Source organism: Tamlana flava (assembly GCF_041287255.1).
Classification (GTDB): Bacteria; Bacteroidota; Bacteroidia; order Flavobacteriales; family Flavobacteriaceae; genus Tamlana; species Tamlana flava.
This window is the reverse complement of record NZ_JBGGTX010000004.1, coordinates 57672-173014: the sequence shown is the minus strand read 5'-3', so window position 1 is coordinate 173014 and position 115343 is coordinate 57672. Positions and strand designations below refer to the sequence as shown.

General features: G+C 37.5%; 58 protein-coding genes and 2 pseudogenes (2 of these 60 cut by a window edge). 6 read left to right on the top strand and 54 right to left on the bottom strand.

Annotation, left to right across the window (positions count from 1 at the left end):
- The 23 genes and pseudogenes from ACB104_RS12675 to ACB104_RS12565 form a co-directional block, all read right to left on the bottom strand.
- Nucleotides 1-1856, bottom strand: partial view of an FG-GAP-like repeat-containing protein gene (locus tag ACB104_RS12675; protein ID WP_370479277.1) — the 5' portion only. The gene continues 2209 nt to the left of window position 1, outside the view; the window shows 1856 of its 4065 coding nt (coding positions 1-1856); it begins with the start codon at nucleotides 1854-1856; its stop codon lies off the left edge, out of view.
- Nucleotides 1857-1859: 3 nt separating this feature from the next.
- The gene (locus ACB104_RS12670; protein ID WP_370479275.1) at nucleotides 1860-4685 is read right to left on the bottom strand and encodes a LamG-like jellyroll fold domain-containing protein; all 2826 of its coding nucleotides are present in this window, start codon (nucleotides 4683-4685) and stop codon (nucleotides 1860-1862) included.
- Nucleotides 4686-5020: 335 nt separating this feature from the next.
- On the bottom strand, nucleotides 5021-8860 hold the full coding sequence (locus ACB104_RS12665) for a LamG-like jellyroll fold domain-containing protein (protein ID WP_370479273.1): 3840 nt from the start codon (nucleotides 8858-8860) through the stop codon (nucleotides 5021-5023).
- A 204-nt stretch (nucleotides 8861-9064) separates the two neighbouring features.
- A pseudogene (locus ACB104_RS12660) lies at nucleotides 9065-9226 on the bottom strand (hypothetical protein); the annotation flags it as partial.
- A gap of 187 nt (nucleotides 9227-9413) precedes the next feature.
- Entirely contained in the window at nucleotides 9414-10712 is a 1299-nt protein-coding gene (locus tag ACB104_RS12655; protein WP_370479271.1) for a vanadium-dependent haloperoxidase, read from the bottom strand.
- Nucleotides 10713-10920: 208 nt separating this feature from the next.
- Nucleotides 10921-11751, bottom strand: coding sequence for a PKD domain-containing protein (locus ACB104_RS12650; RefSeq protein WP_370479266.1), 831 nt, complete (start codon nucleotides 11749-11751; stop codon nucleotides 10921-10923).
- Between the two features lie 45 nt (nucleotides 11752-11796).
- Nucleotides 11797-15201 (bottom strand): VCBS repeat-containing protein, encoded by a 3405-nt coding sequence (locus ACB104_RS12645; protein ID WP_370479265.1) that lies wholly within the window; start codon nucleotides 15199-15201, stop codon nucleotides 11797-11799.
- Nucleotides 15202-15512: 311 nt separating this feature from the next.
- Entirely contained in the window at nucleotides 15513-17177 is a 1665-nt protein-coding gene (locus ACB104_RS12640; protein ID WP_370479263.1) for a RagB/SusD family nutrient uptake outer membrane protein, read from the bottom strand.
- A gap of 12 nt (nucleotides 17178-17189) precedes the next feature.
- A complete protein-coding gene (locus tag ACB104_RS12635) occupies nucleotides 17190-20219 on the bottom strand; it encodes a SusC/RagA family TonB-linked outer membrane protein (RefSeq protein ID WP_370479261.1) in 3030 nt (1009 codons plus the stop codon).
- Between the two features lie 401 nt (nucleotides 20220-20620).
- Complete coding sequence (locus ACB104_RS12630; RefSeq protein WP_370479259.1) at nucleotides 20621-24631, bottom strand: FG-GAP-like repeat-containing protein; 4011 nt, start codon at nucleotides 24629-24631, stop codon at nucleotides 20621-20623.
- Nucleotides 24632-24754: 123 nt separating this feature from the next.
- The gene (locus tag ACB104_RS12625) at nucleotides 24755-24964 is read right to left on the bottom strand and encodes a glycoside hydrolase family 30 beta sandwich domain-containing protein (protein WP_370479257.1); all 210 of its coding nucleotides are present in this window, start codon (nucleotides 24962-24964) and stop codon (nucleotides 24755-24757) included.
- Nucleotides 24964-25968: pseudogene (locus ACB104_RS12620) on the bottom strand (glycoside hydrolase family 30 protein). Before ACB104_RS12620 ends, ACB104_RS12625 begins: the two are co-directional and overlap by 1 nt.
- Before the next feature lie 221 nt (nucleotides 25969-26189).
- On the bottom strand, nucleotides 26190-28622 hold the full coding sequence (locus ACB104_RS12615) for a glycoside hydrolase family 2 TIM barrel-domain containing protein (protein ID WP_370479255.1): 2433 nt from the start codon (nucleotides 28620-28622) through the stop codon (nucleotides 26190-26192).
- 13 nt (nucleotides 28623-28635) lie between these two features.
- Complete coding sequence (locus ACB104_RS12610) at nucleotides 28636-30021, bottom strand: glycoside hydrolase family 27 protein (protein ID WP_370479253.1); 1386 nt, start codon at nucleotides 30019-30021, stop codon at nucleotides 28636-28638.
- Between the two features lie 12 nt (nucleotides 30022-30033).
- Entirely contained in the window at nucleotides 30034-31035 is a 1002-nt protein-coding gene (locus tag ACB104_RS12605) for a glycoside hydrolase family 43 protein (RefSeq protein WP_370479251.1), read from the bottom strand.
- 3 nt (nucleotides 31036-31038) lie between these two features.
- Complete coding sequence (locus ACB104_RS12600; RefSeq protein WP_370479249.1) at nucleotides 31039-32112, bottom strand: glycoside hydrolase family 43 protein; 1074 nt, start codon at nucleotides 32110-32112, stop codon at nucleotides 31039-31041.
- A gap of 5 nt (nucleotides 32113-32117) precedes the next feature.
- Nucleotides 32118-34271 (bottom strand): glycoside hydrolase family 43 protein, encoded by a 2154-nt coding sequence (locus tag ACB104_RS12595; RefSeq protein WP_370479247.1) that lies wholly within the window; start codon nucleotides 34269-34271, stop codon nucleotides 32118-32120.
- A 1-nt stretch (nucleotide 34272) separates the two neighbouring features.
- A complete protein-coding gene (locus ACB104_RS12590; protein ID WP_370479245.1) occupies nucleotides 34273-36717 on the bottom strand; it encodes a glycoside hydrolase family 2 TIM barrel-domain containing protein in 2445 nt (814 codons plus the stop codon).
- A 176-nt stretch (nucleotides 36718-36893) separates the two neighbouring features.
- The gene (locus ACB104_RS12585) at nucleotides 36894-37592 is read right to left on the bottom strand and encodes a DUF4998 domain-containing protein (RefSeq protein WP_370479243.1); all 699 of its coding nucleotides are present in this window, start codon (nucleotides 37590-37592) and stop codon (nucleotides 36894-36896) included.
- A gap of 14 nt (nucleotides 37593-37606) precedes the next feature.
- Complete coding sequence (locus ACB104_RS12580) at nucleotides 37607-38821, bottom strand: DUF5000 domain-containing lipoprotein (protein ID WP_370479241.1); 1215 nt, start codon at nucleotides 38819-38821, stop codon at nucleotides 37607-37609.
- Between the two features lie 12 nt (nucleotides 38822-38833).
- Nucleotides 38834-40840, bottom strand: a complete 2007-nt coding sequence (locus ACB104_RS12575; RefSeq protein WP_370479239.1) for a RagB/SusD family nutrient uptake outer membrane protein — start codon at nucleotides 40838-40840, stop codon at nucleotides 38834-38836.
- 11 nt (nucleotides 40841-40851) lie between these two features.
- Nucleotides 40852-44088: a SusC/RagA family TonB-linked outer membrane protein gene (locus ACB104_RS12570; protein WP_370479237.1), complete on the bottom strand. Its 3237-nt coding sequence runs from the start codon at nucleotides 44086-44088 to the stop codon at nucleotides 40852-40854.
- 430 nt (nucleotides 44089-44518) lie between these two features.
- Entirely contained in the window at nucleotides 44519-48616 is a 4098-nt protein-coding gene (locus tag ACB104_RS12565) for a two-component regulator propeller domain-containing protein (RefSeq protein ID WP_370479236.1), read from the bottom strand.
- A gap of 406 nt (nucleotides 48617-49022) precedes the next feature.
- Between ACB104_RS12565 and ACB104_RS12560 the strand changes: the two genes are divergently transcribed.
- The 3 genes from ACB104_RS12560 to ACB104_RS12550 all read left to right on the top strand — a co-directional run bounded on the left by ACB104_RS12560 (nucleotide 49023) and on the right by ACB104_RS12550 (nucleotide 58822).
- Complete coding sequence (locus ACB104_RS12560) at nucleotides 49023-50798, top strand: T9SS type A sorting domain-containing protein (RefSeq protein ID WP_370479234.1); 1776 nt, start codon at nucleotides 49023-49025, stop codon at nucleotides 50796-50798.
- Nucleotides 50799-51146: 348 nt separating this feature from the next.
- Nucleotides 51147-55634 (top strand): LamG-like jellyroll fold domain-containing protein, encoded by a 4488-nt coding sequence (locus ACB104_RS12555; RefSeq protein WP_370479232.1) that lies wholly within the window; start codon nucleotides 51147-51149, stop codon nucleotides 55632-55634.
- Between the two features lie 425 nt (nucleotides 55635-56059).
- Complete coding sequence (locus ACB104_RS12550) at nucleotides 56060-58822, top strand: cadherin-like beta sandwich domain-containing protein (RefSeq protein ID WP_370479231.1); 2763 nt, start codon at nucleotides 56060-56062, stop codon at nucleotides 58820-58822.
- Nucleotides 58823-59458: 636 nt separating this feature from the next.
- Here the strand turns inward: ACB104_RS12550 and ACB104_RS12545 are convergent.
- Nucleotides 59459-61558, bottom strand: a complete 2100-nt coding sequence (locus tag ACB104_RS12545) for a T9SS type B sorting domain-containing protein (protein ID WP_370479229.1) — start codon at nucleotides 61556-61558, stop codon at nucleotides 59459-59461.
- A gap of 559 nt (nucleotides 61559-62117) precedes the next feature.
- On the opposite strand from ACB104_RS12545, the gene ACB104_RS12540 reads away from it, so the two are divergent.
- Complete coding sequence (locus tag ACB104_RS12540) at nucleotides 62118-63536, top strand: DUF1593 domain-containing protein (protein ID WP_370479228.1); 1419 nt, start codon at nucleotides 62118-62120, stop codon at nucleotides 63534-63536.
- 291 nt (nucleotides 63537-63827) lie between these two features.
- On the opposite strand, the gene ACB104_RS12535 is transcribed toward ACB104_RS12540, so the two are convergent.
- Genes ACB104_RS12535 through ACB104_RS12525 form a run of 3 tightly spaced genes read right to left on the bottom strand, consistent with a single transcriptional unit; the run spans nucleotide 63828 to nucleotide 66659 of the window.
- Nucleotides 63828-65219, bottom strand: a complete 1392-nt coding sequence (locus ACB104_RS12535) for an NAD(P)(+) transhydrogenase (Re/Si-specific) subunit beta (protein WP_370479227.1) — start codon at nucleotides 65217-65219, stop codon at nucleotides 63828-63830.
- Nucleotides 65219-65533: an NAD(P) transhydrogenase subunit alpha part 2 gene (locus tag ACB104_RS12530; protein ID WP_370479225.1), complete on the bottom strand. Its 315-nt coding sequence runs from the start codon at nucleotides 65531-65533 to the stop codon at nucleotides 65219-65221. The genes ACB104_RS12535 and ACB104_RS12530 overlap by 1 nt, the downstream gene beginning before the upstream one ends.
- Before the next feature lie 43 nt (nucleotides 65534-65576).
- Complete coding sequence (locus tag ACB104_RS12525; RefSeq protein ID WP_370479224.1) at nucleotides 65577-66659, bottom strand: NAD(P) transhydrogenase subunit alpha; 1083 nt, start codon at nucleotides 66657-66659, stop codon at nucleotides 65577-65579.
- Between the two features lie 264 nt (nucleotides 66660-66923).
- Here ACB104_RS12525 and ACB104_RS12520 point away from each other — a divergent pair, with 264 nt between their 5' ends.
- Nucleotides 66924-67706, top strand: a complete 783-nt coding sequence (locus ACB104_RS12520) for a FecR family protein (RefSeq protein WP_370479223.1) — start codon at nucleotides 66924-66926, stop codon at nucleotides 67704-67706.
- Nucleotides 67707-67714: 8 nt separating this feature from the next.
- Here ACB104_RS12520 and xylE read toward each other — a convergent pair whose 3' ends face one another.
- The 21 genes from xylE to ACB104_RS12415 form a co-directional block, all read right to left on the bottom strand.
- Nucleotides 67715-69133 (bottom strand): D-xylose transporter XylE, encoded by a 1419-nt coding sequence (gene xylE / locus ACB104_RS12515; protein ID WP_370479222.1) that lies wholly within the window; start codon nucleotides 69131-69133, stop codon nucleotides 67715-67717.
- Nucleotides 69134-69158: 25 nt separating this feature from the next.
- Nucleotides 69159-70484: a xylose isomerase gene (gene xylA / locus ACB104_RS12510; RefSeq protein WP_370479221.1), complete on the bottom strand. Its 1326-nt coding sequence runs from the start codon at nucleotides 70482-70484 to the stop codon at nucleotides 69159-69161.
- A gap of 34 nt (nucleotides 70485-70518) precedes the next feature.
- The gene (locus tag ACB104_RS12505; RefSeq protein WP_370479219.1) at nucleotides 70519-72006 is read right to left on the bottom strand and encodes a xylulokinase; all 1488 of its coding nucleotides are present in this window, start codon (nucleotides 72004-72006) and stop codon (nucleotides 70519-70521) included.
- A 3-nt stretch (nucleotides 72007-72009) separates the two neighbouring features.
- Nucleotides 72010-72996 (bottom strand): GntR family transcriptional regulator, encoded by a 987-nt coding sequence (locus tag ACB104_RS12500; RefSeq protein WP_370479217.1) that lies wholly within the window; start codon nucleotides 72994-72996, stop codon nucleotides 72010-72012.
- A 126-nt stretch (nucleotides 72997-73122) separates the two neighbouring features.
- Complete coding sequence (locus ACB104_RS12495; RefSeq protein WP_370479215.1) at nucleotides 73123-74775, bottom strand: sodium/sugar symporter; 1653 nt, start codon at nucleotides 74773-74775, stop codon at nucleotides 73123-73125.
- Between the two features lie 355 nt (nucleotides 74776-75130).
- Nucleotides 75131-76837: a sodium:solute symporter gene (locus tag ACB104_RS12490; protein ID WP_370479213.1), complete on the bottom strand. Its 1707-nt coding sequence runs from the start codon at nucleotides 76835-76837 to the stop codon at nucleotides 75131-75133.
- A 7-nt stretch (nucleotides 76838-76844) separates the two neighbouring features.
- Entirely contained in the window at nucleotides 76845-78029 is a 1185-nt protein-coding gene (locus ACB104_RS12485; RefSeq protein WP_370479211.1) for an aldose epimerase family protein, read from the bottom strand.
- A gap of 28 nt (nucleotides 78030-78057) precedes the next feature.
- Nucleotides 78058-79554, bottom strand: coding sequence for an L-arabinose isomerase (araA, locus tag ACB104_RS12480; RefSeq protein ID WP_370479209.1), 1497 nt, complete (start codon nucleotides 79552-79554; stop codon nucleotides 78058-78060).
- Between the two features lie 20 nt (nucleotides 79555-79574).
- Nucleotides 79575-80273, bottom strand: a complete 699-nt coding sequence (locus tag ACB104_RS12475) for an L-ribulose-5-phosphate 4-epimerase (RefSeq protein ID WP_370479207.1) — start codon at nucleotides 80271-80273, stop codon at nucleotides 79575-79577.
- Nucleotide 80274: 1 nt separating this feature from the next.
- Nucleotides 80275-81948 (bottom strand): ribulokinase, encoded by a 1674-nt coding sequence (locus ACB104_RS12470; RefSeq protein WP_370479205.1) that lies wholly within the window; start codon nucleotides 81946-81948, stop codon nucleotides 80275-80277.
- Nucleotides 81949-82100: 152 nt separating this feature from the next.
- Nucleotides 82101-84131, bottom strand: coding sequence for an alpha-L-arabinofuranosidase family protein (locus tag ACB104_RS12465; protein ID WP_370479203.1), 2031 nt, complete (start codon nucleotides 84129-84131; stop codon nucleotides 82101-82103).
- 40 nt (nucleotides 84132-84171) lie between these two features.
- The gene (locus ACB104_RS12460; protein ID WP_370479201.1) at nucleotides 84172-85875 is read right to left on the bottom strand and encodes a GH39 family glycosyl hydrolase; all 1704 of its coding nucleotides are present in this window, start codon (nucleotides 85873-85875) and stop codon (nucleotides 84172-84174) included.
- Nucleotides 85862-87859, bottom strand: a complete 1998-nt coding sequence (locus tag ACB104_RS12455) for a glycoside hydrolase family 127 protein (protein WP_370479199.1) — start codon at nucleotides 87857-87859, stop codon at nucleotides 85862-85864. The genes ACB104_RS12460 and ACB104_RS12455 overlap by 14 nt, the downstream gene beginning before the upstream one ends.
- Before the next feature lie 13 nt (nucleotides 87860-87872).
- Nucleotides 87873-88856: an arabinan endo-1,5-alpha-L-arabinosidase gene (locus ACB104_RS12450; protein ID WP_370479197.1), complete on the bottom strand. Its 984-nt coding sequence runs from the start codon at nucleotides 88854-88856 to the stop codon at nucleotides 87873-87875.
- Between the two features lie 9 nt (nucleotides 88857-88865).
- On the bottom strand, nucleotides 88866-89843 hold the full coding sequence (locus tag ACB104_RS12445; protein WP_370479195.1) for a glycoside hydrolase family 43 protein: 978 nt from the start codon (nucleotides 89841-89843) through the stop codon (nucleotides 88866-88868).
- Nucleotides 89844-89854: 11 nt separating this feature from the next.
- Nucleotides 89855-91444 carry an arabinan endo-1,5-alpha-L-arabinosidase gene (locus ACB104_RS12440; protein ID WP_370479193.1) on the bottom strand — a complete coding sequence of 530 codons (1590 nt, stop codon included), beginning with the start codon at nucleotides 91442-91444 and terminating at the stop codon, nucleotides 89855-89857.
- 25 nt (nucleotides 91445-91469) lie between these two features.
- Complete coding sequence (locus tag ACB104_RS12435) at nucleotides 91470-93026, bottom strand: alpha-N-arabinofuranosidase (RefSeq protein ID WP_370479191.1); 1557 nt, start codon at nucleotides 93024-93026, stop codon at nucleotides 91470-91472.
- Nucleotides 93027-93239: 213 nt separating this feature from the next.
- Nucleotides 93240-96737 carry a VCBS repeat-containing protein gene (locus tag ACB104_RS12430; protein WP_370479189.1) on the bottom strand — a complete coding sequence of 1166 codons (3498 nt, stop codon included), beginning with the start codon at nucleotides 96735-96737 and terminating at the stop codon, nucleotides 93240-93242.
- A gap of 40 nt (nucleotides 96738-96777) precedes the next feature.
- Nucleotides 96778-98331: a RagB/SusD family nutrient uptake outer membrane protein gene (locus ACB104_RS12425; protein WP_370479187.1), complete on the bottom strand. Its 1554-nt coding sequence runs from the start codon at nucleotides 98329-98331 to the stop codon at nucleotides 96778-96780.
- Between the two features lie 13 nt (nucleotides 98332-98344).
- Nucleotides 98345-101422 carry a SusC/RagA family TonB-linked outer membrane protein gene (locus ACB104_RS12420; protein WP_370479185.1) on the bottom strand — a complete coding sequence of 1026 codons (3078 nt, stop codon included), beginning with the start codon at nucleotides 101420-101422 and terminating at the stop codon, nucleotides 98345-98347.
- A 448-nt stretch (nucleotides 101423-101870) separates the two neighbouring features.
- Complete coding sequence (locus ACB104_RS12415; RefSeq protein WP_370479183.1) at nucleotides 101871-105893, bottom strand: FG-GAP-like repeat-containing protein; 4023 nt, start codon at nucleotides 105891-105893, stop codon at nucleotides 101871-101873.
- A gap of 488 nt (nucleotides 105894-106381) precedes the next feature.
- Between ACB104_RS12415 and ACB104_RS12410 the strand changes: the two genes are divergently transcribed.
- On the top strand, nucleotides 106382-107071 hold the full coding sequence (locus tag ACB104_RS12410; protein WP_370479181.1) for an NUDIX hydrolase: 690 nt from the start codon (nucleotides 106382-106384) through the stop codon (nucleotides 107069-107071).
- A 17-nt stretch (nucleotides 107072-107088) separates the two neighbouring features.
- Here ACB104_RS12410 and ACB104_RS12405 read toward each other — a convergent pair whose 3' ends face one another.
- The 6 genes from ACB104_RS12405 to ACB104_RS12380 all read right to left on the bottom strand — a co-directional run.
- Entirely contained in the window at nucleotides 107089-108909 is a 1821-nt protein-coding gene (locus ACB104_RS12405; RefSeq protein WP_370479179.1) for a DUF8034 domain-containing protein, read from the bottom strand.
- 71 nt (nucleotides 108910-108980) lie between these two features.
- Nucleotides 108981-110336 carry a glycoside hydrolase family 28 protein gene (locus ACB104_RS12400; protein WP_370479177.1) on the bottom strand — a complete coding sequence of 452 codons (1356 nt, stop codon included), beginning with the start codon at nucleotides 110334-110336 and terminating at the stop codon, nucleotides 108981-108983.
- Between the two features lie 21 nt (nucleotides 110337-110357).
- The gene (locus tag ACB104_RS12395) at nucleotides 110358-111893 is read right to left on the bottom strand and encodes an aldehyde dehydrogenase (NADP(+)) (RefSeq protein ID WP_370479175.1); all 1536 of its coding nucleotides are present in this window, start codon (nucleotides 111891-111893) and stop codon (nucleotides 110358-110360) included.
- Nucleotides 111894-111900: 7 nt separating this feature from the next.
- Nucleotides 111901-112824 (bottom strand): 5-dehydro-4-deoxyglucarate dehydratase, encoded by a 924-nt coding sequence (locus ACB104_RS12390; protein ID WP_370479173.1) that lies wholly within the window; start codon nucleotides 112822-112824, stop codon nucleotides 111901-111903.
- Nucleotides 112825-112942: 118 nt separating this feature from the next.
- Nucleotides 112943-114469 (bottom strand): galactarate dehydratase, encoded by a 1527-nt coding sequence (gene garD / locus ACB104_RS12385; protein WP_370479171.1) that lies wholly within the window; start codon nucleotides 114467-114469, stop codon nucleotides 112943-112945.
- Nucleotides 114470-114482: 13 nt separating this feature from the next.
- Nucleotides 114483-115343, bottom strand: the 3' portion of a protein-coding gene (locus tag ACB104_RS12380; RefSeq protein WP_370479169.1) for a GntP family permease. 570 nt of this gene lie beyond the right edge of the window; only the last 861 of its 1431 coding nucleotides appear in the window; its start codon lies beyond the right edge, outside the window; it ends in the stop codon at nucleotides 114483-114485.

Here is a 115343-nt window from a genome sequence, read left to right as displayed (position 1 = left end):
CTACCCTGATTTTCAGTTCCCCACTTTACCGTAATACTATTTGGCCGCATTTCCAAAATCTCACCGCCCATAACCTGCCAATCTAAAACAGAATCGTCATCCAAAGAATAAGAATAGGTCTCAACACTATTCTTCTTTGTCTCTTTATTGCCTAAGATTTTACCCGTTTCTGGATATACACAAGCACCTGTACTTATTACAGCATTGGGATTGTATGTACAGGAGCTAGGGTCTGTACAGCCATAGAGTTTTATACTGGGCTGTATGTCCAAAATCTGATAGCCCTGGCCTTCCTTTGCTAAAATAGTCGTGTTGGTAGAAATGTTCGAGTAAGTTTCGATTAATCCTGAGGGCCAAATAATCTTAAGCTCCGAGACCGCATCATCTCTGCCAAGACCAAAATGTACTGGTCCCAGGTTTTGAGACAAAAAGCCTTTGCCAGAATAATACCTGTGTAATGACCCGCTTACCGTTTTCACTGAGAGTATTGAGCCAATCGCATCACGGTTAGAGACTGTTCCCTCCAATTTAACCTTGAACCAATTTATGTTCTCCGCTGCCCTAGATTGATCCAAAACGTCGTTTTCATAGAGGTAAGAAGGCCTATCATTGTTGGTTAAGTAGATGTCCAGGTCTCCGTCATTATCGAAGTCAAAGACTCCAGCTCCAACGCTTATTGTTTCCTCGCCCAACCCTATTGTACTTGAACGGTTAACAAAACTAACCTGGTTACTTGAAGCAAGGTTCTCAAAATATTCATTTTTCTCTACTCGTACTTTGAATCCATTAACCACAAACAAATCTTCATCCCGGTCAAGATCAAAATCTTGAAAAGCTACGTCCCAGGACCAACCCGTTCTTTGAACCTCAAGTGTTGGAGCCAAATCTTGAAATGTATAATTGCCATTATTGGTAAACAAAGCATTTCGTTCAATCGCAGTTATAAATAAATCAAAAAAACCATCATTATTGTAGTCCCCTATGGCCATTCCCATATCATCAGCAGAATGGAGCAGTCCAAAAGTATTGGCTCGTTCTACAAAACCGGCACCTTCTTGATTAATGAATAAATCACTAGTTTGGCCACTTCCATCGTTCGCCACATATAGATCTAACCAGCCATCACCGTTAAAATCAAAAGGAATGCTCTGATAAGAAAGCTTACTTAATGCACCATCAAAAATATTGCTAACATCCGAAAAAGTGCCATCTCCATTGTTCTTATAAAGTCGGTTACCTTCACAATCACTATCCCAATCAGAGATATAAATATCCAGAAATCCGTCTCTGTTATAATCAAACCAAGTTGCATCTGTGTTGATACAATCATTGTATTTTTTAAACCCAGCTTCAACGGTAACTTCCTTGAAACTTCCATCCATTTCATTATGAAACAGTTGCACTTTGTTGGTATGGGTCATGAACAAATCTGGGTAACCATCATTGTCAAAATCGCCCCAAAAAGCACCAAATTTAAAACCCGTTAAAGCCACAGATTCTTCTCCGGTCTCTCCAACAGGAAAAAGATTAACAAGACCAGAAGTTTCGGTCACGTCAGTAAAAGTTCCATCATTGTTATTGCTGAACAATTTGCTATGGCTATTGGCAATACCTTCCAGATCTTGGGCTTGAGCGACAACAAATATGTCCAAATCGCCATCCAAATCAAAATCTGCAATGGCAACACCATTATTTTCTTCTACTGAAGATAAGCCAGCATAAGCTTCAATGTGATGAAATGACTGTGCAAATAATCTATTATGGGAAAATAGAATAACTAGTAATGTAAAAAGGAAATAAATTAATTGCCCTTTTACAAAACCATCTATAAAATGATATTTAACCTTATTTTTCAAGTGCTAATTAACCACAAACCTTTTAACCGTAGAGTTTGTTCCGTTATCCAACTTAAGCAGATACATGCCGCGCGGCAGTTCAGAAATATCCAATATTGTTTTGCTTTCACTTATTTGATTTGTTGACAATGTTCGGCCGTGGAGGTCATAAATGCTCAAGCTCAATCGGCCGTTTACAACTGCAGAACTTAAATCCAAATGCAGTTCATCTTTGGCCGGTACTGGCCATAGAGTCAGGCTTTCCAACACACCAACATCTTCAACTGATAATGTTACACTGTGTAAATCTGAGATTTGCTCCGGAGACATTGCATAGTTGTACACCCTGAAATCATCAATCTTACCAGAGAAATATGCATGCTGGTTATATTGGCTTCGCCCAATATAGTTTTTAACGGCAACGATATCTTCTGGCCTTAAAGTAATTCCTGTGTTCTCCCCAACCAAGTCGCCATCAACATATATTTTTGCTCCCGAAGCACCAAGGGTCAGGGCCACATGTTTCCAGACTCCAGAAGTCAATTTTGGCACCGTTAGTGCCTGTTCGGTCGAGAATCCCCCTTTGGTGATAGCAAAGCGCATACCAAATCCCGCTCCATTTGGAGAAAGGGACATGTATTCTTCTTCCCCAATTCCGAAATCAAAGATGCGCTGTTGAAAGCCCCCTCCATTCCAATTTACCCATGCCGCCACGGTAATCTCTTGATGGTTGGCAATATCAGCCGGAAGTTGTACAAAATCATTCGAACCATCTAAATTAATTGCACCAGAACCAATATGACCTCCAGTAAAAGTTGCCCCACTTATTGCCCCATGGTTTAGGTTTATTGAACTGTCAAGAATATCCCCTTCAAAATCATATTGAGACACAAGGGCGTTATCCCCTGTTGCTGTTTCGGAATCCACATTAGAGTTTTCCGACCGGTTTAGTGAATTATCTTCTGCCCGGACCACATAGAAATACTCTACACCTGTTTTGGTCGTATTATCTATAAACGAAGTCAATGTTATGTTACGTGCAATGGTGTTATAGGGACCTGAAGCCGATTCTGATCTTAAAACGGTATAGCCTGAAACATCATTACTGGTGCTGGCCGTCCAATCCAACTTGATTGAAACATCTTGTCGGGTTGCAACTAAATTTGTTGGTGCAGTTGGTGCATCAAACTCTAATGGAACACCTACCGGTAATAGTCGCCATAAATATTCATCAGTATCTGGCGGTGACCATTGAATTACATTGGCACCCGGTGTCGAAACGCCGCCAGCAACTACAATAGCTTTGCTACTTTCCCCACTTCTTATTCGGAAATAACCATCTCCATCGTAGTCAAAGTACCATCTTTGGTTACTAGATCCACCGAATCCATAAATAAAAATGTTAGCTCCATTATTCAAATTAAATCCAGCTAAATCTAGTCTTTTTGTAGTGCTATTAGCCGGCTGAATGAAGTGATAGCTAAAATCCAGGCCTACACGTGAATCCACCGGTGTGATGTTCCAATGTTGGGTTGCAGCTCCAGAGTAAGTTCCTTGAAATACATTCGCTTCATTAGAATCACCTGCCACCGTCAATACCAAACCACTCTTTTTATTAATAACCACATACTGTCCATCAATAACAGGCTGTATATCATCACCCCAAGTAATATTGAAAACCTTTTCCCCATTAGTCTGACCATTTTGGTATATGGTTGGCCAATCCGCAGGATCGGCACCTGGTAATTCTAACACGAATTCGCGCTGTGGACCAACACCATCATAATAAACTGCTCGGTCTTTTGAAACATAGTTGTATGTTGTGTTGATGGCCTGACGCTCAGACCCTCCTATAAACCCTTGTACCTTACCTGAAGGAGTTCTATAAACCGCAGCTGCCGTCCAATTGAATCGATGCTCGGCATAGCCCAAACGCTCACCGTCGAAAGCCTTTACCATTTCACCACGGGCACGTTCAGCCGGCCCCCACCAAATACCTGTTTGCATGCCATATTCATAACCTACCAATGCTTCCGCAACATTATGCATCTCGTCCAATGTAGCATGGTGTCCATTGGCTCTTACGTTTGTTAAGAAACTAGCAAAGTTATCAAAATTACCCGCCAATTGGTGCGTATTCCCTTCATTTACTCCCGAGGGCCTTAAATAATCATACCAGTATTGCGCCTGGTCACAGTTTAATGTATTGCCTCCAGAAATCCTTATTCCGGTGAAAAAATCATCTTTGACCATTAATTGGTTAATCGCATACATATCATCAATAGAACCTTGTCCCCATCCAAAATCAGGTTCGTTGAACGCACCAATAGTAACAATATTATGCCCTGCGTTCTGATAGGCCTGTGCCGAAGCTTTTATAAGATTAAGCCATCTTTGAGGTTGACCCACATACCAAGGATCTACATATGGATCTGGCCCTTTTGAATGGTCGCAGTTCATAGCCAAAGTCATATTAGACCCTCCAAACGTATTTAAGATATAAAGTCTACCGTTTAGTTTATCTATTTGTTGTTGTGTGAGATCTGTTCCATTAACCAGTGGATAAGAAGGTTGGTGTGATACTCTTACAATATCCAATTGATCAAGGCCTCCAAAAAGTACGACACGGCGAAAGTTCTGCTCAGAATCCCAAGCTAAATCGGCTCCAAACTGAATAGTTTTAGATATTCCTTGATCGGTAATATCAAAAGGTACAACTCTATCTGCAACGGGTTGGGCTTTAAGATTATCGCTCGTACTAGCCTGCGCCTGAATTAAGTTGAGGTTAATGCCAAAAAATGACAAAAAGCTACATGAAACAATAATTTTAATTGTAATTTTTCTTAACATCTTTTTTAGTTTTAGTTGGTAAAACCTTCAAATTCTTCACTTAATCTTGAAAACGGTTTTACGAAAAGGAATCCGTGGTGTTCCTTATTGCAAAATTACCTAAAAGAATATATTTTATTAGGGGGCGAATTGTTAATAAATGGGACACATAATGTCCATTCTGTAAGATATCTTCATTTTTGGGCCTAAATAATTAATAACCCTATAATCAAATATACGGAATATTACCAAAATCTTCAAGTTGGCGGACTTGAATAAACACTAATAAAAAAGCCAACTTCATGATTGTTTTACGAAGTTGGCTGTATTATCTAAATTGATGTAAAACTTGAAAATTATCTTACCAATAATTTAGCAGCTTTTTGACCTTCATCAGTCTTAATCGTTGCAATCCATAAACCTGTTTTAAATTCAAAATCGGCATCGGTATTGGTTTTTAATGTTTTTACCAAAGCACCCGTAATGCTGTAAATATTAACTTCGGTTGTCGAGGTAACATTGGATACGTAAACACGGTTGCCAATGGCCCTAACATTTGCAAAAAATGGGGTAAAATTATCTTCAACGCCTAGAATGGTATCTGTCCTATATAATTCAAAGTCATCAATCCAAAATTCCGTTCCATTTGGAGAACCATCACATCCGTTAAATGACAACCAACTTGCCGATGGATTTGCACCCGTAGAAAATGAATAATCAATTAACTGCCACTCCCCTCCAGTATCAAAGGTTTCAACAACCGATGGGTCTGCATTATTTGCCGTAAAACCAACGCTTCCGCCAATGGTTTTTACATATACGTGCAAACGATAGGTGGCATTAGGCGCCCAAGCTACTGGATTAATATCTAATGCTGCATTACAGCCATTAAAAGTCACTTTTATATAGTCTCCACAATGTGCATCTACATTATCGGTCACCACTTGCCTTGTGCCACCATTAGCCCATCCTTGATAAGCAGCCAGATTATCGCATGATCTGTTTGGTGCTAAATTTTGTTCTCCCGCATAAAGAGGAACAAAACCGCAATCCTCATTATTTTCATTCACAACGACATCCGCTACTCTATACAATTCATAATTATCGATAAGAATTGCCGTGGCCGTTTCAGATTCACAACTATTAATGAAGATTAATCCAGTTCCGGCATTTGTGCCTGTGTTAAATTCGTAATCCACTATATCCCAAGATGAATTATTAAAAACAAAGGCAGCTGCACCATCAGTACCTGAAAACCCAACCTTGGCCGTGCCACCAACAGTTTTAGCTGCGAATCTTACACGATATGTACTATTGGGCTCCCAGTTAATAGGGAGGTCAAGTGAAGTACCACATCTACCATTTAATTTCATTGCATTTGGTCCACAATAGGTATCTGCTGTTTCTAAAACTTGGTTTGCAGCGCCCCAACCTTGATATGAATTAAAAGCATCCATTTCCGGGTCTGGAGTTAAATTTGTTTTATCGGTATACAAAGGCATAAAAGGACATTCCCCTGGAACGCTTATATCCTCACCAAACAAGGCTGTAATTTCCGATGCATTTAAAGCACGATTGTAAATTCTAAACTCATCAATAGCCCCATCTAAAAGAGGGTCTGGGTATTGCGATTTTCCAATATAATTTTGGGTGGTTGAACCCAAACTAGAAGGGTTAAGGGTGAAATTTTCCTTTCTACCAACCTCAACTCCATTTATATACATGATGCCCAAAGCACCATTCATAGTTATTGCAACATGAGTCCATGTATCTAAAACTGGAGTCGCAGAGGAATTAATTTGTTGTTCTGCACCATTGTTGAATTTTATAGCAAAACGGTAAGTGCCATTGTTACCATTTCGAGGGGTCAAAAACATATTAGTTGAAGTTCCTGTTCCAAAATCAAAAATACGTGCCCAATTATCAGTAGCATTTAATTTTACCCATGTGGTAATGGTAAAATCAGTTAAATCCTTCACAACACCATTTTCTATTTGCATATATGAATCGGCATCACCTGTTAAATTAATACCACCACCGCCTTTACCCGCAGCAGAGGCAACTGAAGGGAATAATGTTCCGTTGTAAACACCCCATTGGTCATACGGACTTGTCCCAAAAACTCCATTAAAATCGTAGTACAAATGCTGACCGGAATTAGGATCTGAGGCTACAATATCAGATTCGGGCGTTGTTCCCAAATCATTGAATGCCGAAATGGTATAATAATAAGTATTTCCGTTGACTGCGGTTAAGTCTGTATACTGAGTGGCCTCAAAACCTGTAGTGCCAATGGATGCGAAAGGTCCGGACTGTGACGCCGAACGCTTAATATCAAATTGAGAATCCACTTTAAAATCCCACTTTAATTTCGCTTGATTGTCGCCAGATCCTACCAATATGTTTTGAACAGTCCCACTTGGTTCTAACAACGTAAAGGTAGTTGCCATGGCCTCTGGTGAAGAAAATCCGCTTTCACCCCCAGCGTTTACGGGCCAAATTTTGTAATAATATGTCGTATCTGAATCTAGGTTAGTATCTTGAAAGCTGGTGCCAGTCACATTTGAGGCAACAAGCTCATACGCACCTCCAGAAGTGGTTGCTCTCCTTAAATTATAAGACACTGCGCTCTCCACAGTAGACCAACTTAAATCTATTTTTTTGGCTGAAACCGGAGCTGCATTTAACAATGATTGTACCGAAACAGCAATTTGCGCCGAAGTTGTTTCTGCATCATCCTTACCTAAAGTTTTTAAGTGATACAGGGCGTAACTAGGCAATGCATCAGTTGCAGTAAGCACCGTGTAATCAGGTGAATTATAGAATGAAGACCAACTAGTTTCTCCGCTTAACCTTCTTTCAACAATATAATTATTGACCAATTCACCATTTAAACCTCCCCAATGAAGGATGACGTTTTGAAAATCTTCTGAAATGGTGTAGGTTAATTTCTCTTGAAAAGGTTTCCAAGTGGGTACATATTCAGTAGCGGGGTTAAATGCTTTGGCCGACACTAAATCCCGAAGATACTGGCCCGTTGGTGTAAGGACCTTTATACGAGTGACATTTGGGCCATTATCATAACAAGGTGCTGACCAAGTTGATAGTACTTCGTTATCCAGATTTTGCAAGGCTGTTTGTAACCACTGATAACTTTGCCAATTAGGATTATTTGACTTCCAGCAATCATCAATTGTTAGTACTGCTGCTCTACAATCTTCAACCGCATTGTAAAAAGAATAGCGCTCTACATAGGGTTTACTTTCCAGAATATTTATAATGTTTGTAATATCCGCCAACTGTTTTGCAACATTGGCATCGGTTGCTAACCTGTTGCCACTTGGCCAGGCTTCATCCGTCCAATTAGCACCATTATTCCACTCGGTAATCCAAATAGGTCTTTTAAATGCATTCCATACATCATCTAATCGCCAAGACCAATTTTGCTGATTTATTGACCAGTAAGAATGTATCGCTATGAAATCTACACGAAAATTATTGGCTTCTGCTTCAGCCATAAACCCCCAAAGCCCATTGTAGGGGTCGGAATGTGCAGGTGAACCTACCCTCAATCCACTTTTCATGAAATATTTCCAGTTATCTATAACTACATCATTAGACAAGTTAGATTGGTCAGGTCTATCTGGTTCATTATAACCCAAAACATGCGTAATATTCGGCTTGGCTTCAATTTCGCCCCAACTTGGCCAATCTATCTTCTGTTTAATAGGCACATATTCCAATGTTCCACCAGAACTACCACTTGCAGACCAATCGTAGCGCCAACTAGCATTTACTCCAGTCCACTCATCCTGATACCAACCGGCCCATCCTTTTTTGGTTACATAATCATGCAGGGCCATCACTCTAATGAAGGATATGGTTCCATTAAGGTAAGGTGATTCTGCTGATAAATCAGGTATTTGCAATATGCCATCGTCAGCTCTAAAAACACGACTATAGCCTGTTCCATCAGAGCTTGTGGCAAATGTGGCCATATAGCCTTGTTGCAAGGTAAAAGACTTGATTGCGTTATCAAAAGCCCCTAAATTTGTGTAGGTATTGAAGATAGGATAGGTTTGAGAACTGCCAGTATAGTTCGTTTCATCATAAACCGTTAGTGGTGTTGTTTGGGCGCGTAGCTGAAAAGCAAAAAACACTACAGTAAGAAATAAATACTTAGTAAAATTTTTCATAGCAATAATTAGTTAATCTCGTTTCGTTTTGTGGTGTTTAGTTTTGGTTTAGTTCACTTTTACATATTTATTTTGGAAAAGTGATACAAAGTAATCATTGAATTTGTGCTTTACAAAGTTAATCGATTATCCACTTTTAAATGGGATAGATACCGGTAAAAGTAAGGGGGCAAAATGTCCAAACTTCTAAATTTGTACTGATAATCAATTTACCGTTTTTATAGCTGTAGTATTAGCTTCAAGTCCTTCGGAAGTGACCTTCAAACTTATGTCACCAGCTTCCTTAGTACTTTTAATAATCACCAAAGCACGTCCGTTCCAAGCTTTTCGGTTATTTGAAATATATAAATCAGTGTCTTTTAAATTGGCTTTGTCAACCCTAGCTCGGTAGTTTAAGAGCCATTTATATTATTGTGTATATGAAATACAACATTTTAATGCTCAAAAAACGAAATAATTCGTCATTAAATAATAGCTTGAAAGACCTTTTAAAGATGTTTTATAAAAATTTTCAGAAAAGCCACCTAGAAAAATATTTCTTTGGTGGTTTATTTTACTTCATTATGAGTTTTTTAGAAACATAACGACCTAAATCTCTACCTTGTTTGAGGCCCTTTTCTACAGCAGCTCTATAATGGATACCACCATATAATCTGCTTATGGCAGCTTCACTGGAAGCTTCATTAAAGGAATGGAATGTCCTAACCGGAAGACCATATCTGGTTTCGGTATCATCGGAAAATTCAAAATCATCACCAAAAATATCTGTCAATACAGTTGATGCGGCACCTGAAGCCACACTGTGACCACTTGAATATTCTGGAAACGGAGGAGTTTGTAAAACAGGTTTCCAATTATCATCTATACGCTTATTTATTAAAGTTTCTGGTCTTACTAAATTACTTCTGTATTTTTCATCCCAACAACTTATAAAGGCATCTGCAATCGCTAAAGACGTTTTGGTATAGGCATATACTGTTTCATCAAAATCACAATTCTTTTTTTTGCTTGCTATTTTCGTAATCCCTATCCAATGTGCCCCTGGGGTGATTTTTTTAACGGCAAACATTAAGTGCCCACGAGTTACAGAAGCATAAGGGTTGCAGTCCCAGAATTTAGCTATTGCCATTTCTTCAGAATCATCACCATTTTCTGAAATTTTTTTGCCGATATCATATACTTCCATTAACTCCTTATAAAAGGCACTTCCTTCTTCCATTGAGAATTTTGGTGGTGGAATTGGTGCGAACTGGCTTGCAGAATCTAGCACAAAAGGCCTTATTTTGTTCCAATGTGGTTCCAATCCATCCATATATGCAGGTGGTGTTGGCTGCCATTTTGATTCATCATCAGTTTGCAGGGTATATTTAGGCATGGTACGGGTTTGCTTATAATTGTCGCTACTTAACCACGACTTGATATGGTCGGCCACCTTTAATCCATAATTTTTGGCATTTTCAAACTCCGTTTTATTGGTCATTTCCCATTTAGTATATAAACTATCTCTAAATTGGGTCAATTTATCTTCAGAAAAAATAAGAGTTTTGCCGATTTCCATATAAGCTACCAAAGCTGCTAGCTGAGCATTTAATGGTAAGCTTTTTTGGTCATAAGCAGGTATTTCGATTAAATCTGGCAATTGCCCATTTAATGATTTGAGTGTGTCATTTTGGCTAGCAATAATTTCATAAGCAGCAACGTTTGTATAGGCAAATATCCTACTGGCAACTGGGGGTGAAAAAATATCATGCACCATGATTTCAATAACCTGATCTACAGCTGCATGATATTCGTTAGCTGTAACAACAATAGGTTCGCTTTGCTTCTTGCAACCAATAAATAAAATAAACATTAAGAGAACTGTTAATCTCAAAACATTTTTAATTTCTCTAATCATTTTTCTAGGTTTTTTTTTAGTCAATCTGAATTCAAGGACACAATTTTAGCAAAAAATCTCCAGGACTACATTTGTTCTGGAGATTTTTGTTTAATTCAATTGATTTTCTAAAATTTTCAATTTTATCTTAAAGGAATTGGTTCCCTAAAGTTTCCTAAGATATTTAGATACTATATTCCAATACAACATTATCTATGCCTAACCAGCTATCATGTGTGTCAGGATTATCGAATTCAATTCCAATAAATTTACCAACTGATGCAGCAGTAGCTTGCACCGTTAGCTGGCGAACAGTAATATAGCCGTCTTGTGGAAAAGTTGCAGAACCCAGTGGTGTTCTTGTTACACCATCATCCTCAAGAAAATACAAAATGACCGTTCCGTTTTCATTAGCCCATGCATCTCCAAAAACACAACTAACAGCATAAGTCTCACCTTCTACTCCAATGGCATGACTTGTTGTTTGGTAAGGATTATAGGGGCTCTTAGAGTAAAGATACCCTGTACGACCACCATTGCCATTCTGTACGCCAGAATCTTGATCATCGGTTCGGGGGTCATCTGACGTCCATCCTGGTATGGACGGATCTGCCCATGACCTAATCTGATTTCCTGTAACAGGTAGTTCAAAATCACCATTTATTATGGTTATGCTTTGAAAATTAAATGCATTTATGGTTTTTGTTTTAACAACAGGCGTAGTCCCGTCTACTCCTGTTACGGTCAAAGTTACTATATATGTGCCTCCAGCACCGTAAGTATAGGTGACATTGGCATCGGACGATGTGTTTCCATCACCAAAATCCCAAAGAATTGATTCTGCATTAGTTACTCTGGCATTAAAAGTAATCATTAAACCGTTATTCGCATCCGGAGTACTGCTGATTATAGCTGTTGGCCCAAATGGAGGATAATCATTATTTTCATTATCGCATGAAACAAACACCAATAGCACTAGTGTAAGTGTTAAAACACTTAGTAGATTTTTTTTCATTATTTTCATTTTTCCGTTAATTTTAGTTACACTTAAATTCAAGTTTTAGTTGTTAGTTAATTTTAATAATTCTGTTTTATCATTATTTTTTGATACAATAACATACGTATTATTCTTATGCTTTAGTAATTGGGCGTCCCTTACCTCACCCTCAATCCAAAGGTTCAATTTATCGTTAGCAACAGCAGAAAATTGACCATTGCCTGAGCCTTCCAATACAAGACCTTTACTGGCATCAACAGATCCAATCTCTACTTTAAATGGATAAAAGTTGCCCGTCAACATGGCATCCAAATGGCCATCTTTATTAAAGTCATGAATATTGATGCCTTGAATTGCAGAAAATTGTGCATCTAACGGCAATTCATGCCATTTAAAGGCTCCGCCTGTATTTTCAAGATACACACTTTTAAGCTGACCGATTTTAAGGTGCCTAGCTTCTTCCAGTTGCTCAGCAGAAAAAACATCATTCAAGGTTGCTGAAGCGTATTGCTCATACTTTAAAAATTTCTTTTTGATTAGCGGGAATGCATCTTGTAACTCATCTAAAGTTGCTATGGGATACCGCTTTCCCTGAATATAGCAACTTAATACGGGTGTTAATACGCCATCTCCCCTAAAATCACCAATAAATGCTTCCATAGGTTCATCTTCTGAAACCTTGAAGGGTAAATTAGCCCCCATATTTCCAACTATCAAGTCTACATCGCCATCACCATCCATATCGCCTGCAGCCAAACTTTGCCAAAATCCGTCACTTTCAGATAAACCATATTCGCTTGTCATTTCAACCATCTTTCCTTGGTTATTTACAAAGATTCGAATAGGCATCCATTCCCCTACCAGCACAAGATCAAGCCATTGGTCATTATTAATATCTGTCCACATGGCATCGGTTATTATACCCGGCTGTCTTAATTCGGTATTCACTTCTTTGGTAACAATAGTGAACTTGACTTTCCCAGTTGAAATGTCCGAATCATTTCTCAATATACCTCCTACAGAAGCAAGGGGATAGTTACCGGGGGCACTCCCTCCTCCTACAAAAAGATCCTCATCACCATCACCATCATAATCTCCAGCTGCTACAACACTTCCGTTGGCATATGCTTCTGGTAGTGCGTCTTGCGGTGCTTTAACAAATTTTCCATGACCTGCATTTATATAGAGTCTGTCCTTTAGGTTTCCGGGTTCAGCAAACTGCTCACTTCCTCCACTTACAACATAAATGTCCAAATCTCCATCACCATCTGCATCAAAAAATGTAGAACCGATAGACTCATATGATTTATCTTCAGTCCAACAAGCATCATTTGATTTTGCAAATTTTCCATCACCTTGAGCTATAAATAAAGCATCAGCCTGCCCGAAAGCACCGCCAATAAACACGTCATCCAGACCATCTCCATTAACATCATTCACTGACATTTTAGGGCCAGACTTTGATGTTTGTTTTAAAGCCAAACGATTAACTTTAAAATCAACGTATTTGTTTTCTTCATGTTTAAAATCAATACCAGAATTTGCAACAAATTCAAACATTTTTTGAGTGGCTGTTGATTCAATTTCTTCAACAGGCAAACTTGCCTCACCTTGATCCAATTCAACAATGGCATTTAGCTTAATGTTTTGCTTTGTGGAAACTTTGCCATCAGGCCATTGAACTTTGATATTGGCATTTTTAGAACTACCAAGCCCAAAATAAAGGATGGGATCTATGGAAGACTGATAGCCTCTGGCCGTATAATTTTCAACGAATTGAGTTGATGCATCAGTAGATACCCAAACTTTAGCGCCCAAACCAAAAGTGTTATTATTGTTTCCTTTCAACTTAACCTTTAAGTAGTTATGCGTTTGTTTATTTGTGTTATTCTGGTAAATACCTACCGGATCGTTGGTATTAGAAACCACCAAATCCAAATCACCATCATTATCTAAATCAGCATAGGCCGCACCAGTTGAAATTGTTGGGTTAGACAAACCCCATTCTTTGGTTACGTTCTTAAAAGTCAGTCCGTCCTCATTCTTATACATATAGTTGGAAATCTTGGTGGAAGGCATCTTCCCTACAAGGTCGAAAATAACCTTAGAATATTTTTCCTTTCCCTCATCTCCAAAAAGTTCTGCGCCTTGTCTACTAACTTTATCCATTGCGCTATTTACCTCAAATTTCATGAAGTCTTTATTGGTAAAATCACGCAAATAACCATTGGTAATAAACAGATCCTTTATACCATCTCCATCAAAATCTGCAATTAATGGTGCCCAGCTCCAGTCTGTATTTGACATTCCTGCAAGTTGACCAATCTCACTGAATTCGGGTTTTCCCTTTTTGGCAATGCCACGATTTAGCTGCAACATGTTTCTCATTTGCTGTTTGTGGTAACCGCTATCTATGGCCAATTGGTACTTGTCGAATTCATCTGGACCTTTTAGTATTTTTTGCCTGTAGTTATCCTCAGGTAGCATATCTAGGGTTACCAAATCTATATGTCCATCATTATTTAAATCGGCTGCATCATTTCCCATTGAAAATTGTGAGATATGACCAAAGGATTCTTTGGATGTATCACTAAATGTACCATCTCCATTGTTCAAATAAAGAAAATCCTGTTCAGTGTAATCGTTAGAAACATAGATGTCTGGCAAATTATCTTCATTAAAGTCGCTTATCGCCACACCCAAACCAAAATTGAGTCCGCTACCATGAATGCCAGCAGTTTCACTTACATTTTGAAACTTTCCGTTATCATTTTTATATAAAGAATTTCCAAAAAGTGGATGTCTTGTGTTTCGCAGTTTGGTTGTGTTATAGAAGGGGGAATAATAGTTTTTTGAATGATTTAGCAAAAACATGTCCAAATCGCCATCCAAATCATAATCAAAAAATGCTGCTTGGGTACTGTAAGACCCAATGGCATCCAAGCCATATTCTGCAGCTTTATCTGAAAATGTTGGAATTCCATCTTCGTTCAATCCGTTATTTATAAACAATTGATTGGCACGATTTTCATTTGAGCCCAATCCGGAATAACACACATAAATATCGAGTAATCCATCACCATTTACATCTGCAATGCTTGTTCCTGTTTTCCATCCTTTTTTGCCCTTAACTCCAGATAATTCAGATATATCTTCAAATTTAAAGTTGCCTTCATTGAGGTATAGTTTATTTTCAACCGTATTGCCCGTTAAATAAATATCTGGCAAATCATCTCCATTAAAATCTCCTATCCCAACGCCTCCACCGTTGTACATATATTCATACTGCATTACGTTGAGTTCCTCGGTTTCAATAACCTCGTTGGTAAAAGACACACCTGTTATTTCAGGTGCTAACAGATCAAATAAAACCTCATCTTCCGGAACATTTTCGGCCTGTTTGTTCTTTGAACAGCCAATAACGTGCATAAAGCATACAAAAGTTAAGATATAAAGCGTTTTTTTCATTTTAGTTGATTTGTATAATTCTAAATCATTAAAAATTCTTTTTGAATTATACAGGCAAATTTTTAGACTAGATAAGATTGAAAGGTAAACGGGTAATAGAATAAAATAAAATCAATTAAATTATTAACAATATCTTAAGAGACCCTTAAAATCACATGAAACATTAACATACATGGTGAAAAGATGGTAAATACCTCTTGCTGTTAGAAGTATTTCTTTGATAATGTTAGGGTTGTAAAGTCCCTTTCACAAAAGACTTCATCAACCCCAACACAATATCAATTTATACTAAGTCAAATAATTAATTTTTATTAATTCTCCCACCCATTTATCTGTTTAGCTTCAGGATTTTTATCAATTTCGTCTTGAGGAATTGGCAACACATATAGTTTAGATGGGAATTTACGTTCCTCAAAATCAACTACATTGTAAGTAAATGATCCATCACCATTTTTGATGATTTCCATACCTTGCAATTGGCCATTTAACAAATTCTCAGCGATGCCCCATCGACGAATATCGAAAAATCGATGTTCCTCAAAAGCAAGTTCAATGCGGCGTTCATTTCTGATTTTTTCACGCATTTGATTCTGTGAAAGACCCATTGGTAAATCTGGCATATCAACAGATTGTCTACTACGAATTCTATTTATAGCATCATAAACCGTCATATCCGGACCAACAGCTTCATTCTGTGCTTCAGCATAATTTAAAAGAACCTCAGCGAAACGAATAAATATCCAATCTTGATCACTGGCTTGGGAATAAAGAGCCAATAATTCTTCATTATGGAATTTTCTTGTAAAATATCCCGTAGTATTGAACTCTGCTTCTGTACCACCTTCAAACAATTCCACTTGCTTACCGCGGAACATTGCTCCATCGTGAACTACTGTAGCTTCAAAACGAGGGTCTAAATTAGCCCAAGGATCTTGTGGATCGTAAAGAGGAGATTCCGATTGCGGTTGACCATCAATCATATCGTAAGAACCAACAAAATTTTGGGTTGGTAAATTACCTCCCCATCCACCATCACTCGGTCCACGGTATGATGGAGGAGAATTGTAAACATCCCAACCAGCACCTTGAGTTCCGCCTCCACCTGATTGGTGATGCTTATCAGGATATTGGAATTTTTTTGCAAAAATAACTTCATTGTTGTTCTTAGTAAGGAACAAAGTACGATAATCCGGGTATAAGCTGTATCCCATAGTCATTACCTCACTAGCAGCCTCTGCCGCGTCTGCCCATCTTTCATCATACAATAACACACGGCTTTTTAGAGCATAAGCAGCACCTTTGGTAGCTCTTCCTGCTTCAATATCGCCTTTTGGCGGCAACATATTGGCTGCTGCATCAAGGTCATCTAGAATAAATTGAACAACATCATTATACGTTGCTCTTGGTATTTGTAAATTATCCTCTAAGGTTAAACTTTTGTCAATAAGTGGAACTCCTGTTGCTTCACCGCCAGAAGATCTCAAACCAAAAAGACGTAAAAGATCATGATAAATCATGGCTCTAAGAAAATGCACCTCACCTTTTAATCGGTCTCTTAATTCAGCATTACCGTCACCTAATCTATCTAAATTCTCTAAAGCTGTATTGGTTTTACGAATTAATCCGTAGTTGATTGGCCACATATTACCCCATGGAATATATTGAGGGGTGAACTCACCAGTTTGAAGAATTGTTGAATGGGTCCATCCCATTCCAACATCAGCATCATCACTCGCTCCATCCAAAATATAAAGACCTCGAGCCCAACCATCATAATTTCTATCAAAACCTGACTGCAAATCTCCATAAATACCGTTTATAAATTGTGCGGCACCTTCTGGGTCTGTCCATACGGTTTCTTCTGTAAGTGAATCTTTAGGTATTTTGTCTAAGATATCACTGCTACAGCTAATCATCAGCACTGCGAAAAATGCAATACTGACAAATTTTAATGTTTTGTTCATCATTTTTTTCATTATGCTAATTTTTTAAAAATTAAAATCTATCCCAAAATTCCATATTCTCAATTGTGGGTAACCCCAACCTCTTCCATCACCATTTTCTGGGTCGTAGTTATCAAGTTTAGTCCAAGTATGTAAATTATTACCATTGGCATAAACACGAATACCTTTAATGAAAGAAGAATCTCCAAATTTTTGAACTGGAATGTTATATGCCAATTCCACATTCTTTAGTCGAACATAACTTGCATCCCTTAACCAAAAGGAAGAACCTGCATGATTATTACCAGCATTGTTAATTAAAACACGAGGCTCACTAGCATCTCTATTTGTTGGTGTCCAACGGTCAAGGTTGTGTACGTAAGCTCCACTTGTTCCTAAGAAGAATGGCCATGCCGCTTCACCACCGTAACCTTGATTTACATTGGTAGCACCCTGTAATAAAAATGACACTTCAAATCCTTTGTATTGCACATTTCCATTAAGACCAAATATAATTTCTGGTGTATTGCTGCTTCCTATGTAAGTTATATCCAAATCATTTATAACACCATCTCCGTTAATATCTGCGTATCTTATATCTCCAGGTGCTATATCTCCCTGGGTAGGTGCATTATCTATTTCCTCTTGTGTTTGGAATAAGCCTAAATCAACATAACCATATTGTGCTCCAAGCGGACGACCAGTTCTTCTTATGTTTGGGTTTTCAGATTCTGGTTCATCTTGAAAAAGAACCTTGTTTCTAGCAAACGTGAAGTTTGAATTTATGGCATAAGTTAAACCATTACTCAAAGTATTTTTGTGCCCTAAAGACACCTCAAATCCTTTGTTATCAATTTTCTTAAGGTTTTCTACTGGTAAGCCTATACCTAAAAGACTTGGTACAGATAAGGTTCTAGACCCCAAAATATCACTTCTCTTGTCATAGAAATAATCAAAAGACAATGATATTAAACTGTTCCACATATTAAGGTCAAAACCAACGTTTAGTTTTTTAACGGTTTCCCAAGTTACGTCAAGGTTTGGAAGCGGACCCTCTACAATAGCTGGTTGTACAGAACCATCACCAAATACCGCATTTCCACTTTGGTTAAAGGATTGTAAGTACAAAAATGATCTACCACCAATACGATCGTTACCCAAAACACCATAAGAACCTCTAAGTTTTAAGAAATCTATAACAGAAGATTTTTCCAAAAACGGTTCTTTAGATATTAAATAAGCTAACGAACCTGAGGGGAAAAAGCCCCATCGATTTCCTGACGCAAATTGCTCGGACCCATCTGCCCTAAAACTTCCTTCAATAATATATTTTTCATCAAAAGTTAGGTTTAACCTTCCTACTATACCTTGTCTACCACCTTCACTTGAAGAACCCCAGTTGTTTCGGTTTTCTACACTACCAAAAGCCAACTCGTCTATAGCAAGGGTATATCCATCTCTATAACCTTGCAAGAAACTACCTTTATCTTCGGTTTGCGTATAAAGCATTAATGCGGAAACCGCAGTTTTTCCAAATGTTTGGTTATAATTTAAGTGTGTCTCCAATGTGAGGGACTGATTTTCACCGTGGTCTTGGTAAAGTTCTCTAACACCACTTGGCTGCTCTACAAAAGTTCCATCTCCTGATCTTGTGTAAAATGGAATCTTAGCAAATTTAAAATTCTTATGGTTTTGATAACTCTTAAAGTAAGAAGCAATTGCTTTAATTGACAAACCATCTAAAGGTAATTGCTGTTCTATCTGAATACGACCCGTAAAATTTTGAATAGTTCTATTTCTATAACCATTTTCAGGAACTGCTAGATAAGCAGGTCCACTAGAATAACCCCCATTAGACCATCTTATTGGTGCCAAGTTCGGTCTTGCACTGATTAACCAACGGAAAAGCTCAGGTTCTTCAACATTGTTGGTATTTTCATCTCGAGCAGAAAGGTCAAAAGAAAGTTTGGTAGTTTCAGTAACCTTCGCATCAATATTAGACCTTAAGTTAAATCGTTTATGCTCGTTTGACGGCACAATGCCCTCTTGCTCCAAGTATCCAAAAGATGTTGCAAATTGCACGTTATCTGAACCTCCGTTTGCACTAATACCGTACCTTCTAATCATAGGCGTTTTATCCAAAACTGAAAGCCAATCTGTATCAGGATGTGTATCAGGGCTACTACCTGTACGATATTTATCAAGGTCATCTTGGGTGTACAATGGTTGTTGGCCTTCATTCACCAAAGCTTCATTGTAAAGTTGTGCCCATTCATAAGAGCCTAATAATTCTGGATCTCTGGTTCTTTCCTGAATACCTAAACTAGATGATACATTGATTTGCATTTTACCTGATTTACCTCTCTTAGTAGTAACAAGTATAACACCATTACCTCCTCGTACCCCAAATACAGCTGCACTAGCCGCATCCTTAAGTACGGATAAAGACTCTATCTCATTGGCATTCAACTGGGCAAACGCTCTAGAACTTCGAGGAATACCATCAATAACATATATTGGTGATGAATCACTATCCGTGCTTACACCTCGGATGAATATTTGAGATTCGTCATCACCAGGAGCACCAGATCTTTGTACTGCAATAACACCAGCCGTTTGACCTACAAGTGCATTACTTAAGTTAGCCGTTGGATTTCGTTCCATTTCCTCAGATTCAATTACTGAAACAGCACCAGATATGTTTGTTCTCTTCTGTTGACCATAACCGATGATAACGACCTCATCCAGTTTGGAAATATCCTCAATTAGCGTCACATCAATAGTTTCTTGGTTGCCTACGGTAACTTCCTTGGTGATGAATCCTATAGATGAAAACACCAACGCACTTGAAGGCGAAGCATCAACTTTATAGAGTCCATCAAAATCAGTTGCAGTTCCAGTACTCGTTCCTTTAACGATTACACTAGCGCCAATAATGGGAACCCCACCTTCATCAACGACCTTACCTGAAATCTGTTTTTGTGCATTGACCGAATAAACTCCAATTCCAAAAAACATCAGTAGAAAAAATAGCTTCCTGCAGGTCACAGGAAACTCATGTAGAAATTTCTTCATAAGTTAAATTTAGTTTAGTTAATTGTTTGAATGTTTAAAGATATTGTAAAAAAAATATAACTACCAAATAAAATATTTAATCATGGCAAAATTTATATTGACTCAATATACCTTCAAATGTTACTCAAAAATAAAAAAAGCAATTTCGAAAAAGGGGTACAAATTGTTCAATAATGAGGTACATAATGACTTTTTTATAATTTATTTCTTACTGTTTAGATACATAGATATTACATTATCAATCGAATAATAATTTAACAGTAATATATACTATGAGTCATTTATCCAAGAAAAGCTATTAATTGAGGTGTATAAAGTCTAAAAAACCATTATTTTCATTAGGTTTTGTTGAATTCAAATTAATTCCTCTCCCGTCTGACCATCTTCATTATTACTACCAATTATTTGGAAGTGACAACAACTTTTACTGAACGATTGTTAACCTTAAGGACATACATTCCAGTTAACATGGTGTTTGGCAGGCTCAACTTGGTAACCCGACTGTCCTCGTTATACTCGCTGGACCGAACATGCAACGCCCTGCCATTAAGATCGTATAGAGAAATGGCATCCTTCTCACCAGTGCCTATTATGTTTATTACACCAGAAACTTTGGCCACCGGGTTTGGATAGACCCTCAATTCATCCACGGAAACGAGAACTGGCTCCTCCAATCCTTCAAAATATTTGACGCCAAACTCAAAGGCCTTCTTTCCTATTGCCTCTCCAATAATGCGCCCGGGGATGTCGTCTATTGGTGGGTGGATACCTCCCCAGATTCTAGAAAGGCTACACTGATCGGAAGCATCACGATAAGTTGCCCATTGTAATTTCACGTCCACTGAAGGTCCTTCCTCAAAGACCAAAAACTCATTTTTATGGGCTATGAATTCCCCATAGCCTCCAGGGAAATAGGCATCACCAGTTAGTAGAGTCATGACCTCCGCGCCAGCCCTGGAAAATGTAGAATGTCCAGAAATAAATCCCGCAAAAGGAGGCGTTACAAAATTAGGACGTTGATAAGGCCACCAATCTTTAGCTAATATCCAACCTACCCCTGCCTGATCTATATTTGGATCGTCAATAAAATCATGTCCTTTCCAAGTATATAATTTTATCTCACCAACATGCTCCATATTTTCACCTGCCAAGGGATCATTTGCTTTTATGACTTCAATAAAACCAGGCTTCACTGGTATGCCACCAATGTCATAATTGGGTAACGAAGGGTCTGAACTCTGCCCCCTGTTAGCCATATAACGAATGGCTGAAATGGGTCTGATATAATCGTACCAACCCTTTATCCCCCAAGCGGCCACGGCGGCGTCATGAACGGCCCCGCCCAAAACAAAATAGGCCTTGACATCCCATTCGAGCTCTTGTAAAATATTGCCTTGACCACTAAATCGTTTCTCAAATAATTTATTGTCACTTACATGGTTTAATACCGTAAACCAGTGTCCTGGGGGTGTTTCAGAATCAGGACCATCGGCCCAAAACTCTGCCAAAACCCTGGTATAATCACCCCTTGGCACCATTTGCGCCACATAGGGTTGCCCTGTATAAGGGTTAATATCATGTCCGGCACCTATGTCACCTCCTTCAACTTCATTATAAAAATTCTTATAATTTGTAAAATTATGAGGCCACTGCTCTGGGGAAATATTACCTATGGTTTTTGGGGATATGTCCCATAGTACTCCATCATTGGGATCTAAATGAGCCGCCCATCTCGTTACCAAGGCAAAGCTCCATTTGTAGTTCTCGCAATCTTCGGTGTTCTCCGTTATATTTAAATTTGGCGGTAAGCCTGGATCGTAATAAACGCTATAACTATGCCCATCACGCTCGTAGACAGTTTTGTTGCTATCATCCATAGCAAATGGCAGCACATTGCCCCATTCAGGACCCAAAAAAGCAGGAGTTCTGCCATCAATGACATGCCCACTCTGATCTACAAAAGAATCAAAGGACAAAGGTTGCCATTTATTAGGGTCGATATTGCTTATATCTCCAGGGTTCAAAAGATCTAAAGATGGATTCTCGGGACTATAGTGTTTATTAGCATATTGATTGGTCTCATTAGAACCGTCAGTAAGCCCAAAGTCAATAACGGTTTGCGCGATGTAATTTCCTAATGCTGCACCATCACCAGTAGAAAAATCCAGAGATTCGTTGGTTTTATGATACCCAAACTTATCCATGACCAAATCGAAGATCTCCTGTGTTACAGAGGCATTTGGGGATTGTTTGAAACGATGTGATAAAATCCTATAAGCCGCATAACTAATGGCTTTTTTCCTCAACTCAAACTCGTTCTCATCCAATGATGGCGTAAATCCTTCAAATTCACTTTTAAATCCATGAACTTCCTTCCCAATCAAATATGTCTCAGCCTTATCATCAAATATCGCCCACGCATCATACATAGCCACACTGCAATGAAACAAGTTTCTTGCATGTACGGTGGGACGAGCATAATCTCTTCTGATGGCATCTAATAATGCTTCATTCCACAGTCTTGCAACAGAAAGATCACTTTCATCCACGACATCATTGGCACCATAATCCGTTAAATTTACAGTCAATTCTACTTCATTACTATAGCATTGACCGTTAAAGACTATTAATGAAATGACCCCTGCATCACCCGTACCCCATTTTACTTTTATAACACTTCCATCGCCACCTTCTACCAATTCACCACCACTTACTTGCCAATTAATTTGGTAACCTTCGGTCAAGGGATAAGTATAAAGCTCAGTATCGTTTTGCACCGCATTATGTTTACCTGATATGGTTCCTGTTTCCATAAAACCACAATACCCTGAATCTGTGATAGCATAAGGGTTATAATTGCATGAATCAGGATCGGTACAGCCATAAATTTTTATGCTCGGCTCTATATTGAGTATTTCATACCTGTTCCCTTCTTTTACCAGAATTGTCGTATCTACTGGAAGATTATCATAGATTTCAATAATACCTGATGGCCAGGAAATCTTTAACTCTAAAACCTCAGTGTCTGCACCAAGTCCAAAATGAACCGGCCTTAAATTTTGCGACAAAAAGCCTTTTCCGGTATAATATCTGTATAAAGAACCACTAGCAGTTTTTATGGATACCGTGGTGCCTATGGCATCCCTATTTGAGACTGTTCCTTGCAACTTTACTTTAAACCAATGCAAATTATCGGAAGGTTCAACAAAATCGGTTGTTGTATTCTCATAAAAATAAGAAGGTCTGTCGTTGTTGGTAACAACAATATCTAGATCGCCATCATTGTCATAATCAAATATACCGGCTCCTACACTTATGGTCATTTCCCCCAAGCCGGACTTTTCTGAACTGTCAATAAAGCCATCCCCATCATTGGCAAACAGATTTTTGAAATAGAAGTTTTTCACAGGTGTACTTTTAAATCCGTTAACCACAAACAAATCTTCATCGCGATCCAAGTCAAAATCTGAAAACGAAACATCCCAGGACCACCCTGTTTCTACAAGGTTATATTGGGGTGCAAAATCTTCGAAGGTATTATTTCCTTTATTAGTAAGTAGGACATTATCATTTATTGTAGTTATAAAAAAATCGAAAAAACCATCATTATTATAATCACCAATTGCCATACCCATGTCATCTCTGGAATGACTTAGTCCATAAACATTGGATTGCTCAATAAAACTATTGCCTGATTCATTAATAAACAAATCATTTGTCTGCCAATTATAATCATTAGCAACATACAGATCTAGCCAACCATCCCTATTAAAATCAAATGGTAAACCTTGATAAGAATATTTGTTAGTCGCCCCTTTAAGTATATCGCTAACATCGCTAAAAGTTCCATCACCATTATTTTTATAAAGACGATTGTTGGCGCAGTAACTTCCCCAAATGGTTAAATATATATCAAGCAGGCCATCGTTATTATAATCAAACCACATAGCGCCTGAATTTAAGCACGTATTATGCTTTTGAAATCCGGCTTCCTCTGTAACTTCCCTGAACTGACCGTTGGACTCATTATGGAATAGCTGTATTTTACTATTATTGGTCAAGAACAAATCAGGAAAACCATCATTGTCATAATCGCCAAAAAAAGCACCATACTTATATCCTGTTAAACCAGAATAAAGCTCCGAATTTTCTGATTCAAGAAATAAATCAACAAGTCCAGAGCTGTTTGTAACATCACTAAATGTACCATCATTATTGTTACTAAATAACCTGCTATGGCTTTTTTCAATACCTTCTTGGTCTTTAGCTTTGGCAACCACAAACAAATCTAAATCTCCATCCTGATCATAATCTGCAATAGCTACACCATTATTTTCTTCAAGTGATTTAAAGCCTGCTATTGTTTCTATTCTCTGAAAAGTCTGGCCATGTAGACGAAATAATGCCGCCATAGAACAAATTAGCAGAAGAACATGGCTTTTTGACATTTCTTTTTTAGGTTAATTAGTTTGTATTAAATTCTTGTTAAATGCCAAAAAATACAATTAAAAATTCTAAAATCCATATTAATTCATTCAAGAAAAGGTATTAATTGATTTTGCTTTTAGATTTAACGACACTTCTTTCCCTTCAATCGATAAACGTATTTCTTTGTCTGCTTCTTCTTGATTAAGGATCATTAATATAATTTCTCCATTAGGGTTCATAAAAGCTAAATGGTCTTTATTTTCGGTTGTTTTTATTCTGTGCGCCCCTGGTTGCACGAAATGACTTAAATGTTTCATCAAGTAATATTCAGGGTTATAATAACTTGTTTCTTGTTCTTGTCAATGGTAATCATCGCATTCTGTCTCCAACCCCAAGTACTTTCACCTGATGGATCCAACACCATATTCCAATACATATAGCTACTGGTTCCATTGCTTAGGTATTGATTTATTAATGACCAAGTATATTCTGCTGAACCCCAGTTTCTTTCTCCACTGCCACACTCAGATTCTGTTTGCATAATCTTCATATCTGGAAACTCATCGTGAATGGTCGGAATAGCGTATTTAAAATCCCATTGCACTCCTATTCCTTTAATATATTTTGAAGCCTCAGCATCTTTTAAAATGGTTCGAGTATAATTGGGGTCTCCAAAGTTAACGGTGCCCAACCAAATATCAGCTTTAGTCTTATCTTTTTCGAACTGAGGTCCTAAAAAATGACCAATAAAAAACGCCAAATCTTCTGGGCGCCAAGTACAGCTTTGCCAGAATGGTTGATAAACAGGCTCGTTTTGCACCTGGACCAAAGTAATATCAATGCCTTCATTTTCATATGCCTCCACAAATTTTGAAAAATACAAGGCATAGGCCTGCAAGTATCTGTTTTCCATCCTAAAAGCTGTTGCATTATTTCGTATCGCTTGTGCTTCGGTCATACTTTTATTACCTCCTGGCCCCATGGCATAATGGTTATTTACCTTCATCCATAATGGAGGCACCCAAGGCGAAGCCCATATTTTCAAATCAGGCCTTACTTTTAGAGCTTCTTTAATGTATGGAATAAGAATATAGCGATCTCTATTGATATTGAAATTTATCATTTATAAATCTTCCGGAACATCATTAAAAGAGTAATAGTTCAATGAGTAATCATTGGAGCCCAATGGCATTCTACATAATGAGAAATTCACCCCTTCTTGAGAGACTAAATCTGCAATTATATTAGTCCTAACATCTTTGCTAACACTCTGTAGCGCCTCCCAGCCTTGCTCGTTAAAACATGCTCCAAAACCATCCATTTTCTGCAATTTATCATTTGGGTATATGGTAATATCTGCCTTACCATCGGAGACTTTTAAAGTTTGGCTTTTCCCTTTTACCCATTTTTCTGATTGGGTCGTGTAAGTCCATGATACCTTTTGGGCATAAGATGTCCCTAATGTTAAAATTGATACAATAGTTAAAATTAGATTTTTCATTTTGGATATTGTTTTAATTTGGTCTTTATTATATAAATATCCTAGCTTTTCGTTGTTATTTTTATTGTTCCGGTTTCCATACCGTCTGAAGTCACTTCAATATTTATATCTCCTTCTTCCCTAGTACTTTTAATAACCACCAAAGCACGTCCGTTCCAAGCTTTTCGGTTATTTGAAATATATAAATCAGTGTCTTTTAAATTGGCATTGTCAACCCCAACAATTACACCCGGACCAGAAACATTAAATTGAAGTCTGTTGGATGCATTTGGTGCAAGAATTCCGTTTTCATCGGTAATTTCAACCGTGACGTAAACCAAATCCTGTGCATCTGCTTTTATGGTTTGACGGTCTGCGCTCAGTTCAATTTTAACAGCTTCTCCTGCTGTTTTTAATAAAGTGCTCTCAACCTCTTCACCTTCTTCACTAACTCCAACCGCTTTTAATTCTCCCGCTTTATATGGCAATGCAAATGTAGCTTTAAATTCTTCTGCAATTGTTGTGGCTTTTTCGCCAACAACCTCTCCATTTAAATACAAGCGTACTTTTGGATATTTAGAATACACCTCAACTTCTATGTCTTTACCTTCTTGATTTGGCCATGTCCAGCTTTCCCAAGTTGGCCATACAGCCCACATGGTAGTTTTAATTTCGCCTTTTTCAGGATTTGGCTCTTTTACAGCCATATAAAGTTTTTCGGTATCGTTATACAACAAGCTTCTATAATGCGAAATAGGTTTACGCCAACCGGTTAAATCCACATCACCACAATAAGCACCGTGCCATGGATACAAATCTACCATCCAATGCTCACCATCTGGCTCTCCAGGGTAATAGTATCGTCCAATGCCCGATTCTCCCAAATAATCCATAGCCGTCCAAACAAAATCACCAATGATATAGCTGTTTTTTTGAACCAAATTCCAAATAAAGAATGCATTTTTTGGATACGATTCTGTATTCACGATAATTCTTGAAGGCACCCTTTCATGGTCTGATTCCGCTTCCTGTAATTGGTAGTTATACCCTGCTACATCATGCTCTGCCATAAGTGGGTCGAATATATCCCAACCTTGTCCCCAAGTAGTCATCGCAGATGTTACAGGACGTGTTGTGTCAATTTCTTTTACCGAATCAGATAACATTTTTGCTGTTTCAACAGCTTCTGGCTTGGTACGTTCTATAATTTCGTTACCAATGCTCCACATAATAATTGACGGGTGGTTTCTATCACGCAACACCATAGATTGCAAGTCATGCTTCCACCAATCATCAAATAAGGTAGAATAATCGTGAGTTATTGGGGTAATGGTGGTTTTCATTTCACGCCAGCCATCAAAAGCCTCATCAACTACCAACATACCTAAACTATCGCAAGCGTTTAAAAAAGCTTCTGAAGGTGGGTTGTGGGATGTTCTCAAGGCATTAAAACCTGCCGCTTTCATCAACTCAACTTTTCTCACCTCTGCTCTATCATAAGCCGCAGCACCCAAACAACCATTGTCGTGGTGTACGCAACCCCCATTTAAAAGTACTTTTACACCATTAAGAACAAAACCGTTTTCTGCGGAAAATTCAATCCTTCTAATACCAAATGTTTTTGTTACTTTATCAAGAAACTCATTTCCCTCAGTTCTTAAAAGAAACTCAGCTTGATACAAACTTGGTGATTCTGGAGACCAAAGATTAGGGTTATCTAACTCAATATCGTAGTCGAATTCCAATTTGCTATTTGCCTGAATATTATAGTCCATTTCAGGCAAAGCAATCCTTCTGCCATCTGGATTACGAACGGTAACCTGCAACTTTACCAATTCAGGTTTATCAGATTCATTCTTAACATTGGCTTTTACCTTAACCGTAGCTTTTTCTTTTGAAACCTCTGGTGTGGTAATGGCAATTCCCCAATCTTCAACATGAACCTGATTTGTAATTTTCAACCATACATTACGGTAAATGCCCGAACCGCTGTACCAACGGCAATTTTTTTGCAGTGAATTGTCTACTTTAACGGCCAACACATTGTCCTTTCCAAACTCTAAATGTGGGGTTAAATCGAAACTAAATGAGGTATAACCGTATGGTTGAACTCCAATAGATTTTCCATTGATGAACACTTCAGCGTTCATGTAAACCCCTTCAAAATATATGGATACTTTTTTACCCTTCCAAGTGTTATCCGCTTGAAATGTCTTTCTATACCAGGCTTTTCCCATAGGGAAATATCCGCCATCGCCACCTGAAGGATTTTCGATTTCCGATTTACCCTCAATACTCCAATCATGGGGCAAATCTAGAGTGCGCCAACTAGAATCGTCAAAACTAATGGAACTTCCCTCGGGGGCTTCTCCTAGTTGAAATTTCCAATCGTAATTGAACAATTGCTTTCTTTCTGGCTTTATTTCTTCTTTTAAAGAATTGCAGCCAAAAGCAATAAGTGAAGCGAATAGAATTAAGAGTTTTGAATGATTCATTGTAATTATCTTGTTAATTATTTTCTATTTTGTACAAACCTGAGGCATGTGGTTTCAGATTTTGGATAAATTCATCTTTAAATTCACCAACTTCTTCTCCCGTCCAAAGGTTTGTGATTTTTACCTTTCCCAATAATCCCAATTCTGAAAGTTTAACACCTACATCTTGGGGTAATTCATCCAATACATTAAATAAAGCCAAATAGGTTATGTTTTCTTTTTCGTTATTTGAAGTAATAGCCAACTTATTATCATTAAAATAAAGTTGGCGTACACCAGAACTTTCTGTATGCATTTTTAATACCTCTTTATTGGTAAGCAGTGATAATGTAAAATCATCATTACTCGGTAAATCACCTCCAAACATTAAAGGAGATTTAAAAATGGTGAAGAAACTCATTAAAGTGTATTGTTCATCTTTGGTTAAATTGGTCATTCTATCATTACCAACTTCACCTCGTATGGAAAGCCTTCCCAAAGGAATCATATCGCAATCTGGCCATGTGCCCGGTTTGATGTGTTTGTACCAATCTTGGCTTACTTCCATTACATGTTTTATATGCCCCCAGTTATCCCAAACATCATTTACCATGCGCCACATATTGGCATGCTCGCTAGCATGCGAACCAGCATTAAGTGGAGTTTCACCGGGAGAGGTACTTAATACTATTTTTCGTCCACAATTATAAATGGCTTTTCTAATGAGTTCAATTTCTTCCTTATGGTAAATAGGGGCAGATAAGTCATCTATTTTAATAAAATCGACACCCCAATCGGCATACAACTCAAAAATGGAATTGTAATATTCTTGTGCTCCTGGTTTACTGGCATCAATGGTATAATTATCCTTTAACCATTTGCACTGGTTTCCTGTTGAATAAATTTGGTCTGCTGTGACGCCATTCGTTCCTTTAATTGGCAGTTTATTTTCAACGGCATATTTTGGAATTCCACGCATGATATGGATTCCAAACTTTAACCCTTTGTTATGAACATAATCTGCCAAAACTTTAAACCCGTTACCGTCTTCAGCTGATAGAAAACGGTTTGTGGCGGGCATGTATCTTCCATATTCATCAACTACATAAATAGGGTCTGTTTGGTTATAGCCGTGGGATTTTGGATTTTCCACAAACCACCTAATGTCCACAACCACATATTCCCAGCCAAATTCCTTTAAATGCTCGGCCATATAGTCGGCGTTACTCATGATTTCATGCTCCCTCACCGTTGGACCATAACAGTCCCAACTGTTCCAGCCCATAGGAGGCGTTTGCGCCCATTGCTTAAAGTCGGATTCTTTGTCTGTTGCTAAAGCTAAATCCTTGGCCTTTCCAAAGCAACCTGACAAAAGCACAACAACAGCTAATATCCTAAATATGTTGGTTGATAGTTTCACTTGATTCTGAACCTAATCTTGAACACCCTTAGTGGTCATTATTATAGGTTTAATGGTTCCATCTGCATTGTATTCCATCTTATCGATGCAGATAGACCGACTATAACTATTTCCATCCGTTTGAATGCCACCGTTATGATAAATGAAATACGATTCACCCTTAAAATCAATGATAGCCTGATGATTGGTATTACTGTTTCCAGCTATTTCATTGATGATTCCTTTATAAACAAAAGGGCCTTCAGGATTATCACCCATAGCATAAGCTATACGTTCTGGAAATCCAACGGCAAATGATAGCAAATACTTTCCATTTCTTTTTTGAATCCATGGGGCTTCAGTGTATGGAAATTCCATTTCACCCTGAATATCTATCATTTTTATGCCATAATCTTGGTCATAAGAAATCATGTCCTCGTTCAGCTTCGCAGCCCAACAAGCGCCATTACCCCAGTAAATCCAAGCCTGACCATCATCATCAATAAATACCGTTGGGTCTATAGTACGCCAACTGTGGTCTTTTCCAAAGCTATCATCATTAGTAAATAATGGCTTTCCTATAGCGTCTTTATAAGGTCCCTCTGGCCTATCTGAAACTGCAACACCAATGCCCGTAGTTTGTGAACTGTTGTACCAATAGAATTTTCCGTTACGCTCAATAACTTGACTTGCCCATGCCGCATTGGTTTCACCCCAAGAAAAATCTGTGGCTTTTAATGGTGTTTCGTATTCCCAAAAGTTTTTCATATCGGTAGTGGCAAACACGCACCATTTCAGCATGCTATACCATTTTTGACCGCCCTCAAAATCTTCTCCTGTGTAAATAAATAAAGTATCATTGTGCACCAAAGCTGCAGCATCGGCAGTATATTTATGGGTAACAACAGGATTGCCATTTGCTTGCCATGAATGAATGACTTTACTTTTACCCTGCTCTGAATTTTGAGCCTGTAAATTAATTGCAGCTGCTACAATCGAAAAAAATGCTACTAAAGTTGTATTTTTCAAATTCATTATTTAGTTAAGTTTTAAGTCGTAATTCCAATGATTAGCCAAACGCAAAGCTTCGGTTTTGGTTAAATGTATTACAGCACCGTGCTTCGGCGATGTGAAATTTGTTGTTTTCATTTCACATTCATTAAAATGACCAATCTCTTTAAAGGTTTTAAAATCGGTAGTTTCTACAAAACCAAAATTGTGCGGACTGATGCTATAAATGTCATACATAAGAATCCATTTATCGCTATCCAATCGTTTCCAAACATTTGGCGCTTCGCACGAACCTGGTTCCTTATCTACCCATTCCGGCTTATATTCATAACCTTTGTTAATATAGTTTGAAACCGCCATTTTCACTCCTATCGGTCGTTCCTGTGCCACATACATCATACAGTAACGGCCATCAGGCATGGGTGTAATATCGGCATCCAAAAGTTGAATGGTTTCATCTGGATATTCAAACAAAAGTTCTGGTTTAGTAATTAATTCTGTGAATTCCTTATTGGCGTAAGCATAGTACAATTTAGTAAGGCCGTGCCCCATGCGCATGGTAAAATATACCATCATCTTATCTTCCTGTGGATCGTAAATAGCTTGGGGCGCCCAAGCGCAACCAATGTCTTCAAACCCTTCAAAAGCTTCATCAAAAAGGAAATTGCTATGTGTCCAGTTAATTAAATCATACGATTTCATCAATACAAAACCTCTATTGTTGCCCCAATCATATTTTTCACCAGGTCGTTCCCATTCGGTATCTCGATAGCCTTTTTCTTTTCCAAAAATGTGAAGGTCGGTCATAACTATATAAAAAGCACCATCAGGACTACGCGAAATATGAGGGTCGCGAATACCTTTTTGGCTTGCAATAGTATCGCCTGCAACTATAGCCTTTCCTTTATTTATATCTGTGAAGCTTTTTCCATCGGTACTCAGAGCTAAGTGCAAACTGTGGTCATCATCCTTAAAATAAACCATGAGGTATGCACTTAAATCTTCCTTCTCTGTTGTAGCGTCTTTTTTAGATTTGCAGCCAAAAAATGAACTGAATAGAACGACTAAAACTAAACCAATTATGTGTGTTTGTCTCCTCATTAATATTAATTTAAAGGTTGAATTCCGGACACTGTTGGCGTAACTGGTTTTATGCTGCCATCTTCATTAAATTCCATCTTATCGATACAAACTTCTCGATGAAAACCTGCATCACCACCCATTTCAATACCTTTTGGACGCGTAAAACGATGATAGACAATGTACCACTCGTCTTTATTGGGCACTTGAATAACACTGTTATGACCCGTACCATAAATACCGTCTTCTGGCCTTTTTTCTAAAATCAAATTATTTTCTGGAATGTTAAACGAGCCTGTTGGTGAATCTGAAGTGGCATAACGTACTCGATAATTTGGGCTTCGGGTATCATCTTCAGACCATAAGAAATAATAGGTTCCGTTTCTGTAGAAGACTTCTGTTCCTTCCCTGAACGTTCCGTCAGGATTTAAACGTTTAAAGCTATTCTCTTTAACCGATACCATATCATCGTTCAGCTCAACAACACCCATGTAACCATTGCCCCAATAAAGATAGCTTTTGCCTGAAACTGGGTCGGTAAAAATATCAGGGTCTATTTCTTGCCCTCTATTAATGCCCTCTGGCTTTTCACCAATAATAGGCTGACCAGAATCCACAAAAGGTCCGGCAGGGTCATCAGCAACGGCAACACCAATTTTTTGTGCTGCCGTGAAGTAGTAAAAATATTTATACGCACCATTCATTTCCTTCTCGATGGCACATGGTGCCCAAGCATTTCGGTCTGCCCAAGAAACATCTTTGTTAAGGTCTAAAATAACGCCTTCATCTTTCCAGTTTACTAAATCATCAGAGGAAAAGGTTTTAAAATACGTTCCAGACCAGCCATGAAAACCATCACTTGTTGGGTAGATGTAATACTTCTTGTTCTTTTCGGAATAAATAATTTCTGGGTCGGCGTAAAATCCCACTAAAGCTGGATTATTTTCTTGTACAACTGAAACTTTGTATATTTTTTGCTTGCCACTAGATGAAATGGTGTATTCCACTGCTCCATTTGAGAAATCTTGAGGTCCTGTTTTTGAGACGGATGTCCAAGAAACCAATGCTATTTCAGGGTCAAAACTTGCTAAATCAGTATTGGGTATAACAGGAATGCTAATAGTTCCTTCTTCATCATTAATAATCACATTATTTTCTTTAATGCTTGTTGAATTAAATCCTGTGAATGATGAAGCGTCAATAGTTCCCCATTTATCTAACAGTCTTTGCTTTTCTTGTTCTGTAATTCTAATTACGGTACCGTGCCTTGGGTGAAAATTCATTGATATTTCATCATCAACCACAGTAAAATTTTCTAAATCTTTTGATTTTGTAAACTGATATGTTCCTGAAGTATACATATCATACATTAGAATGTACTCCTCAGAATCAATCAATCTAAAAATACTTGAACCTTCAACAGCCTCATCTGTTTGATCCATAAAACCAGGCAGTTCCACATAGCCTTCCGTTAACTTATCGGAAATAGCTTGCATAATTCCCTTTTTATCTTCATCCTCATTCTTAAAGAATAAATGATATTTTCCGTCCTTATAAATAATGTCTCCATCTATGCAAGCTGCATTGCTTGGACTAAAATATAGTTGTTTGGGTACTGTTGCCAAACTAGTAAAATCTTTATTGGCATATGCATAATAAATAATATCCGGTCCTTGAGCACCAAGCATAGACCAATAAATCATGTACTGGTCGGTTTTATCATCATAAATGGTTTGTGGCGCCCAAACGCGAACAACATCACCAAATTCTTCTGGATAAGTATTAGGAATATTAATGACAGAATGTGTCCAATTAATCAAATCGGTTGACTTCATAAGTACCATGGCTCTATTGGAACTCCACCCATTGGCAGAAACCATATCAGTAACTACCATATAAAACGTTTTACCATCAGCACCCCTAAGAATATGTGGGTCCCTAACGCCACCTGTTGAGCTAATTTCCTTCGAATCAATAATGGGCTGATTTCCATTAAGGGCATAATAATTATATCCATCGCTACTTAAAGCATAACGAATAGCTTCCTCGTCTTGACTATTTCCTGTAAAATAAGTGAATAAATAGGTTGTGTACTTTTCTTGGGTCTTGCACGAAAACACCATCAAAGCCATAACACATAGTGCAAAAAGGTTTAAGTTTAGTCGGTTAATTTTTTTCATCTTATTTTGTTTTTTTTGTCTCAAAATTGATTTCAACGGGTTTTAAGTACGGACTGGAAAAGGTAACCTTTACTTTTCCTGAATCTCCTCTTGCCTGAATGTAGGCTAAAATTTTTCCTCGGAAAGCAGCTTGGGTGTTATCGGTATAATCAGACATATCTTGGTTATTCCCAGCTTCCAATCCTAACAATTTTGCTGGTCCTTCAATTCTACAAGTAATTTCGTTTTCCGCAAGGTTAGCCAAAACACCATGTTCATCAACTATCTCAATACGCACTAAAATGGTTTCCCTGTTTTTGCTAATGATTTTTTTATCATTTTCAATCTTAGCCTTTAAAGCATAAGCAGCTTTTGGCGTTTCAATGGTATATCTGCTTAACTCTTTACCATTATCAGATAGACCTATAGCCTCCAGTAGTCCAGATTGGAATGGGATATCCCAAAACATAATTCCCGTTTCTTTATCGTATTCCTTTGCTTCACCAACAATCTTGCCGTTTAATTCGAGACGTGCTTTTGAAGCGTTGGTGTAGCAAACCACGCGAATGGTTTGATTGTTTTCATAACTCCAAACTGGCCAAGCATCAATTAACAATCTTCTTCTATTTCTATTACGAATAGGATAAGTTCCAATGTAAATCATTGGCTTATTGCTCCACAGTGATTTACGGAAATAACCTCGTGGTTTTATGTTCCCTGACAAATCGACCAGCCCTGAGTAAAAGCCCCGTGAAGGCCAACGTCCAGATTCACCCAAATAATCTATTCCGGTCCATAAGAACTGACCAAAAATATGCTCATTCTCAGTTACCGCTTTCCAAGCCTCTAAATCGTGTCTATTTTCACTACCGTAAATCACCCTATTCGGGTATTTTTCATGATCTGATTTGTATTTACTTTCAGTGTAATTATAGCCCGTAATATCTAAAGCCCCCGGATATTCCGTTTCGTTAGACATGGCCACACCTGCCAACCCTGCCGTAACAGGCCTAGAGTTATCATACTTCTTTACCGCTTTCACCAAACGCATAGCAATATCGCCCAAGCGCATAGCATCTGGTGCGTCTTTTTTATAGCCTCCATAAACAGCCTGAGAAAAACCAGTATCACCTCCCCCATCTAAAACTGGGTGTGAATAAGGGTCATTTGGATAATCCACTTCATTACCAATGCTCCAAGCAAAAACAGACAGATGATTTCTATCTCTGCGAACAAAATCTTCAAGGTCCTTTTCTGACCAATCAGCAAAAATATCGAAGCTACCCTCAAAACCTGGCGTTCCCACATTCCAACCTTCTAACCATTTACGCTTGGGGAATTCCCATTCGTCGTAAGCTTCATTCAAGACTAAAAGGCCTAACTCATCGCATAGGTCGTATAAATCTGGTGCTTGTGGATTATGACTTGTCCTGATGGCATTAACGCCCAATTCTTTCAAGGTTTGCAATCTGCTTTTCCAAACCTCTTTTGGCACCGCAGAGCCTAAAACGCCGGCATCATGATGAAGGCAAACCCCTTTTAATTTCATCCATTCATCATTAAGCGCAAATCCTTTGTTCGGATTGAAGGTGAACTTACGGAATCCCGTTTGAATGACGGTTTCATCAACTATGTCGCTATCAAGAAGTATTGTTGTTTTAAGCTGATATAGGTTTGGGGTTTCCAAACTCCAAAGCTTGGGGTTATCAATTTTTAATTCAGTAGAAATTTTAGCGGATGAATTAACTAATAACTGAATATTGTTGGATGTTCTTTCAATAGGTTTTCCTTGACTATCAAACAATTCATTAATAATAATAAGGCTTGCACTTTTTTCAGATTCGTTAACGACATCAACTTCAACGTTCAATATTCCCGAATTATCTTGAACCTCGGGGTAGGCATAAACACCCCATTGTGCAATATGCACGGGATTTGAATATACCAACCACACATTACGATAAATACCAGAACCTGTGTACCATCTGGAATCGGCACTCTTACTATGGTCTACCCTTACGGCAACAGTATTTTCTTGACCATATTTCACATAAGATGTTGCATCATACGCAAACGAAATGTAACCGTTTGGGCGTTTTCCTAAAGATTTTCCATTAATAAAGACTTCACTTCTATTATAAACGCCTTCGAAGTATAGGTACACTTTTTGTCCACTTTTACTTGTTGGTATCTCTAAAGTTTTTCTGTACCAACCTATACCTCCAGGTAAATAACCTGTGGCACTGGCCAAATTTGGATTGAGCTGGCCTTTTACGCTCCAATCATGGGGAACATTGATGGTTTCCCATTTAGAGTCGTCATAAGATGGTGTTTGAAAATCTTGGTTATCCTGTAAAATAAAGTTCCAATCGTCATTAATCTTTTGGGCATCGCCAAAACCTATTTGACCCATCAAAGTCAACTGTGAACAAACAAAAACCCCAAATAATATTTTTTTTAATGTCATTATCTAAAAATTATCAATAAGCATCTAAGCCAATTACATAACTAGCATTTTTTTGTAGGCAAATTGCTTCTAAATGGCGATGTAAAAAATAGGGAGGGTAAATAATCTCACGCCTCCCCATTTTATAAAGTCTTGACCTCTAGTGGTCAAATTAATTTTATACTCTTAGCTACTGATTATTCTTCTATAAAATCATAATCTGTGTAAAATATATCAATAGCTGTTGGTTCTGGAATAAAAGAAGTTCTATACTTGATGGATGATGTACCATCCCAATCTGTGAAAAGGATAACCGATTCGCCAATAGGTACTATAATAGTCTTTTCTGTTCCGTCGGTAGAACTATATACTATCTCAGATTCAATAACACCAGTACTTCTGTCCATATTATCGAACGTAATCCTGTAACGATTGCCACTGTAAAGTCTTGCAAGTACAATAGGACGGTTAAAAAGTGTAGCTACATAACCTTCACCATAAACCCTGCCTGTAACTGTTGAAAGTATAGAACTGTTCCCATCATTATCATAACTACGTACTTGGAAACTATAAATATTCTCAGGAAGATTATCTATGATGGTAGAAAACCTTTCACCAACCGCTCCACCAGTTAAAGGTACTGTGATAGAATTATTTGTATTATTCCACGAAATTCGCACTTCAGTTGCCTTAGGGTCAGAAGGTAAATTCCCACCTAATTGAACACGGTTATAGCCCCCAAAAACATACAAGGAGTCCATTTTACCAACATAAATTCGCTCACCACCTTCAACATACTGAAGATAATCATCACTATAATCATCACAGGAATAGATCAAAGCACCCAATATAAGGGAAGCCGCAACTATTAAAACATTTTTAAAATTAGTTTTCATATCAATTTAGTTTTTTAAAAGTTAGGATCTCCATAAATGGCGATTTCATTTACGGACATATATTCCAGCCCTCTCCAATTCTCGGTACACTCTATCCTTAGGTAACGTACCTTTGGTTTGTCAATGCTTATTAAAACGTCTTCACCGTTTTCTCCAGCTTCCGTATCGGCAGCTGTTTCTTCTCCTTCTGGTAAACCCGATGGTTTTAACACCTCATAATCAACCATTCTTATCCATCCAGATAAATCACCATTATTTAACTCATTGGCTCCCCATATTGTAAATTTCCTCATGGCACCCAAGTAATAATAAAAGCGCTGGCCTCCTAAAGGTTCTGAGAAATTCCAAATATGGATACGGCTTACTTTTGTTTCTTGACCAATATCGAAGGTTACTAAATGACCAATAGTTGGATCAGGGTCCGCCCCCCTCTGTGTAAAATAAGAGTCAAACCATTCAATAGACTCGTCATCCCAGAGGTTAGAAACCGCATAACCATCGTTACCCGCATCATTAGATAATCGAACACCGACATAACCAGATTTTGGCATCAACTGTTCAAATAACGGTTCAATTGGTTTAAATAGTGTATCTGTAACATTACCCCATCTATCCCTTACCGTAATAGCAAAATCTTGCTCTACAGCTTCCAAATTTCTTAGACTTCGGTTTATTTCATTACTTTTTGTATATATGCTTGTTGGTAGTGGCTCCCAATCACCTACGTTATTTCTCAGCATCACCAAAATAGCAATATCATCTTCAGTTGGATTTGATGCCTTAACGTTAACACCGCCAAAATCTGGTCCAATCTCTAGTGATTCAAAAATAGCGAAAATCGGAGCCGGTAATGGGTTAACCGTAACAACAACAGGTTGAGATTCTGTTTCACTTTTATTTCCCGCTGTAATGGTTACTTGTATAGGCTCTCCACCTTTAAACCCTTCCAAAACCATGGTATTTTTAAAATAAGATGATTTTGTTTCCCTTTGCGTTCCATTTTCTGTGGTATAACGAGCCACAACATATAGGAGGTCTTCATCGGATGGAAGTGTATACGATAGATTTACCTTTCCTGGCAAATTTTCAATGCTTATATTTTCAACTATACCCGGTGGTACCGTATTACTTTCGAGTGGCCCATGCCCCGGTTCTTCGGAGCAAGCCATAAAGGCTAACATGACAACTAAGACAATAGCCCAAAATTCTTTTAAAAAGTTTCGTTTCATAATAATTATTTTTTACCAACCTGGGTTTTGAACCAGATTAGGGTTTTGTATTAGCGTTGATTGATTGATTGGCCAGAAATAATCCCTAGGAGAAACAAAGCGTTGTTGGTATAAGGTAATTATCTTATAATAAGCACTTTCTGTATCTGAACCAACGTTCCAGCCTTGAATAAGTTCGTTAAACTCAAGGGCAGCTCTTTTCCAACGTCTGATATCCCAATAATTTTTCCCTTCAAATGCCAACTCAATAGTACGCTCTCTTTGAATTATTTCACGCATACCAGTTTGAGTCGTGTATTTTGCTGGATTTTTAGAAAAATTCTGCCATGAAGAAACCACACCATCTAAACCAGCGCGTGCACGAACTCTATCAACATATTCAATGACTTCCGCTGTGGGGCCTTGAGCCTCATTTAAGGCCTCGGCGTACATCAGGTACACATCTGCCAAACGTATTTCTGGCCAAGCATAATCTCGAATTGTAAATCCGTTGGACTCGTTATGTACCAGCTTTTTTACAAAATATCCTGTAGTATTGTAATTGAATGGGCTATCTCCATTCCCTGCTGGACCACTACGCTTAGCCCTTAGGTAATATTGTTCTTCATTATCCAAACATTCATTAACGTACCAAACCGCACCATCAAAGCCCAAATTGGCATAAAATCGAGGCTCTCTATTGAAATTGAGATTAGCTGTGGTGTAGCCTTCATGTATGTTAAGTTTATGTTCTGGGCCTGCCTTTCTTATGGAATCCACTTTTGTGAAATCCAAAGTTATATCTTCCTCCATAGGCACACCATTAATGGTGTAGAAATTGTTCGCAGCTTCAAAAGTGGCCGCATAAGATCTACGTGCTGTATTTTGGTTAGCAGGCTCATAAGTTGCATCTGAACTATGTGTGAATGGCGCCACACAAATTTGTTGCAAAGGCACAGAAGAACCAGAGTGGCTAGACCAAAGTACCTCTGTGTTCCAACTTTCTGTTACGGCTCCTCTTACACTAAGTTTTGTTAAAGTAGTATCAGATAATTCAATTACATTATCTATCTTATAATATAGACTGTGATCATCTGTTTCAGCAATATCAATAGCAGCTTTAGCGGCATCAGCAGCTCTTTGCCATTTTGATGCATCATAATTGGTGTTAAACAAAGGTGTTCCATCTTTGTTTGTTAAACCGGCCATATCTGTATTACCATTGAATAACGGACTTGCAGCCATAAGCAACAATTCTGCTTTTAATCCAACAGCCGCTGATCTAGTAAGACGTCCCAATTCATTTTGAGTATTAACAATCGTTCTAGGAAGATCTATTCTTGCTTCGTCCAATAATTGCACCAAATAATCTACAACATCATCAACTGGTTCACGAGATACCTGAATCTCATCATCCGGTGCATCAACAGGAATGTTTGTACGCATTACTGGAATAGGACCATACATGCGTAACAAATAATAATGGTAAAACGCTTTTAAAAACTTAGCCTCGGCAACCCATCTTGCACGCTCATTTGTACTGAGGTCTGGCACCTGATTGGTACCTTCCAAACGTGAAATTAACACATTGCAATGCCTTATACCATCGAACATTGGATAATTTCCTTGCACGCCAGGCGCTCCTGGATATGGTTGACCGCCACCCTGACCGGTCCCTTCCCAAACATCCAAATAGGGATTATCAACTTGCTGCAATCCACGAGCTATGTAATGTGAAAATGCCGTAAAAGATGAGTTGTTAGGTGGTATCCAAGCTTCGTCACCGAGTAAAAGCCCAAAATTATATACCACATCGGCACTTATGGGAAGATAGCTGTAACACGTAAATAAATATTTTTCTGCTTCATTTCTTAATGTGAAAGCGTCATCGATAGTAGCCAGGTTATCTGGTACCACATCTAAAAAAGTCTCCTCACAAGATTCAGAGGTCAACATACAGAAAACCATCATCACAGAACCAATAATTCCCTGAAGTTTTCTGCCGTTTCGATTAATTTTTTTCTTATTTATAATATTCATAACTATTTTTTTTAGAAGTCAACTTTTAAACCTATGTTATAAACTTGCTGAATTGGATAGCCCAATCCATTACCTCCCATTTCTGGATCCCACAATCTGAACTTGCTCCATATTGCCAAGTTGGTACCACTAAAGTACAATCTAATACCTTGCATGCCCAACTTATCCGTAAAGCTTTCCGGAAAATTATAACCTGCTTCTACCGATTTTAACCTAAGGAAAGAGCCATCGCGCATCCACCAAGTAGAACTTTGGTTATTATTAACCTCAAATTGATTACTTAAACGTGGCCAAAAGGCATACGAATCGCGGTTAGTTTCAGACCAATGGTCATTGGCAATAACCTCTAACAATCCGTTTTGATAAGGTCCATTGATTACAAAAGGAGCAATGTTTTCTGCGTTTATAAACAATGACGTTCTAGCTACGCCTTGAAAAAAGGCACTAATATCAAAGTTTTTATAGCCTAGGGTACCACCAAAACCATACACGATTTCCGGTACTGTTGGATAACCTATAGGCACTAAATCGTTTGCATTAATAACATCATCACCATTTACATCTCTATATTTAATGTCACCACCTCTAACGTCACCAAACTGGGCTGGTGCGTTTGCAACTTCATCATCATCAACAAACAAACGTTCTGCAATATAGCCATAAACTTGGTTAGTGTTGTTTCCTATAACAGAACGATAAGATAATTCATCTGGGTAATTGATTTCGTCAGAAACAACAAATTCATTGGTCGCATAGGTAAAGTTTCCTCTCAACTGCGTGTACCAATCTTCATTAAATGATTTGTTGTAGGTAAGCGTGGCATCTAAGCCACTACTTTCAACTTCTGCAAAATTGGTTATAGGTGTACTGGTAAGTCCCAAAGTTGCTCCAATATTAGAACGTGCCTGAAGGATATTGGTACGGTTTTGTCTAAATGCATCTACAATAAGACCCAAATCTTTAAACAATTCCAAATCCAATCCTATATTTATTTGTCTTGATTCCTCCCAACCAATGTTCGGGTTAGCATATCTGGATAAAAATACGCCTGGTCTGCCATAAGTAAATTCTTCACCAAATGAGGCACCATAGGTACCACTATTTAAATCAATATTTGAAAGATAGAAGAAACGCTGATCCGCTGCTCCAATCTGATCATTCCCTACCAAACCATAGGTGAAACGGAATTTAAGATCGGAAACTACATCTCTGATTGGTTCCCAAAAGTTTTCATTGGAGATATTATAGGCAAAACCTAAAGACGGGAAATAACCATACCTGGATCCTTTGGCAAAACGTTCGGAACCGTTATAACCAAAATTGAACTCAAAGAAATATTTGCTATCATAACCATAGGTAAAGCGACCTGAAATACCATGGTTCCTATTGGGCAGTGAGAGTATAAGGTTTCCTGCGTTTCCTGACTCAAAACTTTCCAAGTAATTGATTAACATACCTGTAACTTCGTGTACCTCGTTAAACGTTCTGGCATAGTTAAGAGCCGTTTGCAAATGTATTCTTGAATCTAAAATGTTAATCCCGCCAAAATACTCAAGATAATTCTGACCAGGCGTTCCAATTGAACCTTCATCACCAGAATTAATATTGGTCAATCTAATGGTTCCACTATCTGGATCAAATCTGCCAGAGTAGTAAAACGGATTGTATGCTCTCCTTGTGTCAAAATAGGAATAACGTCTTACATAACCCATCGCACGGGCAGTTAAACCTTCAGTAATAAAACCTAAATCTTGGTTAAACTCCACTTGCGTTTGAACAGTAGATGTTTTATTCACCTGATATCCTCTAACCATTTCAGCATAAGGGTTAACCAATATTGTTGGGCTTATACCACCTGTAACTGCTCCTCCAAATAATGGATGGTCAATATAAGGAAGAAAACTTTCAGGATAGGTTTTAGGAAATAAAACGGGGTTTGACCATAATGTTAAATTGAAAATACGCTGTCCACCATTAATAAGCCTGCCATTTTGGTCAACTCCTCCTAGAGGTCCGTTATAATCATCAAATTGTCCGTAAAGATTAACGGAGGCTTTGGTCGTTGGGGTAAGGTTCACATCAACATTACTTCTTAAGGAATAATTTCTTAATTTAATGTTATTGTTGAAATTATTTTGACCTTCCACATTCAATACACCATTATCTATGTTATAGGTTCCAGAAATATAATACCTTGCTTTTTCACCACCACCTTGGGCACTGATGTTATAACGACTATTTACCGTATAGTCTTTAATCAATTCATCTATCCAATTATTATTGGGGTATAAATATTCATTATCTCCAATTGAAGTTCTAAATATCTTGTTTTGGTTGTAAGGAGGCGTTAATTGAGGGTCTCTGGTTAAATACGCCTCATTTGCCAAATTCATATAGGTAATATTGTCGGCAAATTTAAAATTCTGCGTATTGGACGAAAAACTTGTTTCTGAACGGAAACTAAAGCTCGTTTTACCAGCTTTACCTTTTTTAGTAACAATTAAAACCACACCATTGGCACCACGGGCACCATAAACTGCAGCAGCAGCTGCATCTTTCAACACAGAAAAACTTTCGATATCATCTGGTTGTAAACGAGCCATATCTGTGTTAGTAGACTCAATGTTATCTATTAAAATGAGTGGGTTTAATTTACCAGAACCAAAAGAGCCCAATCCACGAATGAAGAAATCTGAATTATCGGACCCTGGCTCACCACTACGTTGAAAAGCAATCATACCAGAAACCCTACCAGCCATCATAGTGGTCAAGTTACTAGTAGGCCCTTTTATTTCTTTAGGCGAGATTGTGGTAATGGAACTTACAACACTAGCTTTTTTCTGTGCTCCACCAAAACCTACGATTACAACCTCATCCAAAGCCTCTTGACTTTCGTTAAGGATAATACTGAATACAGATTTGGTGCCTATTGCGATTTCCCGAGGTTCAAAACCTACATAAGTTATTACTAAAGTAGTGGCGGATTCATCTACATTAAGTTCGAATTCGCCATCAAAATCGGTAACAACACCCGTGGTTGTTCCCTTAACAATAACGTTGGCACCGGGAAGTGGAACACCTTGGTTATCTTTAACTACACCTGTAATGGTTCGCTTTTGGATTTCATTTTTAAAATCCGTAACATTTTCTTTTGCTGCCTGAACATGAAACGAAGTGATGCACAATAAAAGCATCAGGGATTTTAGCTTCAAATCAAATCCAAGACAAGAAAAGAATACTTTTCTCATTTTGATTAATTTTATCATTTTTAGTTTAGTTTAATTAATGAAAAGAATTGTTAGCTCTTTTATTTTATTATTGTTGTTTGCTGATGAAATGCTGTAAAATCAAATTGCAATACTTATTTTTTATTGATTTTTAAGTCATCTTAGGTTTTCCCCATATGTTATAATATTAATCTGATTGTTTCTATTTTATTTTGGTAGTCTTGAAATGTTTCGATAAACAAAGAACAAATTTAATTTAGCATCGCAATTTTTATAGGTGACAAATCATCTAAACTTGGGGTAATAATTGTTCAAAAAAAAGGTCAACTAGCAACAATACCTTAAAATCAACTAGTTTGAAACTACTGATGATTTGAATTTATTACGCTAAAATACGAAGTTCAAAAAAAAAAAATTCTCATACAATAAAATTCAAAATTAAATCTTTCAATCAATACATCTTATTTTTTGTAAGGTCGGAAGGAAGTTTTTCAAACTGTTCCTTGAATAATTTTCTAAAATATTTTACATTGCTAAATCCGACTTCATAAGATGCTTGGGCAATGGTATAGTTTCCAGTTTTTAACAACTCGGCCGCCTTATCCATTTTCACTTTTCTGATATACTGATTGATATTTAGACCTGTAATGGCTTTTATTTTACGGTAAAGTGATGTTCTGCTCATACCTATATCCTGCGATACTACCCAAACATCCAGCTTTTCTTCATTCAAATGGTTTAATATTACACCTTCCAATTTATTCAAAAAGTCTTTTTCTTGCTCCAAAAGTGTGGAGTTTCCATTCATGGCATCCAATTGTACATCTTCATTCTTCAGGAAATAGTTTCGCAATTTTTTCCTTGTATCCAAAAGATTTCTAATTCTGGTCTGCAAAATTTTACCACTAAATGGTTTTATAATGTAATCGTCAGCCCCATGCTTATACCCTTCTTCTATACTTTCGGTATTTCCTTTGGCCGTCAATAGTATGATCGGGATATGTGTCGTTTCAATTGTTTCTTTTAAGGCGTTGCAAAGTTGTATACCACTTAGTTTAGGCATCATAACATCCGATACTATTAAATCGGGCACATAGCGCAACGCTTTTCCTACCCCTTCTTCACCATCCTTGGCATAAATAAGGTCGTACTTACCTTCTAACAAACCATCTAAATAATTGAGAATATCAGGGTTGTCGTCAACCAACAAAACGAGTTCTCTTTCCTTATCTATATTTATGTTGGATGTGATATCTTCAGAGGACTTTACTTCTGAAGACGTTACCCAATCATCCACAATAACCGGTTCATTTTCCTTGTCAGTGTCCTTAACATCCAAAATGGCATCGACAAACAATGATTTGTCTCGAGGAATAACCACTGAAAACACACTGCCCTTGTTCTTTTCACTCTCTATATTTATGGTTCCCATATGCAGTTCTGCGAAATTTTTGGATAACGCCAAACCAATACCTATACCATCCTTGCTTTTAACCGAACTTGCTTGGTAATACCTTTCAAAAACATGTTCCAGCTCCTCTTTTTCCATACCATAACCGGTATCCTTCACTTTTATCTCAAAACTGTCATCATCATAACTTAAGGACACATGTATTTCGCCATTGTCTTTGGTGTACTTAAATGCATTGGACAGTAAATTATTAAAAATAATATGCATTTTTTCTAAGTCAAACCAAGCAAAAAGATCTTCATCTGGAAAATCATAACTTAATGCCATACCTCTTTTTCTTGCCAACGGAAAATAATTGTGTATCCATTGGTCTAAACATTCGGTTAGGTTATGTTCCTCTATCCTTAATTTGCTCAATCCTAAGTTCGATTTTCTAAACTCCAGTAGTTTATTTATGGTTTGCAGCAGTTGTTTGGCATTTTTTTTAATCAGATTCAGGCTATTTTTATGCTTGATTGATTTTGTTTCAGACATTAAATCTTCTAAAGGAGCCAATATTAAGGTAAGTGGTGTTTTTAGTTCATGTGAAAAACTGGTAAAGAAACGCATTCTTTCTTCATTGAAATTATACTCCAATTGGCGCTGTTTTTTCTCAAATTTCAGTGAGTTTATGAGCTTGATGCGTTCTGTATAATATTTCATAAACCCGTATAAAGCAGTCACAAAGAACAATAAATAGCATATGTAAGCTATAGTAGTTTTCCAAAAAGGAGGATTGACCGTTAAAAGTAGTTTTTTTGTAACCTCCTCACCAGAACCCAACTGAGCCTTTACATTTAAAGTATAATCTCCATGTGGGATATTTAACAGATTGACTCTTCCTGATTCGTTGGTACTCACCCAATAATCATTATACCCATCAACCCAATAAGAATAAACGACATCTTTTAAATAAGGGTATTTTAAAACCACATAATCTAGAGACAAAAAGTTTTCGTTATGGTTTAGGGAAATATGGTCTTCGTATAATATGGAACTGCTGAGAATGGTGTTGTCCCCATTATCGGAAACCTGAATTTTTTTATCCAGCACTTCCAATTTTTTGAAAACAATGGGATGAGCTTCCTTTTTGGTTTCGAATTTTTCTGAATGAAAGATATTTAAGCCTTTATCTCCCCCAAAATAAATGGCTCCCTTTTTAGTGATTAAGCCACACCGAAACATACCTCTTTGTATGTTTGTATAGGTGTTTAAATTGTAAATTTCTCCTATTTCCAAATTAAAATGGCTGATACCCCTATATGTGCCCAACCAAATGTTGTTTTGATTTTCCATAACCATACTTGCAATGGAATGATTGCTAAGCCCATCTCTTTCCTTAAAAACAACAATATCTTTGGTGGTTTCATTAAATTTAACCAATCCGCCGTTTTCTGTTCCGGCCAAGAGGCTACCGTTGGAAAGAAGTAAAATATCCAACACATTATCACTTGGGAAATCCTTAATATTTGTCGCGTTATAAAAAATGGACTCCTCAGTTTTTGGGTTATACTTTAAAATACCATCACCATAAGTGGCCATCCATAAAAATCCGTTTGAATCCTCGTTGATATCTCGAATATCCAATTTCCTTAAGGAACTGATATTTTCAAATTGATCCAGTACCTCGTTATATTTAAACAAGCCACCTCTATTGGTGCCAACCCAAATTTGCTCTTTACCATCTTCAAAAATAACTCGTACATCACTTCCTTTGTCCGGGCTTCCTTGTAAATAATGTTTACAGTGTCCGGTTTCAGGATTCATTTTGTTAAGGCCACCTAAATATGTACCTACCCAAAGCCTTTTTTTCTTGTCTTCATACAAGGCCAAAATGTAGTCGTTACTGATACTTGAGGGATTGTAGGGCACATTTTTGTAATGCTCAAACAAACCATTCATTGGGTCGAACAAATCCAGCCCTGCCCCATCCGTTCCTATCCAAATCTTTCCATCAAAACGTTCTTCTAGGGCTGACACCCTATCATGGCCCAAACTCTCACTGGTGGCGTCATTCTTTCTCAATAATTTTATAGGTTCCCCATCTGGCTTAACAAACATTAAACCTATACCGGTTCCAACCCACATGTTGCCATCCCAATCTTTTTTTAATGCAGTTACCGACCTATTGGAAACACTTGTGCCATCATCTTTTGGCAAATACCATTTAACCTTCAAGTTCCGTTTTTTCTGTAGAAAACCTTGCTTGTTTACAATATTGAGCCCACCATTTCGGGTACCCATCCAAATTTGGCCTAAATTGTCTTCTTCAAAACAAAGGATACTGTTGTCGCTTAGCCCTCTACCTTCAAAATCAGATTTCTGCATGTGTAAGGTATCGTGTGTAGCGGTAATAACGTACAGCCCATTGTTGGAACCTACCCACAAATTATTGTCGCTACAAGTATAAAGCGCATCTATTTGGAGCGCTGAAGTAAAATTATTCCCCTTTAACGAAACGCGAGTAACCTTTTTGGTGCGCAGATTAATTTTATTTAGCCCATTACTTTTGGAACCCACCCAAAGCAAAGAATCATCCTGGCGAACCATACTTACAATATCATCAGAAAAAAGTGATTCGTCGTAATGGGGGTTATTTGAATATAAGGTGATTTTTTTGTCAGTATGAAATATTTGAACGCCAACACTATCTACTCCTAAAATAAATGCACCGTCGTCTCCGTATTCAAATCGACTAATATTATCGCTTAACAAGCCGTTTTTTTCATTAATCAATTGAAAAGACTCTTTTCTTGGGTCGAAGATATTCAACCCCTCATAGGTAGTTATTGCAAGCTTTCCTTTATCAATAAGGCGCAACTGCCTGATAAAATTATTACTAAGGTTTTGGTTTTTGGCAATCTCCTTGTCTTTACTGTAGGAAATAAATTGTGTGCCGTCATAACGAAATAATCCTCCAGGAGTACCAATCCAAATAAAACCAAGAGAATCTTGCTCAATGGAATTAACACCGAGTTCTACATCCAGAGCATGAAATGTAAGCTCGTCTTCTATGGGGTTGAATTGACTAGAAGCATTTTGCCCATACCCAAAAACAAGGCAAAATAATATTGCTATGAGAGAGATTTTTCTTTTCATAATTTGTTAAGCAACCTTATTTTTCTTGAAGCCATAATCAGGCTTCAAAAATAACCCTTTAATAGTTCTTTTAAAACTAAAACGGCCAATAAATAACATTCCATTTGTCGAAATTATTACCCTTTAACTGTTGCCATTTTTAATCTAAGATAGCATATATCGTTTAAGTCGCCAAATTTGGAACTTTATCCTACGAAATAATTTCATTGTAATACTTGTTTCCAAATTCAAAAATTATTATTTTTCACGGATTAATTAAATCAACAAAGAACATTTTGTACCCCTTTTTTGGCTATTTTAAACCCCAAGAAAAATGATTTGATTAATATCTTTACATTTACTTTAAAGTGTTTTACCAACACTTATTGCATATTGAAACAATTATTAACTAAAACTTTTTTAAGACATGAAAGAAAAATTACATGTTACAACAACAAAAAAACATTTTTACACCTACGTATCAATGTTTTTACTTATGATTTCGTTTGGCCTTACCGTTAATGCCCAAACACTAAAGCACAGCTGGGATTTTCAAACAGACACAGAAGACTCTGTGGATCCTTTTATGACAACCACGGTAGTTGGGGGTGCCTATATAGCTGATGGTGCTTTGCAATTAGATAGTAACGGAGCTTATTTGTCATTTGATGGCTTTCAACTAGATTTAAATAGTTACTCTGCCATTACAATGGAGTATGTTTTTAGTAGCCCAAATGGTCAAAACCCGGAATGGGCTTGGACTAGTTATTTTGGTAATGACGATGGCTATAACGCTTTATATAATACTTGCGCCATGTGGAATGGTGAAGTTTGGTCGAATTACAACAGGGAAACATTAAAGATAGCAAACAGACAACAGGGCACTAACGATGGTTTGAAACATCATATGGTGACTGTATTGAGTGGTACAGGTCTTAAAATGTATCTTGATGGTGTTGAAATATTTACGGAAGATGCTCAACCTGTTACATGGGCTGATACCTTTAATATTGGTGTAGATCTTGCCTACCTTGGAAAGGGATCTGATGCTTGGGCAGCAGATGCGACATGGCAAGGTAAAATTTTTGAATTTAATATTTATGACGGTGAGATGGATGCAGGTACTGCAGCTGTTAGAGCAGCTGGTTACTTAGACGAATCAAATGCTAAATTAGCTTCATTGTCCTATAGTACCGGAACTTTATTCCCAGCATTTGATAGCAACATTACTAGCTACGCTATTTTAGTAGATCCTGGCACGCCTTCTGTTGATATTGATGGAACCACAGTAGTTGCAGGTGCCAATATTACTTCAGGCACTGGTACCATTACGCTTACTGACGATGCAGGTTCAACAGATGTTGTGGTAACTGCTGCTGATGGTGTAACAACTCAAACATATACCATTACTATGAATACTGATTGTTATACACCTACCTACCCAACAGGAAACATGGTTGCTAATCCGTCAATGATTGGTCCTTTTGCTGCCCAAACTGGTTTTGATGAAGGATGGACCCTTTTTGACCCAAAAAGTGATACTGAAGATGCTTGTGGTTCCTCTTTCGGCAGTATGTATTTAAAAGGAAGCTGTTATCAACAAGGAGGTGTATTAGTATGGGATTCTGGTGTTGCCATTAAACCAAACACAAGCTACAGAATCCTAGCAAAAGTTAAAAATGAAACAGCAGCCAGCAGCGATGTATTTAATTTTGTACTTCCAAATGGATCATGGGATTTAGAAGATACTGATTCCAATGGAAGCACAGACCAATTTCTTGTTGGTATTCCAACAGGTACTGGTTGGCAAACATTTGACCAAACAATCGTATCTGGACCTAATGCAGCTGGAAATGTATTTTTCCTAATTATGTCGTGTGATTCTGCCGATGCAGGGTTTGAAACAGACTTCCTGTATTTTGACCATTTTGAAGTATATGATCTTAGTACTTTAAGTACAAATGATTTTGAAGCTACTACATTTAGAGTGTTCCCTAATCCATCAAACGGAGATTCATTCAAAATTGCTGTTAATTCATTTGAAGGTTCTGTAAATGTAAAAGTTTACAGTATTTTAGGCAAAGAAGTACTTAACAAAGATTTTGCAAACGCTAAAACTATTGAAGTAAACCACGAATTGAATGCAGGACTTTATATCGTTAAGGTAAATGATAAAGCTACTGCTAAGTTGGTAGTGAAGTAAACCTTTAGACTAAACTGATTAATAGCAACTTCCCAAAACAATTTATTTAAATCCCTATAATTTGTTTTTAAAACAAAATCCCCGATGTTTAACGTCGGGGATTTTTTTCAACTAAAAAATTATTGGTAAATAAGAGAAATATTTAATATTTATGGTCAAAAAGTGATTAGCCTTAAAGCGAAATCAAGGAAAGTACCGTTAAACTATTTTCAAGGCATAGCCATTGTGAAAGTTAAAACTGATAATGATTGGGTAACCTTAAAGGCCATTCTTTAGGTAACTTAATGAATATATTCCTTTCCACGTTATTTTCAAATTTACTCTGAAAGATTGCCAAGAAGAAACAAAATGAAAAAAGAAAAATCGCGACTTGTTTACCTATTGGCTTTCACAATTTGTTTAATGATGCAAGGGCAAAACTCTAATTTGCCAGCAACTCAAATTACTGTCAGCACAAGCCCAGTACAAAACACTGATACGGAATGGAAACAACTTTTCAACTTTGATTGGAAGTTTCAACTGGGCGATTTTCAAATTAATGAAGAAACACCTATAAGTGATGATGCTTGGCGCCAATTGGATTTACCTCACGATTATAGTATTGAGAGTGTACCATCTGCAGGCAACCCCATGGGAAATGACGGTGGCTACTTTCCTGCCGGAGTTGCTTGGTACCAAAAACATTTTGAAGTTCCCGTAGAATGGCATAATAGACAGATTATTGTCTATTTTGAAGGCGTTTATATGAATTCCGATGTATACATCAATGGCTTTCATTTGGGCAATCGCCCTTACGGTTACTCTTCCTTTAGTTATGATTTAACGCCACACTTGAATATGTCTGGTGATAATACCATTTCTGTTCGTGTGGATAATTCACAACATAAAAACAGCAGATGGTACAGTGGCTCAGGTATTTACAGAAATGTTTGGCTGTTTTCCAAAGGTTCCGTGCATGTCCCTAATTGGGGAACGGTCATTACAACTCCAGCAGCTAACACATCACAAGCCGCTGTTAATATCAAGACAACTGTTAAAAACATTACCAATAGCACACAAATTATTGATTTATTTACGCAAATTATTGGGGAGGGCAGTGCCCAAACCAATATATCTTTAGGAGCTAATTCAGAGCAGACCATTGAACAAAACATCCAGGTCTCAAACCCATCATTATGGTCGCCAGACACTCCCAGTTTATATGAAGCTATTGTTCAGGTAAAACAAAATAGCACTGTTATTGATGAATCGGAACATACTTTTGGCATCCGCTCCATTGATTTTAGTGCAGAAAACGGTTTTTTACTGAATGGCAAGCCCGTACTGATTAGTGGTGGAAACGTACACCACGATAATGGGTGTTTGGGAGCTGCTGCCTACAACAGAGCTGAAGAACGACGTGTGCAACTATTAAAAGATGCAGGGTTTAATGCCGTTCGTACCTCACACAATCCACCATCTGAGGCCTTTTTGGATGCCTGTGACCGTATTGGTTTGTTGGTCATTGATGAATCTTTTGATGGTTGGCGAGTAAACAAAACCCCTTATGACTATGCCCGTTTTTTTGATGCTTGGGCTGTGAACGATGTACAAGATATGGTACGCCGCGACCAAAACCATCCATCTATCATCATGTGGAGTATTGGGAATGAAATTATTGAGCGCACCTCACCTGATGCTGTAAATACGGCAAGAATGCTATCTAATGCCGTGAAACAGATTGACGACACCCGACCTGTTACCTCCGCCATGACCACATGGGGACAAGGTTGGGAAATATTTGACCCCTTGATGGCGGAACACGATGTTTGTGGCTACAACTATCAAATGCATGAAGCGGAATCCGATCATGCACGAGTTCCCGATAGAATCATTTTTCAGTCCGAATCCTACCCAAGGGATGCTTTTTACAACTGGAATATGTCCCAACAGCACAGTTATATTTTAGGCGATTTTGTTTGGACAGCCATGGATTACTTAGGTGAATCAGGTATTGGTCGTTACTATTACACCGGAGATACACCTGGCGAACATTGGGAGGCCAACCACTTTCCATGGCACGGTGCCTATTGTGGAGATATTGACCTCATTGGCCATAGAAAGCCCATCTCCTACTATCGTGAAATGCTTTATAATGATACCCGAAAATTGTATATGGCCGTAAAGGAACCCAATCCTTTGGATGGTAGGCAAATATTTGAGACGCTTTGGTCTGTTTGGCCCACATGGGAAAGTTGGAGCTGGCCTGGTTATGAAGGTATGAACATTGATGTGGAAGTATATTCTAAATACCCACAAGTGAGATTGTACTTGAATGATGTACAAGTTGGTCAGGCAAATACAGGATATAATCAACAGTTCAAAGCTACATTCAACATTCCATACCAACCAGGAACATTAAAAGCCGTGGGTGTTGAAGGAGGCGTTGAAGTAGAGGAAATGATTCTTAAAACTTCCGGCGAAGCCACACAAATTAGAATTACAGCTGACAGAAACACTATTGAGGCAGATGGGCAAGATTTGGTATTTTTTACGGTTGAATTAACCGATGCAGAAGGTAATATTCAACCCGATGAGGATCAAAAATTAGTTTTTAATGTTGAAGGTGCTGGTGAAATTATTGGTGTTGACAATGCCGACTTAAAAGATACCGATCGCTATAAAGCTACTAGTAGAAAAACTTGGAAAGGTCGTGCCCTGGTAGTTGTAAAAAGCAATAAAAGCGGTGGGGACATAACTTTAACAGTTGGATCGGCTGCTCTAATGGATGCTACGCTACAAGATATAGATTTATCGGTATCAGCTTTAGACCCTATTTTCGACCCAGAAATTACAGATTATACGGTATATGTGGCGCAAGGAACAACTTCAATTGACATAACCGGAATACCCAATGCAACTGAAGCAACCGTTCAGGGAAATGGCACGGCAACCCTAGTTAACGGTGTTGCCAATGTAAGTTTGGTCTGTACCTCAAAAGATGGCAATGCCAGCAAAACATACAATCTTAATATTTTAGAAGTTGACGGCACCAATTATGCGATGAAATTGCCTGGTGGAAATGGCTACAGTAGTAATGTTCAAATTTCAGGGTTAAACCTAAAATCTTTGCCTTTTACCATGGAACTTTGGTTTAAACCAGATGGATCTCAGAATTTGCGTTCGGGACTATTTTTTGGTCGTAATCCTATAAATAATGATAATGGAGGCATTCAATACCTAGACAATAATGAAATTATTGGAATGAGTAATGAATCGGCCGATTGGAATGGTATTAATGCGGGTTATGCAGCCCCAGATGTTTGGCACCACGTGGCATTTGTGGTAGAAAATAATTCGCGTCGAATTTATTTGGATGGCATTGAAACTTCACAAAATGACATCAATGTTGCCGTTGATTATGCTGCAAGTAATGTGTATATCGGTTTTGATAATTCCAGTAGCGACCGGGCTTTTAAAGGCATAATAGATGAAGTACGTGTTTGGAATGTTGCCCTTACCCAACAAACCATAGAGAATAACGCTTTAGAGGTGCTAAACGGCGATGAAGCCAATTTAATAGCCTATTGGCACTTTGACCTTCCCAACTCAGCCCAAGCGGTTGATATGACCAACAACCATCATGGTAAAATAACTGGTGGTACTTATGTTCCTTCCTTCCCTCGAAGCAATTTAAAGTTGACAAGCCTATCTGTTTCTGATGGACTGGCCTATTCTGAAAACCTTGACCCCATATTGGAGGAGCATCATATATTTTTACCTGTAGGCACCACTTCGGTCATTATTAGTGCTGAAACCGAAGACACTAATGCCATACTTTCGGGAATTGGGACCGTGAATGTTTCAGACCATGGCACTCTTTTAGTGACGGTAACTTCACAAGACGGTCTTGAATCTATCGATTATGCCATTAATTATATTGTAGATGTAGACGATTTAACGCTAATGCACTCCTACCCTTTTAATGATGGCACGGCAAACGATGCAGTAGGAACCGCACACGGAACAATTATAAATGGAGAAATAGCCGACGGATATTATCATGCAAGCAATCAGGGGGATTATATAAGTCTTCCGGGAGGAATAATTGAAATAAATAAATTTCCTTCAATTACAATAGAGGCCAAAGTTAATGCGGGTAATGGTAACGCAGCATTTACTATGCTAAGTTATTTTGGCAACACGGTTGGCACATTTGGGACAGACCACTATTACACAACATTGGTAAACGGTGGTAATAGTAGCGCGGCCATTTCATGTGGTAACACTACCAATCCTTGGGATTTTGAAACAAGGGTTAACAGCACACTGTTAGATGACGGCTCAAGATATCATTTAGTAAGCACCTTGACTAATGATGCCATTACTTGGTACATTAATGGTGTTTTGGCAGGACAACGACTACTGGCTAATCATAACTCAATTCAATTTTTAAGTAATAATTTGGCCTATTTATGCAAAGGTGGATATACCAGCGATGCAACATGGATTGGCTCTATTGATGAATTCAATATTTATAAAGGCGTGATGGACTCTGGAACAATCTCAACAAATGCCAATATTTATTTAAATGCATTAAGTGCTAATGATTTAGAAACCGAAAGTTTTAAATTGTTTCCTAACCCTTCAAAAGAAGGTTATTTTAGCATACAATTAAACCCAACTTATATACATAATTCGGTAAATATAAAAGTTTACAACATTTTAGGTAAAGTAGTTTTAAATGATGATTTTACACCCATTTCCAATAGAATTGAAGTAAACCAAAATTTAAACTCTGGACTGTATTTTGTGCAAATTGACAATAAAGAAACCAAAAAGTTAATGGTTAAATAATCGACTAAATCATAAATTAAATGGAAAAACCAGTTATAAATTAACTGGTTTTTTTGTCTCTATAACCAAAGTAAATTAAACGCTGTTACTTAATTTTTGCAGCCTTAATAATTCGTCGATTTTTATTTAAAGGCTAAAATCTAATTTTTTTGTAAAAACAAGAGGTGTAAACAGGGTACAAATTGTCCATTTAGCCATTAATATCCTGAAAATTAGCATCAAGCAAAATATTTGCAAATGAATTTAATCCTAAAATGTTTAAACTTCAACGAAATCTTCAATTCAAAATGTAGTCTATTTCATAAAATTTAACTTTTCTTAATCATTTAGACATTTTATCCCCCTATTAAACTAGCGCACTATCCTAAATTTAAACAAGTGTTATTTACACACTTTAAATTAAACTAATCTAAAACTTAAAAGACATGAAACAAAAACTACAAAGATTTGTTAAAAATCTATTGAAAGTAACGGCCGTGGCTTGCTTTTTATCAAGCACTACGTTACTAAATGCACAAACATCAATTACTGTTGAAAACGGTGATTTTCAACTTCCAGGTACTGTTAAGCAAACCAATTGGGAGAGTGTTCCAGGATGGAACAGTGATACGCCAGCATTAGACTCTGGAGTTGAAGAACCCTTCGGAGCTACAATTTGGACTGCCTTTATCAAAAGTCAAGATCCTGCCGTTTGGAACCTAACAGCCCATCCTGTGGCAGAAGGAGAAATTTATACTTTAACACTAGGTTGGGCTTGGGATATCTGGGCTACTGGCTCTGGTTTTTCAGTAAGATTATTTTACAGTGATGACGCGGGATTAACTAGAACAACACTGGGCACAGCCTATACAGGCTTCGCATATGATGGTTTACAGGTTATTGCAGATGGAATTGCTGCTCCTGTTGGATCTATGTTAGGTATAGAAATAGATAATATCGCCCCAGGGGATGCTTGGGCAGGTTTCGATAATGTTACGTTAACATACTCTAGTCTTAGTTCTAATGCCAATCTTTCCTCTTTAGGTTTATCTGTTGGAGAACAGGCTGCTCCTCTTAGCTCAAATGTAACATCTTATTTTGTAAGTATTCCAGAAGGAACATTATCTGTAAATGTTGCTCCAACATTGGAAGATGATGGTGCAAGTATACTTTCTGGTACTGGTGATATTGACATTACTGATGGTGAAGGCTCCACTACTATTGAGGTAGAAGCTGAAGATGGTACTTTAAAAAATTATAGTTTATTCTTTAAGGTTCTTACAAAAATGCATTCTTATGATTTTGAAACTGATTATTCAGACGGTACAAATTCCGTAGATGGAATAGAAAATGGCACGCCATCCATTCAATGTGGTGCATTAAAATTAGATTCTAATGGAGATTATTTATCTTTTGATGGTGCAGCATTAGATCTAAATTCCTATTCTGCTATTACAATGGAATACATATTTCAAGACTATACTGGTTCCAATACTGGTTGGAGATGGTCGTCTTACTTTGGTGGTGATGGTGGAACTGATGCATTTTTTACGGGATTAAGTCAATGGAATACTGAATTTCGTTGTTCTTATGACGGCCAAGAAATTTTTAATAACGCTGTAAATCATAATGATGGTAATGTGCATCATATTGTAGCAATATTAACGTCAACCCATATAACCGTATACCGTGATGGGGCTCTTCTTAGTCAAGTTCCAAATAATAATGGATTTACTATTGACTCGGCACAGTCATTTCTTGGCAAGGGATCTGATGCTTGGGGTGATCCAACATGGGAAGGTTTAATTTATGAATTCAATATTTATAATGGCGTAATGGATTCGGGTACTGTTTCTGCCCAATATTCAGGAATTTTATTAGACCAATGTATTACCTTTGATGGTCCTCTTCCTATAAAAGCTATAGGAGATGCTGACTTCAATTTAACGGCCACTTCAAGTTCAAATTTAACTGTATCATTTTCAAGCTCTGACCCAACTGTAGCAACCGTTTCAGGAAATACGGTAACTATAGTGGGTGAAGGAACATGTAATATTATTGCTTCTCAAGCTGGTGATGCTATTTTCAATGCAGCAACAGATGTAATGCAATCCTTAACAGTAAATAGTGTTTCTTCTGATGCAGATTTATCAGATATATCAGTTTCTCTAGGAAGCCTAATTCCTGGTTTTTCAGCGGGCACGACATCATACGGTGTAAGTGTGCCTAACGGTACAACTAGTGTAAACGTAAATGCTACTAGAAATGATGCAGGTGCATCCTTTACTATAAATGGCAACCCTGCCACCGATGGAGTAGATGAAGCCATTGCCATTAGTGGTGGAACTGGTACGGCTACTATTGAGGTGACTGCAGAAGATGAATCAACTACTAATACATATACAGTTAATTTTGTAGAAGAATGTTTTATGCCTACTATGGAAACACCAAACTTAGTTTCAAATCCATCAATGGGTGGCGATTTTGCTGCACAGACCGGTTGGAATAGAGGTTGGACTCCTTTTGAACCAATGTCTAGTGAAGATGCCTGTGATGATTTAACTGGTAGTATGTATTTAAAAGGTGACTGCTATCCTAATGGAGGTGCGTTATATTTTGAATCGGCCACAGCTATTATACCTGGAATGGGTTATAGAATTTTAGCTAAATTTAAAAATGAACAAGCGGCCAATAGTGATGTCTTTAATATTGTATTACCGAACGATGTTTGGAATAAAGAAGATACCGATAGTAATGGTGGCACCAACCAATTTCTTGTAGGCATTCCAACAGGTGAAGGTTGGGTTCAATTTGACCAAACGATTGTAGCAGGACCTGCGGCTACTGGCCCTGTAAACTTACTTATCATGTCTTGTGATTCACCAGAAGTCGGATTAGATACAGATGTCCTTTTCATAGATCATTTAGAAATATATGCTGTTCCATCTTTAAGTGTTAAAGATTTTGAAGCACGCTCGTTCAGCTTATATCCTAACCCATCAAATAGTGGCGACTTTACCATTCAATTAAAGTCTGCAAATGTTAATGGTTCAGTAAATGTTAAAGTGTATAGCCTTTTAGGAAAAGAAATCTTAAATCAAGACTTTACACCTAGTGCCGGCAAAATAGACATCAATCAAGATTTAAATTCTGGATTATATTTAGTAAAAATTGATAACAAAGAAACTACTAAGTTAGTTGTAAAATAATCTTTTTATTAGTTCCTTTAAAGTTTTATCATTAAAACTGAAACCCTGGCAATAATAATGGCCAGGGTTTTTTTTGCTCTTTAAATGAATTAAAATTATTTCTTCAATAGACTACATCCCCTAAACCCAATCTATAGTTGCGACTAAGAACTTCTTTTAATTTCCTCATAATAACACGTACTATAAACTTATAAAACAATTGGAATAATGTGACTAAAAAATATGGCCAACTATAACTTTGATTATTGTTTCCAATACAATAAATCAATTATGCGCCAAAGATTAACGTGCCAGAATTTAAAATTTTAAGATAAGAGACCATAGAACTAGCTCTTTTAAAAAGCTTTTTTCAGAAAAACAACATCGGAGTCAATAGAAATTGGATAAAGCAAGCATTGAGCTTAAACAAACTTTAAAACAAAGGATATACAGTATTTAAAAAAACTATGGAATGCTTTAAATGAATTGCCCATTAGTGGAACTACTAACTGTCTTTGGGAAATATGAAACAAAAAAACTTAAGCTTAAAAAGTAGCTATTCTTAATTGAATAAATAGACTATACCTGTAATTAAAACTGTATAAAAAAACACCAAAAACAATTCTAGTTTAATGCGATTGAAGAATTTCATAATAGCTATCTTTTTAAAGTAAAATGTCCCTTATACTGTTTATTTTTTTCAGGCCTGTTAACCACAAACCAATAATCGGATGTTGGAAATTGGTATCCATTATAACTTCCGTCCCAACCGTGAGAAGTTGGACTTATTTGTTTTATCAATTTTCCATAACGATCAAAAATTTGGATGCTCATGTTAGGCTCCATTTCTGAAGCTGTAATCTTCCAAGTATCGTTATATCCATCTCCATTAGGCGTAAAATACTTCGGGTAATTCATAATATAGACCTCTTTCTCTGCTATACCACAACCATTTTTATCCCGAACATAAATAGTGTAATCGCCAGGTCTTAAATCATTGAATTCATTAGAATCTTGATACCTAAGGTCATCCAAGGAATACTCGTAATCCCCCACACCTTCAACTGCTACTCGAATTGAATTGCTATTGGCTGTCCAATCGTTAATTTCAACATCTGAAATTGTGGCGATGCCGGATTCCACAACCTGGATTTCAACAAAGTCTTCGCAAATAACATCTGGATTTGACGTGTTATTGAATGCTGTAACATGATATAGACCAGATTGATTTATTTCTATGGTACTTGTTGTTTCGCCATTAGACCATAAATAGCCATCATGAGATGAATTTAAATATAAGGTCAATGGCTCCTTATTACATAAAAACCAATCCGTATTGACATCTATTTTTGGATTGTTATATACTTCTACAGTTTTATTCAAATGATAGGTATTATAACCAGATAAAATAGTAGCATTTACCTCGTATATTCCGGGCAGTTCATAAGTGTAATTGAAAGAACTTTCGGTTGTAGTAGCCGAATTGCCATCACCAAAATCCCAGTTTATTTGGTCAATGGGTTGATTGATTTCCAGAATAAAGTTAGTTTCATTTCCAAGGCAAACGTTTTCAGCCTCAATTGTACCAATAAAAAAAGACTGTATAAATGGTGGAAGCCCAAAAATTGTTAATCTTCCTCCTAAATAAATCTCCTTATTTTTATGCTGGCATCCAATGCCTCGTATATTTGGGTGCTCTATGACATCCAAATAAGAAGTCAAACTATTGGATATATATATTTTACCATCTAAAGCCAATTGTAGGGCCGATAGTAAATTATTCCCTGAATAAATAAGAGTATCAGAATTTAAAATGGCATCTTTTGTATTAATGCTCAAATCAAATTGGTGCAATTTACTTGAATACCTCGCCATTTTTAAATCGGAAACATATAAAAGATTACCGTCAGGTGAAAACTCCAATCCGTAAGCCCCGCTCTGGCCATCATTATCAAAAACTCCATCTATTGTTATAGGATTGGAAATTGCACCCGTTCTTGAATCGAAATCAAAAAGTTCAACAAAACTATCCGAATACCATTTGGCTACAGCCAATTTTTTGCCATTAGGTGATACCTTCATATAGCCATGGCTGTTATACGAATGACCACCATGATAAGAGCCTATAGGGGTAACAATAGGCTGTATATTAACACCATTTTCCGTAACACTAAAAACCAAAAACTCGTTACTTTCCCAAGCATGGGAAATGACCCAAAAATCCTTTCCATTGGCATGGTGAACGGCTGTTATTTTTTCGGTTGACGGCGTAAACAAAGGAATATTCTTATTACTTGTTATGTCTCCTAATCCATTATTCAAGTTAAGATCAACTTCAGAATAACGCAACCCGTCCGGATTTCCTACATTAGTTACAGTAAAAATATAATAGACAGAATTAGAGTTGGGCTTAGGAACAATAATGGCCGACTGTGTACTGGATGGATGCCCCAATAATCCCGTGCCATTGGGCATGACTTGATGGTTTCTATTCCAAACAGTTATACCGTCTGTATAGAACAACAAATCTCCATTGTTATTTGAGATGGTGGCACAACCTTCATTGGTTGATAATTCACCATCCAATACAGTTTGCACTCCAGTTTCGCTAAAATTTATTCCCGCCTTTATTCCAAAATACCAGAATGCAGACTCTTTTTGAGCAAAAGAAAAATTAAACAAGATGACTACAAGAAAACACAGGAGCTTTCTCAACGCTTTGCATTTTAGCAAATGTTCTGTAGTGGTTTTGGTCATTATAAAGTTTAGTTTAATCCGCTAAATAATTATCAACTTATTTAACAAAACCATAATCATAAGTAGAATAACCATATAGAATAAAGTGTGTGATCCACACTTGTTGGGACAAACCAAAAGTATATTTTTAGTCTTAAGTAATGAGGGGACAAATTGTTATATTAAAGGGTACTAATTGTCCAACATTTTATTGAATAATGAAGCTTAGCAAAACTGTAATCGTAAATTGCGTTTCATCTTTAAATACTTAAACCCCAATTGAATTTAAAACTATGGACACTTTTTTTGGGTGATACGATTTTTCATGTTTGTTAAGAAATAACATTACTTAGTCCATCAACTCCTATTTAAAGCCATAAATTTGTTTACACGAAACAAATTTTATTAATATAACTTAGCATTTAATGGATATAGGAAAACTGAATAAAGAAAAATATTGGCTAGCCTTAATCCCGTTAATATGTTTATAATACCTTGACCTAACTGTGCACCGTATCAAAATCGGGCATATTTACTATCAATTTTTTTTAAAACTTAAATTAAACTAAACCCATACAAATTGAAAAAGTACCTTTTTATTAGTGTTTTTATCTTTCTGCTTATACCTCAAAAAAAAGCTTATTGCCAACAATACAAACCACGGGTAATAGTTACCACCGATGGAGAAGCAGACGACCGTGCCTCAATGGTGCGTTTTCTTTTAACCAGCAACGAATTTGAGGTTGAAGGTATCATCAATAGTAGTTCGCAATTTCATTGGGTAGGTGGCGAAGGCTGGCATGCCTTTCATCCTGTTACTTGGGTAAAGGACTTTATTGAACTTTATGAAAAAGTGTATGGTAATCTCATTCTGCACGACCCAAATTTTCCAAAACCAGAATATCTTTTAAGGAAATGGAAAGTTGGGAATATAGACGGCATTGGCGAAGATGATATCCGCACGGAAGGCGCAGCACTTATTACCCAAGTACTTTTAGATGATGATCCCCGACCGGTTTGGATACAGGCTTGGGGTGGCTGCAATACCATTTCGCGGGCGTTAAAAAATATTCAAGAAGACCATCCTGAAAAAATGGAGGAAGTTGCGGCCAAAATAAGGCTCTTTCTAATTTGGGAACAGGACAAAACATACCAAGAATATATTCGCCCCAATTGGGAACATTTTAATATTCCAACCATCATATCCGACCAATTTGACTGTATGGCATATATATGGCCAAAAGTGCTTCCTGAAGAAGTGAAAACATTTTTTGAAGCCGATTGGATGACTAAAAACATTTTAAAAGGCCATGGTCTTTTGTGCGACGTTTATGAAAACAACCAAGGGGCCTTTAATGCAGAAGGTGACACCCCTTCCTTTTTATACAACGTACCAAATGGACTTAGAAGCATGGAATCGCCCAAAAACGGTGGTTGGGGTGGACGCTATGTTAAGGTAAGACATAATGTTTGGATGGACCCTCTACCCGATTCAACATATAAGCGCCCTACAGAGCAATGGGGTTTCCACAACAGCTGGTCTAAAAAAATGGAGCATGACACCGATCCAGAAAAAGTAAAAATTCGAACCAACTATTTTAAGCCTATGTGGCGTTGGCTGGACGATGTACAAAATGATTTTGCCGCGCGTGCAGATTGGTGTGTTATGGATTATGCCTCGGCAAACCACCATCCAATTGTCCGTTTAGAAAATAAATCTTTGAACATAAAGGCTAAAGCCGGTTCAAAAATTAAACTCGATGCAAGCCTATCAATAGACCCCGATGGCGATGCGCTTTCTTTCAAATGGTGGCATTATAATGAAGCCGACACCTATACTGGCAAGGATATTCAATCTTCAAATTCTGCTAAAGCAAAAATCATAGTGCCTAAAGATGCCAAGCCTGGCGAAACTATCCACCTTATTTGTGAAGTATCAGATTCGGGAACCCCTAGGTTAACTAGATACCAGCGTATCATATTAGATGTTATACAATAAAGCAAAAACCCGCATCTTTATTGATGCGGGTTTTTTTAAATGTATAATTTAACCACTTTACTAGTATGATTATTCAAATTTCGGCAAAATGAGCGTATTCATTAGGGTATAAATTGGTCTAAAACAGGGTATTAAATGTTCCCTTTTAACTATTTTTTGAAGAAATATTATGTTGCAATTATTTCATTAATATTTGAATCTTCCAATCATAATTTACATAAATTCATTGAGAGCCAAGTAACTAACAAGAAAAGGGTTTGATTTAAAAGCCAAACACATAACTATCATTTCTTACAATTCCTTTAACTCACTAAGAATACCTTCCAAAGATTTCTTGGCATCGTTAAAAAGCATTTTGGTATTGGGCTTAAAAAACAGAGGGTTTTCAATTCCGGCATAACCCGGATTCATGCTTCGCTTTAAAACAATCACATTCTTAGTTTTTGCCAAGTCTAAAATTGGCATGCCGTAAATTTTGCTGGAAGGGTCTTCTTTTGCTGCGGGATTTACCACATCATTCGCACCAACAATTATGGCAACATCAGTATCGGCTAAAAAATCATTGGCCTCTTCCAAATCTAGAAGTTTGTCGTAGCTTACATCGGCTTCGGCGAGCAATACATTCATATGGCCTGGCATTCTACCCGCAACTGGGTGAATGGTGTATTTAAGCTCTACACCTTTATTAACAAGAAGGTTTTCAACATCCTTAGTAATTTTTTGGGCTTGTGCTACAGCCATCCCATAACCAGGGATAATGGCCACACGATCTGAATATGCCAATTGAACCGCCAAATCGGAAACAGAAATTTCCTTTATCGTACCTTCTGTTGCACTACCAGAAGCTCCACTGGAAGCACCGGAACTTGTAAAACTTCCAAATAAAACACCAACCAAAGTACGGTTCATTGCAGTACACATAAGCATCGTTAAAATAATACCCGAAGACCCTACAAGAACACCACCTAGCAACATCAATTTATTATCAGTCATAATACCCGAAATGGCAGCTGTTATTCCCGTTAAGGAGTTCAATAACGAGATTACAACAGGCATATCGGCACCTCCAATTGGGGCCACAAAGGTAATACCGTAGATAACCGATAATACCGTAAACATTGAAAGTTCTAAAGTGGTCAACCTTCCGTGATATGCAAAATAAATGGTCATTGCAATGGCAACAGCTAATAAGATAATATTAACAACTGTGGCATAAGGTATTTGAAGATGGCGATCTTGAAGCTTCCCACTCAATTTGCCATATGCAACCATGGAGCCTGTAAAAGCCACAAAACCTAAAAACAGATTGGACAAAACAACACTCATATCTGAAACCCCACCAATGGCATTATTGTTTATCAACCAAATTAAAGAAATTAAAGCAGCTGAAAAACCACCAAAACCATTGAATAAGGAAACCATTTCTGGCATGGCTGTCATGGGCACTTTTTTCGCCGATATCAACCCTATTACACCACCAATAATGATACCAAGAACAATAAATAAATAATTATTGTTTTCGGTTTCTAATGGATAAAATATGGCCAACATAACCCCTAAACCAACACCAATTGCCGCTAAAACATTTCCATTATTTGCTGATTTGGGATGTGACAATTTCCTCAGACCAACAATCAATAAAATAGAACTTACAAAAATGATTAAATCTAAAAAAACCGTCATTATTTCTTATTTTTTTTGTTAAACATCTGTAACATTCTACCCGTTACCGCAAATCCGCCAAAAGCATTAATAGTTCCGAAAATAATCCCGCAGGTTCCTAGTATTAAGGTTATATAATTGTCTGAAGGCGTTACTCGAATCAGTAATATAGCACCAATTAATATAAGACCACTGATGGCGTTTGATCCAGACATTAGTGGTGTATGTAAAATTGTGGGTACTTTAGATATGATTTCAAATCCAAGGAAAATGGCAAAGGCCAATATGTAAATCATATTCAAATTGTTCGAAATGAATTCAATGATTTCAGTCATAATTTAGTTTGTTTGTTAGTAAAATATTGCGAATTGCTGAGATTTAAACAACAGAAGTTATACATGAAGATGTATAAATCTCATCTTGATTTTCGGTTTTTAGTTTTAAATCATCATCAGAGATATGATTTAAAAAATTGAAGACATTGTTGGCAAAAAGGGTGCTCGCATCTACAACAGCGGCGTCAGATAAATTAGAATCCCCGACAATATGTACGTAGTTGTGTACAATGGTTTTCTCGTCTTCGGTGAGTTCGCAATTACCGCCAGCATCAGAAGCCAAATCAATAATAACAGAGCCTCGGCGCATATTTTCAACCATTTCCTTTGTTACAATTATTGGGGCTTTTGTACTTCTTACTGTAGCCGTACAAATAACAACATCGGCATCGGTAACGTGGCTAAACATCATTTCCCTTTGCTTTTGCATAAATTCTTCACTTTGCTCAGCACCGTACCCATTTTTTATAGCTTGGTTTGCACCTTCCACCTTTAAGAACTTTCCGCCCAAACTCTTAACTTCTTCTTCAGTTTCCAATCGGGTATCAACTGCTTCTACAATGGCGCCTATACGTTTTGCTGTGGCAATAGCCTGCAAGCCCGCTACACCAGCGCCAATAACCAAAACTTTTGCCGGCTTAATGCTTCCCGCCGAAGTAATCAACATAGGAAAATACCTTGGAAGCAAATCTGCGGCCCTTAAAACAGCCTTATATCCGGCAATTGAAGCCATAGAGGACAAAACATCCATAGATTGGGCTATTGACGAACGCGGAATCATATCTAAACTAAAAGCATGGATACCGTGTTTTTTCAATTTTTCGGAAACATCTTTAAAGATATATGGCTTAAAATGTGAGATATAAGTAGTTCCTTTTTTGAATTTTGAATATTCTTCCTCCTTTACCGGTGTAAATGAAATGATAATATCGGCATTTTTATAAATCTCATCCCTATCTTTTATAGTGGCACCAGCCGCTTCAAAATCTGCATTTGCAATAAATGAAGTCCTTCCTGACTTGGTTTCCACCTGTACCTCGTACCCTTTAACGATTAGCTTTTTAACTACTGCAGGAACCAGCCCTACCTTTTTATCATGCCATTCTTTTAAAACACCTATTACCATCAATCTATTTTTAATTCAATTTATGTCTAAAGCACGCAAATTTAAACTATTTTATTAAAGTTCCGTTCTCTAAAACCAAATCATATTAAAGTTGAAAGCAAAACCTAAAAAATTTAATAATTTTACACCGAAAGACCTTATGATTTTTATATTGAATTTAATATTTTGATTGATAATTGCCAGTTTAGAAATTACCCTATTAAAGATTTAACAGATGAAAAGGATAAAGGTCTTTAAAAAATTAATAAAACTACCTCTTTTAGTATGCCTCATTTTTCAAAAACAAAGAATTTTGATCAGTTCAAGCCAAAAGTTAATGTAAAGAACCAATCAAACAAAAAACGTCGATGGCTAAATCCAATCTCTTTCATTGTAAGTATTTTAGCCATAGGTGTTACCATTTATTTTCTGTTATTTTCAAATAATATGGTACGCATTGAAACTGCTGCTGCCGAAAAAAGGTTGGTTCAACTTCCTGATGCATCACAAGTCACACTAAACGTAGCAACTAAGATTGAATATGATGAAAAAACATGGTTGGACAAAAGAACCGTTTACCTTGATGGAGAGGCTTTTTTTAAGGTATCCAATGGTTCTAATTTTGATGTTAATACAATGGTTGGAAAGCTAAGGGCGGTTGGCACCCAGTTCAATGTGAAAAATCGAAAAGGCTTGTTTGAAGTCAGTTGTTTTGTAGGTCAGGTAAAATTGACCGTTGGTAATAAAACATGGACCGTGCTCCCAGGAAACATGTATAGAATAATTAATGGAGAAGTTACCACAGATATAATTGATGCTGGTAGCAAACCATTATGGCTTTCGAACGTAAGTTACTTTAAAAAAGTTCCCTTATCCGAAGTTGCACAAGAACTAGGAAGGCAATACAACGTTAAAGTTTCAGTTGATTCACAAATTAAAAATCAATTATTCACAGGAAGCTTTAACCATTACAATTTGGATGAAGCCCTAAAATCTATTACCGCCCCCTTGAGACTTAAATATGTTAAGGATTCGTCGTCTAAAATTTCATTGTATCAAATTGAATAACGTAAGATTTATTTATCCCAAAGGCTTTCCATTTCTTCTAAAGTTTTCCCTTTTGTTTCTGGAACATACTTCCAAACGAACCACATAGCCACCAAAGACATCACTCCATAAACCCAATATGCAAATCCGTGGTTAAATTGTTCCGTCAGGTAGGTATTATCATCCATCATCGGGAAGGTTAATGAAACCAAATAGTTTGACACCCATTGGGCGGCAACTGCTATGGCCATGGCACGTCCTCTAATTTTATTAGGAAATATTTCAGAAAGCAATACCCACGTAACAGGGCCCCAACTCATTGCAAAACTAGCAACATACAACATCATGCACCCTAAAGCTAAATAACCCGTGGCTCCTGAAAAAAACACAAATCCTAATGACAACATGGCTACACCCATGCCCAATGCCCCAATTATCATTAAAGGCTTTCTACCAAATTTGTCCACGGTTTTAATCGCGATTATTGTAAACAAGAAGTTGACTATTCCAACAATAATGGTAAGCAACAAAGCTCCATCTGTATTTGGGTCGATGGATTTGAAGATTTCCGGTGCGTAATAAAGCACCACATTAATACCTACAAATTGTTGAAAAACAGATAGTGCAATACCTATAAGAATAACCAACCAGCCAAAGGATAAAAGCTTTCCTGAATGTTGAACCATGGTGGCTTTTATCTCCTCCACTATTGACAAAGCACGTTCTTTTCCATTTACTTTGCTAAGAATTTCTAGAGCTTGTTCTGGCTTACTTCTCAACATTAAAGAACGTGGAGTGTCTGGCACAAAGAACAACAGGAACAAAAATAACCCTGCCGGCACAATTTCGGAAGCGAACATCCATCTCCAACCAACGGCATTTAACCATTCATCAGACCCACCACCCCTAGCTATAAAGTAATTCACAAAATAAACCACCATAAAACCTCCTACTATGGCCAATTGATTAAAAGACACCAACTTACCTCTACTTTCGGCTGGAGCAATTTCAGCAATATAAAGCGGCGATAGCATTGACGCCAAACCAACACCTATGCCTCCTATAATCCTATATATAATGAATATTGTAGAAAACGTATGGTCCAATTCGCCAATGGGTGCGATAATCATTTCTGGCATAGCAGACCCAAGAGCCGAAACTAAAAACAATATAGCAGCCAAAATCAATCCATTTTTCCTGCCTAACTTTTTACTTACAATTCCGCCTATAAGACCTCCAACAATACAACCAATCAAAGCACTGGCTACTATAAATCCTTTAAAAGCATTTGCCGCATTCTCAGACAAGCTTTTTGGTGCAACAAAAAAACTCTCCAACGAACCTACAGTTCCAGAAATTACGCCTGTATCATATCCAAACAATAGACCGCCAAGCGTAGCAACTAAAGTGAGTTTTATTAAATACTTTGAATTGGTTGATGTTCCCATAATGCTTATTTATGCTAGTTAGTTATTAAATGTATTGATTGATAATGTTCTCAAACAGTTCTTGTTTCCCACTTTTTAAAGGCAACTCACCGTTTTCTTGGGCAATTTTGTATAAATCTTCCATGGTTAGTTTGCCATTTTCAAAATCTTTCCCTTTACCTGAATCAAAAGAGTTGTAACGTTCTTTACGAAGTTTTTCATAAGGAGAAGAAGCTATTATCTTGTCGGCAATCAATAAGGCTCGCGCAAAGGTATCAGCACCCCCAATATGTGCCAAAAACACATCTTCCAAATCGGTTGAATTACGTCTAATCTTGGCATCAAAATTAACACCTCCACCTTGCAAACCACCTGCCTTTAGAAATACCAACATAGCTTCAGTAGTTTCCTGAATATTATTAGGGAACTGGTCTGTATCCCAACCATTTTGATAATCACCGCGGTTGGCATCTAAACTTCCTAGCATACCTGCTTTTGCTGCCACTTCAATTTCATGTTGAAACGTGTGCTGAGCCAAGGTTGCGTGATTCACTTCTATGTTTATTTTGAAATCTTTGTCCAAACCATATTCCTTTAGGAAACCAATAGCTGTAGCCGTATCAAAATCATATTGGTGTTTTGATGGTTCCATAGGTTTTGGCTCAATAAAGAAATTGCCTTTAAATCCTTTAGAACGCGCATAATCCCTAGCCATACCTAAAAACTGGCCCATGTGGTCCAACTCGCGACCCATATCGGTATTCAATAGGCTCATATAACCTTCGCGTCCACCCCAAAACACATAGTTTTCACCATTTAAAGCCATGGTAGCATCAAGTGCCAATTTTATTTGTCCGCCTGCTCTAGCCACAACGTTAAATTCAGGATTGGTTGCAGCCCCATTCATGTAACGTGGATTTGAAAAACAGTTTGCGGTACCCCAAAGTAATTTCACTCCAGAATCGGCTTGTTTTTGTTTCAAATAATCAACCATTGTTGCCAATCTTGATTCTGATTCCGCAAATGTTGCACCTTCTTTTATTAAATCGAAATCGTGAAAACAGTAATAACCAAATCCCATTTTAGTGATGAATTCGAAAGCCGCATCAGCTTTATCTTTTGCCGCTTGAATTGGGTCTGAAGCTTTATCCCACTCAAAACTTTGTGTTCCTGGGCCAAACGGGTCACTTCCTTGACCGCAGAAGGTATGCCAATAGGCTACCGAAAATTTAAACCACTCGCGCATGGTTTTTCCAGCCACCACTTGTTCTGGGTTATAATATTTAAACGCCAATGGGCTGTCTGATTCCTTTCCTTCAAATTTAATGTCGCCAATACCTTTATAGTATTCTTTGTTTCCTATTAATGCCATAGCTTTTACTGTTTAATCGTGATTTATTAATTTGTTATTTTTTGTTCAAGATGAGTTCCAATTCTTTTTTCCATTTGTTATAAGCTTCTAAATATGGTGCTTTATCATTTAGCGGTTTAAATGTCATTACATGGTCATTATCCATGATGTTTTTTCCGAAGTTTTCGAAATTGCCTTCATGCAAACCTGCAGCACGTGCAGCCCCAGTCGCCCCTGTTGTGTTGTAAATTTCAATTTCTTGTCCAATGAGAGTTGACACCGTTTTTGCGAAAATTTCTGAACGGAATAAATTATCGTTGCCTGCCCGGATTACTTTAGGTTTTATGCCGTCGGACTTTAAAATTTCAACGCCATAAACAAATGAAAACGCAATACCTTCAAGAGCAGCACGACACAAATGGCCTTTATGGTGATTGTTTAGGTTTAAATTTAAGATTCGAGTACCTATCTCTTTGTTGTTTAGCATCCGTTCTGCACCATTTCCAAATGGAATCAAACAAACCCCATCGGACCCAACTAGAATATTTTCCGCTAATTGGTTCATGTTTTCGTATGAGTCCACCGCAAGGTTATTGAGCAACCAACGGTATTGAATTCCTGCTCCATTGATGCAAAGCAATTTTCCAATTCTTACATCTGCCCCTTTTTTATAATTAACGTGGGCAAAATTGTTAACCCGGGAACTTTCTTTAACCGACAAACTATCAGTAACGGCATATACTACACCTGATGTTCCACCAGTTGCGGCAACTTCACCCGGTTTGAATATGTTAAGCGATAAAGCGTTATTGGGTTGGTCGCCCGCCCGATAGAAAATAGGCGTTCCAGCCACGATACCACTTTCCTTTTCTCCTTTTGCACCAACAACAGATTGTTTACCAAAAGTTTCAACAATGTCTGGTACCAAAGCTTTATCAATACCGTAATGTTCCATCAAGAAATCAGCAATTTGGTCGTTTTTAAAATCCCAAAAAATGCCCTCGGATAGCCCTGAAATTGTTGTGTTGATGGTGTTTGAAAACTTATAGGCAATATAATCTCCAGGCAACATAAACTTATGGATCTTACTATAAATTTCAGGTTCATTTTCTTTTACCCATTTTAATTTTGAAGCCGTAAAGTTTGCAGGAGAATTCAATAATGCACTAGAACACGTTTCTTCACCAATAACATTGAACGCATCGTTACCTATTTTAACTGCTCTACTATCGCACCAAATAATGCTTTTTCTTAAAGGTTTTCCATTTTCATCAACAATAACCAAACCGTGCATTTGGTATGAAATGCCAATACCTTTAATACTATTTGCAGAGATGTTGTATTGTTTTTGCAACTTTTTAATGGCATTACAGACATGCTTCCACCAATCTTCTGGTTCTTGTTCAGCCCATCCATTTTTTTGGGCAAACATGCTCATTTCCTTTTCTGGCTCCTGAACCACGCCTATACTTTTTCCTGATGCTATGTCGACAATTGCGGCCTTAATGGACGAACTTCCAATGTCTAATCCTAAATAATACATAGTTTATAAAGATTCTCTTAATATTAATTTTGTTGGTATATAGGTTTGTAAGGATTCTTTGGTGGTTACAAACTGTGCCGCCCTTGCTCCCATTTGTTTAAAATCAGTTGAAATTACCGAAATACCTTTGTAAATAAAGGGTTTCATTGGCGTTTCGTTGTATGACAAAAAGCCCACGTCTTTTCCTGGCTCTAAGTTTTTGCTTCGGCATTGCTCCAAGAATTCACCCAAAATCCTATCACTTACGCTAATATAGGCTTCACCTTTGGCGACTTTAAATTCCTCTGGATTGGTAATTACCTGATATTTAAACTGGTTTGCTTCACAGAATTTTTTGAAATACGTTACTGTTTCAATAGGGTGATTAGTGAATGTAGGATAAGCAAAAACGAGTTTTTTATAGGTTTTGAACCGAATAACAGCTTCATTTAAAGCTGTGTAAAAAGATTTTCCAAAATCTTGAAAAACATAATTGTTACTTGATTTTGAATACATGTTCCAATCAATCAACAATAAGCTTTCGTTATCAATTTCAGATAAAACAGAAGGTACCTCTTTATGGTTAAATGGCATAACCACATATTTAAAATACTTGCCCTTAGCATTTGTCAAAATCGTTTTGAAGTTATTGATGTTATAATGATGAAATTGAACATCAACAATTACGTTTTTGGGCAAATTATTTACAAAAGCATGATAGACTACCTCTTTATATGCTTTAAAGGTATCTAAAACCAAAAGCACTTTTCGGGTATTGCTGGCTACAAAATAGCCTTTGTTTGGAACAGACTCTACCACGCCATTTTCCTTTAAAATAGAATACGCCTTAAAAACGGTATCGCGAGACAAGTTGTAATCTTTACAAATACTGTTAACAGATGGTAAAGCATCACCACTGGTTAGCGTATTGTTTGACAGGCCATCGTTAACGGCATTTATCAATAGCTGATATTTTGGAATTTCACTATTAAAATCTAATTCAAAAAGCACAAACCGTTCTGTTCTGTTCTGGTATGTAAATATATATATAAAAATTTGAATACACGGTGATTATTTGTAAAAAAAAGGAAGCAAAAATTTGCTTCCTTTTTTTTTTGTTTTATAAAGATAATGGTTCTAGTTCCAGAACATAGCGTATAATGCTGCCACAATAAGAAGCACAGCAAATGAACCAATGTTGAACAGCGGACTCGTTTTAAACAATTCCTTTTTCAACGGAATTCCTTTTTCATCATCTACTCCATGATGCTGTGAATAACTAACCAATGCAATGATTCCCATGGTCAACAAACACGTATAGCCCATTTGGTCCATAAAAGGAACATCTACAAAAAACGGACTTGTAGACCACCCATTAGGAGCTACCTTGAAATATAAGGCTATTGGAATTGACGCCAACGCACCAATAATTGCAGCTTTGTTTGTAGTTTTCTTCCAAAATAATCCTAACAAAAACACAGCTAAAATACCAGGACTAACAATACCGGTGTATTCTTGTATGAATTGAAATGCTTGATCGATACCTCCAAGAAGCGGAGCCATTATACCAGCTATCACCAATGCAACGGCAGCCGATAACCTGCCTACCCCTACAGTTGCTTTATCACTTGCATTAGGGTTAATGTACTGTTTGTAAATGTCCATTGTAAAAATAGTTGAAGTAGAATTCAACATAGAGGCTAATGAAGATACAATTGCCGCCGCAAGTGCCGCAAAAGCTACCCCTTTTAAACCTGTAGGTAGAAATTGCAATAACCAAGGATAAGCTTTATCTGCCTGCCCCAAAGAGGGTAAATTATTCTGCACGGAATCTCCCAACCTCGACATAATTTCAGGATCGTTAACCATTACATATGCCGCAATTCCAGGAATAACAACAATTAGAGGAATAATAAGCTTTAAGAATGCTGCCAACAAAATACCTTTTTGAGATTCCCTTAATGATTTGGCTGCCAATGTTCTTTGAATGATATATTGATTGAAACCCCAATAATACAGGTTTGCAACCCATAATCCACCTACTAACACACCTATACCAGGTAGCATATTGTAATATTCATCAGATTCCTCAAAAATCATAGCGAATCGCTCGGGAGTAGCATTATAAACTGTTTTAAGCCCTTCAATGACACCTTCCCCGTTAGATACTGTGTTTAAGGCAATATAAGAAGTTACCAAACCTCCTAAAACCAAAAACACCACTTGGATAACATCTGTCCAGGCTACCGCTGACAAACCTCCATATAGTGAGTAAGCCGCTGCAAACAATGCCAAGCCAATAACTCCATAAATCATGGGAATGCCCATAATGGTCTCTAATGCCAAACTACCGAGATACATAACTGAAGCAAGGTTAACAAATACATACAAACCAATCCAAAATACAGCTAGAATGGTCTTTAAGTTTGTTGAATATCTTTTCTCTACAAATTCTGGTATGGTGTATAGCCCTTTTTCAATAAAAATTGGCAAAAAGTATTTTCCTACAATTATAAGGGTAACCGCAGCCATCCATTCATAAGAAGCTATTGCCAAGCCAAGAGCAAAACCAGATCCCGACATCCCAATAAATTGTTCAGCCGAGATATTTGCGGCTATTAGCGATGCACCTATAGCCCACCATGGTAAAGATTTACTGGCCAAAAAATAATCTTCGGCATTTTTTTGATGCCCTTCTTTATCTCTCGAAACCCACAGCCCAACACCAAGTATTAGAATGGCATATGCTATAAAAATGAAATAATCCCAAAATTCGAAATGTGTATTCATAGTTTACATTTTATTTAGTTGGTTTTTAGTTTTTTGTTTGTTATTTTAATTTAATTCCTAACAGTCTGTTTAAATAATTTAAATCATATTTCAAAACAAGAACAGGTAAACTTTTCCCAAAATTATATTGAAAACTCATCATTCAAACTTTCCATCAAGAAAAATCTGTTCTGCAATAATACTAATTACTTTGTGAAGATAATAATCAAAATCTAGGTTTTTGGCATGATTGACTCTCACATCTTAATTTAATTTGAATAGATCTATTTAAAAAAGTTATTAGTACTTTTTATGGGTTTTAAATAAAATAAAAAAGGAGGCCTAGATGCCTCCTTTTTTCAAAATTATAGTTTGTCTACCAGAAATACCAATAAAATGCTCCAGTAAATGTAAGTATAATTACAGTGTGGATAACATCCCAATAATTCCAGCTTGCGCGATTTTCAGCTATTTGCTCTTCACTAGCGGTACCGAATACCAATCCTTTTATCTTTTCAGCTGTTGGTGCTGCAGTGGATAAACTTACCACAATAACCACAATGATACAGAACAAGAACATCCATCCACAGAAAAACAACCAGTTTAAATCATAAAACAAATATTTAAAGGTTGAATCAGCAGCATCCGGAGTGCTCGTGTAATAGATTTTTGCCCCTAACCTTGTTAGACCAACTATTAAACCAGATATAAGTCCCCACATGCCTCCAAGTGCCGAGGTTCTTTTCCAAGCGATACCCAATAAAAATGCCGCAGCAATACCAGGTGCCAAAACAGATTGAACATCTTGCAAATAAGTATAAAGAACATCACCAACACTACGCATAATAGGAATCCAAAGTATTCCCAAAATAACGATTACCAAAGTTGCCATTTGACCAATTCTAACCAAGTTTCTTTCAGATGTACTTGGCCTTATTTTCTTATAAAAATCAATGGTAAATAACATGGCAGAAGAGTTAAACAATGATGCCAATGAACTCATCAATGCTGCTAAGATTCCACATACCACCAATCCTTTAACACCAGCTGGTAGCAATTTAGCAACCATGGTTGGGAAAGCCGCATCTGCATTGGCAACACCATTCTCTAAAAATGGTAAGAATCCTGCTCCACCATCGGCAATGTTTTGTTGATGTATAGCAAACGCAATCATCCCTGGAATTAAGAATAGAAATACGGGCAGAAGTTTTAAATAAGCGCCAAATATGGTACCCCTTCTTGATTCTTTAAGGTTTTTACCAGATAAAACTCTTTGCACAATATACTGGTCTGTACACCAATACCAAAAGCCAATGATTGCTGACCCCAGCAAGGCTCCTAACCAAGGAAAATCTGGATCACCATTACTTCTTATAAGGTTTGTCATCGTATCACCGTAATCATTAACAACAACCGCATCTGTAATTGCAATCATTTGATCCCAACCTCCAAGCTCTTTAAGTCCTAAAACTACTATGATTAAGGAACCTAAAAGCAAAATAGGTGTTTGCAGTACAGAAGTATAAAGTACTGATTTCATTCCGCCAAAAATGGTGTATAAAGCTGTAATGACAACAAGACCAATGGCAGCTATCCAGAAGAAATCGATACCCCATAGTGTTTCAATTCCAAACACTTGTTGAAATACCAAGCCTCCTGCATAAACAGTTACTGCCACTTTAGTTAATACGTAACTTATTAATGAAATAACTGATAAAATGGTTCTTGACTGAGGATTGTACCTACGCTCTAAAAACTCAGGCATGGTATAAACCATACTACGTGTGTAAAATGGAACGAAAACCCATCCCAAGATTAAAATCATCCATCCTTGAATTTCCCAGTGAGCCATGGCCATACCACTTGAAGCTCCAGCTCCAGCCAATCCTATTAAATGTTCTGACCCAATATTAGAAGCAAAAATAGATGCCCCAATGGCTATCCATGACGCATCTCTTCCTCCTAGAAAGTAATCTGCAGAATCTTCTTGTTTTTGACGAACTACCCATACAATAATTCCAATCAGTATAACAGCAAATACGGCTATTACTATCCAGTCTAAATTACCCAATCCTTGTTGCATATGTTTATTATTTAGTTAAAAAGTTAAAAGTTGTTTTTGTTTTATATGTTTCACCTGGGTTTAAAACCACGGATGGAAAATTATTTTGGTTAGGCGAATCTGGATAGTGTTGTGTCTCTAAACAAAAGCCTGTTCTGTGCTCATAGGTTCCTCCGTTAGGCATTGGCAATGTTCCATCAAGAAAATTTCCTGTGTAGAATTGTATGCCAGGCTCTGTTGAATAAATTTCCATCAAACGTCCACTGTTTTTATCGTACGCCGAAGCAGCCATTCTTAAGGTTCCTTTATCTCCGTTCAACACCCAACAATGGTCGTAACCTCCACCAAGTTTTAGTTGCTCGTTATCTGCGTTAATTTCTTTTCCAACTGCTTTTGCAGTTGTGAAATCGAACGGTGTACCTTCAACTTTTCTAATTTCACCAGAAGGAATCAATGTCGCATCTACTGGCAAGAATGCATCGGCATTAATAACCACTTCATGGTCTAAAATATCTTTGCTAAAATCTCCAGTTAAGTTAAAATAAGCATGCTGCGTTAAGTTAATCACAGTAGCTTTGTCTGTTGTGGCTTCATAATCAACTTCCAAAGTATTATCATCGGTTAGAGTGTATACTACGGTAATATTTAAATTACCTGGATACCCCTCTTCACCATCTTTACTCAAATAAGTCAACTTTAGCCCTGGGTTTTTATCATCTTCTATAGGCTCTGCAGTCCAAACTACACGATCATAACCGTCTACACCTCCATGCAAATGGTTTTCGCCATTATTGGTGGCTAGAGTGTACTCTTCACCATTTAAAGTGAATTTTCCTTTGGCAATTCGGTTTCCAAAACGTCCAATCAACGCACCAAAAAAAGGATTGTCCTTTAAATAATCATCTAAATTATCAAACCCTAAAACCACGTTTTCAAATTCGCCATTTTTATTAGGCACCTTTAAAGAGGTTATTCTTCCCCCAAAAGTAATTACACTCATTTCAACACCATTGGCATTTTTAAGAACGTACTGTTCAACAGTCGTGCTATCTGGCATAATTCCGTAATCAGACTTGGTTATAGTTGCTTTATTTTCATCTGAAACTTCCATGTTTTCTGCAGGTTTTTCTTGTTTGTTGTTCTTACATTGAATATTTAATGCCACCAAAGCGGTAAGCAAAATATAAAAAAAGGAACGTTTAAAAACTCTCATAATAATCTTTAGTTTAGTAAGTTATTAACTATTTGAACATATAGTATGCTTCGTTGGCTTTTATTGTGTTCTTGAAATCTCTTATTGTGGTGTTTTCATCAATTACCAAGGCTTCTATTCCAGCCATTTCAGCAAAGTCCTCCAATTGTTCTACAGTAATGTTTTCGCTATAGCAAGTGTGATGCGCCCCACCACCTAAAATCCAAGCTGTACAAGCAGTTTCAAAATCTGGTAGTGGCTTCCACATGACTCTAGCAACTGGCAATTTAGGCAAAGCTTGCTTAACTTCCTCTCCAACTGTTTTGTTAATCAATAATCTAAAACGGTTACCAAAATCCATTAAAGCAGCATTTAGAGAATCTCCTGCCTTGCCGTTAAACACTAAACGCACTGGGTCTTCCTTTCCTCCAATTCCAAGTGGATGGATTTCGCAAGATGGTTTATCTGCCGCCAATACAGGATCTACTTCCAACATGTGCGACCCTAAAACTCTAGGTGCCGATGGGTCTAAATGATACGTGTAATCTTCCATAAAGGCATTACCACCCTCTAAACCTGAGCCCATAACTTTCATAGCACGGGTTAAAGCAGCTGTTTTCCAGTCGCCTTCACCTGCAAAACCATATCCTTTTTGCATCAAACGTTGTACGGCAATACCAGGAAGTTGTTTCATTCCGTGCAAATCTTCAAACGTATCGCTAAAACCTTTAAATCCACCATCTACCAAGAACCTCTCAAGACCCAATTCTATCCGGGCCGCGTCAATTAGCGATTGTCTATTCTTTCCTCCTTCAAGAAGCGAGTCTGCCATTTTATAAGAAGCTTCATATTCTTTTACCAACCTATTTACGGCTTCATCTGAAACGGCATTAATCACTGCAACTAAATCACCAATACCATAAGTGTTAACTGAAAAACCAAACTTGGTTTCAGCTTCAACTTTATCGCCATCGGTTACGGCCACAAAGCGCATGTTGTCACCAAAACGAGCAAATTTTGCTCCTTGCCAATCATCCCAACCAGCTGCAACGCGTGTCCAATCACCGATTTGTTTTTGAACTTTTTCAGACGTCCAATGGCCAACAACTACTTTTCTGTTTTTACGTAGACGGCTTACCATAAACCCAAACTCACGGTCGCCGTGTGCCGCTTGGTTTAGGTTCATAAAATCCATATCAATTGTACTCCAAGGAATATCTCTGTTGAACTGTGTATGCAAATGACACATTGGTTTTTGAAGAGCTGTTAGTCCTCTAATCCACATCTTAGCAGGCGAAAATGTATGCATCCAGGTAATGATACCGATACAATTTTTTTCTTGGTTTGCTGCTGTTAACGTTTCAAAAATCTCATCTGAAGATTTTACGGTTGGTTTAAAAACAACATTTACCGGAATTAATGCAGAGTCGTTTAACGCCTTTGCAATAACGGTTGAGTTCTCAGCTACTTGCTTTAAGGTTTCTGGGCCATATAAATCTTGGCTTCCAGTAATAAACCAAACTTCTTTTTTTGAAATGTCTATCATTTTTTTGAATAGTTGTTTAATTATTGACCGTAGTAAGAGTTTGCCCCGTGTTTACGATCGTAATGTTTTTTTATTAATGAATCTTTTAGTCTTGGTGCGTTAGGATTAATTTGTCTGGTTAGATAAGCCATCTCAGCAACAACCTCCAACACCTTGCTATTATAAACTGCTTTAGCAGCATTTTTTCCCCAAGCAAAAGGACCATGATTGCCCAAAAGTACCATTTCTACTTCTTTATGAGAAATGCCTTTTTCATTAAAACAATCAATAATCTGTATGCCTGTATTATGTTCGTAATTCCCTTCAATAAGGTCGTCGCGCATTGGTGCCGCACATGGAATATCTGCAGTTAAATGGTCTGCATGTGTGGTTCCAAAAATTGGAATATCCATTTGCGCTTGTGCCCAAGCTACCGAATAAGTAGCATGTGTGTGGGCTATTCCTCCAATATCATTCCAGTTTTTATAAAGATAAGCATGTGTTTTCGTATCAGATGAAGGACGCATGGTACCTTCAATAATATTATTATCGAAATCTACGATAACAATATCTTCTGGCTTTAACACCTCGTATGCAACACCGCTTGGTTTAATGGCGAAAACACCATCTTTTCTATGAACGGCACTTACATTTCCAAAAGTATATACCACTAAATTAAGCTCATTTAGCTGCATATTGGCTTCGTAGCATTCCTGTTTTAAATCTTTATATTTACTCATCTTATAAGTTTTTCATAATGTGATTTTCCATGGTTACAGCCAATTCGCTGTAACGCTCATATACTTTTTGATAAGCAGGAACATTTGCTTGGTTTGGTTCGTAAACCGTTTCAAATGGGCTTGCCATATTTTCCATAGCCTCAAAAGTATCTTTATAATTATTCGCTGCTACTGCTCCAAAAACCGCCGCACCAAGAGCACAAGCTTGTTCGGATTTCACAACTTTTATAGGCATGTTTAATACATCGGCCATCATCTGCATAATGAAGGATGATTTTTTTGCAATTCCACCCAAAGCAATAACACCTTTGATTGGAATGCCTTCGCTGATAAATCTATCCGCTATTTTCTTTGCGCCAAAACAAGAAGATTCTACCAAAGCTCTAAACACTTTTGGTGAGGTGCTTCCTAAATTTATTCCGGAAATGACACCTTTTAAATTTTGATTGGCATCTGGTGTTCTTCTTCCGTTCATCCAATCCAAAGCTAATTCACCTGAAGCACCAATGGGTTCTTTTGCTGCTGCTTCACTTAATTTAGGGATTAAGTTATCTAAAGCTTCTTCAACTAACTTTGCTTTAGTCGCTTCATCTATTAACGTTGAATTCCCGATAAGTTCCTGAATTGGCCAAGCCAATAAACGGTTATACCAAGCATAAATATCCCCGAAAGCAGATTGTCCAGCCTCAAGACCCAACATATCAGGAATCACAGAGCCATCTACTTGTCCGCAAATACCTTTTACCAAATGTTCTTCTTGCTGTTTTGGTGCCACTAAGATATCACATGTGGAAGTTCCCATGATTTTAGTTAAAAAGTATGGCTCGATATTTACACCAACAGCTCCCATGTGCGCATCAAAAGCACCAACGGCAACTACAACTGATTGAGGTAAACCTAAACGGTTTGCCCATTCTTCTGATAAGGTACCAGCAGACACATCTGATGTATAAGTTTCTGTGAATAATCTGTCTTTTAATCCATCTAAAATTGGATCTAAGGCTACAAAAAACTCATTTGGCGGTAAACCACCAAAAGATTCATGCCATAATGCTTTATGTCCAGCCGCACAACGGCTGCGCTTCATTTGGGTTACATCTGTTCCTCCTGTTAATAAAAACGGTACCCAATCACAATGTTCTACCCAAGAGTATGCAGCATCCAAAATGTTTTTATCTGCTCTTGAAACGTGCAGTATTTTTGACCAAAACCATTCTGACGAATAAATGCCACCTTCGTATTGTGAATAATCAATATCCCATTTTTTACAAAGTTCGTTGATTTCATCAGCCTCCTTAATACCTGTGTGGTCCTTCCAGAGTACAAACATGGCATTCGGATTTTCCTCAAAACCATTTAAGAGAGCCAAAGGCATTCCTGTTTTATCTACAGCCACTGGAGTTGAGCCCGTAGTATCAATTCCAATACCAACAATATTGTTTACAACATCCTCATCAACTTCACTTAAAACCGATTTAATCGTGTTTTCTATCCCCTCGATATAATCTAAAGGGTGCTGTCTGAATTTATTCTTTGAAGGTTCACAATATTTTCCTTCCTTCCATCTGGCATAGTAATGAACTGAGGTAGCTAATTCTTCACCGGTACCAGTATCTACTAGCAATGCCCGTACAGAATCTGAACCGAAATCCATCCCTATTGTGTATTTTTTCATGCGTTTAAGTTTAATTGGTTTTCAAAGGTCACATGTAACTTCTGTGTCAAAATCAGTCTTTTAGGCCAATTTCATAAAAGATGTTGCATTTCGTACTTAATTAAAGTGTACAAATATAGTAATTTATTTTTATAAGTGTAAAATTTACACTTTTAAATTTTAATTTTAATTACATTCATAGACTGGCTTTGAAGTTCAAGCTCAATTTTTCCATCTTTCACTTCAAAATCTGTGTCAGATAAACTTATATTTTGGGGATTATCGAAGGAATTTTCGGAAGCCAAATCATCATGTCTTAAGGTTGTTATAGTCCCTATTCCTGTAAAAGCACTACCTATTGTTGAAATAACAATGCTCTGTTTCCCATCACTTGTATTTACCGCTTTAATTATCAACTCATTGGCATTGACATCTTTAACAGCCGAAGCATACAAACCGTGTTGCCCTGTTAAAGGTTTTTCGTTTTCGGTAATAGACAATAAATCGGTTCCAGGGTTATTGCCATATAGCATTTGAACATAATAATTTGGTGTTCCATAAGATTTTAAATTATTGAACCAGATCATGTCTGGCGTCCATTGCCAACCATCTGCATGCGCCATTAAGGGTGCATAAGACGTTAATGTAACCACCTCTGCATTACGCTCTAAACCCGTCATAAATGCCGCTTCAGACAACGCACATTCCCAATTGTTTTTGTTCTCTGGACTTGCAATGGCAACACTTTGTGCAGCATATTCACCAGCAAATACTTTTGGCCCTTTTCTATCATAACTATCATATCGGGTTGCATTTTCTCTAAACCAACTTGGTGGTTTATAATAATGCTCATCTATAATTTCTACATTCAGTTTTTTCAGTTCTTCCCAACCATATTCAAAATAATCTCCTTCCGGAAAAGGTCCACTTCCCGATACAATCTTGATCTCAGGATATTTTGCTTTAATGGCTTTGTGAAAAACTTTATAACGCTCAATGAATGCAGGCCCCCACTGCTCATTACCAATACCAATATATTTCAAATTAAATGGTTCAGGGTGTCCCATATCAGCACGTAATTTTCCCCAAGTAGTAGTAATGCTTCCATTAGCAAATTCGATTAAATCTAGAGCATCTTGAACATAGGGGTCTAATTGATCCATGGGCACCAACTCACCTGTATTAAACTGGCAAGCTATACCGCAGCTTAAAATGGGAAGGGGCTCAGCTCCTAAATCTTCGGACAATTGGAAATACTCAAAAAAACCTATCCCAAAACTTTGGTAGTAATCTGGTGTTAAACGATGTGAAAACTCTGTATTCCAGCGGTTTACCAAAATCTCTCTATCTTCTACATCTCCAACGGTTTTTTTCCATTGATACCTTCTTTCCAAGGTCCTTCCCTCAACTATGCACCCACCAGGAAATCTTAAAAATCCAGGATTTAATCCATCCAACAACTCAACTATATCTTTACGCAATCCTTTTTTTCTACCTTTCCAAGTATCTTCAGGAAAAAGCGAAACCATATCTAAATCAATTGTTCCCGTTCCTTCAAAAGTAATTTTAAGCTTTGCTTTCATCACCGTATTTGTAGCCGTTAATTGTGCTTCGTAGCTTTTCCAATCATTAGTTTCTGGCGTTATCGATGTTTTGCCAACATCTGCTCCATTTTCATCCATAAACTGAAAGTTTATTTTTTGGATGTCCCCGCTAACCTTTTTAGCATCGATAGTAAGATTGTATTTTGCATCTTTTTTAATTCCCATACCCCTGAAACCTTCATTAATCACTTCATAATCTGGGCCTTTAATTTCAATGCGGGCAAAATTATGATTAGTAGTTTCGCCAGGATATTTTACCGGACTTAAAAAACCAGATTCACTGTTGTATTTATGTCTGTCGCTATTTGGCTCTAACCAACCTGTTTTGGGCAATGTAAATTCGAAAGAGCGATTTTTAACCATCTCTGCATATAAACCGCCGTCGGCAGCAAAATTTATGTCCTCGAAGAAAATTCCATACATGGTGGGTTCAATTTTAATTCCAGTATCAGCTAGATTGACGACCAAATTTGATGTTTCATTTGATGTGCTATTTTCATCGACTGCAGTTATTTTATCAGCATTATCCTTGCAACTGTAAAAACCACCCACAAGAACTGTAGCGGTTAAAATGACATGTTTTAGAATTGATCTCTTCATTTGTATTTATTTTAGTTTAATTGTTTTCGGTTCTAATTTATTAATAGCTTAGCCTTATTAAAGATATTGCCTGTCTTGGCAATTCAACTTCAAGAGTAGTTTTCCCCTTTTCTATATCTTTCCACTCCGGTGATGTAAACAAATGCAATTGCCCGGCTTTCTCCAGACTTTTAATTTGCTCCGACGATGGGTTTTGGGGTGAACCCATTTTTTTCCAAAGGGTATAAGAATTGCTAAGCTCCTGGTCTACCCTGTAATGGTTTATCAATACTTTATTTACCGGAATATTGTCAATTATTAGTTTTACCGGTGATGCTGGTACTTCCAAATCATTCTTGTCATGATAATTCCAAACCATTATAGCTATTGAATTATCCGTTTTTGATGCAATGGCATTTACATCAGGATTTATACCTCTAACACTTTCATTCCTTACTTTTATAAAGTTATAATCTAGATTTTCTTGATTTACTTTAATTCTCTGACCTTCCATCATCCCAAACATTCTAAAAACATTTAAAACAGGTTTATTAACACCGTTGGTGGCCATATCCCTAAAACCAGCATACCAAGGTTGGTTTTCAAATTCAAATCCCCAAGTAACTGCGCCCAAAAGATTAACCCCATAATGGTCTGCCAATTCGTATTTTCTAGAAAATGATGCAGCCGTATAACTGGCATACATGGTACCATTTCTGTATGCATTATGAGGATAATCTGCCTCGGAACATGCGGCACATCCTTCAGGGTCTGACTCTCCAATAATAATAGGTAAATGTTTAAATTCTGGGTAGGAAGCTACGATTTCAAAACCTTTACTAATATCTCTAAGCTGTGCGCCCATGTTCATTTTCACAAAGCCATCAACTACTTTTGGACTTCCTTTCGCATGAAAGGTTATAAAATCGAGAGGTGATCCCGTTTCGCCCGTAGCATAGTTTTTTCCATTTTTTACGTGATCCAGAAAGGTACGCAAAAATTCTGCCGCTTTGTCCCACCCAGGCCCCGTGGTTTCTGGGCCACCCATTTTTGCTGTTGGCAATGCCCTTTTTACAGCATCGGCGCTATAGTCGTATAATTTGATGTATTCCTCAGTGGTGCCCTGCCAATACCCAATGTTTGGTTCATTCCACAGTTCCCAATACCAACTTTCCACCTCTTCTTTTCCATACCTTTCGACTGAATGCCTCACCCATTGATAAACTAATTCTGCCCATTTTTCATAATCTTTAGGTGGATAGGCCCAACCGGTGTATATATCATTATAAGCTGCTCCTGGTTTCCAATAATGCCTATATGGTTCTGGTTTTGAAGATAATGCTTTTGGCATAAACCCAATTTGGGCAAAAGGTTTCATGCCTCGTTCAATATACGTATCAAATATTTTATCCACAATAGTCCAATCGTAAATAGGATTGCCGTTTTCATCTTCCGTATATGCGTTTGTGGAACCCCATTTAAGCGCATGGGTACCTTCACCCGTAACCAAAAGACTATGGGCACGTACAAAAACAGGAACTGGGCTTAATGATGCGATTTCCGAAAGCAGTTTTTTTCCATCTTTCATATAGGTGTAGTTAGGCTCATCATAACCCCACCAGGCCCAAATAGGTTTCATTGACCCAAGCTCTTCACTGGCATCAATTTTAATTTCAATTGCTTTTTCTTGAGCGCTTGCTTCAAATTGAAAAAAGAAAAAACTTAGAACAAATATGGCTTTAAAAATGAACTTATTTATTAACATTTATAGTTCTTTTACTTTTAGAGAAACCTAATTCAGCTTTTGGAAGCCAAACTTTCATTTTGTTTACGCCTCGGTTAGACCAAGTATAATAAGGAATAGCTTTTAATTTATTGTTTGTAATGGTGTTTATACCTTCAAGTATAGATTCCTTTTGAACAGTAAACTCATCTAAAGATGATACTGTAATACTATCAAAATTTGGGTTGTCCACTTCCTCAACGGCATATACTATCGGGCCATATTCCAAAGATAATTTTCCTCTGTCTTCTTCCACTTTTTCATTGGCCTTTACCGTTCTTACCTCCATTGGTAAATTGAGCTCAATTTCATCATCTGTCTTCCAATTTCTGGTAACTTCAAAATAGCCATCCCTAATTGAGGCCTCAAATTTCTCACCATTTATTGAAAGTGTTGGTTCATCTTGTGAAGCATTGGTGTATGAATATAGGTCGCTCGGCAACACCTCATTTCTGCTCCAACCTGGAACTCGAAATTTCATTGTCAGTTTCGAATTGGCTTCAACAGTTATATTAATTTTTCCACTCCATGGATATGAGGTTTCTTGGGAAACTTTTACTTTTTCACCTTTTAAATCAATATCTGCATGACTGGAAGCATATAAGTTAACATAAATCGTATTGTTTCCTTTAGAATAAATCAAACCAGGAATAGATGGAACGAAACGAATGACATTGGTTGGGCAACACGAACAATCGAACCATGCTTGGCGGGTGCATGACCCTCGATTAGATTTGTAGACACCGTCAGATTCTAAAGCATTTGGATAGAAAAAATTTGTGCCATCTAATGACAGACCAGAAATTAATCCATTATATAGAGTGCGTTCAATCACATCAAAGTATTTTACATCGCCATATAGATTGTGTAGTCTGTGGTTCCAATACACATCGCCAATAGCGGCACAAGTTTCGTTGTAAGCCGTAAGGTTTGGCAATTCATAGTTTTCACCAAAAGCCTCACCATCATGTTTTGCTCCTATACCTCCGGTTATGTACATTTTCTTGCTCACCATATTGTCCCATAATTTGTTGACCGCTTTGGTATACAAAGTATCTTTTTGAATAGCTGCAATATCAGTCATAGCTGCGTACATATATACTGCCCTAACCGCGTGCCCAACAACCTCATCTTGGTCTATAACTGGAATATGATCTTGGGAATATGGTCCAAACAATTTATGATTTTCTGGGTTTCCTCGGTTATCCAAAAAGTATTTTGCTAACAATAAATAATCTTCCTTACCTGTAATTTGATAGAGTTTTATCAAGCCTGTCTCAATGATTTGATGCCCTGGAACAGCAGAAATTTTATGCTCTCCATCACCAAATGTTTTCACCATTAAATCAGCGTTTTTCAAAGCAATATCCAAAAAACTCCGTTTTCCGGTAGCTTTGTAATGTACAACCGCCGCTTCATATAAATGCCCAGCATTGTAGAGTTCATGACTCATAAATAAAGACTCCCATCGCTTTCCTTCCTTTACCTCAACCCAAGCGGCTGATGGTTTAGCGGGGTTTATAGTTCGCCAAGTGGTTAAATAGCCATCTGATTCTTGACCAACTTTTATGATGCCAATTAAGGAATCCAATACGGTTTCCAACGCTTGATTTGGTGCACTTATTAAAGAATTTGAGGCCCCTTCAATAATTTTATAAACATCAGTATCATCAAAAGGCATTTCACCTTTTACTTCACCTTCCATTTGCCCTCCTGCAATCAAGAAATTATCTAAACGGCCTTCTTCCTCACATTTAGCTATAGCATATTCAATTGTTTTTTCCTGAACCCTTTTAATGATTGGCAACCAGAATTCATCGGTTACCTTTACATGTTGAATATCAACAGGCTCAATTTGATAGCCAGGTTTTGCCTCATGTATATCAGCAATATCTTTTTTATCTGCTACACAATTTAATAGAAAAAGCGATGAAGCAATAATTGACAAATGTTTTAATAGTTTCATTTTTAGTTGTTGTTTAATCCACTGGTTTTACTAGTGGCCAAAGCTCATCATCCCAAGCAAGTTCTGATATAATCAATTTTGGTCTACCATCATCGTGGGCATCATAACCGTGACAAAACATATAATCCTTACCATCAAAGACATAGGTGCTATTATGACCAACGCCAAACCAATCTTTATTTCCTTCAGCTACCAAAGTTCCTCCTCCTTCAAATAAAGATTTTCCAGTTTTATCGTAATAGGGGCCCGTAGCCTTGTCAGAACGGCCGACAACAACCTTGTAGGTACTGTTTTTTCCTCTACAGCATAAATCCCAAGACAAGAATAGATAATAGTACCCATTCTTTTTGAAAATAAACGGGGCCTCTAGAGCAGCATCTCCTGGATTTGCATCTTTCAATTCAAAACTGCGCTCTCTTCTTGCAATGGTGTACCATTCTTGAGGCTCTGCTATAGATTTTAAATCTGAATCTAGTTTAACCATTTTCAGACCTTCCCAAAAAGAACCGAACGACAACCAAGGGGTGTTATTTTCATCAAATACCAAATTGGGGTCTATGGCATTCCATAAATCCCGATTTGGAACAGACTGAATGACAATTCCGTGGTCCACCCACTTAAAATTTTCATCTTTTGGGTTTAAAGTAACGTTTGTCGCCAATCCTATTGCAGAAGTATTTTTAGCAAATGCTGAGACTGAATAATATAGATAATACATATCGTTATGAAACGAAATGTCTGGAGCCCAAATATGATTTCTGAATCCAGGCACAACAGTATCTGTCCATTTTGGCTTTTCAGAAAACACAGATGGTTCCTTTTCCCAATTTTTTAAATCTTTTGAACTGTAGCAGTCAATTCCCCTACCTGTGCAGAATAGATAAAAGGTGTCTCCTTGTTTAATGACCACAGGGTCGTGTACGCGAATGTTTTGTGCGGCTAATGACAGACCAAATGTAGCAAGAAAGGTAAAAAATATTAGACGGAATAGTTTCATAATTATAATTTATTCTTGAATGCCTTCTGATGTCATGATAACACGTTTAATGGTGCCGTCTTCATTATAGTAAAGCCTATCTACACATACCGAACGCCTAAAACTACCTCCATGAGTAGGGATAGAACCATTGTGATATATAAAATAATCTTTCCCTTTGAACTCAATAATGGCTTGATGATTTGTATTACTGTTTCCAGACACTTCATTTAATATTCCTTTAAACTCCCATGGACCATTAATGGATTTGCTCATGGCATAAGCTATTTTTTCCGGAAACTGGTAGGCATAAGATAGATAGTACCAATCGCCTTTTTTATGAATCCAAGGAGCTTCGGTAAAATTTGGCAAATCAATGGTCATAATTGGACCATCCAACTCAATCATATTGGGTTTTAACTTGGCGTATTTGCAAACAGTATTTCCCCAAAACAAATAAGCCTGCCCATCATTATCAATCCAAACCGTTGGGTCTATATCGTCCCAACTAATTCTCGTTTGGGTAGTCATGTTATTTGTAATCAATGCTTTACCAATAGCATCTTCAAATGGCCCAATGGGACTATCTGAAACAGCAACACCAATTGCCTTGCCGTGAATACTGCCATGTTCAACAGTTACATACCAATAAAATTTTCCGTCTTTCTCAATAACCTGAGAGGCCCATGCTTCACCAGAGGCCCACTTAAAATCAGTTGGTTTTAATGGCACCGGATGTTCAGTCCAATGTATCATATCTGGTGATGAATATACCAACCACTCATGCATTCTGTATGCATTAACATCGTTTGGCGCTTGATCATGACCGGCGTATAAATACACCTTTCCATCATATACAATTGCGGCTGCATCAGCTGTGTATTTCTCGGTGATTATTGGGTTATTAAATTTTAAATCACCTACAGCAGAAGAGTTTCTATTACTTTTGCTTGAACCGCATGCAAAAATGATAAATAAAGCAAAAAAAGAGACGAATAATTTGTTCATAAATTAGCGGTTTAGTTTATTTTTTTACCCCATATTGCCGTTCCGTCGTTATTCAATCCAGATAGCAAAATTGTAGTAGCTACTTTGTTTTCCCAATCCCGACCACGTTCCACATATAATTTATCCGTAAAACCATTTGCCCAGGTTAAAGTTAACCAAGGTGCATTGTAAGTCCATGAATTGTTAGCATCACCATTCATAGAACCATCGGCTGCCAATTCAAGGCTAATTGATGTTTGAAAGTCGGCAGAGGTTTGTTCATCCGCATACCCTGGAACTACACGATATCCTAAAATTATTTGCTCATAGGTACCCACTAAGTCCGCATCAGAAATTACATCCTGATTAACGGCTGCATACCGCTCTGGTGAAACAATGGGCCAGCCATCTTCGGTCCAGTGTATTTTGCGCACATGCAAAATCATGAAAAAACTGTTAATACCAGGCCTACCTTGATGCGCCATATAGTATTGGCCATTACCGTCACTAAAAACACCGGGATGGGAAACCCCTTGCCAACCAGAATGTCCGTTAAATTTGTAAGGTGCCAGTATCATAGGGGCATTATCTACATCAGTATTAATATTTACACCATTAAAATCGTAAAATGGACCATTGGGTGTGTCTCCCCGACCAACACGAACATTATATTTAGTTTGAAGCCAATCATAAGCTATGAACATATAGTACTTGCCTTGCTCTGCATTGTAAATGACTTCTGGCCCCTCAATGTTTCCATTTATTGAACCACCAGTAAAACCACGCTGCGCTATTCGTGTACCTTTATCTCCATTAACTAAAGACAAACCTGTTGCTGGGTTCAATTTTAGTTTGTAGATTCCATCCCAAGCAGAACCATAATAAAACCAATATTCCCCAGAGGGTGTTACAACTACTGAAGGGTCTATTGCATTAGTTTGAACAGATCCATCTGCTTCTGATGTGACCACTAAACCTTTTTCCAACCATGGCCCCTCAGGACTATCTGAAGTAGCCAATCCAATAACGCTTAATCTTCCAACGGCAGAAGATAAGGAATAATACAAACGGTATTCACTACCCACTTTCATTACATAAGGAGCCCATAGAGAATTAAAAGGTTCCGTTCCTTTACTTCGTACGAAATTGGCGCCTTGCGAGGGTAACGAATTAAAAACCCAACCAACCCATTGCCAATTAATTAAATCTTGTGTTTTTCTAATTTGAATACCAGGACGTATGTCTGAACCAAATGACACATCCGTATTGTAACAATAATAGGTATCACCCACTTTTATTACTGAAGGGTCGTGAACGTTATATGGCCCCCAATCCTTAATATTTGCAGGACCGGCTACATCATAATAAGTGTCTTCAATATTATCAACTGTGTAAACCTTTGAGGTTGGAGCAACATATCCACATGCAACCGAATTTTCAAAATTAGTTGTTGTAGAACCTCCATTACCATCGGCATATATAATAATCTGAGTAGTTCCAGAACACTCCTCGTTTAAAACTGTACCTGTCTTTGGATGCTCGGATTCATCATTTTTTGAGCAACTGAAAACAACAAGCAATAGTGCATAAATTAGGACAACTGGCTTAAGATTTGATAACATATTCCTTTTCTTCATCGCTAAATCTCTACTCTCCTTCAATCATAACGACGGAAAAAGGAGGTATTGTAACAGAAAGTTTTCCCTTTTTAAATTTAAAATCTTTAAATACCTTAGTAGCAATTTTGCCAGGGTTGTCAAAAGTATTATGATCTTGTAATTTCTTTGACGCTACTATGGTTCCTGAAAAACCCTTTACTCCTAATTCACCACAATCAATCTCAACTACATTTTCTTTTTGGGAATCTATGTTTACCAAAGAGATATGAACCAACCCATTTTTATCTTTTGAAGCTGAAGCTGATATCGCAGGAAGTGATTCTCCATTAAAAGTATATTCAGGTGATTCAAAAGAAACAGGCAAAAGCTTTGAGTCTTGGTGAGCTGCATACATTTTCATGACGTGATAGGTAGGTGTCAACAGCATTTTTTCACTATCGGTTAAAATTACGGCTTGTAACACATTTACCGCTTGCGCCAAATTAGCCATTTTAATTCTATCTGCTCTTTCGTTAAACATATTCAATGAAATACCAGCTATCATGGCATCGCGCATTGAATTTTGTTGGTACGCAAACCCTGGATTTGTTCCTTCTTCTACGGCATACCAGCTCCCCCATTCGTCCACCACCAAAGCGACTCTCTTTTTGGGGTCATATTTATCCATAATAGCTATGTGTCTATCTAGGATTTCACTGGTCTTTAAACAATGTTTCATAATAAGGAAGTAATCAGATTCATCAAATTTTGTTGCATTGCCTGTAGGAGGCCATCCTGTACGAGTATAATAATGCAGTGAAAGACCCCACATCATCCAATGCGGCACATCCCTCATCATCACTTCAGTCCAATCATAATTGTCGGAATCTGCTCCTGAGGCAATTCTTTTTATATTAGAACCTGGATAATTTCTGGCATAGGTTGCATATTGCCTGTATAAGTTAGCGAAATGCTCTGGTGTCATATTTCCTCCGCAACCCCAGCTTTCATTACCAATGCCCCAGTATTTAACACGCCATGGTTCTTCTTGCCCGTTAGACTTTCTCCAATTGGCCATATCTGTATTCCCATCGTAATTGCAATACTCCACCCAATCGTTCAATTCTTCAACCGTTCCGCTTCCCACATTTCCTGCCAAATAAGGTTCAGCATCTAAAAGCTCACATAATTTTAAAAACTCATGGGTTCCAAAGCTATTATCTTCTTCTACCTGACCCCAATGTGTATTTATTATAACAGGTCTTTCCTGCTTTGGACCTACACCATCCTTCCAGTGGTACTCATCGGCAAAACAGCCTCCAGGCCAACGTAAATTAGGTACTTTCAATCCTTTAAGGGCATCGATAATATCATTTCTAATACCATTTGTATTTGGTATTGAACTATCTTCTCCCACATAAAATCCATCATAAACAGATCTTCCTAAATGTTCGGCGAAGTGCCCATAGATATGTTTACTAATGATTGGCGCAGAATCATCCGTGCCAATTTTTATTACTGTACTATTCTGAGATTGACTACTAGAAGTTGCAAAGAAAAAGATTGCAATAACATTCCCAATAAATTTCTGTTTAAAGATTGCCATGGATTATTGTATTTATATTATCGTTAATTCAGTCTAAAAAAACAAGTGTAAAATACACACTTGCAAAATAATCAAAAAGATTTAAAAACACCAAGAAAACCTGATATAAATTGATGAATATAGTTAAAATATTCGGTGCTTTTCAAGGTATCAATAAAATAATTTTTAGAAATTTAAGTATTCTCTCAGAGAAAACTAGGATTAGGATTTCATTTAATCAAAAGTTACCGTTCTCTTTACTCCTCCATTTCGGCCATAAAACACTACTGATTCAATTGAAGGGGAGATTTCAATACCATTTGCTGATTGTGATAGGTAACCTCCTCCCAATGTAAATTCCTGTCTCCTTTTTGAGCCATTTCTTAGATTGACTATGGCAAATGCTTCGCTGTTTTCTGGCTTTAGAACCAAATAATCTCTTCTATTTAAAATAAATGATTTAACTTCACTATTATTTGCTCCCACTAAAATTGTTGGTGCTGAAGTGGTTCTAACTTTTACAATACTTTTAGAATCGCCTGTTACCGAAAAGTTTGAAACATTGTTATCCACAACTTCAAAAGAACCATGACCACTATTGTGCAAAAAATGCCCAATTGAAGCATCGTACCTTCCATTACCTACCTCAGCATTATAATTATTACCCACTAACAAAAGATCTAAAAACCCGTCTTGATCAACATCTTCTACCAGAATACCATTTATGGGTGCCACTTGTGCCTCCAGGGGAAGTGCCGCTATCTTGAATTTATTATCGCCTAAATTCTCAATGTAAACCGTTTTTAATTTTTTTGCTTCAAGGGTGTTATGTTCTATGGAGCCAAACAAACCTAGGATATCTTGAGTTGAAGATTTGGCAAAACTATTGTAGAAGAGGAATTTCTTTTTTATCATGGGCAACTGCCCAATCAACTGGTCCAAAGAGGCAATTGGATAATATTTTCCTTCTTCATATTTTGAAAATATGGGGTCAACAGAACCGTTATTGTCAAAATCGGCATAATCCAATTTAATGGGATGGTTTTCCAAAATCTTTAAATTTGAATTCAGCCCAAGGTTACCTGCCACAAAGTCAATGTCACCATCATTATCAAAATCACCTGATTGGATGCTGTTCCAAAACCCCGAAGTATTCTCTAAGTTAGAGTTTTCAGTTATGTTTATTAATTGTTCACCATTACCCTTTAACATTGTAATTGGCATAAATTCTCCAACAACAACCAAATCTAATTTAAGATCGTTATCAAAATCGGTCCAAACCGCAGAAGTCACCATTCCGGCATCATTGAGAACTGGACAAACCTTATCTGTTACATTAATAAATTTTCCGGATTGATTTTCCAGAATATAGCTTTTCGGTGGCATGGGGTATGCTCCTGGTACTAAACGTCCACCCACAAATAAATCAATATCACCATCATTATCATAATCGCCTCCAACAACGGTCGATGTACTTGTAAACATCTCCGGCAACTCTCCTAATATTAATTTGCTGTTAACGTTATAATAAATACGGTCTTGATATGCATTATGCCCGGCATACCTTTCAGACCCACCACTCGCAACATAAAGGTCGTTCAGTCCATCTCCGTCAGCGTCAAAAATTAATGCACCTTCGTCCTCAAAAAATTCGGTGTTCTCTAACTCAACTTTTTTAAAACCCCCATTTTTTTCTTGATAATGTATCGCAGCATTAAAACCATATGCTCCACCGACAAAAACATCTTCTAAACCATCACCGTTAAGGTCTCCTACAGCCATTCCCGGCCCTTGGTTGGAGTACTTTTGCATGAGCAAAGATTGGGAAGCAAAATCGTTATAACTTTTGTCTTTACTGCTATGATGAAAGGTCGTGTCAATTTCAAAATATCTATTACCGACAAAAGCAGGCACTTTCTTTTGAAAAACAGCCTTATCGTAAGAAACATTGAGCCTTTGGTTACTTTTTAAATCAAAGAATATATTATTTTTTCCATCTGGCCATTCCACTTTTAAACTATCAATCTTGTTCTGGTTTTTTAAACCAAAATGAAGAATGGTACCTACTGAACTTTGAAAACCTCTCACAGGCTGATTAATCCAAACCTTTTGTTGCCCACCAAGGTAAATTGAAACCTTAGCCCCTATTCCCTTTTTGTTTTGTACGCTACCTTTTAGTTGTACCATTAAATAATTTGAATTCAGGGTATCCTTTTCACGAAGTGTGTTTCTATAAACAAAAGCAGGCTGATTAATGTTATTAACAATCAAATCTAAATCCCCATCTGCATCTAAATCAGCATAAGCAGCCCCATTGGAAATTGACTCTTCATTAAAACCCCAGCGATCGGTTACTTTTTCAAAAGTTAAATCTCCTTTGTTTTTGTAGGCATAATTGGCAACTTTTATTGTTGGCCTGGCATATAAACAATCTATTACAGACTTTTTAAGATCTTCTACATCCCTAAAAGCCGAAACCTTACTTTGCCTATATTTAACAAAATCCATATCGGTAATGTCTTTTCCAAAACCATTTGTAATGTAGATGTCATTTAAACCGTCATTGTCAAAATCAGCCATTAAGGGAGCCCAGCTCCAATCTGTTTTATCAATACCAGACAATTGGCCTATTTCGCTAAATGTTTTATTTCCATTATTCCGCTGAAGCATATTGCGCATGTGTTGGTGGCCATATCCAAACTGCAAAGCTATTTTAAAAATATCATGAGAGTGCCCACCAGACATCAACTTCCTTCTTTTTACATTTTCTGGAAGCATATCAACGGTTAAAACATCCAGCAGGCCATCATTATTTATATCGGCAACGTCGTTACCCATTGAGAAATGGCTGATATGCCCAAAGTAATTTGAAGCTTCTTCCTTAAAGGTGCCGTCTTGCTGGTTTATATAAAGAAAATCGCGGGAAAGGTAATCGTTTGAAACATAAACATCTGGCCATTTATCGTTGTTGGCATCAAATACCGATACCCCCAAACCAAAGCCTTCAATGGTTACCCCAACTTCAGAAGACACATTGCTAAACACAGGATGACCAAGCGCTTCGTTAAAATCATTTCTATAAATGCGGTCTGTGTTTCGCCCTTGCCCATCCTTTAAAATGGGCCTAATGTTGATAGCTGATTTTTCAAAACCTCCACCAGTGAGCAGGTACATATCCAGATCACCATCCAAATCATAATCAAAAAAAACAGATTGGATGGATTCTCCTTGGTCGGCCAATCCATATTCTGAAGCAGATTCAGTAAATGTTAAATCACCGTTATTTATATAAAGCAGATTGGGGAACTCATTTTTGTTCCCCATTCCACCAACACTTAAATATATGTCATCAAGTCCATCTTGGTTGATGTCAACTATACTAACCCCTGTACACCATTTTCCATGAGTATTAATTCCAGAGCTTTCAGTTATATCATCAAACTGTAAATCACCTTTATTTAGATAAATTTTGCTCTTAACTAAATTACCAGACAAAATAACATCGGGCAGGTCATCTCCATTAAAATCACCTATTCCAACACCCCCACCATTGTAGAGGTACTCATAGGTTAAGATGTTAATGGAGTCGTTTGTAGTAATTTCATTTTGAAAATTGATGCCCGAATAGTTAGCGCTAATACGTTCAAATAATTTATTTTGGGTATTTTCTTTAGCACATCCAGTTGCCAGAATGACAACCAAAAAAACAATAAAACTGTTTTTAACTTTCAAGCATCAATTTATTTAAAAACTAACTCAAACTATATTTCAACTATCCTTGATTTGCGGCATTACCATCCATGTTAGGATTACGATCCAACTCTTCTTGCACTATCGGTTGATATTTACGATTAGGCACAAAGGTGTTAAACTCTGGATCGTGTGCTTTAAGTTCATTCAACTTAGTGGCATCATCCAACCATCCCCAACGCTTAATATCTTGATATCTTGAACCTTCAATGGCCAACTCTGTAACACGCTCATGAGCCAATTGATTCATAAACTGGCTAACCGAATAACCAGCAAATTCAACCTCTCTATCTGGTAAATTCGCTCTATCTCTAACACGTTGAACTTGGGCTGCTGCTAACGGAATATTACCCGTATTGGCCAAACACTCCGCATACATTAACAATACATCTGCAAAGCGAATAACATGATAGTTAATACCACAAGTAAACGGATCACCGCCCTCATTAGCCAAAGTATATTTTGCAATGTAGAATAGATTTTGATCTAAAAAGTAATCTCTTCCATATGCTTGGGTCAAGCCCTCTGCAGGCTGGTATGACAAAATAGTAGCAGGAAAACGAGGATCAATTTTATCATCAATAGTTCTTTCCATAGACATTTCATCAACCAAAAACTGTGTTGGAAAATAATCGTAGAAATCTGCCCCAGAATAGGTTGGCGCAACGGCACTAAACTGTCTCCAGTTTACGTTAGGATCGCCACCCCAGTTTAAATCAGAATTTTGACTTTGTGTAAACTCAACCCAAAATATTCTTCCTGGATTTGCAGCTTCTATACTTGGATCTTGTGAAAACAACCCTCCATAATTATCGGACAGTTCGTATTCCTGAGAATCTACAACAGACTTAAAATAAGGGGCTGCTTCGCCATGTAAACCTTGGTACAATTTAAGTTTTCCCATTAAGGACTGGGCAGCTCCTTTTGTAGCACGACCAACTTGACCTGTATCCGGACCATTTACACTGCTATAATTTACTGGTAGCTTAGCTATGGCTTCGGTTAAATCAGCCTCTACTTGAGCATAGATGTCGGCCTGTGTAATACCTTGATTTGATGGATAAAATTCCTCTCCAGATTTAGGCACGCTTAACAATAACGGCACATTATCAAAAATATTAGTTAAGTTAAAATAAGCCAATGCTCTTAAAAAATAAGCTTGTCCCATTAAACGATCTCTCAAACCAGATTCAACATCCTCAACATTTGGAACATTTTCAATGGCTTGATTAGCACGATTAATTAAAACGTAATAACCTTCGTAACACCATCCTACAGCCCCATCAGTAGCAGGAACGGTAAAATTGGCTGTTTGTGACAAAAATGGCCAAGGGCTTCTTGATCTAATTTCATCACTTCTACTATCATTAACCGCAGGCGTCATTCTATTGTAAGTGCCATCAATTATCAAAGCATTGTATACAGCGTCAACCGAGGCTATAGCTTGATCTTGATTGGTGTAATAGGCTTCTGCCGCCAATTGGTTTGGGTTTACTATTTCCAATTCCTTTTCGCACCCATAAAATATGGTAGCAGTAAAGACAAGTAAAACTATTTTTGTTCTATATTTTTTCATTTTTCGTAACATTTTAAAATTTAAGTTGTACACCTAACATTGACGTCATTGGTCTTGGAAAGGTTCCATAATCAAATCCTGGATTTAAAATACCTGCCTGGAAATCTGGATTATAACCTTTGTATTTGGAAAGCACTGCGACGTTCTGTAAAGTTACATAAAATCTAGCTTTAGATAAACTCAATTTAGATATCACTGAATCAGGTAAAGTATATCCAAGAGAAATGGTATTGATCCTAAAATAATCACCTTTTTGTAGCCATCCTGGTCTATTTGAGTCTCTACCATTGTTGTTCGGGTCTAAAAACACGACACGTGGCACATCTGTATTGGTGTTAGTAGGCGTCCAGCGGTTTAAAATATCCTCATGCCAGTTTGTGTAACCAGATGTAGGCATTAAACCACGATATAAATTACTATTTATCAAATTACCGCCACTACCTTGTCCAAAAATAGTAAAGTCGAAATTTTTGTAGTTGGCAGTAATGTTTAGTCCATAATAATATGTTGGTAAACCACTACCTAAATAATCACGGTCGTCATCATCAATAACATTATCTCCATTAAGATCTTTGAATCTTATATCTCCTGCTGCAGTACCAGGTGTCTGGAAAGGTGCATCAGCTACTTCTTGGGCAGATTGGAAAATACCATCATAAACCCAACCATAGTGTTCTCCTAATGACCGTCCAACTTCAGTTCTTGCTCCAGTTCCATTGATTATGCCAGTTGTACCACCTATTTCCAATACTTCATTTTTCACAGTATAGAAATTAGGTGCTACTTCTAAATTAAATTCACCAAATTGTTTTCTAATAACTGCAGAAAGCTCAATACCTGAATTCCTTAAGGAACCTGCATTGGTGAATATCTCAGCCGGCAATGAACCTACGGCAAATGGAATTCTAACAGATGTAAGTACGTCGTTAGATGTATTTGAATAGTATTCAGCAGTTAAATCTAATTTCCCATTCCAAAAAGAAGCATCTAATCCAACACTTCTAGTTACACGGGTTTCCCACTTAATATCCTTATCTATTACAGCTGAAACAGCAGCACCAATTGCACGGCCACCATAAGCGAATGTATAAGGAATACCTCGGTTAACGGTTCCTTGGTATCTGAAATCTCCAATCTCTTGGTTACCTACTTCACCTATACCACCTCTTAGTTTTAATTCATTGATAAAATCAGGAAGTTCAAATTCATTATGCAATTTCCAACCTAAACCAATAGAAGGGAAATACTCGGTACGTAAATCTTTTTTGAATTTTGAAGACCCATCACGTCTAATATTTGCAGTTAGCAAATATTTATCATCAAACGTATAATTAACCCTACCTAATAAGGAACTTAAAGAATTAGGTCCTAAGAAATCTGTTACACTAAAGGCTGTTGCATTTTGAAGATTCTTAATGTAAGGCTCTTCAAGTCCTGCTCCAGTAACTCTAACTTCTCTGAAGTTATTTTTTTGATAAGTTTGACCTACCAAAACATTTAAGTCATGCTTTCCAAATTGCTTGGTCCAGTTTAAGGTATTTTCAATTAAGAAAGAGCTAGAGTTTCTGTTACCAACTTGCAACTGCGCTGTTGGGCCAGGGAAGAAGTAACCTAAATCGTATTGTGGCACAAACAATTGGTCTTCTATAGTACTTTTATCATATTGCAAACTGGTTTTGAAGGTTAAACCGTCAACCAACTCATAACCAGCATAAAAATTAGCTAAAATTCTACTTACTTTTGTTTCGTTTTCAATTAAAGTATTAATACCAGGAACGTTTAAGGTAATTGACTGGTGTATTGTTGAATCGGCACCACCAAAACCTCCAACACGATTAGGATCATAAACAGGAATGGTAGGGGCAGCTTGCAATAAGTCATTAACTAAGGTTGGACGACCTCCAGGAAGACCAATAGTAGTTGTGAAAAATAGTGGATTCTCATCTGAATGCATTATATAAACGTTCTCTCCAAAGTTAAATCTGCCCAATTGTGTATCAGAATTAACCCTCATTGAATAACGTTTGTAATCTGGACCAGAACCAACTAAAGTTCCTTCGTTATCCAAATAATCTAAGGAAACAAAATAATTTGTCTTATCAGACCCTCCTGAAAAGTTGATATTATGGTTTTGAATATACCCATCTTTATAACCGGCATCTTGCCAATCGGTATCAACATCATCAACAAAAAGTGGAGAATTTGGATCATTTCCAGGAACAATGGCTTGACCAGCATTGGTCAACAATTCAGCATTAATCATTTGATAACCTGCCCTGTCCAAAACTGGTAATTTTTGCGTGATGTTTTGGATACCATAATAAGAATTGAGTTCAATGGAGAACTTTTTACCTTTTCTACCACTCTTTGTGGTAATAATAACCACCCCGTTTGCCGCCCTGTTACCATAAATAGCACCAGCGGTAGCATCTTTTAATACTTGGATAGACTCAATATCATTTGGGTTAATGTCTCTAATACCTCCGGTAATCGTAAACCCGTCAACAACGAATAAAGGTTCTGCACTTGCACCTTGGCCAAAAGTGGCAATACCTCTAATTCGTATATTAGGGCTTGCACCGGGCTGCCCATCAGTAGTAACTGATACACCAGCAACTCGACCTTGCATCATTTGTGCTACATCGTTTGTCGCTTGTTTGGTCATCTCATCTGTATCAACCAAGCTTACAGCACCAGTTAAATCAGATTTTTTTTGGGTCCCATACCCTACAACAACGACCTCATCCAATGAAGTTAAATCTTCACTTAAGGCAACATTAATTGTAGTTGAATTTCCAACGGTAACGTCTTTAGTCATGTACCCTAGGTATGAAAATTCAAGTACATCATTTGGGGAGGCGCTAATTGAATATTGACCGTTAAAGTCTGTTACTACTCCTTGAGATGTTCCAAGAAGCAATACGTTTACCCCTGGCAATGGAATGCCATCAATCTCAGAAGTAACAGTACCTGAAATTGTTTGCTGGGCAAAGCCGAAACCTATACAAGCAAGCACAGCCACTAATGTCATTAGCCATTTCGATGACGGCCAATTACACTTGTGGCTAAATAATAGTTTAGTTGTAATCATACTAGTTTTTGTTTTAGTTGTTAATAAAATAAATTCACAATCAATCCTTAAAAACCAAAATTGTGCAATCGGTTACACAAATAAGGCCAAAAAAAATGACTGCCAATCAAATCATAAGTGTAAAATATACATTTGTAAATAAATAACAAAAATTTAACATTGACAAATTTTTTTCTTTACTGACAATTTTTTTATTAATTATACAATAAATTTGAATAATTAGTAAATATAACATATTGAATATGCGCCAAAACCATTAATTACAAGGTGTATATTCGTGAAGATAAAGTATTTCTCGCCACTGATTGTATCATTTTAATTTATCTCAATCAACCCTTAAAATTAAATTGACCCATAAAATAATACTGGTTTAAAATTTAAAAGAAGCAGTTAAAATATTCTATTAAAAAAAAATTAGCCTCAAAAAGACATCAAAATCAATTTTCAATTATTTACTAACAACAATCACTTTCCTTGACTGGTTGTTTACCTTTAAAAGATACATGCCGGTTGTCATAGCCGGTGGCAATAACAGTTTAGTAGTCCTATTACCCTGATTGTAATCCCTTGAGAGCACTTCCAGCAGTCTGCCGTTCATGTCGAACAGGTGGATGGCATCTTCTAAGGTCGTTCCAGTCAAGAACAATTCTTTCGAACTCCTGCCAACAGGGTTCGGGTACACCTTCACCTCTGCACCATTAATTTCCGTTGGTGACTCTAGTCCCTCGAAGTACCTTACGCCAAAGTCATAGGCCTCCTTGCCAATCTCCTCCCCGATGATACGCCCTGGAATGTCATCCAGCGGCGGATGGATACCGCCCCAAATCCTTGACAAACTACACTGATCCGATGCGTCCCTGTATGTGGCCCACTGGAGTATCACGTCCATTGAAGGCCCTTCTTCGAACACCAGGAACTCGTTCTTCTTGGCCACGAACTCGCCCATACCTCCTGGGAAGTACTCATCACCCGTAAGGAGACTCATTACCACCGCGGCCGCCCGGGAATAGGTGGAATGACCCGATACATATCCCGCAAAGGGTGGCGTTACAAATGATGGGCGTTGGTAAGGCCACCAGTCCTCCGCCAATATCCAACCAACACCGGCCTCATCTACAGCAGGGTCTATAATATAGTCATGCCCCTTCCAGGAATACAGCTTTATCTTCCCAACGTTCTTGTTGCTCTCGCCCGCCAAAGGGTCGCCCGCCCCTATAATCTCAATATAGCCCGGTTTCAACGGTATGCCCGATGGGTCATAGTGCGCCCCTAATGGATCGGTACACTGCCCTTTCGCACACATGTATCGTATTGCCGAAATCGGCCGAATGTAATCGTACCAGCCCTTAATTGCCCAAGAGGTAATCGCAACGTCATGCATCGTTCCCCCTAGTATAAAATAGGCCTTCACATCCCACTCAAGGTCGGGAAGGATGTCTCCCTGTCCTTGGAATCGCTTCGTGAAAAGCTCATGGTCGTTAACATAGTTCAATATCGTGAACCAATGGCCAGGTGGAGTCTCCGAATCAGGACCGTCAGCCCAAAACTCGGCCAATACCCTGGCATAGTCACCCCTTGGCACCAACTGTTCATCGTATGGGGCCTGTGTGTATGGATTTACGGGACGCCCAGTACCAATATCGCCGCCTCCTGCTTCCTTGTAAAATTTCTTGTAATCGGAAAACTGGCTCGGCAACTGGTCGAACTTTATGTTCCCTATGCTCTTCGGGGAAATATCCCAGATTACACCATCCATGGGATCCAGCTGGGAACTCCATTTGCTGACCATTGAAAAAGCCCATTTGTAATCATCGCTTGAGACCGTTGGAGGAGCTCCTGGGTCATGGTAAACCTGGTACACATCACCATCCCTCGTATAGGTAGTCCTTTCCTCTTCCGTGAGAGAGAAAGGATAAACGTTGCCCCACTCAGGACTTAAAAAGGCAGGCGTCTTGCCCTCTATAACGTTCCCACTTTGGTCTATAAAGGTATCAAAGCTCAACGGCTGCCACCTGTTGGGATCTATTTGCGTGATGTCGTTCACGTCTGGATTATTCAGCACCAAGGGCTGATTGACCGGTTCGTAGTACTCGTTTTGGTAATGACCGGCTTCATTGGAGTTATCCTGAAGACCATAGGCAATAATTTCGGCAGCTATGTAGTTGCCCAATGCACGTGGGTCACCCGAACTGTAGTCGATTGATTCATAGGCGGTATCATAACCCAGACCAGCCATGGCAACATCCAAGATACTCTTGGACAGCGCCGGGCTCGGGGATTGGCTAAATCGCTCCGATAGCAGCCTGTATGCTGCATAGCTGATAGTCTTATTCCTTGCCTCTGAAATGTCCTCGGTGGTGGAAAATCCCTGGAAACCGCTCTGGAAACCATGCACCTCATTGCTTATAAGATAAGGAGAGGCTTTGGAATCGTAAATTGCCCAAGCGTCGTACATAGCGATACCCGTATGGAACAGGTTCCTTGCGTGTACCGTCGGGCGCGCATAATCCTTACGGATAAGGCTCAGTAGTGTCTCGTTCCATAGCCTAGCAACCGAGTGCTCATTGGCACTTGATTCTTCATCAAGCAAGGTAACGACCAATTCCAATGGCTCACTTGAACAAATACCGTTTGACTCCAAAAGCGTTATCTTGCCCGTTTCACCTGTGCCCCATTGCACCACGATACCATCGTCCCCCTGGGTGTTCACAATCTGACCACCCGTAACCTGCCATTCTAATGTATTGCGATCTTTTAAAGGATAAGTATAAAGCTCAATACTATTCTTCAGCGTCCTAATCTTGCCAGTTATGTTACTTGTTTGTAAATATACACAGGCGCCCGTACTGACTACAGCATTGGGGTTATAGTTACAGGAGTTCGGATTCGTACAGCCATAGGGTTTAATACTGGGCGCTTGATCTACAATCTCAAAGCTTTCACCCTCTCTTGACTTAATGAGCTTGTTAGCTGGAATGTCATAATATGTGTCAATGATACCGGACGGCCAGGAAATCTTTAATTCGAGTACTTCTGAATCAGAGCCCAATCCAAAATGCACGGGCACCAGATTCTGCGACAAAAAGCCCTTTCCAGTAAAATACCTATGCAGCCAACCACTGGTCGTGCGTATCGAGACTTTCGTCCCAATCGCATCACGGTTGGAGACCGTGCCTTCAAGCTTTATTTTAAACCAGTGAAGGTCTTCTTTAGGATTTGTAAAATCGTTGATTTTGTTCTCATAAAAATAAGATGGTCTGTCATTGTTTGAAAGAAAAATATCCAAATCCCCATCATTGTCATAATCAAAAATACCGGCACCTACGCTTACAGTTAACTCTCCCAATCCTGTTTTTTGGGAACTATCCATAAAACCGAGTTCATTCTGGTTTAGTAAATTCTCAAAGTACCTGTTTTTATAAATAGAGTAAAACCCATTGACAATATATAAATCTTCATCACGATCTAAATCGAAATCTGAAAAATTTGTATCCCAAGCCCAATCAGTACTGTTAACACCTAAAGCTCTGGCTTTATCTACAAAGGTATTATCACCATTATTTTCATAGAGTACATTATATCTAATTGTAGTGATAAACAAATCGAAAAACCCATCATTATTATAATCACCAAAAGCCATCCCCATGTCATTTCTATCATGAGCCATACCAAGCTCATATGCAATCTCTACAAATCCGCCTCCTTCATTGTTAATTAACAAATTATTAGGGTAATTATCATTAGCAACATACAAATCCATCCAGCCATCATTATTAAAATCGAAGGGGATACTTTGGTAAGACCTTTTATTTACAGAGCCCCTTGGAAATAAATTACTGACATTTGTAAAAGTACCGTCTCCATTATTCTTGTATAAACGATTTCCTGTACAATTAATCTCCCATTCTGAAAGGTAAATGTCTAAGAATCCGTCATTGTTATAATCGAACCAAGTGACATCAGTATTTGCACATCCTTGTCCAAAAGATGAAATTTCAAAAGCAACTTTTTTAAAAGAACCATCCCTCTCATTATGAAATAATTGAAGCCTATATAAATGGGTCATGAACAAATCAGGATAACCATCATTATCATAGTCACCCCAAAAAGCCCCGTATTTGAACCCTAGCAGTGCCTCACTTTCCATAATTGAACTGTTATAAGGATATAAATTTACCAATCCCGAAATCTCAGTCATATCAGTAAAAGTTCCATCATTATTATTGCTAAACAATCTGCTTTTACTGTTTGAAACTCCATCGGCATCGAGTGCTTTGGCTACTACAAAAATATCAAGATCACCGTCCTGGTCATAATCAGCTATGGCCACACCATTATTTTCTTCAAGTGAACTTAATCCAGCAAAAGACTCAATATGCTCAAACGTTTGGGCATTGATTGTGTTGCTACAAGCCAAAATCAAACTGACTATGAACAAACTAAAATAACTTCTGAAAATAATTTTACTCAAGGTGTCTATTTTATTTCTCTTTTATTTACAATTCTTCAAAAGATAATTATTGCTTTGCATTAAATAATTTCAAATTAATTTTGCAGACAGATTTGTTCTATCAATTAATTTAAATTAGGTTATTCAAAAAAGGTTTGGACAGATTTTATTCAGCTAAAATTCTTAACCAACTAAATTAATACAATTATAAAAAATAAATTGGAATTATAATTATTCAAACTCATCCTGTTTATGCTTTTATTTAGTTCATAATAATTAACAGAGAATCAATTCTTTAAACCCAAATCATGCAATTGGTTATATAAAATAGTCGAAAAAAAGGCAACCTATTAAATCATAAGTTTAAATTATACATTTGTATAGTAATAGCAAAAAATTAACATTGGCTAATTTTTTCAATAAATAAATGTGCCTTTAACACTTATTCAATATATTTGAAAAATTATTGAATGTCATATAATTTATATTAGCATAAAAATTAGCCACACATGCACAGAGGATATATTCCTGAAGATAAAGTTTTTCTCGCTGTTGATTGTATCATTTTTGGATTTGATGATGAAGATTTAAAGGTACTCCTAATTCAAAGAGATTTTGAACCAGAAAAGGGAAAATGGTCATTAATGGGTGGATTCTTAAAGCAAAATGAAACGTTGGATGACGCTGCAGAGCGAATTCTTCATAGGCTAACAGGGATGCACAATATATATATGGAACAGCTATATGCATTTAGTAATGTTGATAGAGACCCTGTCGCAAGAACCGTGTCTACATCCTACTATGCCATTATCAACATTGAAAAACATAATGAAGAGCTCATAGAGAACTACAATGCCAAATGGTTTAGCTTGTCTGAAGTACCCAAATTAATTTTTGACCATGACGAAATGCTTGATAAAGCCATAAAACGATTGAGAAGAAGAACTTCCATCAATCCAATTGGTTTCGAGCTACTGCCGGAGAAATTTACCATGCGGCAACTGCAAAAGCTATACGAAGCCATTCTAGACAAGAAATTAGATAAAAGAAACTTTATTAACAAAATACGTTCTATGGACATTTTAATAAAGTTGAATGAAAAAGACATGTCATCTTCTACAAAGGGTTCTTATCTTCATATGTTCGATCAGACCAAGTATAACGAGAAAAATGACAACGACTTTTATTTAAAACTTTAAAAGCCCTTTAATTAATTCTAATTAATTTCAAGGATAGAATTACGATTCCAAGGAAATGTTAATGTTGGCTTATTCTTATAACGATGTGCGTAAATCATTAAACGAGCACCAGACCCCGGAGCCAATTTTATGCTAAGATGTTTTTTATTAACAGGTATTTGCTGCCCATCTATTTCAACTTTTATAATTTGATGCTCTGCATAACTTCCTGTCTGTAAAATCAACTCTCGAGATTCAATTTGATTCATGTTTACTAAAGTAACAGCAATGTAATCTTCCTTCATTTCGTCAATTAAAGCAGCAACATCCAATGGAATTCCAGCACGTTGATTAAAGGGGTCAAAGTAGCGTAAACGAGAATGTAATGGTCCTCCTCCCCTTCCAGGATCCAAACCAGCCATCATGAGTTGAAGCAATGAACCTATGGATACCGGGTTAAACTTCATTGGGTCGTCAGCTAGGCGAGTGTCTGGGGTTGTTGTATCTTCCAACATAGCCTCATGTTTTTGTCTGATTCTAGACAAATCTGCACGCAAAACTTGTTCTGGATAGCCTGGATTATTACCTTCTAAGAACTCAATCCAACCATTATTCTTCAAACGGTTTCTTTCTTGTTCTGCTAATGTGAAATAGTAACATTCCAATGCACTCCATTGAACGGGTCTTTCTCTATAGGCATACCATCCATCATCTCCATACATATGTGGGTATTGAACTTTACCGTTTATATTCTTTTTATTTGAGTTTATCTTGTCCAACATATCTCCCCACGCCTTGATATACTTAAAATCACCTGTTAATAAAAAGGCATTGCTAAACCCTATAAACCCTCTATAAACACGTGTTCGGTGTTCAATCTCTCCCGTTTGGGGCACTACAGGGGAAAACGCCCAACCATATGTTCCTCCATACCATTTTCCATTAGTAGCACCTCCGATTTTGCCATCCAAACCAATGTTGCTTGGAATTATTCCATCATTTTTATCCATACGTTCCAACCAAGCATCCACATATTCTATCAACCAATCTTTATATTTTCTTTCACCAGTAAGCATATAAGCATTTACGGCCAAACTTGTGGAACCCATGTTTTGCGGATGGTCGCCTATAATATCGGTATAGTCCTTAAAATGCTCAAGCATTTCAGCATAAGTTCTTTCACCATGTCCAGCTTTAAAACGATTTTTAACCTGAATTGAATCGCCAGCCCAATCTAAACTAGTCGCTTTTCGTAACAACGGACCTCGACTACCATTAAATAGACTCCTAATAATTTTATGTTTGGAATCGTAATTTTGTGCTTCTGGGTCCTCATTTAAATAAAACCCTGCATAGCGCTTTACACGTATTTGATAATCTAAATTATAGGGATCTGAAAGCCCCTGCAAATTAAACACCCTCAACCCTTCACCATTATGCATCCAATCCATCATCACCGGAAATTCTTTGTAATACATACCATCTCGAGCAAATGGCACCTCAACGGTTTTTGCAAGGGTATACTGTTTTAAATGTCCTTCCCAAGCTTTCTTATATAAATGCAAAATTTCATCTGAACCTCCCAAAGCGTGCAATATTGGCCAATTGGCTACATTTTCAATGGCATCATCTGGACCATCATTCGCTCCCCAGCGCTCAACAGCTAAAAGAAAACCTCGCTCATCAAAATATTTATCAAAAAATTTACGACACGCCTCAGTATTTGAATCCAATAACTCGCGTTCCAGTAAAGCCCATGTTGGTGGAGTCATGGGGGTTTTTATCAATATTGTTGTATCAACTGAACCATTATAATTGTTTTGCCCGTTGTGAACCAAAGGCAATAGTAAAAAGACCATAAAAGAACTTAGTCTGAAAAAAATATAACCCATGGGTATTCAATTTTATTAAACAAAAGTATGGCAGTAAACTATTTTACTGAACTCGGAACCCCTTGTTTTTCTCCAATCACGACTTCATTGAAAATAACACCTTTCGTATTTGAAAGTGTCATTCCATTTTTTGACGACATCACAGTTATATTATCTAACAAAACGTTTTCCACTTTATGATTGGGATATCCCTCAATAACAATAGCGGTATTTGAAACATTTGCAAAACTTAAATTTGACAATGTTATATTCGATATTTTCGAGGGATACAAACCGCTTCCTTCCCCATGATAATTAGACGTCATGTAAATAGCATCCTCTACATCTGCAAACTTTATGTTTTGAATGTGAATATTTTCTATATAGCCCCCTCTATCTGAGTTAGTCTTTAAATAAACTCCTCGCTTTAAATAGCCACTGGCTGCGCAATTGTATGCAAAAACATTACGAACCCCGGCAGACATTTCGCTACCTATAACCAAGGCGTGCAGCCCTTTAAACCTGCACTTTCTAATTACTATATTTTCTGAAGGTAATTTAAAATCGGCCCTTCCATCATGGTCTCTTCCCGCCTTTATGGCTATATTATCATCACCATTATTGAAATCGATATCTTCTATTATAACATCACTGGAGTTTTCAATATCTATGCCGTCGTTATTTTTATTGTGTGCATCGTATTTTAAGCCCCGTAAGGTTATACTTTTACTTTTTAGCAAATGAACACACCAAAATGGCGCATCTTCAATTCTTACTCCTTCAATGAGAATATTTTTTGAGTTCACAAATTGAACCAGTTGTGGCCTAAGATAAAACCCCTCGCCAAAAACACGCTTTTCTACAGGAAACTGCTTGTGATTCATTTCCCTGCTTAATTGTTGTCCCTTATCCTGTATTGGTTTCCAAGTTGCCCATAAATCATGTCCTTCACCATCAATTATGCCATCTCCGGTAATGGCCACATCTGTAACATTTGCGCCATAAATCATTGGGCTATAATTATAGAGACTGGTCCCCTCCCAACTCGTTAAAACCAATGGGTAGTCCTTAGGGTTAGTGCCAAAAACAAGTTTTGCCCCTTTTTCTAAATGAAGGTTCGTGTTACTAACAAAATGAATTGGCCCTTCCAGTTTATAAACACCAGCTGGAACTACTATAACACCACCATTATGTTTTTTGCAGCTTTTCATGGCCCTGTCAAATGCAGCTTTGCAATCCTTAATGCCATCTCCCTTAGCACCAAATTTTGTCACATTAATTTTATAATCAGGAATAGCAGGTAATTTAACCCGTTCTTCAATACTATTGACTATTGAATCTTGATTTAATTTTTGAGGAAAAACAAACTGTGCTCCAAAAATTAGACATATTGCTATAAATCGAGTTATTACCATTCTCTTAATTACTTGGCTTTATTATTTTTCTAAATTACCATTAACCAATCTCCAAATATTGAGTTTGTTTTTCGCCTTAAGAGCATCCGGCAACAATCCATCAGGGTAATCTTGAAAACACACAGGTCGTACAAAACGCTTTATAGCATTTGTTCCTACTGACGTTGATTGAGGCGCAGTTGTTGCTGGATATGGCCCTCCGTGAACCATGGAATGACAAACCTCTACACCTGTTGGATATCCATTAATTATTATTCGGCCAACTTTTTTCTCTAAAATATCGAAGAGCTCTTGATAATTCTTAAAGTCTTCATCTGTACCAAAAATCGTCGCCGTTAAATGACCTTCCAAGTCTTTGGCCGCTTTAATTATTTCATTTTTGGAAGAGGCTTCAACTAATACACTTGAAGGACCAAAGTTTTCTTCTGCCAATGATTCATTTTCAATAAGACCAGATATTGTTGTCTTAAAAACTTTCGGTGTAGCTCTGTTAGCTATTTCATTTTCCTTACCCTTAGCCAATTCAACCACATCCTTTAATGATGATATTCGATTAAGCCCTTCATTATAAGCTTTTGAAATTCCTGAAGTCAACATATTACCTGAGGATACTTCTGCTATACTTTCACCTAATTTTTTATAAAATACATTGGTGGCCTCTGAATTTTCAACAAATGATAGCCCGGGGTTTGTACAAAACTGTCCAACTCCTAGGGTAATTGAACCTGCCAACCCAACAGCTATTTGTTCTCCTTTTTCTTTGAGGACTTGTGGCAATATAAAAACAGGATTGGTACTTCCCATTTCAGCAAATACGGGGATAGGTTCTAGCCTACTATTGGCATAATCAAATAAAGCTTTACCACCTCTAAAAGACCCTGTAAAACCTACAGCTTTTATTTGAGGATGTTTTACTAGTAACTCTCCTTGCTTGTTTGAGTTGCTATGAATTAATGAAAAGACACCTTTTGGCATGCCAGACTTTATAGCTGCTTCTTTAATGGCTTTGAAGACCATTTCTGATGTGCCTGGATGTGCTGGGTGACCTTTAAAAACTACAGGGCATCCAGCGGCTAAAGCTGATGCTGTATCGCCTCCTGCTACCGAAAATGCCAACGGAAAATTACTTGCCCCAAAAACAGCCACAGGCCCCAATGGCAATAACATATGCCTTATATCTGGTTTTGGCACAGGGGTTCTATCAGGGATGGCTGTATCAATTCTGGCATCAACCCAAGAGCCTTCCCTTACAACTGCAGCGAAAAGCTTTAATTGGTTTACCGTTCTCCCTCTTTCACCTTGCAATCTACCAAAAGGAAGCGCAGTCTCTAAATGGCATCTTTCAAGCAGAGCATCCCCTAAATTCAATATTTCCTCGCCTATTTGATCTAAAAAATTGGCTATACTGCTTTTATCTTTTTTTCTGTAAATGTCAAATGCCTTTGTTGCTTCTTCAACAACTTTATTAATTTCTTCTTCTGAGGCATTAATAAATTCTCCTTCCAATTTTTCATTGGTAAAAGCATTTATGCCATAAAACACGTTTTTTGAACTCATAAGTTTATTATTTTATTAAAGTTCCTGCCTTGTCAATCAATTTCTGTAGTTCCTCTACTTCCTTAGAATTAGGCACAGGTAGAGGGGCACGAACATCCCCTGCACTTTTTCCAATTAATTTTGCACCAGCTTTAATTAAGCTTACCGCATAGCCTTGGGCATTACTTCTTAATTTAACAAAAGGGATAAAAAACTCCTTTAAAATCAAATCAACCGTTTTCTTATCTCCAGCGCGAAGTGCTTTGTAATAATGATTGGCCATTTCGGGAACAAAATTGAAAACTGCCGATGAATAGGTGTTTACACCAATAGATAAGTAGGCTTCTGAAATAATTTCGGCTGTTGGCACCCCTCCAATGTAGGTCAAACGGTCGCCAATAGTCTTAATTGTTGTATTTAATGCCTCCATGTTTCCAGTACCATCTTTAAGGGCAATGAAATTAGGACAAACCTCTGTAAGTTTTTGAATGTACTCAGCTGGAAGAATTCCATTGGCGCGATTATAATAAATTACAGGTAACTTGGTGTTTTGCATGATTGTTTTGGCATATTCATAAACACCACTTTTTGCACATTCGGTAAGGTAAGGTGGCATTAAGAGCAATGCATCAATTCCGGAAGCCTCTGCCATTGAAGCAAACTCGATAGCCTCTGGAATACTGCGGCCAACACTTGAAACCGTGGGCACGCGACCTTTTACCGTTTCTGAAGTAATTTTTACAATTTTTTGGTATTCGTCCTTAGATAAGGAAAAGAACTCTCCGGTACCTCCTGCAACAAATATGGCAGAAACTTCATGAGTAATAAACCACTCCAAGCGATCGGCAAAGGTTTTTCCTTTAAACTTTCCTTCATTGTCCATATCGGTTACTGGAAAGGACAGTAGCCCATCGCCAAGGGCATTTTTTATTTTTTCAAAATTCGAATTCATGTGTCTATATTTATTGTTTTTTAATGGCCTCATGTAACATCCAAATTATCATTCCCGCTGTGAGGTTAGAAATTAACAATGGATGTTTCATCTTATATTTTTTATATAATTTTTTAATCTATGTTAATGGTCCTGGGTTAAAAAGCACCAAGTCGTTATGTATTCCCAAGACATCGCAAGCCACTTGTTTTTTGCCGCTCGCCACATCCAGAATCATATGGAATAACTCCCAACCCATTTCCTCAATTGTTTTTTGTCCTGTTGCAATTTTACCAGCATCAAAATCTATGATATCGAACCAGCGGTTACTTAATTTAGAATTTGTACCCACTTTAATCACAGGCACCATTGACAACCCATAGGGTGTACCACGTCCAGTCATGAACAAATGAACATTCATTCCTGCTGCCAACTGCAAAGTACCACAAACAAAATCACTTGCTGGTGTAGCCGCAAAAGTCAATCCCTTTTTTCTTATCCTTTCTCCTGGTTTTAAAACATCCACAATGGGGCTAGTTCCTGATTTTGCAACAGAGCCCAAAGATTTTTCCACTATGGTACTTAAACCACCCTTTTTATTCCCTGGAGAAGTATTTTCACTTCTGTCAACACTGCCCTGCATAAGGTAATTATCATACCATGCCATTTCTTCAATCAATGCCTTTGCCACTTCTGGGGTTTCTGCTCGCGGCACCAATAAATGGATGGCATCCCGTACTTCCGTAACTTCAGAAAACATAACACTGCCTCCAGCCCTCACTATTAAATCAGCCGCAAAACCCGCAGCTGGATTTGCCGTTAAACCTGAAAATGCATCACTCCCCCCGCATTGCATACCTACAACCAAATCTGAAGCAGGACAGGTTTCCCGCTTTCGTTTGTTTAATTTTTCCAGATGGATTTTTGCTGTTTCCAAAATGCCTTGCACCATCTCATTAAATCCGTGAAATGATTCATCTTGCATGTAGGTAATTGAATCTCCAGATTCATCTTTTCCACTAACGAGACGTTCGGGTCGCAATTTTTCACAACCCAAGCCCAAAACCATAATTTCACCACCAAAATTTGGATTGATAGCAATATTTTGAATAGTTCTGATGGGCACTATAGCAGCTGGTGCGTTTATAGCTACTCCACATCCATAACTATGCGTTAAACCTACAACATCATCTACATTTTTATATTGAGGCAATAATTCGGATTTTATCTTTTTAACTACAAATTCAGTTAACCCTGCAACACATTGCACACTATTGGATATGGCCAAAACGTTTTTTGTGGCAACAGTACCATCTGTATTTCTATATCCTTGAAATGTATAACCTTCTAAAGGCTCAATTTTATCATGATTTGGTTTGGGCATTGATAAATACTTCAATTCCGGAGGTTGTGGCAACATCATATTGGTTTCATTAACCCACTGACCTTGTTTTAAATCTTTATCGGCATAGCCTATAATTTCTGCATACCTAACTATAGGTTCTCCTTTTTTAATATCAGTCAAGGCCACTTTATGCCCATTCGGAACATATTCTACTAGAGAAAAACCGTCATCAACCAATGCTCCCTTTTGAATTCCGTCTTCATTGGCCACAATGCCTACGTTATCCTTTGGGGTTGTTTTTATTAAAATATTTTTACTCATCTTCTTAACAAAATTATGCAAACGGTAATAGTTTTGACCCAATCATAATGGCGATTAACCCAGCTAAAGCCATAACCATCAATAAAACTGAAAAATGCCGAATAGTTTCCTTCTCTTTCATTCCAGACATTTCAGTAATGATCCAAAAAGCACTATCGTTCATCCATGCAAATATTTTAGAGCCGCAGCCTATAGCCAAAGCAATATAAACAGGGTGAAATGCCAAACCTGCATCTGCAATACCCCCAATAATTCCAATAGTTGTTACCATGGCAATGGTGGCTGAACCCTGTGCACTCCTAACAATAGCTGTTATTATAAATGCCATGGGCAAAATAGCCATTTGGTAGTTTGCTGATAATTCCTGAATTCTAATGCCAATACCCGTTTGCTGTAGCATTTGTCCAAATGCCCCACCAGCCGATGTGATTAAAATAATCATACCAGCACTTGTTAATGCTTCGTAAATATACTTTTTAAAGTGATCAAACTGCTTCTCTCTAGACCACATCAAATACATTGCAAGAATTGCCGAAATGAAAAGGGCAATATTAGGGTCTCCCAAAACAGAAAATATGGTTGTTATAGATTCTTGGGTTACCGTTAAATCGGTTTTGCCTTCAAAAAACATTTTTGAAAATGTATTTCCGGTAATTAAGAAAATAGGAAGAACAACCGGTAAAAGCGATAAGGATAGGCTTGGTAAATCTTTATTATCAACTTCTGATACTTTTTTTAGCTCCTCTACACTGATATCTGGGGTACTCCTCATTGGCAAATCCCATCTCATGTTCGCCCATTTGGCATAGCCATATCCGGCCAAAATTGTAATTGTGCCGATACCAATACCGCCAATCATCATGACCCCTAAATC

Coding starts and splice junctions, on each gene's coding strand:
- ACB104_RS12650 (WP_370479266.1), bottom strand. CDS start 11,751: ATGAAAAAAAATCTACTAAGTGTTTTAACACTTACACTAGTGCTATTG.
- ACB104_RS12580 (WP_370479241.1), bottom strand. CDS start 38,821: ATGAAACGAAACTTTTTAAAAGAATTTTGGGCTATTGTCTTAGTTGTC.
- ACB104_RS12475 (WP_370479207.1), bottom strand. CDS start 80,273: ATGAGTAAATATAAAGATTTAAAACAGGAATGCTACGAAGCCAATATG.
- ACB104_RS12470 (WP_370479205.1), bottom strand. CDS start 81,948: ATGAAAAAATACACAATAGGGATGGATTTCGGTTCAGATTCTGTACGG.
- ACB104_RS12425 (WP_370479187.1), bottom strand. CDS start 98,331: ATGAAAAAATATAGAACAAAAATAGTTTTACTTGTCTTTACTGCTACC.
- ACB104_RS12555 (WP_370479232.1), top strand. CDS start 51,147: ATGAAAAAAGAAAAATCGCGACTTGTTTACCTATTGGCTTTCACAATT.
- xylA (WP_370479221.1), bottom strand. CDS start 70,484: ATGGCATTAATAGGAAACAAAGAATACTATAAAGGTATTGGCGACATT.
- ACB104_RS12545 (WP_370479229.1), bottom strand. CDS start 61,558: ATGACCAAAACCACTACAGAACATTTGCTAAAATGCAAAGCGTTGAGA.
- ACB104_RS12450 (WP_370479197.1), bottom strand. CDS start 88,856: ATGAAACTATTCCGTCTAATATTTTTTACCTTTCTTGCTACATTTGGT.
- ACB104_RS12525 (WP_370479224.1), bottom strand. CDS start 66,659: ATGGTAATAGGTGTTTTAAAAGAATGGCATGATAAAAAGGTAGGGCTG.
- araA (WP_370479209.1), bottom strand. CDS start 79,554: ATGATAGACATTTCAAAAAAAGAAGTTTGGTTTATTACTGGAAGCCAA.
- ACB104_RS12390 (WP_370479173.1), bottom strand. CDS start 112,824: ATGAATTCGAATTTTGAAAAAATAAAAAATGCCCTTGGCGATGGGCTA.
- ACB104_RS12550 (WP_370479231.1), top strand. CDS start 56,060: ATGAAACAAAAACTACAAAGATTTGTTAAAAATCTATTGAAAGTAACG.
- ACB104_RS12455 (WP_370479199.1), bottom strand. CDS start 87,859: ATGAAACTATTAAAACATTTGTCAATTATTGCTTCATCGCTTTTTCTA.
- ACB104_RS12560 (WP_370479234.1), top strand. CDS start 49,023: ATGAAAGAAAAATTACATGTTACAACAACAAAAAAACATTTTTACACC.
- ACB104_RS12630 (WP_370479259.1), bottom strand. CDS start 24,631: ATGGCGGCATTATTTCGTCTACATGGCCAGACTTTTCAGAGAATAGAA.
- ACB104_RS12640 (WP_370479263.1), bottom strand. CDS start 17,177: ATGAAAAAAATGATGAACAAAACATTAAAATTTGTCAGTATTGCATTT.
- ACB104_RS12600 (WP_370479249.1), bottom strand. CDS start 32,112: ATGAGGAGACAAACACACATAATTGGTTTAGTTTTAGTCGTTCTATTC.
- ACB104_RS12655 (WP_370479271.1), bottom strand. CDS start 10,712: ATGTTTATTTTATTTATTGGTTGCAAGAAGCAAAGCGAACCTATTGTT.
- ACB104_RS12665 (WP_370479273.1), bottom strand. CDS start 8,860: ATGAAAAATTTTACTAAGTATTTATTTCTTACTGTAGTGTTTTTTGCT.
- ACB104_RS12490 (WP_370479213.1), bottom strand. CDS start 76,837: ATGCAACAAGGATTGGGTAATTTAGACTGGATAGTAATAGCCGTATTT.
- ACB104_RS12400 (WP_370479177.1), bottom strand. CDS start 110,336: ATGGTAATAACTCGATTTATAGCAATATGTCTAATTTTTGGAGCACAG.
- ACB104_RS12485 (WP_370479211.1), bottom strand. CDS start 78,029: ATGAGAGTTTTTAAACGTTCCTTTTTTTATATTTTGCTTACCGCTTTG.
- ACB104_RS12575 (WP_370479239.1), bottom strand. CDS start 40,840: ATGAATATTATAAATAAGAAAAAAATTAATCGAAACGGCAGAAAACTT.
- ACB104_RS12395 (WP_370479175.1), bottom strand. CDS start 111,893: ATGAGTTCAAAAAACGTGTTTTATGGCATAAATGCTTTTACCAATGAA.
- xylE (WP_370479222.1), bottom strand. CDS start 69,133: ATGGGAACATCAACCAATTCAAAGTATTTAATAAAACTCACTTTAGTT.
- ACB104_RS12615 (WP_370479255.1), bottom strand. CDS start 28,622: ATGAATCATTCAAAACTCTTAATTCTATTCGCTTCACTTATTGCTTTT.
- garD (WP_370479171.1), bottom strand. CDS start 114,469: ATGAGTAAAAATATTTTAATAAAAACAACCCCAAAGGATAACGTAGGC.
- ACB104_RS12520 (WP_370479223.1), top strand. CDS start 66,924: ATGCCTCATTTTTCAAAAACAAAGAATTTTGATCAGTTCAAGCCAAAA.
- ACB104_RS12405 (WP_370479179.1), bottom strand. CDS start 108,909: ATGGTCTTTTTACTATTGCCTTTGGTTCACAACGGGCAAAACAATTAT.
- ACB104_RS12530 (WP_370479225.1), bottom strand. CDS start 65,533: ATGACTGAAATCATTGAATTCATTTCGAACAATTTGAATATGATTTAC.
- ACB104_RS12605 (WP_370479251.1), bottom strand. CDS start 31,035: ATGAATTTGAAAAATACAACTTTAGTAGCATTTTTTTCGATTGTAGCA.
- ACB104_RS12535 (WP_370479227.1), bottom strand. CDS start 65,219: ATGACGGTTTTTTTAGATTTAATCATTTTTGTAAGTTCTATTTTATTG.
- ACB104_RS12445 (WP_370479195.1), bottom strand. CDS start 89,843: ATGAACAAATTATTCGTCTCTTTTTTTGCTTTATTTATCATTTTTGCA.
- ACB104_RS12505 (WP_370479219.1), bottom strand. CDS start 72,006: ATGTATTATTTAGGATTAGACATTGGAAGTTCGTCCATTAAGGCCGCA.
- ACB104_RS12565 (WP_370479236.1), bottom strand. CDS start 48,616: ATGAAAAGAAAAATCTCTCTCATAGCAATATTATTTTGCCTTGTTTTT.
- ACB104_RS12645 (WP_370479265.1), bottom strand. CDS start 15,201: ATGAAAAAAACGCTTTATATCTTAACTTTTGTATGCTTTATGCACGTT.
- ACB104_RS12460 (WP_370479201.1), bottom strand. CDS start 85,875: ATGTTAATAAATAAGTTCATTTTTAAAGCCATATTTGTTCTAAGTTTT.
- ACB104_RS12590 (WP_370479245.1), bottom strand. CDS start 36,717: ATGACATTAAAAAAAATATTATTTGGGGTTTTTGTTTGTTCACAGTTG.
- ACB104_RS12625 (WP_370479257.1), bottom strand. CDS start 24,964: ATGAAACATTTAAGTCATTTCGTGCAACCAGGGGCGCACAGAATAAAA.
- ACB104_RS12410 (WP_370479181.1), top strand. CDS start 106,382: ATGCACAGAGGATATATTCCTGAAGATAAAGTTTTTCTCGCTGTTGAT.
- ACB104_RS12585 (WP_370479243.1), bottom strand. CDS start 37,592: ATGAAAACTAATTTTAAAAATGTTTTAATAGTTGCGGCTTCCCTTATA.
- ACB104_RS12420 (WP_370479185.1), bottom strand. CDS start 101,422: ATGATTACAACTAAACTATTATTTAGCCACAAGTGTAATTGGCCGTCA.
- ACB104_RS12435 (WP_370479191.1), bottom strand. CDS start 93,026: ATGGCAATCTTTAAACAGAAATTTATTGGGAATGTTATTGCAATCTTT.
- ACB104_RS12495 (WP_370479215.1), bottom strand. CDS start 74,775: ATGAATACACATTTCGAATTTTGGGATTATTTCATTTTTATAGCATAT.
- ACB104_RS12670 (WP_370479275.1), bottom strand. CDS start 4,685: ATGTTAAGAAAAATTACAATTAAAATTATTGTTTCATGTAGCTTTTTG.
- ACB104_RS12570 (WP_370479237.1), bottom strand. CDS start 44,088: ATGAGAAAAGTATTCTTTTCTTGTCTTGGATTTGATTTGAAGCTAAAA.
- ACB104_RS12635 (WP_370479261.1), bottom strand. CDS start 20,219: ATGAAGAAATTTCTACATGAGTTTCCTGTGACCTGCAGGAAGCTATTT.
- ACB104_RS12465 (WP_370479203.1), bottom strand. CDS start 84,131: ATGAAGAGATCAATTCTAAAACATGTCATTTTAACCGCTACAGTTCTT.
- ACB104_RS12440 (WP_370479193.1), bottom strand. CDS start 91,444: ATGTTATCAAATCTTAAGCCAGTTGTCCTAATTTATGCACTATTGCTT.
- ACB104_RS12595 (WP_370479247.1), bottom strand. CDS start 34,271: ATGAAAAAAATTAACCGACTAAACTTAAACCTTTTTGCACTATGTGTT.